The organism is Pseudomonas sp. Larv2_ips (genome assembly GCF_963879675.1).
Classification (GTDB): Bacteria; Pseudomonadota; Gammaproteobacteria; order Pseudomonadales; family Pseudomonadaceae; genus Aquipseudomonas.
This window is the reverse complement of the sequence record NZ_CAWOAW010000014.1, coordinates 1,556,751-1,669,659: the sequence shown is the minus strand read 5'-3', so window position 1 is coordinate 1,669,659 and position 112,909 is coordinate 1,556,751. Positions and strand designations below refer to the sequence as shown.

Below are 112,909 nucleotides of genomic sequence, written 5' to 3'. Positions count from 1 at the left end.
CCAAACGGCGCAGACGTTCGCCCACGCTGGGCGAAGACAGCCCGGTAATACCCGCCAACGCCTTGAGCGACAGGCGCGAGTCGTCCATCAAGGCGGCGATCAGTTGCTGGTCGATAGAGTCAATCATGCGGCCTGCCTAATTAAAAAAGGTAATCGAGGGTTTTTGCCTACTTTAGTCGCTGGAGGCGCTGACCGGCAGATTGCCATAATTGAGCCTCACTTGAGGAGCGCCATCGTGGACACATCTATTCGTCGCGGGTCGTGGGAAATGGTCGCCGCCATGCTGATTTCGGGCACCATCGGTTGGTTTGTGCTGGTGTCTGGCGTGTCGGTGATCGAAGTGGTGTTCTGGCGCTGCGTGATTGGCGCACTGACGCTGTTGCTGGTGTGTGCGTGGCTGGGTTACTTGCGGCGAGACCTGCTGACCCGGGCCAAGCTCGGCCTGGCGATGCTCAGCGGTGTGGCCATCGTTGGCAACTGGTTGCTGTTGTTCGAATCCTATTCACGTGCATCGATTGCCATCAGCACGGCGGTGTACAACGTGCAGCCGTTCATGTTGGTGATGCTGGCGGCGCTGTTGCTGGGTGAGAAGATCACCGTACAGAAGCTCGCCTGGTTGAGCGTGGCGTTCCTCGGCATGTTGGCGATTGTCACCGCCCATGGCGAACAGCAAAGCGCTGGCGGGGATTATCTGACCGGTATTGCCCTGGCGTTGGGCGCAGCGTTTTTGTACGCGATTGCCGCGTTGATCATCAAGCGCTTGAAGGACGTTCCGCCCCACTTGATGGCGTTGATCCAGGTGATCACCGGCGCACTTTTGCTGGCGCCGTTGGTGCCCTGGCACAGCTTGCCTGCCGCGACCCAGGCCTGGGCTGCGCTGGTCACGCTGGGCATGGTGCACACCGGTTTGATGTATGTGTTGCTGTACGGGGCGATCCAGAAACTGCCGACCGCCATTACCGGGGCGCTGTCGTTCATCTACCCGATTGCGGCGATCTTCGTCGATTGGTTCGCCTTTGGGCATCGCCTGGGTTGGCTGCAATGGCTGGGGGTCGTTGCGATTCTGCTGGCGGCAGCGGGGTTGCAGCGGGGCTGGTGGTGGCCCCGCTCCCCAAGGGTTAGTGCGTGCCCTGAAAGATGATGTTTTCCGGGTTGAAATGGCCCACGCCGCTGCCCGGCTGCGGCAAGCCAAGGATATGGCCCTTGATCTTGCCCACCACGTGCATCTCGCACGGTTTGCAGTCGAACTTCAGGGTCAGCACTTCATCACCGTGGATCAGTTGCATTGGCGCCACTTTGGTCTTCACCCCCGTCACGCCCTTGGCCTGTTTAGGGCACAGGTTGAACGAGAACCGCAGGCAGTGCTTGGTGATCATCACCGGCACTTCGCCAGTTTCTTCGTGGGCTTCAAAGGCGGCGTCGATCAGCTTCACGCCGTGACGGTGGTAGAAGTCCCGGGCTTTCTGGTTGTAGACGTTGGCCAGGAACGACAGGTGCGCTTCCGGGTACACCGGCGGCGGCGACGTCTCAGCCTTGCGTGCCCCCCGTGGGTGAGCGGCAACGCGGGCGGCGGTCAGCGCCTCGATCACCTCACGGCGCAAGGCCTTGAGCTGCGAGTTGGGGATGAAGAATGCCTGCGGCGCATCCAGCTCGATGTGCGTGGCGTGGTACTCGGTGGTGCCGAGTTGGCCAAGCAGGTCGCGCAGGGTGTCGAGCGCCTGTTCCGGCTTGTTGGCCACGCCGAACGGGCCGGGCAGGGTGACGCTGGCGCTGATGCCTTCTTCGCTGGTCGCGGTCACGTCCAACTGGTCTTCACGCAGGCGCGCGACCCACTGCAGGCCAATACGGCGCTCGGCCGAAGTCTTGAGCAGGGCTTGTTGCCAGTTGTGGTCGAGGTTGCGGTTCAGCGGATGGTTGGGGCGCAACGGGTGCAGGCCGGCCGGCATTTCATTTGGCTCGACGCGGTAGCGGTAGCGTTTCTCACCGTCTTCTTCGAACTCGCCTTTGGGTTCGGCGATGTTGGCGCGAAAACCCACGACTTCGCGCTTGATCAGCACATTCAGGCCGTCGCCGTTGGAGAGCGGCTCATGGGTGACTACCTGCAAGTCACGCTTGCCGGCTTTTTCCACCACACCCACCGGCAGGCCGGTGAAGGTGGGCGTGTCGAAGGCACCGATGTCGATCTTGCGGTCGGTGACGAAGTAGTCGGTGCTGCCCCGGTGGAAGGTTTTTTCCGGGTCGGGCAGGAAGAAATGCGCAGTACGGCCGCTGGAAGCGCGCGCCAGGTCAGGGCGGTCTTCGAGGACGTCGTCGAGGCGTTGGCGGTAATAGGCGGTGATGTTTTTCACATACCCCATGTCCTTGTAGCGGCCTTCGATCTTGAACGAACGCACACCGGCTTCAACCAAGGCGCGGATGTTGGCGCTCTGGTTGTTGTCTTTCATCGACAGCAGGTGTTTTTCAAAGGCCACCACGCGGCCCTGGTCATCTTTCAAGGTGTACGGCAGGCGGCAGGCCTGGGAGCAATCGCCACGGTTGGCGCTGCGGCCATTTTGCGCGTGGGAGATATTGCATTGCCCGGAGAACGCCACGCACAGGGCGCCGTGGATGAAGAACTCGATGGCGGCATCGGTTTCATCGGCGATTGCGCGGATTTCCTGCAGGTTCAGCTCGCGGGCCAACACCAACTGCGAGAAACCGGCCTGATCGAGAAACTTGGCGCGGCCCAGGGTGCGGATGTCGGTCTGGGTGCTGGCGTGCAGCTCGATGGGCGGAATATCCAGCTCCATCACGCCCAGGTCTTGCACGATCAGCGCATCGACGCCGGCGTCGTACAGCTGATGGATCAGCTTGCGCGCGGGTTCCAGTTCGTTGTCGTGCAGGATGGTGTTGATGGTGGTGAATACGCGGGCGTGGTAACGGCGGGCGAATTCGACCAGTTGAGCGATGTCGCTCACCTCGTTACACGCGTTGTGGCGTGCGCCGAAGCTTGGTCCACCAATGTAGATGGCGTCGGCGCCATGCAAGATAGCCTCGCGCGCGATGGCGACATCGCGGGCCGGGCTGAGCAATTCCAGGTGATGCTTGGGCAAGGACATAGTTTTTTTAGTCAGGCTTGTCACGGTTGAGGCGGGCATTGTAGCTGTGAAATGCCGGGTGGGCACCTACCGCAGGGCTGTCTGGGCGAATGGGGGGAGGTGGATTGGGGGCATATCCGTTGCTGCGGTCACGGCCACTTAGGGTTCCGCTCTTACAGCGGGTCACTTTTGGCAAACGCCCCAAAAGTAACCAAAAGGTCTTTGCCCCACCACTCGGTGCCTCGCTTGGGCTCGGTGTGCCCTCACGCAGGCTTGAATCCGTGGGCCGCCGTGACGGGCCATCCATGGCCCAACACGGCTAACCCGGCGTCCTGCCGGGTTACCCACGGATTCAAACCTGCGTTCGGCCAGCGTGGTTGACGGGGCCTGTCAGATCAAAGTCAAAAGCAAGATCAAAAGCAGAGCACGGCGGCCTGGTAGCCGACCTGAGTGGTTGAAGCAAAAGCGGATCAACAGCACAGCGACGCGCTTCTATCTGATGCACTGCGATCCAAATGTGGGAGCGGGCTTGCTCGCGAATGCGGTGTGTCAGCTACACATGAGCTGACTGACCCAACGCCTTCGCGAGCAAGCCCGCTCCCACAGTTTGACCGAGTACAGACCGCCATCACTGCACTGCTTGGCTTTTCTGTGGTAGCTGGCTTGCCTGCGATGCAGACACCTCGGTCTATCTGACGCTATCGCGCCAACCCTTGATGGGTATTGCCAGCGATAACTCAGGCCTTGGCCGCCATCGCGGTGACTTCCACGCGCATGCCTTCAACGGCCAGTGCGGCCACGCCTACGGCGGCGCGAACTGGCCACGGCTTGGCGAAAAAGCGTTTGTAGACCTCATTGAACGCGGCGCGATCAGCCATGTCGGTGAGGTAGATGGTCAGGTGCATCACTCGGTCCATGGAACTGCCGGCTTTTTCCAGCGCGACTTTCAGCGCTTGCAGGGTGCATTCGCTTTGCTGGGTGACGTCGCCGAGTTCGAGGCTGCCATCGGCGCGGGTCGGGATCTGGGTGGAGACCAGGATGCCGTTGAAGCCGACGACGTCGGAGGAAATCGAGTCGGCATCCGGATCGGGGGTGTAGCTCAGGTCGTGGTTGGCCATGGGCGCCTCTGGTTGGCTGTAGCAGAAGGCGCACATGGTCCCCGAAAATCACGGCAGGGGCAAACCGAGGGTTACGCCCAGCGGCGGAACAGCACGCTGGCATTCACGCCACCAAAACCGAAGCCATTGGACAGCGCATATTCAATCGGCATGTGCCGCGCTTCACCGCGCACCATGTCCAGGCCATCGGCCAGCGCGTCCGGGTTGTCCAGGTTCAGCGTCACCGGGGCGACCTGGTCGCGCAGGGCGAGCACGCTGAAGATCGCTTCGATGCCGCCTGCAGCGCCCAATAAGTGGCCGGTAGCAGATTTGGTTGAGCTGATGGCCGGGCCGCCCTCGGCGCCGAACACGGTCTTGATGGCTGCCAGTTCGCCTTTGTCACCCACCGGCGTCGAGGTTGCATGGGCGTTCAAGTACTGCACCTGGGCTGCCTCGATGCCTGCCTGACGCAGTGCCTGAGTCATCGCCCGCCGCGCGCCATCACCGTCTTCCGGCCCGGCCGTCATGTGGTAGGCATCGGCACTGGTGCCATAACCCACCAGTTCGGCGATGGGCTGCGCGCCGCGTGCCAGGGCATGCTCCAGTTCTTCGATGACCAGGATGCCGGCCCCTTCGCCCATCACGAAGCCGTCACGTGCCTGATCGAAAGGCCGCGACGCCCGTTCTGGCGTGTCATTGAAGTCGCTGGATAACGCCCGCGCCGCCGCAAAACCGGCCAGGCTGACCCGGTGAATCGCCGCTTCCGCACCGCCACACACCGCCACATCGATTTCCCCGGCACGGATCATCCGCGCCGCGTCCCCAATCGCTTGCACACCGGCTGCGCAGGCGGTTACCGGCGCGCCCAGCGGGCCTTTCAAACCATAGTTGATCGACACATGCCCGGCCGCCATGTTGCTCAGAAAGGACGGAATGGTGAAGGGCGACAAACGTCGCGGGCCTTTGCTGTCGGTGGTGCGCACGGCATCGGCAATCGCCGGAAAACCGCCGACGCCAGAGGCAATGATGGTCGCCGTGCGTTCCTGTGCCTGCGGCGTTTGAGGCGCCCAGCCGGCTTGCTTGAGGGCTTCATCGGCTGCCGCCAGGGCGAACAGGATAAAGCGGTCCATCTTGCGCTGTTCCTTGGCGGCCAGCAGCCGATCAGGGTCAAACCCGGCCTCAGGGTCTTGCAGCACGCTTTGCACCTGGCCACCGATGCTGATGGCGAGGTCACCGATCAATTCCTCAGGCAGACGGCGTATGCCCGACTGCCCGTTCAACAGGCGTTGCCAGGTGGATTCCACGCTGGCGCCCAGCGGCGTCAGTGCGCCCATGCCTGTCACGACGATACGTTTACTCATGATCAATTGACTCCGGTTGCGTTGAGGGTACAGACCCTATGGACGTCACTATCATGATGAAAGTAACATGGCGTCACACAACTTTGTACCGGCACCTGGGAACCCTTATGCAACGCAAGTCTCTTGTCAGCGACGAATGCCCGATCGCCCGCAGCCTTGAACGGATAGGGGAGTGGTGGAGCATGTTGATCATGCGCGATGCATTGCATGGCTTGCGTCGCTTCGATGAGTTTTCACGCAGCCTGGGCATCGCGCCGAACATGTTGACGCGCCGCTTGAATGGCCTGGTGGACGCCGGGATGCTTGAGCGCCGCGCCTACAGCGAGCGGCCGCCACGGTATGAATACGTGCCGACGGCCAAGGGCGAGGATTTGCGCATGGTGCTAATGGCACTGGTGGCGTGGGGCAATCGGCATTTTGCCGAAGAGGGCGCCAGTGTCGAGGTGGTTGAGCGCGAGACGGGCCAGCCGGTGCAACCGATGATGGTGACGGCCCAAGGCACACTCGTGCCGTTGGATGCGTGCGTGGTGCAGGCCGGTCCAGCCGCCAGCGCAGGCATGCGCCAACGGTTGGAGCCTGGGGTGGTTACAGCAGAGTGAACGGGTAGTCGACGATCACCCGCAGCTCGTTCAATTTGCCGTCGCGCTGATCCGCGTTTGACGAAACCATCGCATCGCGCACGCGCAGCGACAGGTTCTTCGCCGGGCCGCTTTGCAGCACGTATTTGGCCTCGACATCCGTCTCGTGGTGGTCGCCATCGGCACCGTAGTCGCCGACGTAGGCGCTGTTGGCCGGCGTGTGCGTGCCGTTGATGTCGGAGCCGTTGACGTAGCGGGTCATGAAGCTCAAGCCCGGCACGCCGTAGCCGGCCATGTTCAGGTCATAACGAACGCCCCAGGACTGCTCGCCCGGGCCGTTGAAGTCGCCCCACTGAATCGAGTTGGCCAGGAATACCGAATCGCCGCCTTCACCCGCGCCGTTGTTGCCGGTGCCGATGTAGTCGAACGGCGTGTCGCCGTGCACCTTCTGGAACGACAGCGTCAGCGTGTGGGCCGCCAGGAACGAGTAGGCCGCCGCCACCGAATACGTGGTGTTGTTGATTGCCCCGGCCTTGGCGCTGCCGGTGTCGAGCGTGCGGTACAGGTTGGCGTCCAGCGCCAGCGACTGGTCATGGCCCAACGGCAACACGTAGTTGAGGTTGGTGTAGTACTGGCGCCAGATATCTTCCAGCTCACCGGCGTACAGGGTTGCGCTCAGCGATGGCGTAAAGGTGTATTTGCCGCCGACGAAGCTCGCACTGTTGGCCGCGACGTTGGCGTAGGTGGCATAGATATCGTGGTCATGGTTGCTGGTCATGCCGCTGTTGGTGCTGGTGAAATGCCCGGCTTCGAGGTCCAGCCCGGCGATTTCGCTGCTGGTCAGGTCAAACCCGGTGGCGGTCTGCGGCAGAATTCGCGTGCCGCCGGTAGCAAAGACCGGCGCCGTGGGTTGCATGTCACCGAACTTCAGTTGGGTTTTGGAGACCTTGATTTTCACCGCGGCGCCAACCGAGCCATAGCCATTTTCCGGGTCGCCATGACGGTCGGTTGGCAGGTCACCGGTGCCAGCATCCGCGTGGGTGGCGTCGAGTTTCATCGCGCCATAGGCGTAGGCGTCCACGCCAAAACCAATCGTGCCTTGGGTAAAGCCCGAGGCGTAGTTGAGCATTGCGCCTTGGTCCCAGTCGCGGTTGTCTGCCTTGCCACTTTGGCGGTCGCGGTCGAAATAATAGTTGCGCAACAGGCCCGTGATGCTGCTGCCGTCAATAAAACCCTTGGAATCGGCCTGGTCGGTGACGGACTCGGCAAAGGCCACTTGGCTGACACTCGCGCACACTGCCAGTGTGAGCAGGCTGCACTGTCTAATCATGGGTTTGATCATGGTGTTTACTTCCCCGGAATAAATAACGCGCGCGCAGAAACATCGCAATTTTTAGGACGCATACAGTGTTATGGGCAGATGTTTTCAGGTGAGCGTAGTGACGTTTTTTATTGTGCTCGGCGTGGTTGCCGAAGCCGATTTTTATCATATTTTTCGCGGCCTGCAGCGGCGTGGCGGATTAAACTCGATTAATTAAACTTCACGTCTTTTAATCACCAGCGGGTGTAGCGTTAATAGGGTCTTAGCCGCTCTGCTTCGACAAAAACCTTTGGTTTGCCGCCGCAGGCTCTGCGGCGGATTTTTTAATGCTTAGTTATCTAAAAGTTTATGTACGCCGCCGCCGTTCAGTGGTGGCTATATGATTGCGCTTGATTCAAATTCGCCCATGTAACAAGACTGTTGCACTTGCCCTCTAATAATCCTTCTCCCATGCCAGATCAGGAGACAGGCCATGCAAGTCAATCAGCTTCGTCAGGTTGATAGCACCCCCAACGCGGGCGACAACCCCAACTGGAATAAAGCGGTGTCGAAAGCGCTAGGCAATCAGCCCGACGACAACAGTCTGGGCCCCGATACAAAGCGGCCCCAAGGTGACTTTCGCACTGCGCAGCAGATCATCGACGACAACCCGCTGCTCAAGAATCTCGGCAACCAGAGTGGCGTGAAAGACACATTGCGCGAACGCGTTGGCGACTTTGAGCATGATCCGGACGCCGCTTACCGCGCGAGCCGGGTGCTGGAGCACATCGAAAAACTCGACGAAAACGGCAAGCCTGCCGTCAAGCGGCCAGAACTCAATGAGGCCGGCAACGGCAAGGTCGACGGCTTTACCAAAGGCGGTGACGCCCGCCACGGCACTGAAGCCGGGCGCCTGCAGGATTTCGGCAAGTACGGCTGGGAGACCCTCAAAGGCGAGCTGCCGCATAGCCCACCCAGCACGCCGCCCAAGGGCGATGCGCCGTCCAACCATCTGCCGTTGCCGGGTGAAGGCCGGCCGATGGGCGACAACCGCAGTGCCGAGCAAATCATTGAAGACAACCCGTTGCTGAAAAACCTCGGCAACCAGAGCGGGGTCAAGGACGCTCTGCGCGAACGTGTCGGCGACGTTGAACACGACGCCGACGCGGCCTGGCGTGCCGCGCAGGTGCTCAACTATGTCGAGAACTACGACGAGACAGGCAAGCACATCGACGCCGGCAACGTGGGCAATGGCCGCATCGACGGCTTCACCAAGGATGGCGAAGCACGCCACGGCACGGAAGCGGGGCGCCTGCAGGACTTCGGCAAATACGGCTACGACAACCTCAAGGGCCTGGACGGCAACAGCGCGGATGACCAGATCAAGGACTTGAATGCCAAGGCCACCGAAGACGCCGTCAAGGCGGCCGGTGGTGACGCCTCCAAAGTAGGGGCTGACTATTTCGTCACAGGTAACAGCAGCGCCAGCGGTGCGGACAAGACCGCAGCGATCATCCAGCTGTCCACGGGCCTGGCCAACTACAAGGCGGGTGCCGATGCGTTTGCGCACCAGGGGCCGGATGCGGCCAATGAGTGGTCCGGCGACGGCCCCTCACCGGGCCAGCAACGCGAAGACTTTATCAAGGATGTGCAAGGGCGCATCGACACGCTCAGTAAAGACCCGGACGTGCAGCAGTTCCTCAACACCCAGGGCACCGAACAGCTGCAGAAAATGGTCGCCGCCGACCCAGCCTTGAAAGCCGAGATGGAGCGGCGCCTGGACGCTTCATCGAGTTGCGACGCGCTGCAAAGCGCGTTTGCCGCCAAGGGCGCGAGCACCACCGATGCGCTGTCGAGTTTTATCAAGTACCCGGACTTCTATGCCCAGGCCCTGGGCAAACAGCCGGACTACAAGAAAGCCCTGGAAAACGCCCCGCAAGCCATCAAGGACAAGGTCAACGCCGAGTACGCAGAGATCACCTGCGGCAAGCAGATCAACGACTTGATCGCCAGCGGCGTGCCGGCAGACAAGGCGGTGATTCAGTCCGGTGTGAACAAGGCAATCTTTGACGCCGTACTGGACGACAAGACCGTGCAGGCGGGCAGTTCGAGCTTCAACGACGTCGCCGCCAAGCTGGGGCGCGAAGACCTGCTTAAAGGCCAGTCGATTGACGACTTCTACCGCGGCCTGGGCGTTACCGGCGCCAATGACCCGCGCCTTGAGCAAGTGATCAACGACAACATCGCTGCATTCACGCCACCTGGCGAGGCCCCACCGAAAACCGCCGATATCATCAGTGGCATTCGGGCCGTGGACGACGCCATGCGCGGCGGCGCCAAGTTCGACGATGCGATCAAAAAAGTCCAAAGCACCTGGGGCGGCAAGCTGCCGGCCGGGGTCAGCGCGGCGTACAAGGCCGGGGTGATGCATGGCGTGTCCGGCGTGTTGTTGGCAGGCGCCATCGGCACGCGCATCGCCAGCGGCAAGGGCGGCAGCACCGCGCAAACAGTCGGGCAGTCGTTTCAGGCGGCCGGACTGTTCCTTGAAGGTGGCGCCAAGTTTGTCCAGGACCAGTTCGATCGCACCCAGCAGGGCACGTACAAGTTCGACGCGCCCAAGTACGTGAAGGACGTGGAAAACGTCGGCAAGAGCCTGGGCGGCGTGGCGGGTAACGTACTGGGCTTGGTCACCGGGGCCATTTCCGCGAAAAACTCGGCCCAGAGCGGCGACAAGGTCGGCGCCGGGTTCCAGGGCACCTTCGCGGGGCTTAATGGCCTGTCGGCCGTGGCCGGCATGGTGGAGGTCGCCACCTACGTGGTGCCGCGCATAACCACGGTGGCGGCCGGCGTTGCAGAAGCCGCAGGCGTGATTGGCGGCGCGGCCGGCGCCTTGGCGGGTGCCGTGGGCGGCATCGCGGCGGTCGGTGGCTTGATTTACGCGATCATTGCCGACATCAAGGCCGACAATGCGCGCAAGAAACAGCAGGAAGAGTGGTACACCGGGCTCAAGGATCAGCTTGATGACTTTGGCGTTACGCCGCCGCCATTGGAGGTGATCATTGCGCCCAAAAATGGCTACGTGGACGTGGGTAATCCCAACGCCAACTACTGACCGCGGTCGGCGGCCAGTCGGAACTGGCCGCCGATTGGCTGAGGCTTACTCTTTCACGTCCATGAATTCTTCCGCCCACGCCACGTAGCTTTCCGGCAGCGTGTAGGTATGCGTCAGTTCAGTCGCGCTGAGGTTCGAAGTGCTGCTGGTCAACTTGCGTTGCGCACGCAGGCTGTCGTAAGTCGCCTTGATCGACGCAAAGTAGGCGCCGTGGCCGGCCACCACAATGCGCACACCCAGCGCGGCGAGGCGTTCGCTGTCATTGAGCTGCGGGTTGCCGTAAGTCACCAGCATCAACGGCACGCTGAGGTTTTCTGCGATCTTCTCAAGGTGGTCGAAGTCTTTGACGCCCACCATGCAGATGCCGTCGGCGCCGGCTTTTTCATAAGCTTTGGTGCGGGCGATGACGTCTTCGGTCGGCAACACGCCAGCGTTGGTGCGGGCGACGATAGACAGCTCTGGATCGACCCGCGCTTCAAGCGCGGCCTTGACCTTGCCGATGCCTTCCTCAACCGAAATCAGGTCGGTGGATTTACGCCCGAACTGCGCGGGCAACAACGTGTCTTCAATCGTCAGTGCCGCAACCCCGGCGCGCTCAAGCTCTTCGACGGTGCGCATTACGTTCAGGGCATTGCCGTAACCGTGGTCGGCGTCGGCGATGAACGGCAGTTGGGCCACACGGCCAATGCGGGTGGCCTGCTCGACGAACTCACTCAGTGTGATCAACGCAAAATCGGGTGCCGCGAGGACCTGCAACGATGCGACTGAACCGCCGAGGATACCGACTTCGAAACCCAGGTCGGCGGCGATGCGCGCAGACATGGGGTCAAAGACGGAGGCGGTTTCAACGCAGATGTGTTTGGCAAGCAGTTCACGGAAGTTGCGGCGCAGTGCTGAGTGAGAAATCTTTGGCATGTTCTTTCCTGGCTCTGGTCATCGTCAAGTGACGATCAATGTCTATTCATGGTGGCGCCAGATTACCACGCAGACGAACGCGGGATTATGACGTTTGAGCATGAGATAGATGCCTGACACATGGATCATCGGTTCACGCTTTGGCGATGGACAGGCCTGTCGCACCATTCAGGAGCATAGCCACCCCATCTTGCACAACTGCTGTGCCAACCGAGTGCTTAATCGCGATGGGCGTAATGCCTATAGTTGTTTCAAACCAGCCCAAGACTGAGGTGAACCATGAACAGCGAATTCAAGCCCGACCTGGCCGTTGCTACTCCGCCCGAACAAGTCGATGCCGAGTATTTTGAATACAGCAAGGCAGCCAACCCGATCAGCGCCAACCTGATTACCCGAATTCCCTACCACAGTTTCCCGGCCTCGCTGTATGACAGCGGCCCGTCGCGGGTGGTCGCGCTGGACCTCAGCGCTGCGCTGGGCTGTGAGGGTCCGGCGACCGGGCCCGGGTTGTGTGCCAATTTCATCCGCCTGAACGCCGATGACACCGTGGAGCTGCACCCCAATGCCACCTCCCAAGTGTTTTATGTGATCGCCGGAGAGGGCAGCGTCAGCCAGGGCGAACACCAGATCGAATGGTCGGCCGGTTGTTTTATCGCGCTGCCCGGCTTGCTGGCAGCCCGGTTCCGCGCCTCGCAGGATGCGCGCCTGTACTACGTGCACGATGAGCCGCTGTTGCGCTACCTGGGGGTTACGCGCAGCACCGACCGTTTCGCGCCGACGCTGTATCCGGCCGCACTGGCCAACCTGAAGCTGCGTGAAGCGGCCGATGATCCGCGTGCCCAGGACCGCAGCCGTATCAGCATCCTGCTGGGTAACCGCAACTTTCCACAGACCCGAACCGTCACGCATGTGCTGTGGGCCATGTACGGCATACTGCCGCCCGGCTCGATCCAGAAGCCGCACCGGCACCAATCGATTGCACTGGATTTCATCATCGACTGCCCCACGGGCTGTTACTCGCTGGTGGGCACCGAACTGGACGCCGATGGGCAGATTCGCAACCCGGTACGCGTCGACTGGTCGCCGGGTTTGGCGTTCGTGACCCCGCCGGGGTACTGGCACGCGCACTTCAATGAGTCCGACCAGGAAGCATTCCTGATCCCTATCCAGGATGCTGGCTTGCAAACCTACTTGCGCGCGCTGGATATTCGCTTTAGCTGATGGGGAGAGGTCGTTTCTTTCTGAGTGGTAGAGGCAAACGCACAGCCACACGGCATCGGCTGATGTGATGAGACCTTAATGTGGGAGCGGGCTTGCTCGCGAATGCGGTCGTTCAGTTAACAATGAGCGTGCTGACACACCGCATTCGCGAGCAAGCCCGCTCCCACAATTTGACCGAGTTTAACACCCACCCTTTAGGTCGGCTGGCGGCCCGCTTGGGCACGGACAGCCCTGGCGCTTCCAATCAGGCGTTTCACCCAACTGCTCAACGATGAAGTCGATAAAGCACCTGACCTTGGACGACACGATCTTCTTGGGTGGATAAACGAACCACACAGAAAACGCCTGCTCGGCACCGAGGATGTTCCATTCTGGCAGCCATACCTGTAACGCTCCCGCTTCGATACTGGTAGCCACCAACCAGTCGGGTAACAGGGCAAACCCCAGGCCCTGGCGCGCCGCGATCAGCTGCGCATCGAGATCGTTGATACGGATACAGTCGTGAGGGACCAGCGGCACCACTTCATCAGAAGATGCAAACGCAAAATCATGCTGACTCAGTACCGCCGGCAGGCGGGCCAGCTCGGCCGGCGTTGAAGGGGCAGGGTGCGCAGCGCAAAAGCCCGGGCTGGCCACCAGCAGGTAGTTGCCCGCGCAGATCTTGCGCGCCTTGAGCGTGGAATCAGCCAGCGCGCCAATGCGAATCGCCAGGTCAACGCCGGTATGAATCAGGTTGACTTGGGCGTTATCCAATACCAGTTCCAGCTTGATCTGCGGGTAACGAGCCACAAATGTATTCAACAGGGGAAGGATATGGTGACGGGCAAACGCTGGCGGCAAATTGAGCTTGAGCAGCCCACGAGGCTCCTGGTTCAGCGCCGACGTCGCCGCCTTGGCCTGTTCAAGCTCATCCAGCACCCTGCGCGCATGCAGCAGAAACGTCCGGCCACCCTCGGTCAGGTGCAGCGTGCGCGTCGAGCGGTTGAACAGGGCGATGCCCAAGTCCTGTTCAAGGTCCTTCACGTAGCGAGAAACGGTTGACGCCTTGATGCCGAGCCGCTCGGCGGCGCGCGAGAAGTTGTTGCCTTCGGCAGCTTCGACGAAGGCGGTCAGCGCGGTGAAATAATCCAAGTGTGACCTGCCGGGCTTGGGTTTATGTTGTCCTCAAGTCTGAGCCTGGGAGTGTCTGCGGTGTTTGCTGATGGTGCGTTTCCCCAATAAACATATACATCGCCGGCACCATGAACAACGTCAACAGCGTACCAATCGACAACCCGGCGAAGATCACCAGCCCCATGTCGTGCCGCCCCGCAGCACCGGCGCCAGAGGCCCACACCAGCGGCACCACGCCCAGCACCATCGCGGCCGTGGTCATCAGGATCGGGCGCAGACGCACGCCGGCGGCCTCTTCTATGGCTTCGCGCTTGCTGTGACCTGCGCGTTGCAGTTCGTTGGCGAACTGCACGATCAGAATCCCATGCTTGGTGATCAACCCCAGCAGCGTCACCAGGCCCACCTGGGTGTACACGTTGATCGACGCGTAGCCCATGGTGATGAAGGCCAGCGCGCCAAACAGGGCGGGCGGCACCGAGAACAGGATCACCACCGGGTCGCGAAAGCTCTCGAACTGGAAGGCCAGGGCGAGGTAGACGATCAGAATCGAGAACATCAGCAAACCAAAGAACCCACCAGACTCCTGGATGAATTGGCGCGACTCGCCGGCAAAGTCCGAGGTGTAACCCGAGGGCGCCACGTTGGTCAGGATCGTGTTGAGTTTGGCCAGCAGCTCACCTTGAGCCACGCCGCTGACGCCTGACAGGGTGGCCGAGTTGAGTTGCTGGAAGTGGTTGATCGATTCGGGCTGCGTCGAGGTTTCGATATGCGCGACGGTGCGTGCCTGGATCATCGAGCCGGACGGGGTGCGAATGTAGTAATCGAGGATCTGCTCTGGGTTGAGGCGGTTGACCTGCAGCACTTGGGGAATGACTTTGTAGGAGCGGCCGGCGGTTGAGAAGTAGTTCACGTAGTTACCGCCCAACGCCGCCGACAGCGCCGCGCCGACGTCGGCCTGAGTCAGGCCCAATGCGGCGATCTTCTCCCGGTCCACCACCAGCCGGGCTTGCGGCTTGTCGAGTTTCAAGTCCATGTCGGCAAACCAGAACAACTGCTGTTTCTGCGCCTCGGCCATCACGGCCTGCGCGACCTCATTGAGGTTTTCCACGGAGTCGGTGGTGGTGATCACAAACTGCACCGGCAAGCCCTGGGCGCCCGGCAGCGACGGCAGCGGAAAGGCCGCGATGGTAGCGCCCGGCACCTGATTCCACTTCTGCTGCAGGTCGAGTATCAGCTGGGCCTGCGAGCGCGTGCGATCCCCCCAGGTTTTCAGCAGCACACCGCCCAGGCCTTGATTGAGGATGGGCAGCCCGGTCAGCTGGAACATCTGCGCGTATTCCGTCTCTTTACTGGCGATCTGGAAGGCCTGGTCGGCGATGCGCTCCATCTGCTGCGGCGAGGCCGTCGGCGGGCCTTTGATCTGCATGAACACCAGCCCCTGGTCTTCGGTGGGCGACAGTTCACTTTTGGCGGTCATGCCACTGGCGGCCACCAGCAGGAACAGCACAAACCCAAAGGTCACCAGCACCGGCCATATGTTCAGCCCGCCAGACAGCACGCGGTGGTAACGCCCGCGCAGCCAGTCAAAATACTGGTCGAGCTTACGTGCAAAACGACCTTCTTCCTGCCCGGACTTGAACAGCTTGGACGTCATCATTGGCGAGAGGGTCAGCGCCACCACGGCCGACACGGTCACGGCGCCCGCCAGCGAGAAACAGAACTCCTTGAACAGCGCACCGGTGAGGCCGCTGCGCAGGCCGATGGGCACGTACGCGGCGATCAACACCACGGTCATCGCGACGATCGGGCCACCCAGTTCCCGCGCCGCGATCAGCGCGGCCTCCAGCACGCCTTTGCCTTCTTCCTTGATATGCCGGTCGACGTTTTCCACCACGATGATCGCGTCGTCCACCACCAGGCCAATGGCCAGAACCAGCGCGAGCAGGGTCAGCAGGTTAATCGAGTACCCCAGCAGGTACATGATGAAGAAGGTGCCGACCAGCGACAGCGGGATCGCCACCAGCGGCACGATCACCGCGCGGAACGACCCGAGGAACAGGTAGATGACCACCGAGACAATGATCATCGCCTCGACCAGGGTCTTCACCACCTCGTAAATCGAGGTATTGATGAACTCCGTTGAGTCGTACACGATCTCGCCGCGCACGCCCGTGGGCAGTTGCGATTGCAGCTCGGGGAAGGCCTCACGCACGCTGTCGGCGACGGTCAGAATATTCGCGGTCGGCGCCGCCTTGATGCCGATGAACACCGAGCGCTTGCCGGAAAACGCCACGCTGCTGTCGTAGCTTTCAGCGCCAAGGGTGACGGTGGCCACGTCCTCCAGGTACACCAAGGCATCGCCTTTCTGCTTGATCACCAGTCGTTTGAATTCATCCACCGTGTGCAGATCGGTGCCGGCCGTGAGGTCGACCGTGACCGTTTGCCCGCGCGTCGAGCCCACGGCAGACAAGTAGTTGTTGTTGGCCAGGGCCGTGGAGACGTCCTGCGCCGTGACGTTATGCGCGGCCAGCTTGTCGGGGTCCAGCCAGGCGCGCAGGGCGAACTGGCGCCCGCCGAGAATCTCTGCGGTTTGCACGCCCTGGATCGAATCCAGTTTGGGCTTGACCACCCGCACCAGGTAGTCGGTGATGTTGTTGGTGGGCAGCGTGTCGCTGTAGAACCCCAGGTACATGGCGTCGGTGGTCTGCCCGACGGCAATGGTGAGTACCGGTTCCTGGGACTGCGCGGGCAGCTGGTTCTTTACCGAATTGACCTGGGTATTGATCTCGGTGAGGGCCTTGCTGGCGTCGTAGTTCAGCCGCAAGGTCGCGGTAATGGTGGAGACACCGGTGATGCTGGTCGAGGACAAATAATCGATGCCCTGGGCTTGGGCGATGGCCGACTCCAGCGGCTGGGTGATAAAACCGGCGACTGTGGACGCATCCGCGCCGTAGTAGGCGGTGGTAATGGTGACCACCGTGTTTTCGGTGCGCGGCCATTGGTTCACCGGCAACTCGAAGATCGAGCGCAGCCCCAGGATCAGAATGAACAGCGAAACCACCACTGCCCACACCGGTCGCTGAATAAAGGTATCGGTAAGCTTCATGGGACACCTTTAATGTTCTTGGGGAGTTGGTGCCGGATCGTTCAGCGGCGCGGCACTGTTATCGACCTTCACCGGCGAGCCGTTCTTGAGCTTCATCTGGCCGCTGGTGATCAGCAGATCGCCTTCCTTCACGCCCGACAGGATCGCGACCTGATCACCGCGGGTCGGCCCGGTCTTGATGAAGGTTTGTTGCGCGGTGAGTACCTCATCGCCCTTGTCGTTTTTGCTCGACGTGGCAATGAACACCGTGGTGCCGTAAGGGTTGTAGGTCACTGACGTCTGCGGCACGGTGAGGTAGCGCTGGGTGGTCCCCGAGTTGACCACCGCACGGGCAAACATCCCGGGCACCAGGCTTTGCTTGGGGTTCTCGACGGTCGCCTCGACGGTGACGTTGCGCGTGGTTGAGTCGAACTGGGTGTCGATGGTGCTGATTCGCCCGGTGAAGGTCTGCTTTGACAGGCCGTCAGCCGTCACCGAAACCACCTGGCCGATGGCAATGGCCTCCAGTTGGGTCTGCGGCACCGAAAAATCGATGTAGATAGGATCAAAGGTCTGCAACGTGGCGATCTTGTCGCCGGGGTTGAGGTATTGGCCGGGGTTGACGCTGGTGATGCCGATGCGCCCGGCAAAGGGGGCGCGAATGGTTTTTTTCGCCACCAGCGCGCGCTGTTGTTCGGCGGCGGCGAGTTTGGCCTTGAGGTCGGCGGTGTCGGTGTCCACCTGGGCTTGGGAAATGGCGTTGACCGCCAGTTGCGCCTTGTCGCGCTTGAGCACGATACCGGCCAGGTCCGCGGTTGCCTCCAGGGAATGCAATTGGGCGATGTCCGAGTCGGCGTTCAATTGCACCAGCAGTGCCTGGGCTGCCACCTCTTGCCCGGGCGTGAAGCCGAGGGTGCGCACGATGCCGCCGACTTCCGTGGTTACATCCACTCCGCGCACCGCCTTCATCGAGCCCACGGCGGAAACGCTCGGTTGCCAGTCACTGAACGGCACCTGCAGCGCCGTCACCACGGCGGCAGGCAAGGGCGCTTTGGATTGGGCAATCAGCGCCGAAATCTGCACGAATTTCACCCCGGCAATGATCGCGACAATCACCAGCACCACCACGATCATGATCAGCATCGGCCGCCACAGGCGACGCTTGCGCGGTACGCCGGGTTCTGGGGGCAGGGTAGAGGCGGTCTGAACGTCAGCCATGGGAGTTCTCACTGTTTCAATGATTCAAGTCGGGCGCGGCTTTACTGTGAGCCGGCATGATCTCTTGCCACGACGGCAGGCCGAAGCGGTCCGGCGTGCCCTGGGTGGCGGGGTTCACATCCGTGCGGTTCCACCAGCCGCCGCCCAGCGCCTGGAACAGCGCCGTGGTGTCGCTGTAGCGGGCGGCCTGGGCTTTGACGCGGGCGAGCACGGTGTTTTGGTAGGTTTGCTGGGCCGTGAGCAAGTTGATATACGCCACCGCGCCTAGGCGGAACTGGGCTTGCACCAGGTCAAGGTTGGCTTGCGCGGAGTGTTCGGCCACGACCTGCTGATTCAGCGCATCGGCGTCCGCTTCCAGCGCCCGCAGCGCGTTGGCGACATCCTGAAAGGCGGTAATTACCGTGCCGCGATAGCGCGCGGCGGACTCGTCGTAGGCAGCCACGGCCGCACGTTTGCGATGCTCGAGTGCGCCGGCGTCAAAGATCGGCTGGGTAATCGAACCCGCCAGGCTCCAGACACCGCTGCCCGCCGAAAACAGCTTGGTGCCGCTTGCCACCGTGGAACCCAACGACCCGGTAATGCTGAATTGCGGCAACTGATTGGCGACGGCCACGCCAATGTTGGCGCTGGCTTGATGCAGTTGCGCCTGCGCCGAACGCACATCCGGGCGCTGGCCGACGATGGCCGAGGGCAGGCTGACCGGCAGCGCTTCTGGCAGGTGCAACGAGGCCAGATTGAAGCGTTCGCCTTGATCCTGGTTTGGAAAGCGCCCCAGGTACGCCATCAATTGGTTGCGGGTCTGTGCCAATTGCTTTTGCAGCGGCGGCAAGGTCGCGCGGGTTTGCGCCAGTGCGGTTTGCTGCGTGAGCACGTCGCTATCGCCGATGGCGCCCAGTCGGCGCTGAGCTTGCAGCAGGTCGAGCTGACCGCCCTGCAGTGTGATGATTTCTTCGGTGGCGGCCACCTGATCACGCAACGACGCCAGGCTGACCGCGGTGTTAACCACATTGGAGGTCAGGGTCAGGTAAGTTGCCTCCAGCTGAAAGCGCTCGTACTCGGCTTGCGCGGTGGTGGATTCGATTTGCCGGCGGGTGCCGCCAAATACGTCCGGCGCATAGGAAACGCTCAGTGACGCCGAACTCACTGTGAGAATCGGTGACTCCGGGATGCCCGAGGTCACGCCGGAGACTTTCTCGCGGGCTTTTTGCACATTGGCGCTCACCGACGGAAACAGCGACGCCTGGTCGGCATACACCAGCTCACTGGCCTGGCGCAGTGCCGCTTGCGCGGCGCTGACGTCCGGGTTGGCGCGCAGGGCTTCTTCGACCAGAGCATTGAGTGAAGGCGAGCGGAACAGCGTCCACCATTGCCCAGGAATATCCATCCCGGCGATCAGCCGCTGCGCCGCGCCACCGGCGTCAATGTCCGCCTGGGCGGTGGTCGTGAGTGGGTTCTTGGCAAAGCCGGCATTGGCCGGTACGTCGGGCCGTGCGAAGTCGGGGCCCACGGTACAGCCGGCGAGGGCGAGGCACAGCAGGCTCAGCGGCGCCAGCAAACAGGCATGTCGAAACGGGGTGCGGACTGGCACCACTGCGGGTGCACGCTGGCGAAGCTGCTCTTTCATATTTACTCGGATTAATCAGTTGGCCAACGGCAGTCATGGTTGAGCAATGCGTGCGGCTGCGTCCGACCGGGCGGCTTGAGAAGGCCGCGGGGTGCCGGGGTTTCCACCAGTGTAGGTGGCGCAGGGCACTGTGCAATGTGCGGGCGCAACGCGCGCGGCGTGAAAATGCTTAAGTTGCATTATTTGTGAATTAGGTTATGCGTTATCAGTATTTTACAGGCGATCTTTATAACGGCATCGTATGAACCCCTACTGACACTGCCGAGACCGCACGCGCGGATCGACTTGCATGCCTGACCAGGCATCTGGAGACGAACGTGCGTTACCTGACAACACTGGCGGCCGGGTTGGCCGCCACCTTGCTGTGCCTGACCGCGAACGCGCAAACGCTGGTGGTGGGCGATCAAAGCTACAACGCGCAAGCCGTGATGGAAGCGGCGGGCGTGCTCGAAAACCTGCCGTACACGCTTGAATGGAAGCAATTCACCGCAGGCTCGCCGGTCGCCGAAGCGCTGAATGCCAACAGCCTGGATATCGGCTTGCTGGGGGACGCGCCGGTGCTGTTCCTGGGCGCATTGGGTGCACCGATCAAGGTGATTGCCGTCAGCCGGCAAAACCTCGACGGTGTGGCCATCCTGGTCAGAAAGGATTCGTCGATCCACAGCCTGGCCGACCTTGCCGGCAAACGTGCGGCGGTCTGGAAGGGCTCCTGGAGCCAGCAATTGCTGCTTACCGCGCTGGACAAAGCCGGCGTCCCGCGCGACTCACTCCAGCTGCGCTACCTCAGCGCACTCGACGCTTCCCATGCGCTGGAAGGTGGCTCGGTTGACGTCATCGCCACCTGGGAACCCTACGTCACACAACAGGAACGCCAAGGGGCGCGGGTACTCGCAACCGCTGAAGGCTTGATCCCGGCGCAGAGCTTCATCGCCGCCAACGCCAAGGCTGTCGAGGCCAAACGTGCGCAAATCAGTGACTTCCTCCAGCGCCTGAAAAAGGCCCGTGACTGGACGCGCCAAAGCCCGGCCAACGCTGACGCGTATGCCGATGCGTGGGCCAAGCGCACCCGCGCCGACGCCGACATCGCACGCGCCTGGTTTGCACGAGCGCGCACGACGGTCGAGCCCCTGACGGCCCAGTCGCCTGTCGAGGCGCAAAAGACCGTGGACTTCTTCGCGAGCCTAGGCCTGGTCAAGTCTTACTCCGCAGCGAGCCTGTTCGATGATTCCTTCTCGGCCTCGCTGCAACCCGCCGTCGCCCAAACCCAGCCGTGAACGCTTCAAGGAACTCTTCTGACATGACCCAACGACAGCTCAAACTCGGCGCCCTGACCATGGGGTGTGGTGGGCCGGGCCGCCACAATCTATGGCTCGACCCGCAATTGCCGGCCGACGCCAGCGTCAACGTCGACTGGTACATCGACATTGCCCGCCAGGCCGAGGCGGCCCTGTTCGACCTGATCTTTATCGTCGACAGCCAATTCATCACACCGGGCTCGCCGTCCCACTACCTGAACCGCCTGGAACCGCTGACGCTGCTCTCTGCGCTGGCCGTCAGCACGCGGCATCTGGGCTTGGTCGGTACGCTGACCACGTCTTACAACTCGCCCTACAACGTGGCCCGGCGCCTGGCCTCACTCGACCTGATCAGCAAAGGCCGCGCCGGCTGGAATGTGGTCACCAGCGGCGACGCCGGCACCGCCGGCAATTACAGCCGCGACGAACATTACGATTACGACACGCGCTACAGCCGCGCCGCCGAGCACGTCCACGTGGTGCAAGGCCTGTGGCACTCCTACGAGGAAGACGCCTTCGTGCGTGACCGTGCAACCGGCCAGTTCCTCGATCCGAGCAAACTGCACAGCCTGAACCACAAGGGCGAACATTTTTCGGTGGTCGGCCCGCTGAACATTCAACGCTCGCCGCAAGGCCAGCCGGTGATCTTCCAGGCTGGCGACTCAGAGCAAGGTCGTGACCTGGGCGCCGCCACGGCGGACGTGATCTTCACCCACGCGGCCAGCATCGAACAGGGCCAGGCGTTTTACCGCGATATAAAGGGCAGGGCGGCGCAACGGGGGCGCGACCCGGAGCAATTGCTGGTCATGCCCGGCGCCGAGGTCTATGTGGGCGACACAGATGAGCACGCTCGGGAAATCGAGCAGCACTACCATCACGCCGATCACAGTTTCGAGCTGGCGCTGAAGGAGTTCGGGCGCAATTTCGGCTGGCATGATTTCAGCCAATACGACCTCGATGCGCCGTTTCCGCAAGAGAGCCTGGAAGCAGCGCGCAGCAGCTTTTTCACCAATGCCAAGCGCATTGCCGACCAGGCACGGGAGAAAGGTTTCACGCTGCGCCAAGCAGTGGAGTTTGGTCGCCAACTGCGGCCGGGCGCGTTTGTGGGCACGGCGGACACGGTTGCACGGAAGATGGAGGAGTGGCTCCAGGCGCGGGCGGTGGATGGGTTCAATATCTATATTGGGCATCCGCAGCAGTTCGCGCGGTTTACGCAGGAAGTCATACCGTTGCTGCAGGCGCGTGGGGTGTATCGCACGGCGTATGAGGGGACGACGTTGCGCGAGAGTTTGGGGCTGGGAATTCCGCGATTTGGCGGCTGAAGCCGTCAAACGGGGTCATGTACACCGCGCCGAATGGGTCCAGGCGCTTGCGGATCTCGGCGTCCGGCGTGCCGTACACCACCAGGCTGGTGATGCTGCACAGTTCCAGGAAGCGCTGGCCGAACGGTGCAAACGTGGTGTCGACGTGGCTGACCACGGCATCAGCGTGGTAGCGCTCGAGGATATGCACGGTGCGGGTATCCTCATTTGCGCTGTATTCGTAAATCAGGGTGCCGGGCTCGGCACGGGTGGCCGTGACGATGGTGGCGATCAGCGCCTTGAATTCGGCGAACGCTGCGGGCTGTACTTCAAGGGTAAACAAACAGGAAATATAAGGGTGCATGCTGGGTTTCCGTCAGGGGCGCCAGGCGGCGCCTGTTGAGTGGGAGGCGCTCAAGACTTGTCGGGGGCGCCTGCGAAGAGTTTGCCGGCACCGGCCCAATCGGACGGCGCAACGTCTTCAAAAATGACGTAGATGTAATTGGCATCAGTACCGGTGTGTTTGACGATGCTTTCGGTGATGTCGGCGGCAACTGCGGCTTTCTGCGCGTGTTCTTTACCTTCGAACCAGCTCACTCGTACGACGGGCATGACGTATTCCTCTTGAGAGATTGGTCTGGGAGCAGTGCGCCATGTGCACCGCTATGTGACTGAGGCCATCCTACTGTTGAGCAAGCTGGCGATAAACGGCCTCTGGCTATAGTCTGGGTAGACTAAAACTCTACAATCAGCGAGTGCGGCATGGTCCCTATCGATTCCTTCCAGGGTGTTATCACCTTTGTCGTCGCCGCGCGTTCGGCCAGCTTCACACAGGCTGCGGAGCGCTTGGGCCTGTCGAAATCTGCCGTGGGCAAAGCCATCGCACGGCTTGAAGAGCGCTTGGGCACGCAGCTGTTTCATCGCACCACGCGGCGAATTTCCCTCACCGCCGATGGCGAGGCTTACTACCTGGCGTGCTCTACGGCACTGGAAGAAATCGGCACCGCCGAAAGTGGCTTGGGCCCCAATGGGGGTGAGCCTTCGGGGCGCTTGCGTGTCGATGTGCCGGTGGCTTTCGGTCGTCGCGTGGTTGCGCCCTTGCTGTTCGAGATCGCCAATAAATACCCCGCGCTGCAATTGAGCCTGACGTTTTCCGACCACTTGGTGGACCCGTTCGAAGAGGGGATTGATTTGCTGGTGCGCTTCGGCGAATTGCCGGACACCAGTGGGCTGGTAGCGCGGCGGTTGACGCGCCAACGCTGGGCCATTTGTGCCGCGCCCGGTTACCTGGCACGGTTTGGAATGCCTCAAACCCTTGAAGACCTGAGCCATCACCGCTGCATTGTCGGGCATCGACGTGGCCAGCCTTTGGCCTGGCGAGTCATGCAGGCAGGGCGTACGCAGTGGTACGCGCCTCCCGCCGCGCATCAGATTGGCGATGGCGAAGCCATGATTCTGGCGGCGGTTGCCGGCACTGGCCTGTGCCAGATGCCGCGCAGCCTGTTCCAGGACGATATCGACGCGGGGCGCCTGGTTGAGGTGCTGCACACCTACGAGCCGGAAGCCGTTGATGTACATGCCGTGTGGCCGAAGGTATCGCACTTGCGGCCGAAGGTGAGGTACGTGGTGGATGAGCTGGTCAAGCGGTGTGCGCAGTGGCCGTTGTAGGTGAATAAAACCGCAATCGACTTTTCGACCGGCTTACTTCATTCGTGCCTGGTCGGCCAGCTCAGATCGGTGTGCTTGAACCTGCCAACGCAATTACCTCATGCGCAGTTTCCGCGTGCTGCGCGGTGTGCAAGGAGGCGATCAGCGACCGCTCAGGCGATAGGTGGTGCGCTGCAATTGCGCGGGCATCATGAACGTGCGTTCACAGGCGCAGAAAAAGATTGAATATTCACATCAATTGTTATTTAAATAACACCACAATAGCGTCACGACCGCCCTGGACGTGCTCGCAATAAGATGGGATGACCCTGTGCATGACAATTGAAGAGCGTTTGATGGAACAGGCAAAGCGTGCCGCCCAGAGCACGTACTCGCCTTACTCCCATTTCCCCGTGGGCGCGGCATTGCTGACTGCCGACGGTGAGGTGGTGCAGGGTTGCAACGTGGAAAATATCTCCTACGGGCTGACCAACTGTGCCGAGCGCAGCGCCTTGTTCAGCGCCATCAGCCAGGGTCATGCCCCGCGCAGTTTCAAAGCCATGGCTGTTTATGCACCCAACGTTTCACTGATAAGCCCTTGCGGTGCCTGCCGCCAGGTGATGCTGGAGTTGATGGCCAAGGATGCGGTGGTGATCTGTCAGGGCAGTGACCCGGCCGCCACGCGCACCTGGACCCTGGAGCAATTGCTGCCGGGCGCCTTCGACGCTTTCTAATCCTGGGCAGGCCTTCGGGTCTGCATTCGCGTGGTCCATTGTTGAGACGCCTGCATGATCAGTCTTGTCGGAATAGCGACGCTTATTCTCATTGCCATTGCTTTATCTCATCAACGACGCTCGATCAACTGGCGCACGGTTTCGGTGGCGTTTTTGATCCAGGTCTTGATCGGCGCATTTGCGCTTTACGTGCCGTGGGGCCAGGCGGTGCTCGCCTCGCTCTCAGGGGCGGTGGCCTCGCTGCAGCTTTACGCTAACAAAGGCATCGAGTTTCTGTTCGGCGGCCTGAGTTCGCCGCACATGTTTGAAGTGTTCGGCAGTGGTGGTTTTGTGTTCGCCATCCGGGTGTTGCCGATGATCGTGTTCTTCGGCAGCTTTATCTCGGTGCTGTATTACATCGGTGTGATGGGCTGGATCATTCGGCTGGTGGGCGGTGCCCTGCGCCTGTTGCTGGGCACCAGTCGCATCGAGTCGATGGTGGTGACCTCGGCGATTTTCATCGGCCAGTCGGAAGTGCCGCTGGTGGTACGGCCCTTCATTGCCAAGCTGACGCGCTCTGAGTTGTTCGCGGTGATGGTCGGTGGTTTCGCCGCCGTGGCCGGCTCGGTGCTGCTGGGGTATGCCGGGCTGGGCGTGGAGCTCAAGTACCTGATCGCGGCGTGCTTCATGTCGGCACCGGGCGCTCTGTTGATGGCCAAACTCATGGAGCCGGAAACCGAAGCCGCCCGCACCGAACAGGTGATCGAGGAGCTGGGCCAGGCCGAGAATCGCCCCACCAATATCATCGACGCCGCCGCCGATGGCGCCCAGGTTGGCTTGCGCCTGGCCTTGTCGGTGGGCGCCATGCTGCTGGCATTTATCGCGTTGATTGCGCTGTTCAACGGGCTTCTGGGCTGGGCGGGCAACTGGTTTGGCTACCCGCAATTGACCTTGCAACTGGTCCTTGGGTACGTGCTGGCGCCCATCGCTTTTCTGCTCGGGGTGCCATGGCATGAGGCGGTCATGGCCGGCGGTTTTATCGGCGAAAAACTGGTGCTCAACGAGTTTGTCGCCTACGCCGACCTGGCTAACTACCTTACACCGGCCAAGGCCGCCGAAGCTGGCGTGCCTCTGTTGTCCGTGCACACCCAGGTGATCGTCACCTTCGCCCTGTGCGGCTTTGCCAATCTGTCTTCGATTGCCATTCAACTGGGCGGCCTCACAGGTATCGCCCCGCAACGCCGTGAGGAACTCGCGCGGCTGGGCTTGCGGGCGATGATCGGCGGCACGCTTTCTAACCTGATGAGCGCGGCGATTGTCGGCTTTTTCATTTCGCTGTAAGGAGCACAGTATGTGGTTGCCACAAGAAGTGATTCGGCGTAAGCGCGACGGGCACGCCCTGGCCGCGATGGACATTCAACGTTTTGTCGCCGGCATTGCCGACGCCAGCCTCAGCGATGGGCAGGTGGCGGCGTTCGCCATGGCGGTGTTCATCAAGGGCATGGACGTGAGCGAACGCCTGGCCTTGACCGAGGCGATGCGCGATTCCGGCCAAGTGCTGAAGTGGGACCTGCCGGGGCCGGTCGTGGACAAGCATTCCACCGGTGGCGTCGGCGACATGATCAGCTTGCTGCTCGCGCCGTTGCTGGCGGCCTGCGGTTGCTTCGTGCCAATGATTTCCGGGCGTGGGCTGGGCCATACCGGCGGCACCCTGGACAAGCTCGAGAGCATTCCCGGTTACGACTGCCAACCCAGCCCCGAACGCCTGCACGCGGTGGTGGCCGACGTCGGTTGCGCCATCATCGGCCAGACCGCCAACCTGGCGCCGGCGGACAAGCGCTTGTATGTGATCCGCGATGTGACCGGGTCGGTGGAGTCAATTGACCTGATCACCGCGTCGATCCTCGGCAAAAAACTCGCCGCCGGCCTCGACGTACTGATCATGGATGTGAAAACCGGCAACGGCGCCTTCATGGCCGAGCCGGAACAGGCACGCGAACTGGCCGCCAGCATCGTCGCGGTGGCCAACGGTGCCGGGGTCAATACCCGCGCGCTGATCACCGACATGAATCAACCGCTGGCCCGCAGTGCTGGTAACGCCCTGGAGGTTGCCGAAGCAGTCGCCTTGCTCAAGGGCGAGGTGCGCAGTGAGCGCCTGTGGGCGGTGACCCTGGCGCTGGCCACCCAGGCATTGACGATGGCCGGTTTGGCGCGGGATGACGCCCAGGCCCGTGATCAATTGCTTCAGGCCTGGCAGAGCGGGGCAGCCTTGCAGCGCTTCGAGCAGATGGTGGTCGCTCTGGGCGGCCCGCCGGGCTTCACGGCAAACCCTGAAGCGCATTTACCCAAGGCCGCCGTGTCGGTGCCGGTGTGGGCCGAGGAAGAGGGCTGCGTTACCGAGATCGATACCCGGGCGGTGGGCCTGGCAGTGGTGGCATTGGGCGGTGGGCGCAGTCATCCCGACGACGTGCTGGACTTGTCCGTGGGCTTCAGCGAGTTGGCCTTTGTTGGTGAACAGGTGAACGCGCAACGGCCGCTGGGCTGGGTTCACGCGCGCAATCCAGAGCAGGCCGCGCAGGGCGCATCTGCCTTGCGCGCCGCCTATCGGTCAGGCGGTTCGAGCCTGGCCGCACGTGATTTGATTCAGGACATCCTATGAGCAAAGCCATCGTATTGGTGCTGGACTCGCTGGGCATCGGCGCCAGTGCCGACGCTGCTGTTTTTGGCGATGCCGGCGCCGACACCTTGCGCCATATCGCCCAGGCGTGTGCCCGCGGTGAGGCCGATGGGCCACTGCGCCGGGGGCCGCTGTGGCTGCCAAATCTGGGTCGCCTGGGCCTGGGTGCTGCCGCCGCGGCCAGCGGTGACGGACCGTTGCCGGGCCACTGGGGCGACGTTACTCCGGTCGGCGCCTACGGCCATGCGCGCGAGCAATCCTCAGGCAAGGACACACCGTCCGGGCATTGGGAAATGATGGGCGTGCCCGTGTTGTTCGACTGGGGGTATTTCGAGCGGCCGGTCGAGTCGTTTCCGCCCAAGCTGCTGGCCGACCTGATTGAGCGGGCCGGGTTGCCGGGTGTTCTGGGTAATTGCCATGCCTCGGGCACTACAGTGCTGGACGAATTGGGCGAAGCACACATCCGCAGCCGGCAACCGATTTGCTACACCTCGGCCGACAGCGTGATGCAGATCGCCGCCCATGAAGGCCATTTCGGGCTGGATGAGCTGTACCGGGTGTGTGAAATCGCGCGCGATTTGTGTGATGAATACACCGTCGGCAGGGTCATTGCCCGGCCGTTCACCGGCGAGCACGCGGGCGAGTTTCGCCGCACCGGCAATCGTCGCGACTACACGGTGCCACCGCCGTCGCCGACGCTGCTGGATCATTTGTGCGAAGCCGGCGGCAGCGTGCAGGCGGTGGGCAAGATCGGCGATATCTTCGCGCACCGCGGCATCAGCCGGTTGTACAAGGCAGATGGCAACGACGCGCTGTTCGATGCCACGCTCAAGGCGTACCAGCAAGCGCCGGACAACAGCCTGGTGTTCGCCAATTTCGTCGACTTCGACATGCTCTACGGGCACCGTCGCGACTTGGTCGGCTACGCTGCCGCGCTGGAAGCGTTCGACCGCAGGCTGCCGGAATTATTGGCGTTGATGGACCCACAGACGTTGCTGATCATCAGCGCCGACCACGGTTGCGACCCATCGCGTCCGGGCTGCGATCATACCCGTGAGCATGTGCCGGTCTTGGCTTTTGGGGCAGGCGTTGCGGCTGGCTGGCTGGGCGAGCGCGGCAGCTTTGCCGATATCGGCCAGACGCTGGCGGCACATTTGGGCTTGGCGCCGTTGGCGTGGGGGACTTCGTTTCTGCTGAAGGGTCACCCTTGAGTCCGCCTGGCACCCCGTGCTTTGGAATCGGGCGGGGTAGCTTGATGGCGGGTTTGCCAATTGTTCATCGACGCCTTCAGTAATGTCTGTTCATATGGGCTCCGCACTCGATTCGCGTCGTCGCGCCAGGCGGCTCCAGCGAACGAACAGAGCCCAATAAACCGCTACCAATCATTATGTGAAGTATGAGTCGTCCACTGTTTGTTTCTCTCGATGGCCCCAAGGGCACTGGTAAAACCACGCTTTTGGAAGCTGTGACCCAAGTGCTGAGGGCAGACAAGCAAAAGGTGATCCGACTCAGCGAGCAAAAAAGCGATCCCTACAGGGCTGAAACCATGGCCCTCGTTAACACTCTCGTCAGACACCCCAGCCGGGAGTTGGAGCTGAGGGTGTGTGAGCGCTTTGCTGATAGCCGTGCCTGGATTTCCCGCCACGTACTGGCCAGACAGCCCGCCGGTAGCATCATCTTGATTGATCGCTGGTACCCCTCTGATGCAGCGTTTCGCCGGATCGTCGGGTTTGCAGACATTCTGCAGTTGAACATTGATCGAAACGTGCAAGTGCCCGACCTGCATGTCGGCGTGGTCACCGCCCCTGATATTTCTTGGGCGAGGGCAGCCGAGCGACGGCGTGGGCTGAGCAGTACCGTGATGCACAAGCTGGAAGAGCATGTCGCGTGTACTCAGGCGTTCGAGCGCGCGATGACCGATCACGGCTGGGTTTTATGCCGTAATGAAACAACGATCGAGGACGCCACGGCTCAGGTGGTTTCTGAGATCTACAGCGTCCTTCGATGTTCGTAGTTTTGTGCAGTCAGGGCTGCAAACGCCGCACCCTCCAGCCGTTATCGCTGCGGTCATAGCGCAACCGCTCATGCAGCCGCTCTTGCCCATTCCCCCAGAACTCCAGCGATTCAAGACGCAACTCGAACACACAATAGCCCTCAGGACGCGGCAGTGGACCTTGGCCTTCGGCCAGCTCGCGAACGGCGTTGCGCATGGCCTGAACATCCTGCAGTTCTTCGCTCTGGCGAGACACCGACGACATCGGATGCGTGGCATACGGGCGCTTGAGCCACGCCTCATCCGCCTTGGCATCCGGCAAGCGCACGGCCTGGCCATTGAGGATGATCTGCTGACTGGTTTCGCGCCAATACAGCACGCCCGACGCCCACGGGTTGTGGCTCAGCTCACGGCCTTTCTGGCTGCCGGCATGGGTGCTGAACAACACCCCGGTGTTACTGATCTCACTGATCACCACGATGCGCGTCGAGGGCCGGCCCTGGCCGTCGGCGGTGGCCAGCGCCAGCGCCTTGGGTTCGCGGATGCCTACGCGCCGTGCGCGCTCCAGCCAGTTGCGCAGCACGCTCATGGGGTCGGCGGGCAGTGTCTGGTACTCGGGGAAAGGTGCATCCAGTGTGCCGGTGAGGGATTCGGACATGCCTTTACCCAGCAGCGGCTTACCTTGCAATGAACTGTTCATAGCACGATGGTCCCCCGCCCGAAGGTGACGCCATTGCCGGAGACTTCGACGCGCGTCAGTTGATCGGCGCGGCCCTCAGCCCTGGCAAACATCAGGGAAGGGCGGCCGATTTCCACACCCTGCAAAATCTCCACCTGCTGGCCAAACTCGATCTGGCCATGGCGCGCCAAATGGATCGCCAACGGCCCGGCAGCCGAGCCGGTGGCCGCATCCTCAACCACGCCGTAAGCCGGTGAGAACATCCGGCTGCGCCAACGCCGCCCGGCGCCGGCGAAACAGTTGATCGCCATGTCGTGAAAGCTCGACAGCGCACGGTGGTCAGGGTGCAGGGCCGACAAGGCCTGGATGCTCGGCAGGCCGACAAACACATGGCGCGGGCCGTTGTGATAGATCTCGATGGGAAAGGTCGAGTCGCTGATACCCAGGGCCTTGAGCAATTCGGCATCGCGGCCCAGGGCCGTCCAGGTCGGTATCGGCTGATCCATGCTGGCGGCGATCACGCTGCCGTTCTGGCGCTCCAGTTCAAAGGCGATGGTGCCCATCTGGGTTTCCAGGTACAGCCGGTGATTGTCGGTGTGCGCGCCCAGCGCGATGGCCGTCCCCAGCAACGGGTGGCCGGCAAAGGGCAGTTCGTTGACCGGGGTGAAAATCCGGATCAGCGCATCACCGCCGTTGCGTGGCTTGAGCACGAAGGTGGTTTCCGACAGGTTCATTTCTCGGGCGATGCGTTGCATTTGCGGCGCCGGCAAATCATCGGCGTCGAAGAACACCGCGACCGGGTTGCCTTCCAGCGGGACGCTGGCGAAGGCATCGATGATGACGTAGTGGTGCATGGTTATCTCCCGGCGGCCGATATATTGCTGTCGACAGGCGTGTGAATGAGGGCGTGACGCAGCAGGTCGGCGATGATGCGCGGGCCTTCCTGGGTCAGCAGCGACTCGGCATGAAACTGCATCGAGGCAAACGACGGCCCGCGCAAGGCATGCACCTCGCCGGTCTCGCTGTCGCGACTGATTTCGACGGTGCCGATGCCGTTGATGTCCAGGCGGTCACTGGCACTCTGTGCGGCGAAGGTGTTGTAGAAACCCACCCGCTCAGCGTTGCCGAACAGGTCAATCTGTTTTTGCACGCCCTGATTGGGAATGGCTTTGCGTTGCAGCTCCAAGCCCAGGCACAGGCTCAACACCTGATGGCTCAGGCACACCGCGAGGAATGGCCGTTGCTGGCTGAGCAAGGAACGGATGGCCACGTGCAGATGGTCGATTTTCGGCAACTGAACATCACTCGGGTTGCCGGGGCCTGGGCCCATGATCACCAGGTCGTAACCGTCGAAACTGTATTCATCGCTGAAGCTGCACACCGTCACTATCAGGCCCAGGGCGCGCAGCTGCTTGGCAATCATCGAGGTGAAGGTGTCTTCGGCATCGACGATCAGCACCTGGCGCCCGCTGAAATCAGCCTGGGTCTGTTGGCGCTGCTGGCTGTCCATCAACCAGAAGTCCGAGACGTAGGCATTGCGGCTGGCCAGCGCTGCGCGGACCTGCAGGTGGCTGCCAAAGCGCGAGGGCGCCTGGTTTTTCAAGGCCGCTATCAGGCCGGCGGCCTTGGCGCGGCTTTCGGCAGCTTCGGTCATGGGCTCGGAATGACGCACGATGGTCGAGCCCACGCTGATGCGTACCTGGCCGCTGTTATCGATGTCGGCGGTGCGAATCAGGATGGCCGAGTCCAGGGAGCGTCCACCTTTGCCATCGCTGCCGATCAGCGCGGCCATGCCGCTGTAGTACGCGCGGCCTTGCGGCTCATAGCGCTGGATGACCCGACAGGCGCTTTCCAGCGGGCTGCCGGTGACGGTCGGGGCGAACAGGGTTTCGCGCAGGATGTCGCGCACATCGCGTCGGGTCTTGCCCTCAATGAAGTACTCGGTGTGGGCCAGATGCGTCATCTCCTTGAGGTAAGGACCGAGAACGTGGCCGCCGTCGTCACAAATGCGCGCCATCATTTTCAGCTCTTCATCGACCACCATGTACAGCTCATCGGCTTCCTTGCGGTCGGCCAGAAAGGCCATGACGTCCGTCAGACAGGGCCCCGCGGGCGGGTAACGGTAGGTGCCGCTGATGGGGTTCATCACCGCCAGCCCATCCTTGACGCTGATGTGCCGCTCGGGCGAGGCGCCCACGAAGGTGCGGCTGCCGGTGTGAATGATGAAGGTCCAGTAAACACCTTTCTCGCGCTCCAGCAGATGGCGAAAGAACGACAGCGCGCTGGCGGGGCCGTACTCGCTGATTTCCGCCATAAAGGTGCGTTTGATCACGAAGTTGGCGCCTTCCCCTGAGCCGATTTCGTTGGCGATCACCTGGCTGACGATCTCGGCATAGCGGGCGTCGCTGAGGTCGAAGCGTTCGCCGTTGAGCTGGATCGGCACGTCTGGCAGCAATCCCAGCAACTGTTCAATGCCGATCGATTGTTGCTCGGTAATGTTCATCGCCAGCAGCGGCGACTCATCGTCCACCGCCTCAAAGCCGCGTTCGGCAATCTGGCGGTAGGGAATCAGCGTCAGTACATCCAGGCGCGGGGCACCGATTGAGGGGGCAGGCAAGTCGATATCGGCCAGGACCTGCGGTTGCGACATCTGCCCAATCAGCACGTCCAGCAGCCCCGGGCCGCTGGATTCGGGACGATACAACAGGGCAAACGGCTCGGGCACCGGCTGCAGAATGCGTTCCATGAGGCGGGCGGCAGCTTGGCTCATAGCACCACCTCGTCGGTGGTGATGACCATGGCGCAACGGCTGGCGGCGTATTCGATCGCCATCCAGTGGTGCGCCTTGCTGAAGTCCGCGATCGCGTCGGCAACAAGGAACGGCTGGATATCGTTGGAGTACGCATCCACGGTAGAAATCAGTACCCCGACATGGGCATACACCCCGCACAGGATCAACTGATCGCGCCCGTTGGCGTGCATGCGCTCCAGCAGATCGGAGTTGAAGAACGCACTGTAGCGCCACTTGGTCAGCAGCCAGTCACCCGGCTTGGGCGTCAGCGCGTCGACCACCTCGCGGTCGGCGGGGCTGGCCTTCATGCCAGGGCCCCAGAAATCCTTGAGCAGCCCGCGCTGTTCCTCGCTCATGCTGCCTGGCTGGGCGGTGTAGGCCACCGGCACGTCGTGGTCGACAGCCCACTGGCGAATGCGCGCGGAATTCGCCACGACGGCTTCACGCAGGGCATCGGGCAAGGGCCGCAGGAAGTAACGCTGCATGTCGTGCACCAACAGCACGGCGCGTTCGGGGTCGACGCGCCATTGCGCGAGGTTGACGGGCAGGTCGCGGGCAGTAGGCAGGGCGTACGGGGCAATCGATGGAATGCCAGTCATGGCGACAAACTCCAGTCAAAGGTAGGCAAGGGTGGAGGAGGGCAGGTTTTTCCAGGCCATCACTGCAGTAATGGCTTGCCAAGGGGTCAGGCGTGGGTCGCACAGGCTTTTGTAGTGGCTGGCCACCTGGCTCAGGCCGGCGGCATCGGAGGCGCACTCGCTGACGTCATCAGGGGTGGTTTCCAGGTGCAGGCCGGCAGCCACGCCACCGGCCGAGGTCACGGCATGTTTGAAGGCGGTGATTTCCTCGGTGATGGTCTGCACCATGCGGGTCTTGTTGCCGCAGGGCGCGACGATGGTGTTGCCGTGCATCGGGTCGCTGAGCCAGATGATCTTGTGCCCGGCGTGGCGCACCGCTTCAACCAGTGGCGGCAGGCGATCAGCGACTTTGTGGGCGCCCATGCGCGCAATCAGGGTCAGGCGGCCGGGCTCGCGCCGTGGGTCCAGGCGCTCGCACAGGCTCAATAACTGGTCCTGGGTGATGTCCGGGCCGACCTTGCAGGCCACCGGGTTGAGCACTTCGCTGAGCAGTGCCACGTGAGCACCCGTCAACTGACGGGTACGCTCGCCGATCCACGGCCAGTGGGTTGAGCCGAGAAACACCCGGCCCTGTTCGTCCTTGCGCACTTGCGGCAATTCGTAGTCGAGCACCAGCATTTCGTGGCTGGTCCAGGCGGGAGAGCCGCTGAGCTGTTCCTTGCTGGCGGGTTCTTTCCAGCCCAGGTGTTGCATGATGTCCTGGGCCGCGCGATAGCCTCGTACCAGGCGTTGTGCATCATGCTGGCGATGGTTGCAGACCGCTTCGCGGCCGTTGACCATGTCACCGCGGTACACCGGCAACTCGACATCGCCGATGCGCTCGCTGTTGTTGGAACGCGGCTTGGCGAACTGCCCGGCAATCCGCCCGACGCGCACCACCGGTTGCTGGGTCACCAGCCGGAACGCACCGGCCAGGATGTCCAGCACCGCGGCCTTGCGGGCCACATGGCTGGGAGCACTTTCATCCATGTCCTCGGCGCAGTCTCCAGACTGGATGATCATCGCTTCGCCCGCCGCCACCCTGGCCAAGGTGGCACGCAGCACCAGGATGTCTTCGACGCGAATCAGCGAGGCGCTGTCCCTGAGGTAGGCCTGCGCGTCATGCAATTGTGAGGGCTCGCTCCATTGAGGCTGCTGGAACGCTTCACAACTTAGAACCCGTTTCAGTAAGTCTTCCATGATGCGATTACTCTCCCAAAGGATTAAGTAGGAATGCCTTCACGCTTGATCTGCGGCACGGGGATGCCCAAGGCGCGCAGTTGTTGAAAGACGTTCATGAACTCGCGATTGCGTTTTACTTTGCCGTCCTTCAGCTCGAAGGAGTGCAGGAAGTGGTTCTCGTAATACCCTTCGGGATAACCTGGAAAGAGGATCTTGCCGTGGCCATCGCACTCGACCCAAAAATGGTTGGGGTCGTCGGTTTCAAATACGTTGACGTTGTACCATTCCCAATCCGGGAAGCACTTGAGTGACCAAACAGCATGTTCGGCCAACTTGGCTTTGCCACTGATTACAATCGGCGCGCCAGTGTCTGTGGTCCACAAGCCACCCGAACCATCCTCGGTAAACAGTTCATGGCGGCGCAGGCGATCCTGGCCATGGGTGCGCATATATTGCTCGACCGTGGCGCGGTTCTTGCGGCGAAGTTCGCTGCTGTCGTGAGCGGTTAGTTGTCGCGCTGCATGAGTAGGCATGTTCACTCTCCAATAATGAAAGGGTTTATGAGGCGGGGATACCTTCACGCTTGATGCTTGGCACCGGAATGCCCAAGGCGCGCAGTTGTTCGAAGGGGTTCATGAATTCACGGTTTTGCTTGATCTTGCCGTTGTCCAATTCGAAAGAATGGATGTAATGGTTTTCGCAATAACCTTCCGGATAGCCGGGAACCAGGGTTTTGCCACGGCCATCACTTTCGACCCAGAAGTGGTTGGGGTTGTCGGTTTCAAACACCCGCACGTTGTGAAACTGCCAGTCTGGGAAGCACTGCTCGAGCCACACGCCAAGGGCGGCAAGTTTCGCGTGGCCCTTGAATACCAGGGGTTCACCGGTTTCGGTGTTCCACGAACCGCCGCTGCCATCCGGGGTGAACAGTTCATGCCGACGCAGGCGATCTTTGCCATGAGTGCGCATGTACTGTTCCACGGTGGCGCGGTTTTTTCGGCGAAGTTCAAGCTGATCATTAAAGCCACTGGCGCAAAGCGAAACCGACATGAGCCATGTTCTCCTTAGTTTGATTAACGTTTTTGAAAATCAAGTAAATATTTAGTTAATAACGCACGTCAGCATTGACAGGTTTTAACTGTGGAGGGTGAGAGCGTGCTGAGGCGTGTTGTTTATACACCTGCACTTCTCGCGGCAGGAACTACCAGATCTTGTAGCGGCGGGTGCGTGAATGGGTTGGATGTAAATCCATCGGAGGGTGTGTTGCACTATTATGAATCAACCGGCTCGTTCGTCGGCCAAACCGTACCGATGGCCCGCTAACATCGCCAGGCTATCAATGGCCTATGGCTAGTTAGTTCGTTAGGCACAATAAACCCTTCGCTATTGCGAAGCGGTCTATAACCTTCGAACGTTGTGTATTGACATGAGTTCAGGTTCGTCTAGTCTCACGACTCGTTTCCAACTCGAGTGGTGTTCAAATGGAATTAGGACAGCTGTTGGGATGGGATGCTTATTTTTACAGTATCTTTGCGCAAACTATGAACATGCAGGAATTTACGGCTGTTGCATTGAGGGCTTTACGTGAACTGCAGTTTGATTTTTTCGCCTATGGCATGTGCAGCGCAACGCCGTTCATGCGGCCCAAAACGTATATGTACAGCAATTATCCCAAGGATTGGATAGCGCGATACCAGGCAGCGAACTACGCGGCGATTGACCCCACGGTGAAACACAGCAAAGTCTCGTCCGCCCCCATTTTGTGGAGCAATGAGCTATTCAAGGGGTGCCCTGACCTGTGGTCTGAGGCCAACGATTCGAGTCTGTGCCATGGCCTGGCGCAACCCTCGTTCAACACCCAGGGCCGGGTAGGGGTGTTGAGCATCGCACGCAAGGACAACGTCATCAGCCCGCAGGAGTTCGAAGCCTTGAAGCCGGTGACCAAAGCGTTTGCCGCGGCGGCCCACCAGAAAATTTCTGAGCTGGAGAATGATGCTCGTGTGTTTAACACGGATGTCGAGTTCAGCGAACGGGAGTGTGATGTGCTGCGCTGGACCGCGGACGGCAAAACCTCCGAGGAAATTGGCGTGATCATGGGCGTGTGCACCGACACCGTGAATTACCATCACCGCAATATCCAACGCAAAATCGGCGCCAGCAACCGTGTGCAGGCGGTGTCTTACGCGGTGGCGCTGGGGTATATCTGAGGTTCATCGACTGCCGCCGAGCCATCCCCAAAGGATGACTCGGCCGGTATCAAGCGGTGTCTTTCAACAGTGCGCCGGGCATGGAGGCTGAAGGCGGGCGGACGCCCCGGTGGTGTTCACGGTGAGCCGAGAGTTTGATCGCGAGGATTTTTTCGTCCTGGTGCACGGTGACCGGTCCCAGTCGTTCGTAGTTGACCCCGTTGATTTTGTAATAGCGCTCCATCGTGCTGTTGACGATGCCGACAATGAAATCGGCGCCTGCCAGGCTGGCGGTCTTCAGGCTTCTCCAGAACAACGGCATGGCCAATTGCGGCTCGCGGGTGGTGAAGCGCGTCATTTCCCAGATGGCAGGATCCTTGGGCGGCGTGCCAGCGCAGGTATGGCTGAAAACACCCTCCAGCAGGTTTGGGAATGGGGTGGGTATCAGACGCGCGCAGCCGACAATGGCGCGGTGCTCGCTGAACGCCAAGAGGTAGCGCGCATGCTCGGTGTCGTACTGATCCCATTCACAACCCGCCTGGTGCGGATGGCCAGGCAGCCGCCAGCCGAGTTTTTCGACAAATTGCTCGTGCCGAAAGCGGCCTAGCCTGAGTTTGAGCTCGTCGCTCATTGCGCTCAGCGTGTGCTCTTCCATGTGCATGGCCCGGAGTTCCTTGGGGGTGGGGGTGAGTGCGGTTTTTATAGAGGACTTGCACAGGCTTGGCACCTACAAGATCTTGTAGGTGGCGTTGGCATGCGGTTCGCAGATTTGATTCTTCGGTCAATTTTTTGTAACAGCTTGTTTGCGGCTGACGCATAAACCTATAAAGTTAACCTTTCGGTCAGCTTTGCACTGCCACGTACAGCCTTTTGTTCCGGCAAAAGCGCTTCTGCCAGACCCGAGATCCCCAGAACATAACCATAAGGGCGGACCTATAACCGCCCAGAGGATGATCCATGTCCAACCGTGATATCTCCCGGCGCTCGTTCCTTCAGGGCGGGCTGGTGGCGGGTGTGAGCGTGACGCTTACACCGCTCAGCACCCAGGCGCTGGCTGCGTTGATGGAAAACAGCGTGACCGTGCCGTCCGAGCAATGGCTCGGCAACAATGGCAAGGCGCGCTCGCGTAACGACGCCTTGTCCAAGGTCTGCGGCAGCAAAGTCTTTGCCCGCGACATCCGTTCCAAGGACATGCCGGGCTGGCCGCAGCAACAGGGCCACGCCATGTTGCTAAAGACCACCAAGGCCGATCGCATCTACGCCGGCTACGATCTGTCGTGGCTTGGCGCCGACCTGCAACCTGACCGCATCGTGACGGCCGCCGACCTGGACAAAGATGGCATCGTCTTCCCGGAAGAGCACGCGCCGGATCCGCTGCTGCCCGAAGGCCAGGTGCCAATGTTCATCGGTCACCCGGTGGCGATCCTGATCTGGAACGACTTCGAGCGGTTCCGCCAGGCCAAGGCCAAGCTCAAATTCAATGACAAAGCGATCCGTTACGGCGCCTCTGCGCCGTATTACGAACGTGACCCGTATGGCAGCTTCCGCTATGTACGCGTCGGCGGTGCGACCTCGGCGGACGAAGATGAATTCGCCAGCCTCAAGGATTCGATCCTGTTCCCGATGCTGAAAAACCGTCGTCCGGTGTGGAATTCCCAGCCGGACCTGCACGGCAACCTCACCGAGCGCGGGCTGTTTTACGCCGACCGGATGAAGCAGCAAATCGACACGCCGCCCGACCACTGGCTGGTGTTTGACGAGCGCTACAAAACCCCGTCGATTGAACCGGCCGCGATGGAACCGGACAACGGCAACGGCTGGTACGACCCGGCCACCAGGACTTTGCACTTTGTCGTCGCCACCCAGTGCCCGCTGGAAGCGGCCACCGAAACCGCGAAGATGATCGCGCCATCGCGCTTCGGCCTGGCGAATCTGCACATGCACCCGGGCTACACCGTCGGTTACGGCTCCAAGGACCACAACATTTTTGTCTACTACGCAGCCCTCGCCGCGTTGTACGGCGCGGGTGTGCCGGTGCGCCTGGCCAACGACCGCTATGAGCAGTTCCAGAGCGGCATCAAGCGTCACCCGTTCGACATCCGCTACCAATTGGCGGTGGACAAAAACGATCACAGTTTCCAGATTTTCCGCGCCGAGATGAACGTAGATGGCGGCGGGCGCATCAACTACAGCCCTTCGGTGGCGGCGGTTGGCGCCACGGCAGCGCAGTCGATCTACTACATGCCGCAGAACGACCTGCAGGTCACGGCCTACCATTCCCGCGCGGTTGAAGCGGGTTCGATGCGCGGTTACGGCACCCTGCAAAGCATGGCGTCGACCGAGATGATGGTCGACGAAATCGCCGGCCGTCTCGGCATCGACGCCATCGACCTGCGCAAGAAAAACGCCATGCTGTCGGGCATGAAAAACACCCAGGGCGCGGTGCCGGCCGGCGCATTGCGCTTGCACGAGATTCTCGACAAGGCAGCTGTCCATGACGTCTGGAAAAATCGCGACCTGATCAAAAAGACACGCGAAGCCGCTGACCCGGATCATTGGTATGGCGTCGGTTTTGCCATCTGCCAAAAAGACTTCGGCACCGGTTCCGAGGCGCCGATGGCCAGCATCGAATTCACCGCTGAAGGGCACGTGACGTTGCGCCATATCGGCATTGAAATCGGCACCGGCATGTCCACCTCGCAAGCCCTGGTGGTGGCCGATTTCATCGGCATTCCGGCCACGCAAGTGAAGACCGGCGAAACCGAATGGAAAGAGTTGCAACTGGCCACGGGCGGCAACCCGTACACCATGAGCCAGGCCGAACAGGATGGTTTCCTGCGCAACCCGCGTTGGGTCGGCAAACTTGCGTCGGCCTCGTCGGCGACCAACTCCGCGTACTACTTCAGCCACGCCACTCGTGAAGCCTCACGGGTGCTGTTCAACCACGGCTTGTGGCCGGCAGCGTTGCAGATCTGGGGCCAAGGTCCTTACGGCGGCCAGGCCAACCCATACGTGGTGCGCCGCGAAGATGCGCATTGGGTCGACGGCAAACTCACCGCCAACGGCATGCAGCCGCTGAGTTTTGAGCAATTGGCCAGGTACGCGCACGAAAAGGGCCTGGTGACCGGCGCTACCGTGCACGGCTTCAACCGCTGGAGCTGGGCCGAGGCCGAGTACAGCATCGACGGCGTGCGCGAGCGTCTGCCCCTGGATGCTTTGGCGGTGAAGTACGGCGACGGCGCACCAAAGGCGAGACTGGCACAGATGACCAGCAACGGTTTCCATCTGCTGGATCGCCAGAACGTCCACTACCCGGACACCCAGTTGAACAACGCGGCGGTGACTTACTACAGCCCGGTTGCGACGCTGGTGGAGTTGAAAGTGAACAAGGGCTCCGCCGAAGTGCAAGTGCTCAACCACCACTCGTGGGTCGAGTGCGGTCGGGTGCTGGTGGAAGAGTTGGTCAAGGGGCAGCTCGAAGGCGGGATCGCCATGGGCATCGGCCATGCGTTGATGGAAGAGATGCCGCTGTACGAAGGCGGGCCGGGGGAGGGTGACTGGAATTTCAACCGTTACCGCTTGCCGATGGCCCGACACGTTGCCGTGTGGAGCCAGACGGCTGAAATCCTGCCGCCGTTGTCGCCGAGCGACCCGTCCAAGGGCATCGCAGAAGTGGTGATGATCCCGATCGTCGGCGCTATCGGTAACGCCGTGGCCCACGCCATCGGCAAACGTGTCCGCGACCTGCCTATCACTTCTGCGCGCATCAAGGAGGCCCTCAATGGCTAACCGTCCGTTTCAACTGACCCTCAACGGTCAATCCGTCGGCCCGGTGGACATCCCTGATGACCTGCCGATGATCGACTACCTGCACGAATACAAAAACCTCACCGGTTCGCGGCTCGGCTGCGGCCAGGGCATTTGCCACGCCTGCGTGGTGATCGTCGACAACCCGGACGGCACCAGCGAAGAAGTGCGCACCTGCATCACCGGCGCCCACTATTTCGAAGGCAAAAAAGTGCGGACCATCGAGGGGCACGCGACCCGCGACGAGCAGGGCAACGTCACTCAACTGAACCCGATCCAGCAGCGTTTCGTCGACGAATTCGCCTTCCAGTGCAGCTATTGCGCGCCGGGTTTCGTCAATGCCGCGACCCTACTGGTCGAGAAGCTGCAGCGTCAGCCCATCGCTAAAAGCCAGCTGGAAAAAGTCATCGAGGACAGCCTCGGTCACCACATCTGCCGCTGCACCGGCTACGTGCGTTACTACAACGCGACCCGCAACGTGCTGACCGATCTCGGCCTGGTCAAGGAGGGTTAAGCATGAAGCATCTACTTTCCCGCCTGGCATTGGCGGTTGGTTTGGCTGCACCGGCGTTGTTGGCGCACGCGGACGATCAAGTGAAACGCGGCGAATACCTTGCCCGCGCCGCTGACTGCATGGCCTGCCACACCGCACCGGGCGGCGCGCCGTTTGCGGGCGGCCTGCCGATTGTGTCGCCGTTCGGCACCATCTACGGCACCAACATCACCCCGAGCAAAGCGCACGGCATTGGTGTGTACAACGATGACGAATTCTTCGCCGCGCTGACCGAAGGCAAACGCCGCGATGGTGCGAACCTGTACCCGGCAATGCCCTACACCTCATATCACCTGATGCAGCGCGCAGATTCGGACGCGATCCATGCGTACCTGAAAACCATCGAGCCGATTGAACGTGCTGCGCCGGTCACTCGCCTGAGCTTCCCGTTCAACGTGCGTCTTGGCTTGATGGGCTGGAACCTGCTCTACGGCAAAGACGTGAAACTCGCGCAAACCGAGGGCAAAAGCGACACCTTCAAGCGGGGTGAATACATGGTCGAAGTGCTCGGTCACTGCGGCGAATGCCACACCCCACGCGGATTGCCCGGCGCCATGCAGCAGGACAAACGCCTGACCGGCGGCCTGCTCAACGGCTACTTGGCACCGAGCCTGTTGGCCACTGACCTGGCCGCTCGCGGCTGGAATCAACAAGACCTGAGCACCTTCCTCAAGCATGGCATGAGCGCCCAGGGCACGATGTTCAACGAGATGTTCCCGGTGTTCCACAACAGCACCCAGGGCCTCAGTGACACGGACTTGGCGGCGATGGCCACCTATCTGCTCGGCGATCCAGCCCCGGCCGCCAAAGTGCTGAGCGAGGTGCCACTCGACAACATGAGCCCAAGCGCCCAACGCGGTCGTCAGGATTACCTGAACGTGTGCGCCGGTTGCCACGCGCCGAACGGCGAGGGCAAGCCGCACATCGCGGTGGCCATGCGCGGCAACACCACGTTGCGCCTGGAAGATCCGCGCAACCTGTTGCGGGTGATCGAGGACGGCATCGGTGAGCAGACATTCACCGGCTTTGAACGCATGCAACCGATGCCCGGCTTTGCCGACAAGCTCACTCCGGCACAGCTGACCGATTTGCTCAATTATCTGCGCCAGGGTTGGGGCGGTCAGTCGAGTGAGCTGGCGGTCAGCGACGTGCAGAAGCTTCAGGCCGATGCACCACCGGCCGAGCACAAGGCGCACTGACATGCAGCATCTGGATCTGCAAGTCATTCGCCGGGCGCTGGAATGGTCGACGGCCGGCCAGCCGGTTTGGCTGTGCACGGTGCTCGCCACCTACGGCTCGGCGCCCCGTGCGCCGGGCTCGTTGCTGGCAGTGAACGTGAGCGGGCAATGGATCGGCTCGCTGTCGGGTGGCTGCGTTGAGGAAGACTTTCTTGAGCGAGTGGCCGAAGGCGCGTTTGAGCAGGCGGTCAACGTCGTTCGTTACGGCGAAGGCGAGGACCCGCGCTCGCGAGTGAGCCTGCCGTGTGGCGGCGTGCTCGATGTGCTGGTGGAGAAGCTTGCGCCGGACTGCGCGGTTCAGGCCCATCTGCGCGAGCTGGAGTGCGCGTTGCTGGGCCAGCGCCGACTAATTCGCGAAGTCGACCTGGCCAGCGGTGCGCGCCGCGTGTGTGCAGACAGCGAGCAGGGCGCGCGCATCGAGCGCGAGATCGACCGGGTCCGTGTGCGGGTCGGCGCGGCGCAGCGTTTGTTGCTGGCGGGCTATTCCAGTGTCGCCCAGGCCTGCGCCGAGTTTGCCGTGGGCCTGGGGTTTGAGGTGATTCTGTGCGATCCCCGCGATGAGGTGCTCGAAGGCGTGGTGCTGCACAACGTCGAGATCCGCCGCCAGCTGCCGTCGGTGTTCATCGCTGACGGCGGCTGCCACAGCGACACCGCAGTGGTGGCGTTGACTCATGATCCGCGTATTGATGATCTGGCGATGATGGAGGCGGTGCGCACCGACGCGTTTTACATCGGTGTAATGGGGTCGATGCGCACGTCACAAAAGCGCTTCGAGCGCTTGCGGCGAATTGGCGGGTTGGACGAGGCCCAATTGGCGCGCATCCATGCGCCGATCGGTTTAAACCTGGGCAGCAAGACTCCGGCGGAAATCGCGTTGGCGGTGCTGGCCGATATTCTTCGTACGCGCAGCGGCATCGCGCGGGATCGACTCTGACCCGCCTGTGATCGGCGCTTTCAAAGGTATTGGCGCGGTGATTGCCAAGTAATGGGCCCAGGATGCCGACCGCGCATTACCTGGGCTTGCCTGGTAACAACCTGTGCAATTGAGCCAGTTGAGCTTCCAGGCTGGCAACTTGCGCCTCAAGTTCGCGCACGCGTTCGCTGGCCGCGACTTCGGCGCTGACATCCTTCTGGATGCCGATGTAATAGGTGAGCTGATCTGCCTGGTTAAATACGGGAGTAATCGATAGCTCATTCCAGAAGGCACTGCCGTCCTTACGGTAGTTGCGAATGATCTGCCGGCAGGGCTGATGCGACTTTATCGCCTCGCGGATCACGACCAAACCCGCCTGGTCTCGGTCGTCACCCTGCAGGAAGCGGCAGTCCTGGTATAGCGTTTCGTCAGCGTTATAGCCCGTAAGGCGCATAAAGGCGGGGTTGGCGTAGATCAGGATATGCTCATCGCCTTCCTGCTCCGCAATGACAATGCCATCTTCCGAGGTTTCAACCATCAGTTTCAGCAGTTCTGCGTCGATCATCTTCAGAGCCCCGGCGAATTTCACATCATTCTAGGACAACTTGAGGGTCAAGCGCGTTTCGGAATAATTGAACGTATCCCTGTGATGGACCGAAGCATGGCCGACGACTCGCTGTGAAGGTGCGTTTTACAGCGTCTCTTTTTATGGGCGTCGCAGACGAGGTGCTCATAAAAAGTGGAACTCCGACTCTTAACCACCGGTCAACTTTTCTGTCCACATCCCCTGGCTGCGATGGTGTTGAACGTGGCGCCATCGCAGTGGGCTTATTTAAGCGTCCCACTGACACGAAGGTTGATGAATATGAAGAGTGAACAGGTAGAAGGTGTTGCAGAGAAACTGGCCGGCAAGGCGCAGAGCGCGGTCGGGAAGCTGATGGGTGATTCGAAGCTGGAAGCTGAAGGCGCCGGACGTCAAGCTGCGGGCCATCTGACCCAAACCTATGGCGATGCACTCGACAGCGTGTCTACGTTCGTCAAGGAAAAACCGGTTGCTGCACTGGCCATTGGCGCAGTAGCCCTGCTTGTGCTCGACCGTCTTTTGCGCCGCTAAGCCGCAAGGAGAGGGCTTGTGTCGCTTTCCCTCGCACTGCCCAGGGCGTTTACCTCGACAGTGCGAGGACCTAAGCCTGTAGATCTGCTTATTGGTAAGGCACAGCGCGATGGACACGCCAGGCACGCTGGATCAACTGGCTAGCACCGACCCTAGGTCAATCAAAGAATTATGGCTCGGCGGGACGCATACCCATCTCGCCAAGGCGTCAAACGTGACGGCTAAAGCATTGGCGTGAATCGATCAAGGAACCGATCTGTTTATGCCCATTAATGCTGGGTCGAACACATGCAATGATGCCGCCGTTGCCTCCACCGCATCCGGGAATGCCCATGTTCGAACATCTCGACCTCAACGCGCTGATTGCCGTCTACGGCTACTGGGTCATCTTCGTGGGCTGCCTGCTGGAAGGCGAAACAGTTTTGCTCCTCGGCGGTATGGCTGCACACCAGGGCACTCTGCAATGGCTGCATGTGATCGGCTGGGCCACGCTGGGCGGCATACTCGGCGATCAGTTACTGTTCTGGACCGGACGTTATTCCGGGAGCCGCCTGCTGCCCAAACTCAAGCGTCACCAGTCTGCCATCCAACGGGTGGAGCGCCTTATCCATCGTTACCCCATGACGTCTGTATTCGCTGTGCGCTTTCTCTACGGAATGCGCTTAGTGGGGCCTATGGTGATAGGTGCAAGCGGTCTGGCCCCTTGGCGTTTCGCGCTGATTAATGTGCTGAGTGCGGCAATCTGGGCCACCCTGTTCGTCAGCGCCGGCTATTGGGCTGGCGAAGCATTGCAGCATTTCTTTGGCGACCTGCGACCGTATCGCCTGCCGATCTTCATCGGGGTGGTAGCCCTTGTGAGCCTTGCGGCGCTGGTGCGGTATTTGCGCAGCCGAACCAAGGCGTTGCACCGCTGACGCATTGGCATAGCCCTGCGTGCCTACCAGGGAAGGCGCTCTCCGTTATACGCGAAGAAATTGCCGCTGTCGGCAGGCTCCAGTCGGTCGATCAGTAACAGTAATTCGTAGGCGGCCACGTTTGCCGGCCTGGCGGCAGATGCGCCTCGAAAGGGTTGCGACAGCGCTGATACAACTGTGCCCGGATGATGGCTCAGCAGTCGGCTCTGAGGTCGCGTTCTTGCCAGTTCGATGGCCGCCGTTTTAATCAGCATGTTCAGGGCTGCCTTGGAGGCGCGATAGGCATACCAGCCGCCCAAGCGGTTATCGCCGATGCTACCCAGCCGCCCAAGCGGTTATCGCCGATGCTACCTACCTTGGCAGAGAGCATCGCCATCGCGCCGCGAGGGTCAAGCAAGGGCAAAAAGTGGCGCAAAACCAGCGCAGGTCCGATGGTGTTGACTTGAAATACCGCCTGCAACGCATCTGCATCAATCGCGGAATAACTTTTCTCAGGCTTTATCTTGTCGCGATGGAGCAGACCTGCGGCATGCAAGATCAACTGATACGGTGCTTGCTCAGTCAATTCGGCTGCTGCGCTGGCGATGCTGTCGGCATTCTCCAGGTCGAGGAATGGAACACTGTTGCGCCCTAACTCATGAACATGCGCGCACCGTGGGTCCTGGTTAAGCAACTCACAAAAAGCCGAGCCCAGCGCCCCACTGGCGCCTATCACGAGGGCACGATAGCCCTCACCCAGGGAATTCATCGTGAAGGAAGTGTTCATCCAGGCTCTCCTGCGTTCTGATGCGATGTGTTGGTGTTAGCCCCGTCGCCCTATCAGTTGCAGGAACTCCTGACGTGTCGCAGAGGACTCGCGAAAGGCGCCCAGCATTACCGATGAGGTCATCACCGAATTTTGTTTCTCCACACCCCGCATCATCATGCACATGTGCTTCGCCTCAATGACCACGGCCACGCCGGCGGCATCGGTGATGTGCTGGATGGCGTCGGCAATTTGTTTGGTAAGGTTTTCCTGGATCTGTAGGCGACGGGCGAACATATCCACCACTCGGGCCACCTTCGAGAGGCCCAGCACCCTTCCGGTGGGGATGTACGCTACATGCGCCTTGCCGATGAAGGGCAGCATGTGATGCTCACACAATGAGTACAGCTCGATGTCGCGCACGATGACCATTTCATCGTTTTGCGATTCGAACAATGCGCCATTGACCACATCCTCCAGACTCATCGTGTAGCCATTGCACAGGTACTGCATCGCGTTGGCTGCACGCTTGGGTGTGTCCAGCAGTCCTTCACGTTCAGGGTTCTCGCCTACGCCGACGAGAATTTCACGGTAATGTGCGGCGAGTGATGGGGTCGATGCGTTCATCTTGATTCCTCGCAGCCTTGCTGCGCTTTCTGTGACGGCAATCCTTGGCAGTAGGGGAGTATCTGCTGCACACGATCTGAGGCGTACGCCCTAGGACATGCCACGTCAGCCATGACCCTGGCTCTTCGTCGGCCCATGACCAAGCAAAGCGTTCTAGGTGTGCTTTTTTTTCGATGTGGATTGCTCGTCTGAGCCGGGGTTTGAAGCAGGCACCGCGCAACGGCTATCGACGCAGCGGCGCCCACCGTCTGGGTGGGGCAACCACGCCAAATGGGGACGTAAGCGGCAGAAAAGCCGATAGCCGAACTCGAGCAATGGGCGCAGGGCCCGCCACGTCAGTGGTGTTGCCCAAAAACCCAGGCCTGCGGCTCGCCAGCTCCATAGCGTGGCATCCAGGCCTGTTACCCAGCGTCCATCAGCGAAACGGGCGTGCAGCGACGACTGCATGTGCTCGAATGTGAACCCGAGTGCCTGGGCGTCGAATGCACAGCTGCTGATGTCCACAAACAGCAGTCGATCCTTTACGGCATGGCCGCGTAGGAGCTTGATTTCGCGCGCACACAGTGGGCATTCACCGTCGAAATACAGCGTCAGCGGCCAATTCACTTTCTTGTACATGCGCCATGCTCTTGTATAGGTTTTGTACAAGATAGGCTGAAAGAAACAGGCTGACAATGGGCACTCTATTTTTGCTGTACTGAGCGTGGCCAACGGTGTGATACAGGTACGGACACGATATTGATGCAAACTCATTAAGCAAAAAGGCCGCCCATGAGTTCTGGGGCGGCCTTGTCTCTATGTCTGGTCGACGCTTAATTGCCTCTGTAGGTCGAGAAACCGTAGGGGCTGAGCAGTAATGGGATGTGGTAGTGCGAAAGCGTACCGTCTACCTCAAAAATGACCGGTACCTCCGGAAAGAAACTGGCAACTTTGTGCGCTTTGAACCATTCCCCGGTTTTAAACGTGACGCGGTAGGTGCCTTTCTCCAGCGCCTGACCCTCGGGGTACAACCCGGGAATACGCCCTTGCTCATTTGTCGCGGCGCTGTTGAGCATGTTCCAGTGGTTGCCGTCCTGTTTTTCCAGCGTGACATCGACGCCAGGGGAGGGCAGACCATCTTGTAAGTTGAGAACATGCACGCTGAGCGGGTTTCCTGCCGCCAGCGCCAGTGACGATACGACACTCAATACAAGGCCCGCGAAGCATGTTTTTAATCCAGTCATGATGATGTCCTTAGTTTTTGACGGTAGGTAGGATTTTGTCGATAGCGGCCAATGCGCACCCTTCATCGTTTGCGGCACCACCGGCACCGGCCACCCCGATCGCGCCAATGACTTGCCCTTCAAACAGCAACGGCACGCCGCCGCCCAGCAGCAATAGCTCATTCAGGGTGTTGAGGTTTTCTGCATCGGGGGTGCTGCGGGCCCGCTCTGCCAATAGTCGCGTTGGCGTCTTGGTCGACAGGGCGGTGTAGGCCTTGCGTTGGGCGGCTAATGTGTTGTGTGGGCCCACGTTATCGTCACGCTGCAGGGCGACCAAATTGCCCCCACGGTCGACAATGGCAGCAACACCTGTACGGCCATCGGCATGGCAGGCTGTCAGCGCGGCGTTGAGCAAATCATTGGCCATTGCCAGTGATACGTCGTTGCGCTGCAGCACTTGATCCGGGGCTGCAACAGCGAGCGCTGAGTTCATGGCGAGTGACATCAGCAATGAGGTCGATAGGCTTATACGCATGCTTTGTCCTTTGTGTGGTCTGGCTGAGTCATAGCCAGGCATGATGCCCCGTGCACTCCGTCAAAATGATTGCCTGATGATTACCAAGATGTAATGTGCCAAAACGCTCGGGCGCGCTAGCCTATGCTCCAGTTCCGGAGGAAAAGATGCGTATCCTGGTCATAGAAGATGAAGCGAAAACAGCGGATTACCTGCACAAAGCCCTGACTGAATCGGGCTACGTGGTGGAAGTCGCCCTGGATGGCCTGGAGGGCCAGTATCTGGCGCAGGAAAGTGAGTTCGACTTGATCATCCTGGACGTCATGCTGCCGGGCCTGGATGGATGGCAATTGCTGCAGATTATTCGGCGCAAGTGGCAAACCCCGGTGCTTTTTCTGACGGCCAGGGACTCTGTGGAGGATCGGGTCAAGGGGCTTGAGGCAGGGGCCGATGATTACCTGGTCAAACCTTTTTCTTATGCCGAGTTGTTGGCGCGCGTACGTACCTTGCTGCGCAGGGGGCCGCCACGTGAGGTCGAGCAGTTCCTGGTTGCAGACCTGAGCCTGGATCTGTTGCGGCGTAAAGTGACGCGCGGGGGAGAGCGCCTCACCCTGACCAACAAGGAGTTTGCCCTGTTGCACCTGCTGGTCAGCCGTGAAGGGGAGGTGCTATCGCGCTCGTTGATTGCTTCGCAGATCTGGCAGATGAACTTTGACAGTGATACCAATGTGGTCGACGTCGCCATCCGGCGACTGCGCGCCAAGGTTGACGATCCTTACCCGCTCAAGTTGATACAGACAGTGCGTGGCATCGGCTACATGCTTGAGGTGCAATCCTGAAACTGTTTCCGCGCGCCCTGAGCTTGCGCCTGGCGATCATGTTTGCGTTAGTCAGCGCGCTGCTGCTGGGCTCCATTGGTTTTTACCTTTATCAGTCGTTACAGCGAGAAATCGCGTGGCGCGATGACCAGGCCCTGCTCGGGCGCCTGGAGCGCATGCAGGCGTTGATCAACGACAGTGTCAGCGTCGAGCAACTCAGAAATCGGCCCAAGCTATACGAAAATATGCTGGGCAATCGCGGCAACCTGCTGTGGATCATCGATGACACAGGCCAGGTGCTGATCGAAATCAACCCCGTCAGCATGAGCTTGCCCACGTTACCGGCTGCAGCCCAGGCTCAATTGGGTGACGGTGATACTTCGGTGCCGGTGCGGCTTGCCTGGCAGCATGTCATGCAGGGTAATCGCGGCTTGACCCTGATTGCTGGCAAGTTATTGAGCGAGCGCGAGCAAATGCTGGGGGCTTACCGATTCAAGCTGTGGCTCGCGATGTCGGTCGGCGCGCTGCTGGCTTTTGTACTCGGCGGGTGGGTCAGTCAGCGAGGGTTACGACCTGTGCGCCTGCTGGCCACGCGCGCTGCCGCCATTGATGCACACCATCTGCATCTACGGCTGGATGAGTTCAACGAATTTAGTGAACTGCAAGTGCTCAGCCAGGCGCTTAATCAAATGCTCGCACGCCTCGAAGAGGGGTTTGCCCAGCTATCACGGTTCTCAGAGGATCTGGCCCATGAGATGCGAACTCCGCTCACAAACCTGATGGGGCATACCCAACAATCCCTGCGGCATGGTCGTTCAATTGAGGACTATCAGAACCTGCTGGTTTCCAATCAGGAAGAATATGAGCGCCTGGCGCGAATGATCGACAGCATGCTGTTTCTCGCTCGTAACGAGCAGTCGCATGCGTCGGTCAGTGATGAGCTCATCAACCTGCACGATCTAGTCGAGCAACTGTGTGAGTATTTTGAAGGCGTGGCGCAAGAGCGTGACGTCACGCTGATCAATCAGGCCCATGACCACTTGCGTGCCGATCCGGCCTTGGTCCGTCGAGCATTGGCTAACTTGCTGTCCAACGCGCTGCGTTATGGCGCTACTGCCAGCGCGGTGACGATTGGCAGTGTGGCGCGGGAGGACAGGATCGAAGTCACCGTGCACAACCAAGGCCCGCCGATTTCAGCGCAACATTTACCTCGGCTGTTTGAGCGCTTCTACCGGTGCGACCCGTCACGTAATCAGCCGGACGATTCTGGTGGCTTGGGGTTAGCAATCGTGCGCTCAATCATGCAATTGCATGGCGGGCGCGTAACCGTTGAGAGCACTGGTACGGGTACGCGCTTTTGCTTGGTGTTTCTGCTACAGAATGCTTGAGCGAATGCCCTTGAGCCTATCCGTTGTGGCACGACCTAGGGTATCAAGCGCATCTCGCGGAGTTTGTCGAACACATCGAAAAAGGCTTGATCGCTCGCTTGGTAGGCGGTGAAGCCCATTGCACGGCTCTTCGACATATCAGTGACGACTTCGATGGGTCGACCAAGGTCTGCATCGGTGTGCCAGGGGGATATCAGGCGACCAATATCGGCTTCTTTCAAGCCGTGCTCCGCGACTATTTGCGTCCACACGGCTTGGTCGTCAGCCATTTGCTTCTCGAGAGGTGAAAGTGCGGCGGGATAATCGGCAGCAGGCAGGTCGAAGTATTCGGCAATTCGGCTCCACATCCACTTCCAGCGAAACACATCGCCATTAGTGACATTGAAAGCCTGGTTGGCCGCCGCCGGCGTAGTGGCCGCCCACAGTTGTTGTTTCGCCAACTGCCGTGCATCCGTCATATCGGTGAGGCTGTCCCACTGCACGCTTGATCCCGGAAATACAAAAGGGCGCCTGGTTTTTTTGCAAATCGAGGCGTAGACGGCGAGGGTGGTTGCCATATTCATCGCGTTGCCGACGGCAACGCCGGTGACGGTATGCGGGCGGTGAACGCTCCAGGTGAAGCCGTCCTTTTCGGCAGCGGCGAAAAGTTCGTCCTCTTGGGCATAATAGAAATTCTCCACATTCAGACGCCCCTGATCTTCGCGGAACGGTGTTTGCGGGAGGCTGCCTCTACCATAGGCTTCGAAAGGCCCGAGGTAGTGTTTCAGGCCAGTAACCAGTGCTACGTGCTTAACGCTCCTGGCTGGTCGAATAGCATTCAGCACGTTGCGTACCATGGCGGCATTAACGCGGATGTTTTCGGCTTCGGTGGCTTGCCGTGACCATGTGGTGATGAACACATGAGTAGGTTTCAGGTCCGCAAGCGCATGTTCCAGCGAAGCGGGATCTTGGAGGTCTGCGGCGATGGGGATCACGCCTTGCGATTGCGACGGGCGCCTCGATAGCGCGGCGACCTGCCAATGGTTGTCGATTAATAACTGAGTGATGGCGCTGCCGACAATGCCGCTGGCGCCGACGACCAAAGCTATTTGGCTCATGAGTTCCTCCTAGATTTAGAGTTGGGAGTTCACCCGAGCAGCAGAGGTTCAACCTAAACCGGATCCGTATAGGCGTGTTTTTCTACCGGTTTTTCTCGCACTTTAGTCATAATCGATTGCGGAACCCGCAGTCGACAACTGTGATTATCCATACGCCCAAATTGTCATGGCAGCGTCCAGAGCATCAGGCGGGAATACGTGTATTGCTGGAGTCTCTCCAGAGATACATCACTACACTCCGACAGGATGCCGAGGCTCTCAACGAGGCTGAGAGGTATACGGTGCTGGCGGCGGTTGATCCTAAAGACTCATGGATTTGCGCCTTGAGCCGTTACCGCGATTTAGGCAGGTGCTCGAACAGCGTGGAGCACACACCATGGATGTGTTCTTCAATCAGCTTGACGGCCAATTCCACATCCCTTGCCTGGCAGGCTTTGACGATGGCGCGATGCTCGGCATCGGCGGTGGCCTTGCCGTCGGACAGCACGATCTGCATGCGCAGATAACGCTCGATTTTGTCGTGGATCGAGCGGATCAGGTTGAACATGAACGGCCGCTGCGCCGCCTCATAAATGCACGCGTGAAACGCCCAATTCATCTCCGCCCAACGGCCCGCATCTTCGCCCGTCAGGAAGTCATCGAGGATGGCATAGGCGCGAGCGAAGTGTTCTTCGGTGAGATTGGGAATGGCGTAGCGGGTGATCTCCACCTCCAGTAACACGCGCACCTCAAAAATCTGAGCGAGTTCCGCTTCGCTGATGCGTGTGACCATAGCACCGCGATTGCGCTGGAACTCTACCAAGCCTTCTGCTTCCAGGCGCTTGAGAGCTTCGCGCACCGGGATCTTGCTGACGTTGAAGGACTTGGCGATATCGTCCTGACGAATCGGATCGTCTTCGGCAATTTCGCCCGAGATGATCGCATTTCGCAGGTATTTGGCGATGACTTCCGAAGTCGAGGGTGCCACACCAAGGTTTGGGGCGTTGGACAGGGACAATGACACGATGGCTCTCCTAAGCAGGCGAATACGTATATGTTATACGAATGTTTGCAGGCGCCGCTATGCTCCTTGCCGGGCTATTGCTCCGGTAATGCGCCATCAGTGAAGTCACCGTTGACCAACCGGTGAATTTTCAACGGGTTGGCATTCTTGAGTGCATCCGGCAGGGCGAAGTCCGGGAAGTTTTGGAAGCATACCGGGCGTAAAAACCGCTCGATGGCCAACGTGCCTACCGACGTCCCGCGTGCATCGGAGGTGGCGGGGTAAGGGCCGCCGTGGATCATGGTGTCGGTGACCTCCACACCCGTAGGGTAGCCGTTGACCAGCAGGCGGCCGGCCTTGGTTTGCAGCAGCGTGACCAGGTGCAAAAAGTCCTGAAGGTCCTCGGGCTCGGCCAGCAGCGTGATGGTCAGCTGGCCTTGCAGGTTTTCCAGCGCTTCAATCAGGCGTTCAGTGGTGGAGGCGGTTACCACAATGCTTGCAGGACCAAAGACTTCTTCTTGCAGGGTTGCTTCCCCTCCGATCAACAGCTCTTCATCGGCGCTGAACAGTTGCGGCTCGGCGAGAGTGGTGGGCGCGCGTCCACACAGGTGCGTTAAACCAAAGCTTTTGTGCAGGCGCTCCACACCCGCGCGATAGCTGGCGAAAGTGCCCGCGTTGAGCATCGCCTGGGCCGGTTTTTGCGCCATGTACAACGTGAGCGCCGCCGTCAGTTCGGAGAACGCCGGGCTGGCCAGGCTGATGATCAAGCCCGGATTGGTGCAGAACTGCCCGCAACCCAGCACCACCGAATGGGCCAGCTCTTCGGCAATCTTCTGTCCACGCAACCTGGCCGCGCGCGGCAACACGATTACCGGATTGATGCTCGACATCTCGGCAAATACCGGGATCGGTTCTGGGCGTGCCGCTGCCATGTCGTACAGAGCTCGGCCGCCTTTGAGCGAGCCTGTAAAACCGACCGCCTTGATAGCCGGGTGTTTAACCAGCTGCGCACCCACGCCCCCGCCGTAAATCATGCTGAACACGCCGGCAGGCAGGGCGGATTTTTCCACGGCTCGGCTGATGGCGGCGGCCATCAGTTCGCTGGTGCCCATATGGCCGCTGTGTGCCTTGAACACCACCGGGCAACCGGCGGCCAGTGCAGAGGCGGTATCGCCGCCAGCGGTGGAGAACGCCAGCGGAAAGTTGCTCGCACCAAACACTGCCACGGGGCCCAGGCCGATTTTCAACTGGCGCAGGTCAGGGCGCGGCGCGGGCTTGCGCTCCGGCAAGGCTGTATCGATGCGCGCGCCATAAAAGTCGCCACGACGAAGCGCGGTCGCGAACAGCCTGAGTTGATGCGTCACCCGCCCGCGTTCGCCCTGAATACGGGCGTAGGGCAGGGCGGTTTCGGTGCACACCAATTCAATGAAGTCTGGGCCCAAGGCGTCGACTTCCTGCGCGATAGCGTTGAGGAAGTCGGCCCGCAACGCACTGGAGGTGTCGCGAAATTCCTGCGCAGCCTTTTGCGCCGCCCAGCAGGCTGCGTCCACTTCAGCCTCGGTGGCCTGGAAGAACGTGTAGGGCAGGGCGTCCCCGGTACTGGCGTTGTAGCTCAGCAAAGAAATGTTCCCCAGCGCACTGCGCTGACCGGCAATAAAGTTGTGACCAAGGATGTTCATGACTGAGGCTCCAGGCGCGACGACGAAAAGCGATCAAAGGTATTTCGTATACCATATAGCACGACTTATTTTTCTGTCGACGGTTATGTGTGCTTACCTGCAATTACACGAAACCGCCCGAATTTGGGTCGTTCACGCCATTTGCGCTCCATTACGTAACATTTGGGGCACAACCCGGACATGGCTGCCATGCACGAAACCCGATCCAGAGCGGTGTGCCAGGAATTTGAAATCACGGCACGCTAAATGCTTATACCGTATACGAAATCCCAACCACGTAACGCTCCGAGGTTTTCCGTGAATAAATCCGCCTTAACGATCGCTTTGCTGGGCTGCCTTACCGCTGGATTCATGAATGCCGCCCAGGCCGACAAGCTCGATGACATTATTGACTCCGGCAAACTGCGTTGCGCCGTCACCCTCGATTTCCCGCCAATGGGCATGCGTGACGATGCCAACAACCCGGTGGGCTTTGACGTTGATTACTGCAACGACTTGGCGAAGGTGTTGGGTGTAACAGCAGAAATCGTCGAAACGCCGTTCCCTGACCGCATCCCGGCGCTGGTGTCCAACCGCGCGGACATTATTGTCGCGTCCACTTCCGACACCCTGGAACGGGCAAAAACGGTGGCGATGACCATTCCGTACTTCGTGTTTTCGGTGCAGGTGATGACCCACGAAGGCACCAACATCAACAAGTTCGAAGACCTCAAGGGCCACACGCTGGCGGCCACAACGGGCTCCTATGAAGCCAACGCCCTGAGCAAAACGCTCAAGGAGTGGGGCACCGGTACGGTGCAAACCTACCAGTCGCAGAACGACACCTTGTTGGCTGTTTCCCAGGGCCACGTCGACGCAACCATTGTGACCAGTGCCGTGGGCGCCTCGGCGATCAAGTCCGGTAAATACAAGGGCCTGAAGCTCGCCGGTAACGCGCCTTACACCCCCGACTACGTGTCGCTGGCGGTCAAGCGCAGCGAACTGGGCCTGCGCGACTACCTGAATCTGTTCATCAACCAGCAAGTGCGCAGCGGTCGTTATGCCGAGCTGTACAAGAAGTGGCTGGGCGGCGAGCCACAATCGCTCACCGTACCGGGCGTGTATTACTAAGCTTTGCGTAGGTGCGTAAACCTGAACGCCCGCTAATGCGGGCGTTTTTGTTGGAACGCATGGTTTTTGCAGGTGCAGGTAACGCTACATCTTGGGGAGTGTGGCTAAAAAATGTTCCCTAATGTAGCAGCGCCCGCGTCGATGCTTGTGGCGACAACCGGGTGCAGCCCTATGCCTGACGCGCCTGGGTCAATCCTGGGGCGCGGAACATTAATTGGCACCGCTATTGCTTTGTATAACGTATACGAAATCTGAAAAGCCTGATTCAGTCTGATGAGGTGCCCTTGATGCTTGACTACACCTTCCACTGGAGGAGCGCCTTCAACGCGCTGCCCGATATGTTAGCGGGGGCCTGGGTCACGATGCAGACGGCCGTGCTGGCGATGGCGCTGGGCATGCTGCTGGCATTTTTGCTCACGGCCATGCGCGGGATGAAAAATCCGCTGCTGCGCGGGTTTGCCGAGGCATGGGTATCGATTGCACGCAACACGCCGTCGCTGTTTCAGATCTACATCCTTTATTTCGGCCTGGGCTCTTTCAACATCCAAGTGAGTTCATGGGCCGCGCTGGTGTTTGGCATCACCTTTAACAACGCAGGCTACCTGGCCGAGATCTTTCGTGGCGGCCTCAAGGCCATCCCGCACACTCAGGTGCGCGCTGCCCGATCGCTGGGCATGAGTGCCTTCCAGGCGTATCGCCTGATTGTGGTGCCGCAACTATTGCGCGTGGTGTTCCATCCCTTGAGTAACCAGATGGTGTGGTCGGTACTGATGACGTCCGCCGGCGTGGTGGTGGGCCTCAACAATGACCTCACCGGCGTCACCCAGGAGTTGAACGTGCGCACGTTCAGAACGTTCGAGTTCTTTGCCCTGGCGGCAGCGCTCTATTACCTCATCGCCAAAGTCATCGTGGTGGGTGCCCGCATCGTCGGCTGGCGCTTGTTCCGTTATTAAGGGTGCACACATGTTCGACACAAGCCTGACACAACACGACCTGCTGTACCTGCTGCAAGGTGCCTGGACCACCCTTGAGTTGACCTTTGCCGCCATCACCGTGGGCACGCTGGTGGGGGTGATTTTCGGCTGGCTGCGTGCCGTGGCTCCGCGAATCACCTTGCCGCTCGCGCTGCTCCTGGATGTGTTCAAAAGCGTGCCGCTGTTGATCCAGTTCGTGCTCTTCAACTCCATGAAAAGCATGGTGGGCCTCAACTGGAGCGTGTTCACCATCGGCTGCCTGGTGCTGGGTATCTACGCCGCCGCGTACTGCACCGAAATCGTTCGAGCCGGCATTCTGGCCGTGCCGCCGCAAGTGCGCCGTGCCAGCCGTTCGCTGGGCATGAGCTACTGGCAAGATCTGCGTTACATCGTGATGCCGCTGGCCAGCCGTGTGGCGTTTCCCGGGTGGTTGAACTTGCTGCTGAGTTTGATGAAAGACACCTCGCTGGTCATGTGGATCGGCATCGTCGAATTACTTCGCGCCTCCCAAAGCATCGTGACCCGCATTCAGGAGCCTTTGCTGGTGCTCTGCATCGTGGGCCTCATTTACTACGTCATGAGCTGGGCGATTTCCCGTGTGGGCGCACAGCTGGAAAAAAGGTGGCAGGAAAATGATTGAGATCAGCAACGTTCATAAATCCTTTGGCGACCTTGAAGTGGTCAAGGGCGTGAGCCTGACTGTGCAGAGGGGCGAGGTGGTGTCCATCATCGGAGGCTCGGGTTCGGGCAAGTCCACGTTGCTGATGTGCATTAACGGCCTGGAGCCCATCCACAAAGGCAGCATCCGCGTGGACGGTATCGAGGTGCACGACAAGCGCACCGACCTGAACAAACTGCGGCAAAAGGTGGGCATCGTGTTCCAGCAGTGGAACGCCTTCCCGCACCTGACCGTGCTGGAAAACGTGATGCTGGCGCCGCGCAAGGTACTGGGGCTCGGCAAGGCCGAAGCCGAGGCGATTGCAGTGCAGCAGTTGCGCCACGTGGGCCTGGGCGAAAAGCTCAAGGTGTTTCCCGGCAAGCTCTCGGGCGGCCAGCAGCAGCGCATGGCCATCGCCCGCGCCCTGGCGATGTCGCCCGACTATATGCTGTTTGACGAAGCCACTTCGGCGCTGGACCCGCAACTGGTGGGCGAGGTGCTGGACACTATGCGCATGCTGGCTGAAGACGGCATGACCATGGTGCTGGTGACCCACGAGATCCGCTTTGCGCGGGACGTCTCCGATCGCGTGGCGTTCTTTCGCAACGGCATCGTGCATGAGATCGGCACGCCGGAGCAGGTGATCGGCAACCCGCAAAGGACAGAGACGATCGAGTTTCTCAAGTCTGTGGTGTAAGCGCCTGCAATGGCCGGTACGCCGGCCTGTTTAACGCGGGATTACGCTTGAAATACACCGTATACCATATCCAATAAACCGTTTAACCCCACACTGCATCCTGTAGGAGCGCACATGAGCGACAACATTTTTTCTGGCTGCATGCCAGCCCTGATGACCCCATGCACCGCCGACCGCCAGCCGGATTTCGACGCGCTGGTGGCCAAGGCCCGCGAGCTGATCAACATCGGCATGAGTGCCGTCGTTTATTGCGGCTCCATGGGCGACTGGCCGCTGCTCACCGAAGCCCAGCGCCAGGAAGGCGTTGCGCGCCTAGTGGCAGCGGGCATCCCGACCATTGTCGGCACTGGCGCGGTGAACTCGCGTGAAGCGGTTTCCCACGCGGCGCATGCTGCCAAAGTGGGCGCGAGCGGGTTGATGGTCATTCCGCGCGTGTTGTCGCGCGGTGCCTCGGCTTCCGCGCAAAAAGCCCACTTCGCAGCTATTTTGAATGCAGCGTCACAGTTGCCGGCGGTGATTTACAACAGCCCGTACTACGGCTTTGCCACGCGCGCCGATTTGTTCTTCGAACTGCGTCGCGAGTTCCCGAACCTCATCGGCTTCAAGGAGTTCGGCGGCGCGGCAGACCTGCGCTACGCGGCCGAATTCATCACCTCCAAGGATGATGCGGTCACCCTGATGGTGGGTGTGGATACTCAAGTAGTGCACGGTTTCGTCAACTGCAACGCCACCGGCGCCATCACCGGCATCGGCAACGCCTTGCCGCGTGAGGTGCTGCACCTGGTGCAACTGAGCAAGGCCGCGGCCAACGGCGATGCCAAGGCACGCCAGCAAGCCAAGGAGCTGGAAGCGGCATTGGCGGTGTTGTCTTCGTTCGATGAAGGCACCGATCTTGTGCTGTATTACAAGTACCTGATGGTGCTCAACGGCGACCTGGAATACACCTTGCATTTCTACGACACCGACGTGCTAAGCGACTCGCAGCGCCGTTACGCCCAAACCCAGTACGCCTTGTTCCGCGAGTGGTACGCGCAGTGGTCTAAAGCTTAAGGCGGGCAGGGCGGCGCCCCGGCGCCGTCCCAACGCGCTATTTATCCAGCCAGCTGAATCGAGAGGGAAACATCCCGTGAGATCGACAAAAATTGTGCACGTTGTCGGCTGCCACGCCGAAGGCGAAGTGGGCGATGTGATTGTCGGCGGCGTCATGCCGCCACCCGGCAATACCTTGTGGGAACAGTCGCGGTTTATCGAGCGCGACAATGTGCTGCGCAACTTCGTGCTTAACGAGCCCCGTGGCGGCGTGTTCCGTCATGTCAATTTGCTGGTGCCGGCCAAAGACCCGCGCGCGCAAATGGGCTTCATCATCATGGAACCGGCCGACGTGCCGCCCATGTCCGGCTCCAACTCGCTGTGCGTGGCCACCGTGTTGCTAGACAGCGGCATCGTGCCAATGGTCGAGCCCATCACCCATTTGGTGCTTGAAGCGCCGGGCGGTGTCATTGAAGTCACTGCGCATTGCCGCGATGGCAAGGTGCAGCGCGTGGAAGTGAAAAACCATCCCTCGTTCGCCGACAAGCTGGACGCGTGGATCGAAGTCGAAGGGTTGGGCTCGATCCAGGTCGACACGGCCTACGGCGGCGACAGCTTTGCCATTTGCGACTCCACCAAGCTGGGTTTTGCGCTCACCTCCGACGAGGCGGCGGACCTGGTAGCCACCGGCCTCAAGATCACCAAGGCGGCCAACGAGCAATTGGGTTTCACCCACCCGCTGAACAAAGACTGGAACCACATTTCGTTCTGCCAGATCGCCGCGCCACTCTCGCGTGAAGGCGGCGTGGCCAGCGCCGCGAACGCAGTGGTCATTCGTCCGGGCAAAATCGACCGTTCACCCTGCGGCACCGGCTGCTCGGCGCGTATGGCGGTGCTGCATGCCAAAGGCCAACTGGCGGAGGGCGAAACGTTCATCGGCCGCTCCATCATCGGTTCGGAATTTCATTGTCGTATCGACAGTGCCACCGACCTGGCTGGGCGCCCGGCCATCGTGCCGATCATTTCCGGCCGCGCATGGATTACCGGTACCGCTCAACTGATGCTGGACCCTAGCGACCCCTATCCTGAGGGTTATCAGCTTTCCGATACCTGGCCACGCGGCCTCGTGCTGTAAGGAGGGCGTATGCCTATCGTGAAAATCGAGCTGTTTGCCGGGCGTAGCGACGAGCAAAAAGCCCAGTTGGCCAAGGCGATCACTCAGCAGTTCTTGGAGCAATTGGCGTCCAGGCCGGAGGAAGTGATCGTGCTGTTCCAGGATGTGCCTCCCGCGGACTGGTTCGTGGCCGGGCGCTCGTTGGGCAAGCCAGCTGTGGATTAAACGTCCATCCTGGTCGGGTGACGGGCACACACACCGTGTGCCCGTCACCCGACGCAATCTCGGCCGGCTCGCCTCCGACATTGTTCACGTTTGCTATCAACGTCTTGTGGCCGACAGAAAGCGGAGTCGAGTAGCGTTGCAGCATAGCCTCCGTGGACCGTGCCGATCGGGTTGTAAGCATGCAGGCCGGGCGTGCCTGTAAAGACTGCCCACCCTTCACCTGCCTCGACGAAAGTGAAGTCGAGCGAATCTCCAATCGGCGGTCGTCCCCCTGCTGAAATTAAAGCTTGGAGGGTTTCAATTCCGGATAGGCCGGGTGCAACTTCATTGACTAGATTCACTGATATTTCTCCATTTGGGCCGGAGCGATCTCGCTGGCCGGACGATGCAACGTTATTGAGCGGCCGATGCGTGGCGGCTCCTGTGGTTTAAATTCAATGGGCATTCGCGGATGGCTGTTTCGGCGGCTGCACCTTGTGCATCAATGGCACCAGCGCTACCGCGACAACAAAACACGCCATGATCATCAGGAACGCATCGGCATAGGTCAGCGTCTGCGCCTCGCGCCAGGTCAGCGCCCAGAGTTGATGCAGTGCGAATTGGCTTGCATCCATGCTGTTTTGCCCGAGCAACTGAGCGTTACCCGACAGTTGGTCAAGCCAGACATTCATGGATTCGTTCTGGATGTTCAAGTGCTCGGCCAGGCGCAGGAAGTGCAGGTTGGTGCGGTCATTGAGCACCGTAGCGCAGGCGGCGATGCCGATGGCGCCGCCGAGGTTGCGCATCAGGTTGAACAGCCCGGACGCGAGTTTCAGTCGGTCGGCGGCCAGTGCACCGAGGGTCAGGGTCACCACGGGTGGCACCGTTATTTGTTGGGCGAACCCGCGTATGGCCTGGGGCAGCAGCAGTTCCTTGGCGCCCCAGTCGTGGGTAATGGGGGAGAAGTCCCACATCGACAGGGCGAACAGCGACAGCCCGAACATCAGGATCCAGCGCAGGTCGAAACGGTTGGCCAGCACCGCGTACACCGGGATGGCCAGCAACTGGAACACTCCCGTGGAAAACACTGCAAGGCCGATATCCAGCGAGCCATACCCACGCACGCGGCCAAGAAACAGCGGCGTGAGGTAGATGGTGGCGAAAATGCCGATGCCGGTGATGAATGAAAACAGGCAGCCCAGGGCGAAGTTTCGGTCCCGCAGGGCGCGCAAATCGACAATCGGCTCCTTGATTTCCAGGCAGCGCCAGATAAACAGCCCGCCGCTGATGGCGGTGATCCAGGCGGTGGTGGCGATGGTGCTGTCACTGAACCAATTCCAGCGTGGGCCTTCTTCGAGGGTGTATTCCAGGCAGCCGAGAAACACTGCCATCAAGCCCATGCCGATGTAGTCGGCGCCCTTGAGCAACGACGGGTTGGGGCGATCGACCTTGACCAGCATCGGCACGGCAAAAGTCACAAACAGGCCGGGCAGCAGGTTGATGTAGAACAGCCAGTGCCACGAAGAAATATCCGTGATCCAGCCTCCGACTGCCGGGCCCAACGTGGGCGCGAGGGACGCGATGGCGCCGATGGTAGACGCGGCGATCACCCGTTGCTTGCCGTTGAAGTACATGAACGCAGTGGTAAACACCAACGGGATCATCGAGCCCCCCAGAAACCCCTGCAAGGCGCGAAACGCGATCATGCTCTGGATGTTCCAGGCCAGCGCGCAGAGCAGGCTGGTCAGGGTAAAACCCGCCGCCGATGCCGCGAACAACCAGCGCGTGCTCATCACTCGTGAGAGCCAGCCCGACATCGGGATCACGATAATTTCCGCGATCAGGTAAGCGGTCTGCACCCATGCCGTATCGTCCGCACCGGCAGACAGCCCGCCGCCGATATCCTTGAGCGAGGCGGACACGATCTGGATGTCGATCAAGGCGATGAACATGCCCACGCACATGGTGGCGAAGGCCGCGACCTTTTGTGCGGTGCTGAGGGCGGGCAACGGGCTGTTCATAGCTGGGCCTTGAGGGCGCTGGCCTGGTCCTCGAACGCCTCATCGGTGTTGACCTTCGCCATTACCGACAGGCCTGGGCGCAGGGCGCCAAAGTCGGCGTCATTGCTGTCGAGCCGAACGCGTACTGGCACGCGTTGCACGATCTTGGTGAAGTTGCCGGTGGCGTTTTCCGGCGGCAGCACACTGAATTGCGCCCCGGTGGCAGGGGCCAGGCTCTCGATGTGCCCGTGGAATTCACGGCCGGGGAGGATGTCGGCGCGGATGCTCACGCTTTGCCCGACCTGCAGGCGCCCCAATTGGTCTTCCTTGAAGTTGGCATCCACCCACAATCCTTTCGCGGGCACCACTGAGATCAGTTGGCTGCCGGCCGCGGCGTAGGCACCGACCCGGGCGCGGCGGTTGCCCACGTAACCATCCACCGGCGCCCGCAGTTCGGTATAGCTGATGTTCAACTGCGCCTGGTCGCGTTCGGCCTGCGCCTGTTGCAACGCGGCACGTGCCTGGCCGCGCTGGGTTTCAATCACGTCGATTTGCCGGCGCGCCGCCATCAACCCGGCCTGTGCCCGGGAGTGGTCGGCGCGGGCGGTCTTCCACACGGCGCTGACCCGCTGTGCGCTTTCGACCGATACGGCCTGGCTGCGCACCAGGTTCTGGTAACGCGTTTGATCGTCGCCGGCCCGTTGTGCTTCGGCGTCTGTGGCGTCGATCTGTGCCTTGGCCTGATTGATCACCGCCAGTTGCAGTTGTTCGGTGGCGTCCAGGTTGGCCAGGCTGGCTTGCTGCGCGGCCACGGCGCCATCGGCCTTTGCCAAAGCGGTGCGGTAGTCGCGCACGTCGATGCGCGCCAATACGTCGCCGGCATGTACGAACTGGTTGTCCAGCACCGTCACTTCGCTGATATAGCCGGGCACCTTGGCGCTGATCACCGTCACATCCGCGCCCACATAGGCATCGTCCGTATCTTCAACAAACCGACTGACCAACCACCAGTGACTCGCGTACCACACGCCGCCCACCACGACGAGGGTCAGCAGGCCCAGCCGCACTATCTGTTTGCGCCGGGATGGTTTTGCGGGTTCGGGCACAGCGCTGGCTGGAGCGTCCATGGCGAGATGACCTCATTAAAAATTTAGTGGGGGAAGGGGCTGACCAGTTGGTCTTTTTCGACGTAGGCCCGGCCTGTTCGTGCGCGCCACAGCATCAACGGTTCGGCATCAGCGGCAACATGAACACGGTGGCTTTCGCGTTTGATGGGGTGGCCAGTGTTGGCGTCCATCAACGCCAGTTTCACGGGACGACCGGTGGCCTCATCAGCGAGAAACACCTTGGTCGAGCCCGCGGCATACCGCGTACCCCAGTCCATCAGCGTGAGGATGACTTGTCGCAGGTCACGACCGGCTTCGGTGAGGTGGTACTCGTGGCGTGGCGGGTTGTCTTGATACGGGTGCCGTTCCAGCAACCCGTTGACCACCAACGAGTTCAAGCGGCGGGTGAGGGTATTGGAGGCGATGCCCAGGCTGGTCAGGAATTCATCGAAACGACGCAGCCCGTAGAACGAATCCCTCAGGATCAACAGGCTCCAACCATCACCGATGTGCTCCAGAGCGCGGGCGACCGGACAGGGCATGGACTGGAAACTGGCTTTTTTCATCATGATCACCTGCGCCAAACATGCAATATTACATTCGTAATATTGCATGGTGGCTTTCATAATGAAAGTTACTTGAGAAATTATTTGTTACTTTGGGCACGCAAGGGCACTAGGTTGACGGGCCCGACCCTAAAACGAAAAGAAAGCGAAAACGGCGCGTATGGAAAGCACGCGGGCACCGGAAACCATGTTCAAACCCCGCGATTTTCCGTCTGCCGCGCTTGCGCCAACAACCAATCCCGAAAAGTCGTCAGCCTGGGCAAGCTGGCGCACTCAGGCCGATAAACGATGTAGTAGGCCAACTCTGATGCAAAGCTGATGTCGGGGAACAACCGCACCAGGCGTCCGCTTGCCAGGTCATCGTTGGCCATGACGCTGCGGGCAAGCGCGATGCCGTGCCCCTCAACCGCAGCTTGCAACACAGCGGCAGAATTGTTGATTTGCATGCCCCGCAGGGAGAGGGTGTCCGTTGTCCCGGCTTTCTGCATCCAGGTTTCCCAGGTCGGAAAACCGGTATGGCTATCCATTGAAAGATCGTGAATCAACGTCTCCTGTACCAGGTCACTGGGCTTGTGCAAACGCGAGTGCTCGCGCAACAGTTGTGGCGAGCACACCGGATAGACCTCTTCGTCCATCAGCTTCTCGGCGGTCAGCCCCGGCCACCGCCCCGTGCCATAACGCACGCCGATATCGATTCGCTGCGCAACGAAATCCACCGGCTTGAGGTTGGTATCCAGGCGCACGTCTGTTTCGGGGCAAACCGCCTGGAAGCGGTCGATGCGAGGCAACAGCCATTTGGCGGCAAAGGCCGGGCTGACGGCAACGGTCAGTACGCCGTTGATCGAACTTTCCCGCAGTCGCTCCATCCCCAGGGTCAGCCTGTCGAAGCCTGCGCGAATGTCGGGCAACGCGCGCTCGGCTGCCTCCGTGGGTACAAGCCTTGCCCGGCCGCTGTTGCCGCGCACAAACAGCGGGCTGCCCAGCCAGTCTTCCAGCGTGCGCACCAACTGACCGACCGCCGCCGGTGTGACGTTGAGTTCGGCCGCCGCCGCAGAAAAGCTCTGATGGCGGGCGCTGGCCTCGAAGGCACGCAAAGCGTTCAGATGGACCGGTGATTTCATGGCGATAAAGAATTTCTTTCAGGGGCTGACACTTTATCTCGGTTGTCCGTGGCCGGAAAGAAGAGAAAAATCACCTCCATGCCAGCTACTGATCTGCTTGATGGGTGAGGGCATAGGCACGTGAATATAGGCCCGTAAATACAGTTGGAACCAATAGTTTTTCTTCCACTCAAGTCCTGCCGAACGGCGGGCGCACAGAGAGAGTTTCAAGATGAGCAATCAATTCAAGGGTAAGAAACTGTTGGTCGTCGGTGGCACCAGCGGCATGGGCCTGCAGACGGCACGCACCGTACTGGCCGAGGGCGGCAGCGTAGTCATCGTGGGTAACCGCCCGGAAAAAACCGAAGCAGCCCGCAACGAATTGGCTGAACTGGGCCAGGTGTGGGCACTGACCGCTGACCTGTCCAATGACGCCGCTGTCGCTTCGCTAATCAAAACCCTGGACGAGCAGCATTCGGATATCGACCTGCTGGTCAATGCCGCTGGCGTGTTCTTTCCCAAGCCATTCCTCGAGCATTCGCAAGCTGATTACGCCCAGTACATGTCGATCAACAAAGCGACCTTCTTTATCACGCAAAAGGTTGCCGCAAACCTGGTTGCCAAGAACCGCCCAGGCGCGATCGTGAACATTGGTTCGATGTGGGGCAAGCAGGCGATCGCAGCCACGCCTTCGTCGGCGTACTCGATGGCCAAGGCGGGCTTGCACTCACTGACCCAACACCTGGCGATGGAACTGGGCAGCAAGAACATCCGTGTAAACGCGGTGTCGCCTGCCGTGGTGCAGACCCCTATCTACGAAGGCTTCATTCCAAAGGCCGAAGTGCACAGTGCACTGCAAGGCTTCAATAGCTTCCACCCGATTGGCCGTGTGGGCACCCCTCAGGACGTCGCCGAAGTGGTCGCTTTCCTGCTGTCGGACAAGGCGGGCTGGATCACTGGCGCTGTCTGGGACGTCGATGGCGGTGTGATGGCAGGCCGTAACTGACCTGCGCTGCTTTACGCGTTGCTGACGCACTGAGTTCTTTGCCAGGCGTGACCCCACGCCTGGCTGCAACCTGTTTTGGAGACAGACCATGATGCAAGACTGGAATGGCTACCGCGACTCCCTGATGGAGCGCGTGGGCGACTACGCTAAACAAAGCCCCGACGTGATGCGCGGCCTGATGATGATCGACAACTCGGCGGTCAAGACGGGGCATCTGGAGCCGAAGATCCACGAGCTGATCGCATTGGCGGTGGCGGTGACCACGCGTTGCGACGGGTGTATTTCCGTCCATACCAAGAAGGCGGTCGAGCACGGTGCCACGCTTGAAGAAATCACCGAGGCCCTCGGTGTGGCGATTGCCCTGAACGCGGGTGCTGCGCTGACGTACTCGGCACGCGTCGTCGAAGCCTATCAACAACTGCCCAGCCAGTAAGCCCTATCGATAAGCACCGACCACCCGCGGATGGGGTGGCCGGTATTTTTGCCTCGTTTGGATAACCCTCATGCTGATCAATGCCGATTTCACGCGCCGCGCCATCGTGGCGTGTCAACAGCGCCAATGGGTAGCTTCGCCCCAGGATGGCGTCGAGCGCGTGATGCTGGATCGCGTGGGCGCGGAAAAAGCGCGTGCCACCAGCCTTGTGCGGTATGCCCCTGACTCTTGTTTCCCTCGCCATCTCCATCCCGGGGGCGAGGAGATTCTCGTGTTGTGGGGGACTTTCTCTGACGGGAGTGGGGACTACCCGGCGGGGTGGTATTTGCGCAATCCTCCGGGGTCCAGCCACCAACCCTCCAGTGCCGAGGGCGCCGTCATTTTCGTCAAGCTTCAACAGATGCGGGGAAGCGAGCAGCGCCATGTGCGCATTGATACCCGTGACCCTGCCGCGTGGCGTCGGGAGTGCCAGCGTGAGGTCTGTGCGTTGTTCTGTGATGACACGGAGCAGGTCAGTCTGCAACGCCTGGCACCGCGTGAAGCGATTTTCGCAACGCCGCCTGATGGTGCTGAACTGCTGGTGCTGACGGGCAACGTGACGCTGGATGGAGAGGCCTACGAGCGCGGCAGCTGGCTGCGCCTGCCTGCTGGCGAGTCTGAGAACCTCCACGCGGGCGATCAAGGCGCCACCGTGTACCTCAAAACGGGCCATTTGGCCGATGTAGCCGCAGAGGAATGAGCATGCACACCGTACGCATTGCTATCGTTGGCGCCGGTTTGAGCGGCCTGTATGCCGCTTACTTGCTGGAGCGCCAGGGCATTACCGATTATGTGTTGCTGGAGGGGAGGGAAATCCTCGGCGGTCGTATTGGGTCCATCGACGCCGCGGGCCAGACCGTTACCCACACTGCAGCCAACACCCACGCTATCGACCGTTTCGACCTGGGCCCCACCTGGTTCTGGCCTGGCTACCAACGCGAGCTTGACCGGCTCGTGGAGGCCTTGGGCCTGAAGCGGTTTGAGCAGTTCGAGGAGGGCGACATGGTGGTGGAGCGCTCACCCGAGGCGCCCCCTGTGCGCATGCGTGGCTACGTAAATTCGCCGGCGTCCATGCGCCTGGTCGGTGGCATGGGAAGTTTGATCGAAGCCCTGCGCGACACGCTGGTCCCGGCAAATATCATCACCGGCCAAACGGTGCGCCGGCTTCGCAGGCACGACGGCCACATCGAACTCGAAAGCGAAGACGTCGCAGGCCACGTCAGTGCCTGGTACGCCGAGCACGTCTTGCTGGCGCTGCCGCCGCGCTTGGTCGAAAGCACCCTGGTCTTCGAACCGGCCTTGCCTGCGTCCCTGGCCCTGCAGTGGCGTGAAACCGCGACGTGGATGGCGCCCCAAGCCAAGTACGTCGCCATTTATGACACGCCGTTCTGGCGAGAACAGGGGTTGTCCGGCGAGGGCCGCAGCGCGCGTGGGCCGCTGGGTGAAATCCATGATGCCTCCATGCCCGGTGGCCGCGCGGCGCTGTTTGGCTTCCTGGGCGTGCCGGCGCAAGTGCGCAGCACGGTCTCCGACGAGGTGCTGCGCACCCATTGCCGTTCGCAACTCGTCCGGATGTTTGGTCCCCAGGCGGCGACGCCTAAGGCCGAGGCCATCAAGGATTGGGCACAAGACCCGTTCACGGCCACTGCAGTCGATGTAAATGCGGCGCCCCAGCATGCCCGGGCGCCCTCAGCTACGGCAGCTTCGGGACCTTGGCAGGGGGGCCTGACAGGCATCGCCAGCGAATGGTCGCCGCAGTTCTCGGGCTATTTGGCCGGGGCCATCGAGGCCGCCGGCCTGGGCGTGAAGGCACTGGCTGAACGTGCCGCTGCGCCTGTGCTGAATCCATCGAAGCGTTGACGTGAGATCGCGAGGCAAGGCGGTACTGATCAGCAATGCCGGTATCTCCCGTTATTCATCATTTTTAGGAGCGACGGCTATGAACGCTACATACCGTGCCATGCAAGTCACCCGACCGGGTGTTCTTGAACTGGTGGAACGTCCGACAATAGCACCCGGTATTGGCCAAGTGCTGATTGCCGTTGAGGCCTGCGGTATCTGTGGTGCCGATGTGGGTGACATCGAAGGGGCAGACCCTGCACTGCAGCCGCCGCGGGTGCCAGGTCATGAGGTGGTCGGCCGCATCGCTGCACTAGGCGAGCACGTTCCCTCTCTCTGGAAGGTCGGCCAGCGTGTCGGCGTGGGTCGCCTGGGCGGGCCTTGCAGCGAATGTGTGCAGTGCCGCCAGGGGCATTTTCAGCTGTGCCAACACCAGCCCTTTGTCGGTGCCACCTGTGACGGTGGTTATGCCGAAATGATGCTGGCACGAGCCTCCGGGTTGGTGTCGAGTCCTGACGAACTCCTTGCCGAGGAAGCCGCGCCGTTGCTTTGCGCCGGCATCGCCACGTTCAATGCGTTGAAGAAGTGCGGCGCGCAGGCGGGCGATACGGTTGCCATCATTGGTATTGGCGGCCTGGGGCATATGGCCCTGTAGTACGCGCGCCGGATGGGGTTTCGCGTGGTTGCCATCGGGCGCGGCAGTGATATCGCCGACGACGCATTGAACCTGGGAGCCCATGTCTACATCGACACCCATGAAGAGGACGCGGCGACAAAGCTCAAGGAAATGGGCGGCGCTCAGGCCATCGTGAGTACTATCAGCGCCCCCGCTACCGTATCGGCACTCATGGCCGGGCTCGCACCACAAGGCCGTCTTGTTCTGCTTGGAGCGGGCAAAGATCCGTTGCCGGTGTCGACCGGCCACCTGGTCGTGGGTGAGCGCAGCCTGCTGGGTTCGATCACCGGCTCGTCCTACGAAAACGAAAAGACCCTGGATTTCAGCGTGCTGGCCGGTGTGCGCCCAAGGATCGAAGTGATGCCGTTCGAGCAAGCCAATGAAGCCTACCAACGGATGAAGTCCGGCGGCGTCAAATTCCGCATGGTATTGACCCTCGCAGGTGCCCCCGGCAGCGCGCGCCCATCAACCCGTGATGACGACCTTGAGATGGGCACTCGACACCCATGAAGAACCATAACCTCAACACTGAGCCACCCGCCGGCGCACCTTCTTTGCTGCCAGAGCGCGTGCAACGCGCGAACATAGGGCGGCTGATGATCGCTCAGGCGCTGGCCGGGGCGAATGCCGTAGTGATCTACGCCACGGGAGCGATTGTGGGCAACTCGCTCGCGCCTGCACCGGCGCTGGCCACGTTGCCCATTTCCATCTTTGTGGTAGGCATGGCGGCGTGTATTTTCCCGATGGGCGTTCTGGCACGGAAGTATGGGCGACGCGCGGCGTTCCTGGCAGGCGCGGGCGCGGGTGTGCTCACGGGTGTGTTGGCGATGCTCGCGGTGATCGTCGGCTCATTCTGGTTGTTTTGCCTGGCGACGTTCCTGGGCGGGAGCTACGCGGCCGTAGTGTTGTCGTTCCGCTTCGCGGCCCCGACGGTGTGGAGCCATCACGGCGCGCACGGGCCCTGTCGCTTGTCATGGCAGGGGGCGTGGTCGCCGGCGTAGTGGGGCCGCAGTTGGTGACCTGGACGTTGGACATTTGGCCGCAGTACCCGTTCGCCCCCACCTTTTTGGCGCAAGCCGCCGTCGCGGCGGTTTCGGCACTCGTCCTGCTAGGTGTGAAGCTGCCGATGCCGACGGCTGAAGCGCTTGGAGGAGGGCGCCAACTCGGGCTGATTGCCCGGCAGCCGCGCTTCATCGCAGCGGCGACCTGCGGTGCGGTGTCCTACATGCTGATGAATTTCCTGATGACGGCAGCACCATTGGCCATGCACCTCTGCGGGCATTCGCAAGCCTCGGCCAACCTGGGACTGCAATGGCACGTCATCGCCATGTACGCGCCCAGCTTCTTCACCGGCCATCTCATCTCGCGGTTCGGTGCCGTTCGCGTTGCAGTGGCCGGCCTGGCGTTAACGGGGCTGTCTGCCGCAGTCGGGCTTGGCGGGATCGAGGTGATGCATTTTGACGGGTCGCTGATCCTGCTGGGGCTTGGTTGGAATTTAGGCTTCCTGGGCGCGTCCGCACTGGTGCTGGAATGCCATCTGCCCGAAGAGAAGACACGCGTTCAATCGCTCAATGATTTCATCGTGTTCGGCGTAATGGCGATAGGGTCTTTTTCGTCGGGTGGACTGCTGTCGGCATACGGCTGGAACACAGTGCTGTGGGTGTCGTTTTTACCGCTTATGTTGGCTGCCGTCGCGCTGGCACTGACTGTCCCCAAATACAAGGAGTCGGTGTTGCGGTGACTGAAATGTAGGGTTTGAACTGCGGCATGAAGTTAGCCCCAGAATTATCAAAACCGCTGAGATCCAAAGGTGAGCTACGGTCAAACATACCGATGTCATGCATTATCTTCTCAAGAGGGCTGCCCCGGCCTTCCTTTCACTGGCATAAGCGCTATTGACGCTGGTGTTCACCCGCTCAGCTTCGCCTTTAGAAAATCGATGAACACCCGCAGTTTCCTGGGCATCCCAGAAGGGTTGTAATGGTAGAGGTACAGCGTTGCTGGAGAACTCCAACCCTCTAGCACGCTGACCAATTCACCGGTTTGCAAATACGGTGAGGCGAATTGATGCAGTACGTAAGCAAAGCCAAATCCGTCCAGCGCAGCCTGGAGAATCACTGCGCTGTCATTGGACGCGATCCGTCCGGCAACCGCCATCCGCAATGACTCTCCCGATTTCTGAAACTCCCAACGATACAAGGCATCGGTGTCTGCGCTCCGATAATTGATGCATTGATGCTTGAGTAAGTCGCGGGGGTGGCGGGGCCGTGGATTTCCCTCGAGATAGCCAGGGGATGCGACTACACAAAATTGCATCTGAGTGATCAGCGGTATGGCGATCATATCCTGGGCCAACACATGGTCGTAACGAACCCCCGCGTCGTAGCGTTTGCTGACGATGTCAACAAGGCTGTTATCAACCATCAAGTCGATTTTGATGTCGGGGTAGAGGAGAAGGAACTCGTTAAGGTAGGGCGCTATGACCACTTGTATCGCCGAGGGGGGAACGCTCAAGCGTAGCGTTCCCATTGATTCACTCGAGGCTCGGCCTGCGTCGGCGAAAGCCGACTCAAGCTGTTCCATCAGCGGCAATATGCGGGTGAGAAACACACTTCCAGCCTCTGTCAGGCTGACGCTTCTAGTGGTGCGGTTGAATAACTTAGTTTGCAAGCGCTGTTCAATTTGCCGAACGGTATAGCTTGCAGAAGACACCGAGATGCCAAGGGCCTGCGCGGCTGCTGTGAAACTCTGGTCTTTGGCAACGCGAGCGAAAACAGAAAGCGCTGAAAGGTCTGAGTGATCCATTGTGCAAAATCCTTGCAAGGTTCTTCTTGATTATCCCTCTTTATTGTCAAATTAACAGAGCCGATACTTTGTCTCAATTGGCAGCAGATGCTCCAGCTGTCCTCTTGGCGAATGAGGAGGTTCTATGAAAACGTGGTTCATTACTGGCGTGAGTAGCGGATTGGGGCTTGCACTGGCAAAGGCTGTGATTGCTTCAGGTGATAAAGTTGCGGGCACCCTGCGCACTGAAGAACAACGAGTGACCTTCAGCCAGATGGCGCAAGGTCAGTCATTTGGTTTTGTATTGGATGTGTGTTCCGAGGTGGACATTCCAAGAGTCGTAGCACAAGTCGAGGAGGAGGTTGGGCCTATCGACGTCCTGGTCAACAATGCCGGTTATGGATATGAAGGGGCGATTGAGGAAGCACTTTCGGCGGACATACGTGCGCAATTTGATGTAAATGTCTTTGGAGCCATTAGCGTCATTCAGGCGGTGCTTCCGTATATGCGCAAACGGCGCAGTGGACACATCATTAACATCACATCGATTTGCGGGTTGCTGATTTTTCCAGGTGCAGGCATCTACAACGCGAGCAAGTTTGCGCTTGAGGGCATCAACGAGACGTTGGCCAGTGAAGTAAAAGCGTTTGGCATCAAAGTAACAGCTGTGGAGCCCGCCGCTTTTCGAACCGACTGGGCCGGACGCTCGATGCACCGCCCAGCACGCCTCATTGAAGACTACGAGCCCTTCCTTGGCCCGCTTGCACAAGCTCGAGCGGAACGGTCAGGCAAACAGCCTGGCGACCCCGTTAAAGCAGCCCAGGCGATTATCGCGCTTGTCGGATCTGACAGCCCTCCAGTTCATCTTATTTTAGGGCCGGACGGGTTGAGGCTGGTACGTGCAAAGCTGAAGGCGTTGGGTGAAGAAATCGACGCGTGGGAACACCTTAGTGCCAGCACTGACTTCTCCATTTAATCCGCAACATTGATGCTCACTCTAGGTAATAAGCTCACGTACATGAGCAATGAATATTACGGATGCTTGTATTGGCATCAATCTTCGCAACGAGTGTCTGCGCGCCAACCGGCGCGCGGTCATTGGTGTCCGATATCACCGCGCCGGAGCTAAATATGAGTGCCACGAACAAAGCTGTTGTCACGACCGCGTTCATCGGCTGGATGGGTGGCCATAACGAGTCGCTTCAATCATTGCTTTCAGACGACATCGAGTGGAATATTTCAGGGAATTCAGCTGCCGCCGGTAAGACGAAGGGCAAGCCTGAGCTGATGCGAAGAGTGCTGGGGCCGTTCGGAGCTCGTTTCTCCGGGGCGGGAACAACTAATGATGGCACCCGCTATGAAAACGACTATGTTTGGCTACTAACGATGCGCAATGGCAAGGCTGTGAAAGGAACTGCTTTCTTTGACAGCGTTGCATTTAACGAGTTATGGCGAGTAAAGCCGGCAGATCTTCATCAAAATTGAAGGGCCGTTCGATGGCGTCTGGGTGCGACTGAATTCGCGAAGTCACAAGGTGGCCAGGTCGATTCTGACGGACTTTATATGACATGACATACGATTTAACATAATATACATTATGCGTAATATCATGTTACGTAATCAGCGGCAGTGCCCGTCAGATTTCAACGGGCAAAACCCCTGTTGGCTTCACACCTGGGCAAATCCTCCATCCACGAACATTTCACTGCCGGTCATGAAGCTGCTCTCATCCGATGCCAGGAACAATGCTGCGGCCGCAACTTCTTCTGCCTGGCCGATTCGTCCCAGTGGAACCTGTGCAGTCATGTCGTCAATGATCGCATCCTTCTGGCCAGTGCCTGACAACGCCAGGTCCAGGCCAGGCGTCGCGATCGGCCCGGGCGAAAGTACGTTGACGCGAATGCCAGTGCCTTTGAGGTCCAGCGCCCAGCTTCTGGCGAAATTACGCAGCGCGGCCTTAGTGGCGCTGTATACGCTGAACGCCGGTGTGCCCATGGTGCCTGTGGTTGAACCGGTCAAGATGACAGAGCCTCCAGTGCTCATCAGTGCCAAAGCCTTTTGCACGGTGAACAAGGTGCCCTTGACGTTGATGCCGAACGTACGGTCAAACGATTCCTCCGTGATCGAACCAATCGGCTGAAAATCCCCCAGGCCCGCATTGGCGAACAGCACGTCAATTCGGCCTTTGGCAGCTTTGATTTGCGTGAAGATGCGATCCAGGTCGTCCAGGTTCGAAATGTCGCCCTGAATGGCAATGGCTTCAGGGCCGATCAGGCGTAGCGCGTTGTCCAATTCCTGCTGCCGGCGCCCCACAATGACCACCTGTGCGCCTTCGGTTGCGAAGCGAATGGCGGTTGCCAGGCCGATGCCACTGTTGCCGCCGGTGATCACTGCAATTTTTCCGTTGAGCCTGCTCATGGTGAACTCCCGAGAATGTCGAGGCTCGACTCTAGATCCGCGCTATTGTTTTGAATAGTATGCACCTTTTGGTAAGTACCCAATTCGGCGAGTAGAACCATGTCAAATAACACGTTCAGCTGCGGGCTCGATGCGGCCCTGGCGGTGATTGGCGGGAAATGGAAGCCGTTGGTCCTTTATCATCTGGCACAGAACGTTCATCGCTATGGAGAGCTACGGCGTGCGATCGGTGGCGTGACTGATAAGGTCCTTATCCAGCAACTCAAGGAGTTGGAGCGTGATGAGATCATCGCCCGCGTCGACTACCAGGAAATCCCGCCGAAGGTTGAATACTCGCTGACGCCATTCGGGCGCTCGCTGGCCACGGCATTGGGGACGCTGTGTGTGTGGGGAACAGAACACATGGACGCTGTGGAACGCATCAGCGAGCGTCGCATGGCTGCCCTCGCCCGTCTTGAAAGTCGCTCCTCGATATAATCTATTTGCATAACTCAACTAAATGTCTATTTAGTTGAGTTATATAAGCGCCAATCAATAACCGCTCGCCGCCGTCGTTGCCCCACCGACTATCGCTATGCCCGAACTGCTGCCCAGACGCGTAGCCCCGGCCTCGATCATCTTCACTGCCGTCGGATAATCACGCACGCCACCGGAGGCTTTTACGCCAACGTCGGCGCCCACGGTTTTGCGCATCAGCGCCACGTCTTCTGCAGTCGCACCGCTACGGCTGAACCCGGTGGACGTCTTCACGAATGCCACCCCCAGGTCCCGGCAGATTTCACACGCCTGGACTTTCTGTTCGTCGCTCAACAGGCAGGTTTCCAGGATGACCTTCAACGGCACAGCGCCGCAGGCCCTGTGAACCGCGGCGATGTCTTCACGCACCGCCTCAAGCAGCCCTTCCTTCAGCCAGCCGATATTGAGCACCATGTCGATCTCCCCTGCCCCGGCGGCAATCGCTCGTTCAGCTTCAAAGGCCTTGGTGTCGCTCAAGCCGGCGCCCAGTGGAAAGCCCACCACCGCACAGATCACCACGTCGTTGTCAGTCAGGCATGAGGCGGCGTAAGGCACTTGCGCGGAGTTCAGGCACACTGAATAAAAACCATGCTGCATGGCCTCCTCGCACAAGGTGCGAATTTGCTCACGGGAGGCGTCGGGCGCCAGTAAGGTGTGATCGATGTACTTGGCCAATGCTGCGGGTTGAAGAGAGTTCATTTAACGTGCCCTTGCCTGTATGTTGCCAATGATCGTGGGACGCGCTTGTCACAATGCCCACACTAATGCGTTACAATAATATCATTAAATGTTACTTGTCTAACACAAACAATCAAGCCCTGGAATACGCGTGGACAGTAAAAAAGCCGAGCGACTCAAGCTTATCCAACAAGCTTTGCAGGACCAGAACGCCATCCACCTGCGGGAAATGGCTGCGCTGCTGGAGGTGTCCGAGATGACCCTGCGCCGCGATCTCAACCACTTCACCGAGCACGTACGCCTGCTGGGTGGCTACATCACCCGGGTCAGCGGCGAGGCCGGCGATTACCGCGTAGCCGACCAGGACACACGCCACGTCGAGGAGAAACGCCGTATCGGCAAGCTCGCCGCGCGGTTGATACAGCCCGGCGACACGGTGTTTTTCGACTGCGGCACCACCTCGCCCTTTGTCATTGATTTCATCCCCGATGAGTTGGAGTTCACCGCGGTGTGCAGTTCGTTGAACGTGCTGCTCAAGCTGCAGAACAAAGCCAACTGCCACATCGTGTTGTGCGGCGGTACCTTCCACCGCAAGAACCAGGTCTTTGAAAGCAGCGCCGAGAGCAGCATCCTCGACAGCGTGCGCCTGACCTGGGCGTTCGTGACTGCCGCCGGCGTCAGCCAGGCGTTCGGCGTGACGTGCTTCAACTTCAATGAAGTCGAGGTCAAACAAAAGGTCCTGCGCCAGGCCCAGCAGCGCGTGTTGCTGGCCGACTTCAGCAAGTTCGACACGGTGCGCACCGCCCACTTCGCCAACCTGGAAGACTTCCAGTACGTGGTCAGCGACAAGAAAATCCCGCGTGCTTATAAAGAGGCCATCCAGGCCAGCGGCGCGCAGTTGCTGATCTAACCCAATAATGTCTGCCGTTCCTGCGCATTCAAATAGCCGGTGGTCACGCTGAACGAGGCGCTGGCCCCGGCCGCCAGGCACCGCACGTGGCCTTTGGCTTTCTCGGCGTTATAGCCCTCGGGTTCGCAGGTCGATGGCAGCACGAACGCCGCCACTTGCTGATCCGGCGTGTACAGAATCCAGCGTGCAGCGTGCGCGAATTGTTCGGGGCGGTAACGGGTGTAGAACGCCGAACCAGCCGGATGATCCAGTAAGAAATGCGCGTAGCCCGTGGCGTCTGTGCCCACGTCGTCGAAGAAAAACACGATCTCAGGGTCGTACAGCGCAGGCGTGTCGAGGCTGGCCAACTGGGTTGGATGCTCGGCCAGTTGCGCCATGTAGGCGCTCCAGTCCGGCGTCGGCTTGACGTGGTCCGGCACACTGGTGCGCAGGCGCAAGCGCTGCATGCCCAGTGGCTCGACGAATCGAGCGTCGTCCACGTACGCGTAGTTCATGTGGGCCATGTACATCAGGTCCATCGGCTTGCCGGCCAGGTTCGTCACGCCCATGTCGATATCGAACAAGGCTGAGTCGGCGCGCAGCGTTACGTTCGGGCTCGCCCGGTAGCGATCGCCGAATCCCTTGGCATAGTGATACGAGCCGCCCAGGCGCACAAAGCCCTCGCCGAGTTCCAGCCAGGCCGAGTCCATGGGCGCGCAGGGCATTTCACCGTGCAAGGCATGCGTGTCATCCGGCGCCGGGCATCCGTTGCGCAACAGGCCACTGTGAAACATGAAGCAACCGTAAGTGTCGATGACCGTCGGGCTTGGCCTGGGCGCGTCGAACAGGTTGCGCATGGTCAGGTCGCAGCCGTCAAATTCGGCCGACCAGATCATCTGCCCTTGATACGGCAACACGACCAGACGTCCACGGCTGTTCTCCAGGCTCACCGCCAACACGCCAGACGCATAAGTCCAGGCGCTGACCTTGAAATCCTCAGACTGCAAAAGCACCCTTTCCTGCTCGGCAAACACCGCCCGGTACAACGGGATACGCGCATTCATGAGGCCACCGCCGCGGCTGCACGTGAGGGCAACGCGTCCGGCTGGCGCAGGCATTTGACCGCGTACATCACAATCACGATAAAGCACAGCAGCGGTACGCTATAGGCCAGCTGCATGTTGCCGCCACTGGCGTCGGACAACAGGCCCTGGAAGATCGGAATCACCCCGCCGCCGACGATGCTCATCACCAGCAATGAACCGCCCACACCCGTGTCTTCACCCAGGCCATCGATGGTCAGGCCGTAGATGGTCGGCCAGCACGGGCCAAGAAAAATACTCACGCCGACCGCGGCGTACACCGCAGAAATGTTCGGCACCAGAATGGTGTAGGCCAGCAGCACAATGCACAGCACCCCGTAGATCGCCAAGACCTTGGCCGGGTGCAGGCGCCGCATCAATAGATTGGCGATCAACTTGCCGACAAAATAGGCGGCAAAGGTGGTCAGCAGAAACCATGAAGCGCTGCGCTCATTCATGCCGCCCATTTGCATGGCCAGGCGAATGGTGAAACTCCACACGCCCACCTGTGCGCCCACATACAGAAATTGCGCGAGCACGCCAAAGGTAAACCGCGGGTTACGCCACAGCCGCCCCAGGCTTTTGCGCAAGCTGCCAGACGTATTGTCGACAGGTGCGTTGCCCTTGCAGGCCGGGAAACGAGTAATGGCGATCAGGATGAACATCAACACCAGCACGGCGATCATCCACTTGTAGGGCAACAGCGTGGACTGGATCATTTGCAATTGTTGCACCGCCGCATCGGTGACACTCATCTGCTTGAGCTGTGCAGTGGTGGCATCGGTGTCCTTGAACATCACAAAGCTGCCCACATAAACCCCGGCCATGGCGCCGAACGGGTGAAAGGTCTGCGAGATGTTCAAGCGCCGCGTCCCGGTTTCCCGTGGGCCCATCAACGTCGAGTAGGTGTTGCAGGCGGTTTCCAGGAACGACAGCCCGGCCGCGATCACAAACAGTGCCAGCAGGAACATGCCGTACTTGGCCGTCGACGCCGCCGGGAAAAACAGCAAACAGCCGAGCATGTACAGCGACAGGCCGATCAGGATCGTACTTTTGTAGCTCAGGCGGCGCACCACCATCGCTGCCGGAATCGCCACAAAAAAGTAGCCCAGGTAAAACGCCGACTGCACAAAGGCGGTCTGAAAATCGCTGAGCAAAAACGCTTTCTTGAAGTGTGCGATCAGCACGTCGTTCATGCTCGCCGCCGCGGCCCACAACGCGAAGATGCTGCACAGCAGAATAAAAGCGAACCAGGGCGTGCGGTTCAGGTAGAACCCATCGGGTGTCTGTTGCAGCGCAGGTTTGTTCATTATCGTTCTCCGGGCTGGATTAAGAAGCCGAGTTAGATGGCTTGGCGCTGTTGCTGGAAGCGCGAGAACGCTTCGCTGTCGGGATAGGAGGTCTGCGTACCCAGCGCCGTCACCGAGCACGCGGAATACGCCACCGCCTGCTCCATGGCATGGCGGATATCGCCATCGCGGTTCCAGTGCTGGATGAAACACCCGATAAAGGCGTCGCCGGCACCGGTGGTGTCACGGGCGACCACCCGCTGGCCCGGCACCTGGAAGGTGCCCTCCTCGCCCACGTACAACGCACCCTGCTCGCCGAGCGTGACGATGACGTGGCGAACGCCGCTGGTCACCAGGGTTTGCGCAGCGGCGCGGGCCGAGTCCGGCGAGTCCACGGTGAGGCCCGTGATCAGCGCCAGCTCCGATTCGTTGGGGATCAGAAAATCCAGTTTTGCCAGGTAGTCGGCATCCAGGCCAGGCAGCGCCGGCGCTGGATTGAGCAGCACCGCAATGCCATGTCGGTGCCCGAATTCGATGGCGTAGTAGACCGTCTGCAGGTTGATCTCCAGCTGCAACACAATCAGCGTGCACTCACGCAAATCAGCCGCCGCTGCCTCGATGTCCGCCGGCGACAAATACGCATTGGCGCCTTTGACGATCAGGATGCTGTTGTGGGAGTCGGTGCGCACAAAAATCGGCGCCACACCACTGGAAACGCCAGGCACCCGTTGCACATAACGAGTGTCGATGCCAAAGCGCTGGAAGTTGGCCAGGGTGTTGTCGGCAAACATGTCGTCGCCGACCTTGCTCAGCATCAATACATCGGCCCCAAGCTTGGCTGCCGCCACCGCCTGGTTGGCACCCTTGCCGCCGCAACCGAGGGCAAACCCCGGCGCTTCGAGGGTTTCGCCCTGGGCCGGCATGCGGTCGATGTAGGTAATCAGATCCACCATATTGCTGCCGATGACTGCGATCTTGCTCATTGCTATTCCACCTTGTTGCAGCACGACCAGGCAGGTCGTGGCGCTTTTGTTTTGTTATTTAAATAACATTAAGTGTGATTATTCAATCTATTTTTCAGCGCAAAGATCAATGGTCAGCCCGAATGGGCGGCCTCGACAGGCTCAAGGCCAAAAATGTAGCGCCTGTGTAAACGCCACCTTGTAACCCCTCGGGCGGCTCTCTAAGCTGGCCGATCTTTCGCCGTCACCCGGAACACCCCATGTCTCGAAGCATCGCCCACCTCGCCCTGTTGCTGGGGTTGATCACCGCCATCGGCCCCTTCGCCATCGACAGTTACTTGCCCGCCCTGCCCACCCTTGGCGCCAGCCTGCAGGCCTCGCCGGCGGCGGTGCAGATGAGCCTGACGGTGTTCTTCATGATCATCGGCGTGTGCCAGCTGTTCTATGGCCCCCTCAGCGATGTGTACGGGCGCAAGCCGCCGATCTACGCCGGCCTGGTGATTTTCGCCGTGGCCAGTGTCGGCTGTGCCCTGGCACCGAGCATCGAAGTACTGATCGGCTTTCGCGCCCTGCAAGCCTTCGGCGCGTGCGCCGGCATGGTCATCCCGCGGGCGATTGTTCGTGACCTGTACACCGGCCACGAAGCCGCGCGCCTGATGGCCTTGCTGATGCTGGTGATGAGCGTGTCGCCGATCCTGGCGCCGTTGGCCGGCAGCGTGGTGATTTCACTCTGGAGTTGGCGCGAAGTGTTTGCCGTACTGGCTGTGGTGTCCGTGCTGTGCCTGGTGATGACCATTGTGCAGTTGCCGGAAACCCATCCGGCCGAGCGCCGATTGGGCAAGACCCTGGGCACCGCCATCGGCAGTTACGGCGCACTGCTGCGCGACCCGGTGTTTATCGGCTTGGCGGTGGTCAGCGGCTTCGGACTGGCGACCTTCTTTGTGTTCATCGGCAGCGCGCCGTTTGTGTACATCGAATATTTCGGCCTGACGCCGACGCAATTCAGCCTGTGCTTTGCGCTCAATGCCGCGTCGTTCTTCGCCATGAGCCAAATGACCGCCCGCCTGAGCGCGCGCTTTGGTCTGGCACCTGTGATTCGTTGGTCGGTCATGGCGGTGGCGGCGATCATGGTGCTGCTGGCCGCCACCACGCTGTGGGGCAATCACCTGGCGGTAATGATGACGCTGCTGTTTATCGGCTTTGGCTTTCTTGGCCTGCTGTTGCCAGCGGCCGGCGTGTTGTCCCTGGAGGACCACGGCGCCGTTGCGGGTTCCGCGTCGGCCCTGTTGGGCGCCATCCAGATGATCACCGCTGCCGTGTCCATGACCCTGATCGGGTTGTACGCCGACCATACGCCGGCACCGATGTTGATCGGCATCGCCCTGTGCGCAGTCGCGGCCATGCTGACCACCTGGTGGACACTGCGCCGCTTGCCCGTGCATCTACAGCCTTCGCCACGCAGCTGATACGCATCGTCATCCCAGCAGCAAACGCCCTGAATGCACGATACCCATCAGGGCCACGGCCAGCAGCACCAGGCACGCCACGCGGTTGATAGCCGCGCGGTACTTCAGCGCGAACGCCTGGCGCGCGAGGGCGATGTACCCTGCCAGCACCGCAAAGTCGATAAGCACCCACAACCCGATCAACCACGCCACGCTGGCACTGAACGAGTCCGCCACGTGGATGAATTGAGGAAAGAAGGCGACGAAGAAAATGATGTCCTTGGGGTTGGAAATTCCCACCAGAAAACCCGTGCCGACACCGCTGCGCGCGCAGCGGGTATGGACACCTGGCCCAGGTGGATAACGCAGCCCCTGGACCGCCAGGTACAAGATGAACAGGCAGCCCACAGAGCTGATCGCGCTCAGCAAGCCTGGACTGACGGAAAAACTCCCCGACAAAATCAGTACCGCCACCAGCGCCAGGATCAGCGACGCCAGGTTGGTGCCCGCCCCCGTCAACAGCGCGCGCCGGCTTCCGGATTGCAGGCTGGTAGTGATGATCAGCGCCACCACCGGCCCGGGCGTGACAATCAGGGCCACTACGCTGAAGACATAAATCAGAAGTAACGAGCTATTCATCGCGCTTAAACGCCTTGTGAAGTGAGGCGTGTGAGCTTGCGCCAGGCCGCGCGCGTTGAAAAACGTAAAAGCCTGTGTCCTACTATGAGTTTTAATCACAATGACTGCCCCTCCATGGCCGAACGCCTTCCACCACTGTATGCCCTGCGCGCCTTTGAAGTGGCGGCCCGCACGTCTTCGTTTACACGCGCGGCGCAAGCCTTGTCGTTGACTCCAAGTGCGGTCAGCCGCCATATCAAAACCCTCGAGGGCCTCCTCAACTGTCGTTTGTTCGAACGCCTAGGGCCTCGACTGCAACTCACCGTTGCGGGCGAACGGCTTGCGCAGGAACTCAAGGTCGGCTTTCGCATCATCGAACAGGCGTGCGCGCCCTTCCGGGCCGGCACTGGCGATTTACGTTTAAAGGCTCCATCGACGCTGACCATGCGCTGGCTGCTGCACACGCTGGACCTCCTCAAGCTCAGCGCGCCTGAAATGGCGATACAGCTGGCAAGTGTCTGGATGGATTTCGACAGCGTGGACTTTTACGCAGAGCCTTACGACTGCGCGATTTTGCTCGGCAACGGTCAGTTCGGCGCCGATGTGCACGCACACAAACTGTTTGATGAATGGTTGATCCCCATTTGCGCGCCCGGCTGGGTGCACACTGACCTGGCCGAGGCCGAACTGATCCACCCCACTGCCGACCGCCGGGACTGGCGACGCTGGCTGGCCGCCCAGCCGTCTGCCGCGCGTATCGACCTGGACCGTGGCAAGGTCTTCGATACGCTGGACCAGGCGATTTCGGCTGCCATGCGCGGCCATGGTGTCTCGATCGGCGACCTGCACCTGGTGGCCAACGATGTGCGCGACGGCCTGATCACGCTGCCCTGCGCAACGGCCGTCGCCTCGGGTGATGGCTACTATCTGGTCTGGCCCAGAGCGAGCCGCCACGCACATACCTTGCGTGAACTGTACGAGTGCCTGAGCCGGCTCGTTCCGACGCTGGAGCTGCCAGGCCTTGAGTTCTTGCCGGCGGCTGGCTGAAAACCATTCGTCGGGCTTGCCCGACATTCACTACAACTATCGCCGCCGGCAAAACTACTAACTCCATAGCACCCTTGAAGACCTATGGAGACTGAGATGACTGACTACCCTCGCCCACCCTTCGCCCCCCAAGCCCAATCCGTACCCGGCGCCCAGAAGAAAATGGACCCGTACCCCGACTGCGGCGAGAAGAGCTACAAGGGCTCGGGCCGGCTGGCCAACAAAATCGCGCTGATCACCGGTGCCGACAGCGGCATTGGCCGCGCAGTCGCCATTGCGTTTGCCCGTGAAGGCGCCGATGTGGCCATCGCTTACCTGGACGAGCATGAAGACGCCAAGGAGACCGCACGCTGGGTTGAAGAAGCGGGCCGCCAGTGCCTGTTGCTGCCCGGCGATATTGCCCAAAAGGCCACGTGCCAGGCGCTGGTCGACAAGACCGTCGAACAGTTCGGGCGCATCGACGTGCTGGTCAATAACGCCGCGTTCCAGATGACCCACGAAACCCTCGAAGAGATCGAAGACGAGGAATGGGTGCGGACCTTCGATATCAACATCACCGCGATGTTTCGCATCTGCAAGGCCGCCCTGCCCCACATGAAAGCCGGCAGTTCGATCATCAATACCAGTTCGGTCAATTCCGACATGCCCAAGCCAACGCTGTTGGCCTATGCCGCCACCAAGGGCGCCATTGCCAATTTCACCGGCGGCCTGGCGCAATTGCTGGGTGACAAAGGCATTCGGGTCAACAGCGTAGCGCCGGGCCCGATCTGGACACCGCTGATCGTAGCGACCATGACGGACAAAGACGTGCAGAGCTTTGGCAGCGAAACCCCACTGGGGCGCCCCGGCCAGCCGGTAGAAGTGGCGCCGATCTATGTGTTGCTGGCCTCGGATGAAGCCAGCTATATCTCCGGTTCGCGCTACGCGGTCACCGGCGGCAAGCCAATCCTCTAAACCCGGTAAACCACCAAGTAAAGAAGGGGGCTTGCTCCCGATAGCGCAGGGTCAGTCAGTGAGTCGCTGACCCTGCATCTTCGGAAGCAAGCCCCCCTCTCACATGGTTGACTGAAGTTATAAATCAAACCGGTCCACGGCTCGCCGCCGCTCATTGTCGTCGCGTACGTCATAGCTGGCGGTGGTCTGGATATTGCTGTGGTGCGCGAGTTTCTGCGCGATTGACAGGTCATGTTCCTCAATCACGCGGGTGATGAACGAACGCCTGAAGTCATGCGGCATGATTTTCACGCCAACCTGTTCGCCGCGTTGACGGGCGATGTAATAAATCGCGTGTTTGGTAATGCGCTCACGGGTGATATGGCTGCCCCGGCGAATGCGGTTGAACAGGAACGTATCGTCCTGCTCGCCGTCCTTGAGCTGCTCGCGACGAAAGTCCAGCCAGGCTGTCAGCTTTTCAAATGCCCAGGCGGGCGCGTACTTGATCAACGCCTTGTTGCCTTTGCCGGTCACGCGCAGGCTGCGCTCCTCGAAGTTGATCTGCGCCAGGTCGAGGTTCACCGACTCTGACTTGCGCATGCCCGACCCATACAAAATGCCGATCACCGCCGCATCCCGCAGGCCCTGAGGGCGCGGGTCGGCAGCGCAGACTTCCATCAGCTCGCGAATCAGGCTGCGGCGCAAATTGCGCCCCTGGCCCAGTCGGGTCCCGGGCGCCGCCTTGACCGAGCGCATCTTGAGCAGGTGGTCCTGGCTGATCAGGCTCATGCGCCAGGCTTCGTTCATGACCCCACGCACGGCATTCACATACAGCGAAGAGGTGTTGGGCGCGTAGCCGTCCTCGCGCAGTGCGGCGACCAGGGCAATCACGTGTTCAGGTTGCAGCAGGTGCCAGTCGATGTCTTCGAGGTTGATGTCTTCGAAGCCCAGGCGGTCGGCGGCGTCCTGCAGCACGTAGCGCATGGTCAGTTGGCTGGAGGGCGCGAGGCGAGTGAGGTAAAGGGTCAGCGGGTTGCGGATGGACTCAGTCAAGGGAGATCAGCCTTTGGATTAAATACCTCGATCAAGCCATTGTTTAATCGAGGTATTTAGTGAATTGGCGAAGGCCGAGTCTAGCGCAGGACCGGCCCTGGCACCAAATCACGGGGCCGTTTCGTCATCCCCGGTCGCGTCGTCGGGCTGAGGCTGGGTCTGGGATTGACTCCACTCGGTGTCCTGCTTCTGCATCAGCGCGAACCAATGCTGGCGCATGAACGCCAGGTAGCTGTCCGGCGCCTTGGCAAAGTCCTTTTCATCGCCATAGCAGCCCGGCAGAGGTAACTCGGTGCCCTGCTCCTTGTACTGACTGACCAGCGCCTGCTGCGCCGCCACGCTGCAATCCTTGGGCAGCGGCATACCCCGCAAGGCGCCGGCTTCCTCGTCCCACCAGCTCGCCCCAACGCGATCGACGCCGCGCAGGCGGTACTTCTGGGATTTGCCAACGTGCATGATCAGTTTGAATTCGTTGGGGCTGACATCGCTGGTGCACGTGCGCGAATAGCCCACCGTGGCCTGGGTGATGCCGTCGCCGGTGAGGTCGGTGACTTTGGTGGCCGCCATGTCAAAACGCAGCGCGGCGTCGAACTGGCAATGCTGCACATCGTCATAGAGCATCCACACGCGCTTGGGATGATCGCCAGCGAGCAGGTATTGCGCGGCGTAGACGAACGCCGACTGGGTGCCATCGTCATCGCGTTCGCTGACCTGTTCGGCGAGCACCAGAAGGTTCTTGCCCTGGCTGTCGTCCCAGGTGTAGGCCGCGACCTGTTTGCCGCGCACTTCGACGCCTTCGGGCACCTGATCGACAGAGGTGAGCGCCACGCCATCATCGGCGCGCACGGTCGTGACGCAGGCCACAGCCATCAACAATCCCATCAACGCGGGCCGCAACTGGCCGCGTAAAAGCTGCACGCTATTCATCCGAGTACCCTGGCAAGAGATGGCTTACTTTACCGGCACTTGAGGGGCAATGCAGAGAAGTTTGTTGAATAAAACCGGCGGCACACTGCAAGCTGCAAAAAACGCCACGGTTTTACCGGTTCAAGGTATCCCCTGGCGCCTCAGTTACTTAGCTGAACCCTAGCTGTCTACCTGTCAAATAAACGAGTTTTTCATCCGCCTTTCATATTCGTTCAACATTTTTCCGCTTAATCTTGGCCCCAGGACTTGAGAACGAGGCGCGTGTTATCGGACTAACTTGTTGATTACGCTTTACCTTTGAGACATTTCGTCTTTACTACGCTTGCCCATGGAAGAAATTATTGCCAGTCTCAGGAAGGTCGAATGAACACCGCAAACCCACGCTATGTTTAATCAGTTTTCTGAACCTTCAGCCGCCGATGACTGCTGTTTTCACGCGCCAACCTGCTCTAGCCCCGAGGTCATGAATCTTTGAAACCCTACCCTATTCATTGCGTGTCGATCGTCATCCCGGTCTACAACGAACAAGAGAGCCTGCCTGAATTGCTGCGTCGCACGAGCGCAGCCTGCAAGCAACTGGCCTACGAATACGAAATCATCCTGGTCGATGATGGTAGTCGCGACAATTCGGCCCAATTGCTGGAAGACGCTGCCGCGCAAGAAGGTAGCCATGTAGTGGCGGTGATCCTCAACCGTAACTACGGCCAGCATGCGGCGATCATGGCCGGCTTCGAGCAGTGCCGTGGCGAAGTGGTAATTACCCTCGACGCCGACCTGCAAAACCCGCCGGAAGAAATCCCGCGCCTCGTCGAGCAAGTCGCCCTGGGCTACGACGTGGTCGCCACCGTACGCAACAACCGCCAGGACTCGGCGTTCCGCCGCTGGCCTTCGCGCCTGATCAACCTGGCCGTGCAACGCTCCACCGGCGTGGCCATGACCGACTACGGCTGCATGCTGCGCGCTTACCGGCGCACCATCGTCGACGCCATGCTGGCCTGCCGCGAGCGCAGCACCTTCATCCCGATCCTGGCCAACGGTTTTGCCCGCCACACCACGGAAATCCTGGTGCATCACGCCGAGCGTGAGCACGGCGAATCCAAATACAGCGCCATGCGCCTGATCAGCCTGATGTTCGACCTGCTGACGTGCATGACCACCACGCCGCTGCGCCTGCTGTCGATTGTCGGTTTCAGTTTGGCCGCCCTGGGCGTGCTGTTCGCCTTTGCGCTGGTCATCCTGCGCCTGGCCTTTGGTGCACAGTGGGCTGGCGATGGCATGTTCGTGCTGTTCGCGGTGCTGTTCGTGTTCACCGGTGGCCAGTTCATCGGCATGGGCCTGTTGGGTGAATACCTGGGTCGCATGTACAGCGATGTACGCGCCCGCCCCCGTTTCTTCATTGAAAAAGTGCTGCGCAACCAACCGGCAGCACCGGCTCCAGTGGTCGTCGTTGACGGCCTGGTGTCCTCCCATACCTCCACTTCTACTTCTCCTTCCGATCAGGTTTCGTCATGAATTCAAAAGCTGTTGTCTTCGCTTATCACGATATTGGCTGTGCAGGCATTGAAGCCCTGCTGACCGCCGGCTACGACATTGCTGCCGTGTTCACCCATGCCGACGACCCCAAGGAAAACAATTTCTACGGTTCCGTCGCCCAACTCTGCGCCCGCAACGGCATCCCGGTGCACGCACCGGAAGACGCCAACCACCCGCTGTGGATCGAGCGCATCGCCAAGCTGAACCCGGATTTCATCTTCTCGTTCTACTACCGCAACCTGCTGAGCGAAGCCTTGCTGGCCACCGCCAAAAAAGGCGCGTTCAACCTGCACGGCTCCCTGCTGCCGCAATACCGTGGCCGTGCACCGGCCAACTGGGTGCTGGTCAACGGCGAAACCGAAACCGGCGTGACCCTGCACCGTATGGTCAAGCGCGCCGATGCCGGCCCGATCCTGGCCCAGCAGAAAGTCGTCATCGACCGTACCGACACCGGCCTGACCCTGCACGCCAAGCTGCGTGACGCCGCCACCAGCCTGCTGCGCGACGCACTGCCGCAACTGGCCCAGGGCAAACTGGCTGAAACCGCTCAGGACGAAACCAAGGCCACCTACTTTGGCCGCCGCACCGCTGCCGATGGCAAGCTGGACTGGAAAAAGCCGGCTGAAGAGCTGTTCAACCTGGTTCGCGCCGTCACCCAACCGTACCCGGGCGCCTTCTGCGCTGTGGGCGAGCACAAACTGATCGTTTGGCACGCTGAAGTGGTCAAGGGTAACGAAGGCCTGGCCCCAGGCCGCGTAATCAGCGTCAACCCGCTGCGCATTGCCTGCGGCGAAGACTCGCTGGTGGTCAAGTTCGGCCAGCGCAACGAAAACGGCCTGTACCTGGCCGGCCCTTCGCTGGCGGATGAATTGGGCCTGGTGGACGGTTCCGTGCTGCGCGGTGCCGAGTCCGGCCGCAAGCCACGCCGTACCCGCGTACTGATCCTGGGTGTGAACGGCTTTATCGGTAACCACCTGTCCGAGCGCCTGCTGCGTGACGACCGTTACGAAATCTACGGCCTGGACATCGGTTCCGACGCCATCGAGCGCCTGCGCAGCCACCCGAACTTCCATTACGTGGAAGGCGACATCAGCATTCACTCCGAGTGGATCGAGTACCACATCAAGAAGTGCGACGTGGTCCTGCCGCTGGTGGCCATCGCCACGCCGATCGAATACACCCGTAACCCGCTGCGCGTGTTCGAACTGGACTTCGAAGAGAACCTGAAACTGGTTCGCTACTGCGTCAAGTACAACAAGCGCGTGATCTTCCCGTCGACCTCCGAAGTCTATGGTATGTGCCAGGACCAGTACTTCGACGAAGACACCTCCAACCTGGTCGTCGGGCCGGTCAACAAGCAGCGCTGGATCTACTCGGTCTCCAAGCAACTGCTGGACCGCGTGATCTGGGCCTACGGCGACAAAGGCCTGAAGTTCACCCTGTTCCGTCCGTTCAACTGGATGGGCCCGCGCCTTGACCGTCTGGACTCTGCGCGTATCGGCAGCTCCCGCGCCATCACCCAGTTGATCCTGAACCTGGTGGAAGGCACGCCGATCCGTCTGTTCGACGGTGGCGAGCAGAAGCGCTGCTTCACTGACATCGCCGACGGCATCGAAGCCCTGGCGCGCATCATTGATAACGACAATGACAACTGCAACGGTCAGATCATCAACATCGGTAACCCGGAAAACGAAGCCAGCATCCGCCAGTTGGGCGAAGAACTGCTGCGTCAGTTCGAAGCTCACCCGCTGCGCAGCAACTTCCCGCCGTTCGCCGGTTTCCGCGACGTAGAGAGCAAGGCGTTCTACGGCACCGGTTACCAGGACGTGGCACACCGCAAGCCAAGCATCGAAAACGCCAAGCGCCTGCTGAACTGGGAGCCTACCGTTGAGATGAGCGAAACCATCGGCAACACCCTGGACTTCTTCCTCAAGGAAGCCATGCTCGAAATCGCGGACAAGAAGTAATGAAGGCAGGCTTGCGCATTGACGTCGACACCTACCGTGGCACCCGTGAAGGTGTGCCGCGGTTGCTCGAATCCCTGGATGAAGCCGGGGTTAAAGCGACGTTCTTCTTCAGCGTTGGGCCGGACAACATGGGGCGCCACTTGTGGCGCCTGATCCGCCCGCAATTTCTGTGGAAGATGCTGCGTTCCAATGCCGCCGGGCTGTATGGCTGGGATATCTTGCTGGCCGGCACCGCCTGGCCGGGCAAACCGATTGGCCGTGACCTGGGGCACTTGATGCGCCAGGCCAAGGCGGCCGGCCATGAAGTCGGCCTGCACGCGTGGGATCACCACGGCTGGCAGGCCAACACCGGGCGCTGGAGCGAGGCACAGCTCATCGAGCAGATCCGTCGTGGCGTAGACACCCTGAGCGACATTCTGGGTGAACGCATCGACTGTTCAGCGGCCGCCGGTTGGCGTGCCGATGAGCGCGTGGTGCAAGCCAAGCAAACGTTCAACTTTCGCTACAACAGCGATTGCCGGGGCACCAGCCTGTTTCGTCCGACCCTGGCCGATGGCAGTGCGGGCACCCCACAAATTCCGGTAGACCTGCCGACCTTCGACGAAGTGGTCGGGCCGGTAGTGGCTGCCAAAGACTTCAACAGCTTCATTCTTGACCGGTTTGGCGCGTCGAAGCTGAACGTCTACACGATCCACGCAGAAGTAGAAGGGATTCTGATGGCTGATGATTTTCGCCAGTTGCTTGCCCAGGCCGGGCAGCGCGGCATCGACTTTCAACCCCTGGGCGACCTGCTGCCCGCGGATGTGACCACCCTGCCCCAGCAACACCTGGTGCGCGGCGCGTTGAGCGGCCGTGAGGGTTGGCTCGGAGTGCAGCAGGCATGATCCGGCGCTGGGCACTGCCCCTGCTCCTGTTGGCGTTTGGCGTGTTTTACCTGTTACCGCTGGCCAGCCACGGCCTGTGGATTCCCGATGAGACCCGTTACGCGCAGATCAGCCAGGAAATGCTGTTGACCGGCAAATGGGCCTCGCCGCATTTCATGGGCATCCGCTACTTCGAAAAACCCGCTGCCGGCTACTGGATGATCGCGCTGGGCCAGGCGATCTTCGGTCAGAACCTGTTCGGTGTGCGCTTTGCGTCGGCCCTGAGCACCGGGCTGAGCATTCTGCTGGTTTACCTGGTGTCGCGCCGCTTGTGGAATGACCCGCAAAAAAGCCTGGTCAGCACCGTGCTGTACATGAGCTTTGTCAGCGTGGCATTGCTGGGTGGCTACGCCAACCTGGACCCGCAATTCACCTTCTGGGTCAACCTGACCGGCGTTGCGCTGTGGTTCTGCTTTGACAGCAGCACCCGCCAGGGCCGCTTGGGATCCTGGGCGTTGCTGGGTTTTGCCTGCGGCATGGGTTTCATGACCAAGGGGTTTCTGGCCTGGTTGCTGCCAGTGTTGATCGCCCTGCCCTATGCAATCTGGCAGAAGCGTTTTCGTGAGTTGCTCGGGTACGGCGTGGTTGCCGTGGTCGTGGCCATTATCGTCAGCCTGCCCTGGGCGCTGGCCGTGCACCTGCAAGAGCCGGATTACTGGAACTTCTTCTTCTGGCACGAGCATATCCAGCGCTTTGCCGGTGATGACGCCCAGCACGCCGAGCCGTTCTGGTTCTATCTGCCGCTGATGGTCGCGTTCTCGCTGCCGTGGATTGCGCTGTTGCCGTCCACGATCAAACAGGCGTGGCTGCAAAAACGCCTGCCGCAGACCGCCTTCCTGTTGCTGTGGCTGCTGATGCCCCTGGCATTTTTCAGCCTGGCCAAAGGCAAGCTGCCGTCGTACATCATGCCGTGCCTGCTGCCGTTGGCCTTGTTGATGGGCTCGACCCTGAGCGACAAGCTCGCCCTGGGCCACGGCCGGGCCTTGCGCATCAACGGCTGGTTGAACCTGGCGCTGGGTGTTCTGGCGGTGCTGGCGCTCAGCTGGTTCCAATTGAAAAAGCCCGTGTATGACCACGGCGAAGAAACCCTCAGCCTGGTGCTGCTGTTCACCTTTCTGTTCGGTTGGATCGTGGTCAACCTGCTCCAGGCGGCGCGCCCGCTGAAACTGTGGGCCGCGCCGGTGATCGGCAGCTGGCTGCTGGTGGCATTGGTGCCCGCCGCCTTGCCGCATTCGGTGGTTTACAACAAGACCCCGGACCAGTTCATCATCGATCACCTGGACGAACTGCAACCCACTGCCTCCCTGCTCAGCAATGACCTTGGCGCGGCCTCGGCGCTGTCGTGGCGCATGGGGCGTCCGGACGTCAGCCTCTACAACACGGTCGGCGAAGTGAAATACGGCATCGCCTACCCGGACACCGCGCACCGCAGGATCGATACCCACGAAGTCCAGCAATGGATGAGCGAGGCGCGCAAGAAAGGTTCTGTCGGTGTGGTCATGCGGGTCAAGGGTGACGATGAAGTCGCCGAAGTCAACCTGCTGCCCAAGGACGGTAAACGCTATGAGCAAGGCAACATTGTGATCCTGATTTTCCCACAGGCCGCGCAATGATCACCCTGCTTCTATTGCTGGGCGCATGCCTGCTGACGTGCATGGGCCAGGTCTCGCAAAAGTTTGCCGTGGAAAGCTGGCGCGACCAGCCGGAGGGTTGGGCGCCCAAATTGCGCTCGCCGTGGCTGTGGTCGGCGCTGGTGTGCCTGGGCCTGGGCCTGCTGGTCTGGCTGCTGGTGTTGCAGCGCCTGGAAGTGGGCATCGCCTACCCGATGCTCAGCCTGAATTTTGTACTGGTCACGCTGATGGCGCGCTTTGTTTTTCATGAACACATCGACGGCCGGCACTGGCTGGGCGTGGCGCTGGTGATCGGCGGTGTGGTGTTGCTGGGGCGTCACGTATGAGCCGGGCTCAAGGCTTTGCCCTGGCCCTTGGCAGTGTCGGCCTGGTCAGCGCCGCCCAATTGGGCATGCGCTGGAGCATGACGCGCCTGCCGCTGCCAGCCGACTGGCTGAGCGCGTTCAACAGCAATGCCATCGACCTTGGCGCCTTGGGCGTGGTGGTCCTGGCGATCATCGCCTACGCGCTGTCGATGCTGTGCTGGCTTGGCGCACTCAAGCATTTGCCGCTGGGTCGCGCCTATTCGCTGCTCAGCATCAGCTACGCGTTGGTCTACCTGCTGGCTGCCAGCCTGCCGGTGTTCCACGAAGCTTTTTCGCTTTCAAAAACCCTGGGGGTGGCGTTGGTCATCCTCGGTGTTCTGGTTATTAACTCTCGTCGTGCTAGCGTTGCAAGCCCCAGGAATGTCCCATGAAAATCAGTGTATTTGGTAGCGGTTACGTCGGTCTGGTGCAGGCCACCGTATTGGCCGAAGTCGGTCACGATGTGATCTGCATGGACGTGGACAAGAGCAAGGTCGAGTCGCTCCAGAAAGGCCATGTGACCATCTTCGAGCCGGGGCTTGCGGCCATGGTCAAGGAAAACCTGGAAAGCGGGCGCCTGCACTTTACCTTCGATGAAAAGCTCGCGGTCGAACACGGTGAAGTGCTGTTTATTGCCGTGGGCACGCCGTCGGATGAAGACGGCTCGGCCGACCTCAAATACGTGCTGTCGGTGGGTGATGCCGTGTCCCGCCACCGCGTGGAGCCGGTGATCCTGGTGGAAAAATCCACCGTTCCCGTCGGCACCGGCGACACCCTGCGTGCGCACATCGAAAAGAACCTGCGCACCGCCGGCCGGCAGCTGGAGTTCGATATCGTCTCCAACCCGGAATTTCTCAAGGAAGGCTCGGCCGTCGCCGACTGCCGCCGTCCGGACCGCATCATCATCGGCTGCGAGCGCGAGGAAGTGCGTGAAGTGATGCGCGACCTCTACGCGCCGTTCAACCGCAACCATGACCGCATCATCTTCATGGACCTGCGCAGCGCCGAACTGACCAAGTACGCCGCCAACTGCATGCTGGCGACCAAGATCAGCTTTATCAACCAGATCGCCGAGCTGGCCGAACACCTGGGCGCGGACATCGAAGCCGTGCGCCTGGGCATCGGTGCCGACTCGCGGATCGGTTACCACTTCATCTACCCCGGTTGCGGCTACGGTGGTTCCTGCTTCCCCAAGGACATGCGCGCCTTGATCCACAGCGCCAAGCAAGCCAACTGCTCCAGCGACTTGCTGGAAGCCGTGGAAGCGATCAACCAGCGCCAGAAGAGCAAGCTGTTCGAGCGTATCAACGCTTACTTCAAGGGCAACCTGCAGGGCAAGACTTTTGCCTTGTGGGGCCTGGCGTTCAAGCCCAACACCGATGACATGCGCGATGCACCGAGCCGTGTGCTGATGGAGGCCTTGTGGGCCGCGGGTGCCAATGTCCGTGCATTTGACCCGGAAGCCATGCAGGAAACTCAGCGCATCTACGGCGACGAGTCACGCCTGACGCTGTTGGGCACGCCGGAATCGGCCTTGAGCGGCGCCGATGCGCTGATCGTCTGCACCGAATGGCAGCAGTTCAAGGCGCCGGATTTCGACCTGATCCACGCACGCCTGAAAAACCCGGTGATCTTCGACGGTCGCAACCTGTATGACGGCGAACGCCTGGCACGCAAAGGCTTCAAGTACTTCCCGATGGGCCGTGGCGACTCCTGTGAACTGCCGATCCCTCAGCAAAACTGGGTACAGCAGGTCAAGGAAGCCTGATACGTGAACAAAGCTTATCCGCCCCTGCTCACTGCAACGATCCGTCACCAGTCGCTGGGGCTTGGGCTCCTGGCGCTGGTGCTGTTTATTGCCGGCAACTGGCACCAGGCGATTATCGGGTTTGACTCGCGCTTCGTGGTGTTTGCCCAGGAAATGCTGCGTCATGGGCCGAGTTTTTTCCCCACGACCTACGGGCAGCCCTACGCCGATTACCTGGCCACCTCGACCGTGTTGACGTGGTTGTTCTCGTTGCCCTTGGGCCAGGTCACCAGCTTGACCGCCTGGTTGCCCACGGCCATCGCTTCGGCGCTGATTGTGATGCTGGTGTATCGGCTGACGGCGCCCTACTCCGTACGCTGGGGCCTGCTGAGTATTGCGATGTTGCTGCTCAGCAGCACTTTCATCAGTGAAACCCGGGCGGTGTCCCTCGACCAGATGCTCGCGGCAGTGGCCTTGGCGGTGTTTTACCTGGGGTATGCGCATGATCACTTCGCCAGCCCGAAACGCCTGCACTGGCTGTTCCTGTTGCTGATCGTCGGCTTCGCCATCCGTGGGCCGATCGGCCTGGTGATTCCAACCGGCGTGCTGTGCAGCTATTACCTGCTCAACCGGCAGTGGCGCCAACTGTTCACCTTCGGCCTGATTGCCCTGGCGTTGCTGGCGGCCTGTGTGGGCCTGTTGCTGCTGCTGGCCAAGCTCAGCGGTGGCGAGGACTTCATGCAGGACGTGATCCGCATGCAGTTCCTGGGGCGCATGGATGGCACCGAAGGCTCCAGCGGCGCGCTGTATTACTTCACCAGCTCGCTGGGCAATTATGCCCTGGCCTATCCACTGGCACTGTTGGTGCTGGTGGCGGTGGCCGTCGGCGGGCGCCGCACGCCAGACCCGGCCTTGCAGCTGGTGCTGTATTGCGCCGCCGCCGGGTTGCTGGTGATGCTGGGCTTGTCGGTGCCTCAGGCAAAAAAGGCGCGCTACATCCTGCCGATGTTGCCGATGGCGGCGATCCTTGCGGCCTACCCGTTCCAGGTCACCCAGGGGCGGCTGTTTGCAGGGCTGCGCGCCTTGATGCTGGGTATCTGGACGCTGATGCCGGCACTGCTGGCCGTCGGGCTGGTGGTGGCGCGCCGACGTTACGCTGAGCAACTGGGCAACCTGGGGGTGATATTCGGCGTACTGGGCGTGCTTCAGGTACTGGCGCTGCTGGCGGTCTTCAACGTGCGGATACGCGCGACGGGGCCAGCCTTCGCTGCGGTACTGGCGCTCTGGACAACTTACATCGTGGTGGTTGAACCCCTGGAGCGCGCGCTCTACGACACGCGCACCTTCACCCTGGCGGTCAAAGACCAGATCACGCAGCAGCCGGCGCCAGTGGTATTGCACGGGTTGGGCAAGGATGCGAAAGCCATCAAGTTCATGGTCAACTTCAACTGCGACAAGGTGCCGTTGTTTACCCATTCCTCCGCAGACCTGGCCCCGCTGCAAGGGCCTGCCTGGCTGGCGATGAGCGCGCAGGATTTCGAAAACCTGCAGGACCCGCGCTTGAAATCGGTTACGCCGACGCTCACCGGGGAGTTTGACAAAGACCCTTATGTGCTGCTGCATCTGGGGAAAACCCCGGCGCCCTGATCGCGGTGCTGGCCCTGTGTACAAGACGACGCCCACTTCAACTGGAGTGGGCGTTTTCATTACCGCAACCGAGAAAGCACCTACACAGCTATGCGTAATGGCTGGTGCACTTTGTCTTCCGGCGCCTGGAACCCAAATGTAGACTCGTTTGCCAGGTGCGCTAACCCATTCCGGCCCCAACGTCTGGCTTATCTCGCCAGCCCGAGGCTGGCGCACCCTGGATAACAAGGACGCAGTAGGCCCGCCCATACACACGGCGGTTTACGCATACGAGGGCAATGCCGTGGCGCAAGATCCGATGTCAATTCCCGTGCCGAGGCTGGATCGGTTGATGGCACTGCGCGACGCCCTGGTGGCGTTGAAGGGGCCACTGGCCAGCGACCTGACGCTGCAGGAAAACCTGCAAAGACAGCTGTTCAATGAAGAGACCGACAGGCGCGTATTGGGCCATGTCAGCCCGCCCTTCGCGCAGATGACGCGCCTGATTCCTTTCGGCGAAGTCATTTGAACGCGCTTAAAACAATTTGATTTCAATAAACTTGCACTCAACCCTCAGTAATATGCAGTGGAGCCCTTGAGCAAAGGTCGGCACACTGTGCAGGTTCCTCCCCCAAACGTTGGAACTTTCAAGGGCTTTTCCGGGCAACCAGGCAAGCCTTTTTTTTCGCCCGCAATTTCAGGACCGCTTGAATGCTTACCCGTTGGTTACCTGCTGCAATCAATACCCGCCCTGCTGAATGGAGCCGTGCAGCGATCGGCATGGCCCTGGGCACGCTGTTCAGTATTTGGGTGTGCGCCCAAGTGTTTGGCATGGAGGTCGCGCTGCACCTGCTTGGCCCGCTGGGTGCCTCGGCTGTGTTGCTGTTCGCGGTGTCTTCCGGCGCGCTGGCCCAACCCTGGTCGATCATCGGCAGCTATTTGTGCGCGGGTGTTGTTGCCCTGCTGGTCGCCCGCGTATTGGGGCGTACGCTGGGCAGCGCATGCCTGGCGGCGGGCATGACCGTTATCCTGATTTGCTGGCTGCGCTGCCTGCACCCGCCGGCCGGTGGCCTGGCGATGACGCTGGTACTGGCAGACCCGGCCTCCATCGCCCTTGGGTGGCAGGTGCTGGCGCCGGTCATGCTGGGCGCGGGTGCGTTGCTGGCGTGTGCACTGGCGTACAACAACGCCACGCGCACGCGCTATCCCAGGGGTGCGGTCGAGTCGCCGGCAGCGGTCATGGGCAATACGGCGTCCGCAACAGACCCGGCCATCACGGCGGCCGACTTGAAACTGGCGCTGGCCGAGATGGAGCAGTTTTACGATGTGCAACCGAGCGAACTCGAACAGTTGATCCATGCCGCAGAAGGCCATGCGCGACGCCGCAGCATCGGCGAAGTACTGGCCCGCCGCGCCGCCTGAGCCTGCGTGCATAAATGCAAAAACGACCTGCAGGATTCCGGGTTGTACTGGGCAAATTTGCACTGGTACGATCGCGAGAAGGTTCGTCCGCGAACATCTTGATAAAGAACAATAAAAGCAGGGAGTTACAGATGACTGCTCAGGTTTCATCCGAAGCAAGCCGCGCCGAAATTCTTCAGGACGAAGTGCTGGCCGACGTTCGCAACCACATCGGCCACCTCACCCTCAATCGCCCCGCTGGCTTGAACGCCATTACCCTGGACATGGTTCGCAGCCTGACAGCGCAGTTACAGGCCTGGGCGGATGACCCGCAGGTCTACGCCGTGGTGCTGCGCGGTGCTGGCGAAAAGGCCTTCTGCGCCGGGGGCGACATCCGTTCGCTGTACGACAGCTTCAAGAACGGCGACAGCCTGCACGCCGACTTTTTTGTCGAGGAGTACGCCCTCGACCTGGCCATCCACCATTACCGCAAACCCGTCCTGGCGCTGATGGACGGGTTCGTGCTCGGCGGCGGCATGGGCCTGGTGCAAGGCGCTGATCTGCGCGTGGTCACCGAGCGCAGCCGCCTGGCGATGCCGGAAACGGCCATTGGTTATTTCCCGGATGTGGGCGGCAGCTACTTCCTGCCGCGCATACCCGGCGAGTTGGGGATTTACCTGGGCGTCACCGGCGTACAGATTCGCGCGGCCGACGCGTTGTATTGCGGGCTGGCGGACTGGTACCTCGAAAGCACCCGGCTCGCCGACCTGGACCAGAAACTCGACCGCCTGCAATGGCAGGACTCGCCGCTCAAAGACCTGCAAGGCGTACTCGCCAAACTGGCTGTACAGCAATTGCCCGACGCGCCGCTGGCAGCATTGCGCCCGGCCATCGACCATTTCTTCGCCCTGCCGGACGTGCCAAGCATCGTCGAGCAGTTGCAGCAAGTCACCGTCGCCGACTCCCATGAGTGGGCACTGAACACCGTCGCACTGATGCAGACCCGTTCTCCGCTGGCGATGGCCGTCACCCTGCAAATGCTGCGCCGGGGCCGCCGCCTGCCGCTGGAACAGTGCTTCGCGCTGGAATTGCACCTGGATCGCCAGTGGTTCGAGCGCGGCGACCTGATCGAAGGGGTACGCGCGTTGATCATCGACAAGGACAAAACGCCGCGCTGGCGCCCGGCCACGATCCACGACCTGAACGCCACCCATGTGGAGAGCTTCTTCCACGACTTCAAGCAGTTTGGGAGATAAGCCATGCAAGATATTGAATACACAGAAGAACAAGTGATGATTCGCGACATGGCGCGCGACTTTGCCCGCGGTGAAATCGCGCCCCATGCCCAAGCGTGGGAGAAAGCCGGTTGGATCGATGATGCCCTGGTCGCCAAGATGGGCGAACTGGGCCTGCTGGGAATGGTGGTGCCCGAAGAATGGGGTGGCACCTATGTCGATTACGTCGCCTACGCCCTGGCGGTTGAAGAGATCTCGGCCGGCGACGGCGCCACCGGTGCGCTGATGAGTATCCATAATTCAGTCGGTTGCGGGCCAATCCTCAACTACGGCACACAAGCGCAGAAAGAAGCCTGGCTGCCCGACCTTGCCAGTGGCCAGGCCATCGGCTGTTTTTGCCTGACCGAGCCCCAGGCAGGTTCCGAAGCCCATAACCTGCGCACACGTGCCGAACTGCGCGATGGCCAGTGGGTGATTAATGGCGCCAAGCAGTTTGTCAGCAACGGCAAACGCGCCAAGCTGGCCATTGTGTTTGCGGTGACGGATCCGGACTTGGGCAAAAAAGGCATTTCCGCGTTCCTGGTGCCCACCAATACGCCAGGGTTTGTGGTTGACCGCACAGAACACAAGATGGGCATTCGCGCGTCGGATACCTGCGCCGTCACCCTCAACCAATGCACAGTGCCCGAAGCCAATTTGCTCGGTGAACGTGGCAAAGGCCTGGCTATCGCCCTGTCCAACCTCGAGGGCGGGCGCATCGGCATTGCTGCCCAGGCCCTGGGCATCGCCCGCGCGGCCTTTGAGGCGGCGCTGGCGTATGCGCGCGATCGCGTGCAGTTCAACCAGGCGATTATCGAGCACCAGAGTGTCGCCAACCTGCTGGCCGACATGCAAACCCGCCTGAATGCCGCACGGTTGCTGATCCTGCACGCCGCGCGCTTGCGCAGTGCCGGCAAGCCGTGCCTGTCGGAAGCGTCCCAGGCCAAGCTGTTCGCCTCGGAAATGGCCGAGAAGGTCTGCTCCTCGGCGATGCAGATTCACGGTGGGTATGGGTATCTGGAAGATTATCCGGTGGAGCGTTACTACCGGGATGCGCGGATCACGCAGATTTACGAGGGCACGAGCGAAATTCAGCGGATGGTGATCGCGCGCGAGCTGAAGAACTACCAGCTCTAAGTTAATGCAGGCTGTGCAGGCGCTCGCTTGCCAGCGATGCAGGCACCTCGGTTCACCTGCTGGACCGAAGTGCAGCTATTGCAGGCAAGCCAGCTCCCACAACTTGATCGGTGATGACGTTGCAATCGGCGAACTTGTTCGCCTGATTGCCAGGGTATTCAAGCGCTCCCCACGCTAACCAATACGCTGCAAAACCAAAGTGGGAGCAGGCTTGCCCGCGAATACGGCGTATCAGTCAGCGAATGTATCGACTGATCCAGCGCATTCGCGGGCAAGCCCGCTCTCACACGTTGCGTTCCAGCAGTCTTGAAGCCGGTTACTTATCGTTGAACTCCGGCGCACGCTTGGCCACAAACGCCGCCATCCCTTCCTTCTGATCCTGCGTTGCAAACGCCGCATGGAACACCCGGCGCTCAAAGCGCACGCCTTCGGAGAGGCTCACTTCAAACGCGCGGTTCACGCTTTCCTTGACCATCATGCTGATCGGCACGGATTTGCCGGCGATCAGCGTCGCCACCTTCAGCGCCTCTTCCAGCAGCTCATCTGCCGGCACGATACGCGCCACAATCCCGCAACGCTCGGCTTCCACCGCATCGATAAAACGCCCGGTCAGGCACATTTCCATGGCCTTGGCCTTGCCCACCGCGCGGGTCAGGCGCTGGGTGCCGCCCATGCCCGGCAGCACGCCGAGGTTGATTTCCGGCTGGCCGAACTTGGCGCCGTCGCCCGCGAGGATGAAGTCGCACATCAACGCCAGTTCACAGCCGCCGCCCAAGGCAAAGCCGTTGACGGCGGCAATGATCGGCTTGCGCCGGTTGGCTACGCGGTCGCTGTCACTGAACAGGTCGTCCAGGTAAATCTGAGGGTAGGTCAGCTCGGCCATTTCCTTGATGTCGGCACCGGCGGCGAAGGCTTTTTTCGAGCCGGTCAGCACGATGCAGCCGATATGCGGGTTGGCCTCCAGGCTGTCCAGCGCCTGGTTCAACTCGCTGACCAGTTGCGCATTCAAGGCGTTCAGGGCTTGCGGGCGATTGAGGGTAATCAGCCCGACGCGGCCCTGGACCTCGAGCAAAATGGTTTCGTAACTCATGGAATGGCTCCTTAAAGATTGCGTGAGATGACCATGCGCTGGATATCGCTGGTGCCTTCGTAAATCTGGCAGACCCGCACATCGCGGTAGATCCGCTCCAAGGGAAAGTCGCTCAGGTAACCGTAACCGCCCAAGGTTTGCAAGGCGGCCGAGCAGACTTTTTCGGCCATTTCCGAGGCGAACAGCTTGGCCATCGAAGCCTCGACCAAGGCTGGCTTGCCGCTGTCGCGCAGGGCGGCGGCGTAATGCACCATCTGCCGGGCGACGGCAATTTGCGTGGCCATGTCTGCCAGGCGAAACGCCACGGCCTGGTGTTCGATCAAGGTTTTGCCGAAGCTTTCGCGCTCGCGTGCATAGTCACGTGCGGCTTCAAATGCCGCACGCGCCATGCCCACCGATTGCGAAGCGATGCCGACGCGGCCGCCTTCAAGGTTGGCCAGGGCGATCTTGTAGCCTTCACCCTCCTCGCCCAATCGGTTGGCGACTGGCACCTTCACGTCTTCAAACAGAATCTGGCAGGTGTCGGACGCATGCTGGCCGAGCTTGTCTTCGACCCGTGCGACTGTGTAACCCGGTGAGTCGGTGGGCACGATAAACGCGCTGATCCCGCGCTTGCCGGCGGCCGGGTCGGTGACCGCAAACACAATCACGATCCCGGCGTTTTGCCCGGAGGTGATGAACTGTTTGCAGCCATTGAGCACGTAGTGATCGCCATCCAGGCGCGCGCGGGTTTTCAGGCTGCTGGCATCGGAACCGGCCTGCGGTTCGGTCAGCGCAAAGGCGCCGAGCATGGCACCGCTGGCCAGCGGCGTGAGGAACTGCTCTTTCTGCTGATCGTTGCCGAATTTCAGAATCGGCACGCAGCCCACCGAGTTGTGCACGCTCATGATGGTCGAGCACGCGCCGTCACCGGCGGCGATTTCCTCCAGGGCCATCGCATAGGCCAGGTAGCCGGTGTCGCAACCGCCCCACTGTTCCGGTACCAGCATGCCGAAAAAGCCCAGCTCGGCCATCTCGCCGATGGCTTGCCTGGGAAAGCGGTGCTCGCGGTCCCATTCGGCAGCGAACGGTTTCAAGCGCTCCTGGGCAAATTGCCGGGCCGCTTCGCTGATTTGCAATTGTTCGTCATTGGGCAGCATAAAAAGTCCTTAATACACGCATTCGACGGCCATGGCCGTGGCTTCACCGCCGCCGATACAAATGGCCGCAACGCCGCGCTTGAGGCCTTTCTGGCGCAGCGCCGAGAGCAAGGTCACCAGAATGCGCGCGCCCGAGGCGCCGATCGGATGCCCCAGCGCGCAGGCGCCGCCGTGGACGTTGACCTTGCTGTGGGGGATTTCCAGCTTGCTCATGGTCACCAGGCTGACCACCGCAAAGGCTTCGTTGATCTCGAACAAATCCACTTCGCCAAGGTGCCAGCCGGTCTTGCTCATCAGCTTGCGAATCGCCCCCACCGGCGCCACCGGGAACAGCCCCGGCTCGTCGGCGAACGCCGCGTGCCCATGGATGATTGCCAGCGGTTTGAGCCCACGCTTTTGCGCGTCGGACTGACGCATCAGCAGCAGCGCCGCCGCGCCGTCGGAGATCGAACTGGAGTTGGCCGCCGTCACCGTACCGCCTTCGCGGAAAGCCGGTTTCAGGCTGGCGATCTTGTCCAGCTTGGCTTTGGGGGGCTGTTCGTCATGCAGGATGGTTTTTTGCTCTTTACCGACGGTGACCTGCACCGGGACGATCTCGGCGGCGAAGCTGCCGTGGGTGATCGCCTCCTGGGCACGGGTCAGCGAGGCAATGGCGAAGGCGTCCTGGGCTTCACGGGTAAAACCGTTGTGCTCGGCACAGTCTTCGGCAAAGGTGCCCATCAGGCGGCCCTTGTCGTAGGCGTCTTCAAGGCCGTCGAGAAACATGTGGTCGAGCACCTTGCCGTGGCCCATGCGGTAGCCGCTGCGCGCGCGGTCCAGCAGGTAAGGCGCGTTGGACATGCTCTCCATGCCACCGGCCACCACCACCTCGACACTGCCGGCCAGCAGCGAGTCGTGGGCGAGAATGGTCGCCTCCATGCCCGAACCACACATTTTGTTCAGCGTGGTGCAGCGCGTGGCCTTGTCCAGCCCGGCGCCCAGCGCCGCCTGACGCGCAGGCGCCTGGCCGAGGCCTGCGGGCAATACGCAGCCAAACAGCACTTCATCCACCGCGTCCGGGGCGATGCCGGCGCGTTCGACGGCGGCGCGAATCGCGGCGGCACCCAGTTGCGGCGCAGTCAGGCCCTTGAGGTCGCCCTGGAACGCGCCCATGGGCGTGCGGACGGCGCTGACGATAACAATCGGATCGTGCATGAAAAATTCTCCTTACTTGGCGGCCATGCGCAAGGCGCCGTCGAGACGGATGACCTCGCCATTGAGCATGCTGTTTTCAATGATGTGCCGCACCAGCGCGGCGTACTCGGCCGGTTTGCCCAGGCGTGGCGGGAATGGCACACCGGCGGCCAGGGAATCGCGCACCTCTGGGGTCATGCCGGCCATCATCGGCGTTTCGAAAATGCCGGGGGCGATGGTCATGACCCGGATGCCAAAGCGCGCCAGTTCGCGGGCAGCCGGCAGCGTCAGGCTGGCGATGGCGCCTTTGGACGCGGCATACGCCGCCTGGCCGATCTGCCCGTCAAAGGCGGCCACCGACGCGGTATTGATGATCACGCCACGCTCGCCGTCGGCATTCGCCTCGGTTTCAGCGATGGCGGCGGCGGCCAGGCGCAGCAGGTTGAAGCTGCCGATCAGGTTGACGTTGATCACTTGGGCAAAGCTTGCCAGCGCATGCGGGCCGTTCTTGCCGAGGATTTTCTCGCCGCGCACCACACCGGCGCAGTTCACCAGCCCATGCAAACCGCCGAACGCGGCGACGGCGGCTTGCACGGCCGCTTCGGCAGCGGTTTCCTGGCTGATGTCCGCCACGGCGCTGCGGGCGTTATCGCCCAACTGCCGGGCCTTGGCCGCGACGGCTTCGGCGTTGAGGTCCACCAGCATCACCTTGGCCCCGGCGGCTACCAGCATCTCAGCGGTGGCCGCGCCGAGGCCCGAAGCGCCGCCGCTGACCAGGAATACCTTGTTTTCAATCTGCATCTTTAGTTCCTTTGAAAGGGATCACGCCAGGACTGCTTGAGCCTTGGCGATTTCCTGATTACGCAAAATAAAACGTTGCAGCTTGCCGCTCGGGGTTTTCGGCAAGTCGCTGACAAATTCGATTTCTCGCGGGTAGGCATGCGCGGCGAGGCGCTTGCGCACGTGCAGGCGCAGCTCTTCGGCCAGTTCAGGCGTAGCGCGGTATTGCTCGTTGAGCACCACAAAGGCTTTCACCAGCTCGGTGCGTTCCGGGCAGGGCTTGCCGACCACCGCGGCTTCGACCACGGCCGGGTGCTCGACCAGGGCGCTTTCCACGTCGAAGGGGCCGACGCGGTAGCCAGAGGTGGTGATCACGTCATCACTGCGCCCGACAAAACTGATGCTGCCGTCCGGGTTCAGCTCCACGGTGTCGCCGCTGAGGTAGTACTTGCCGACAAAGGCCTTGGTCTTCACGCCGTCGTAACCGGCGAACCAGCACATCGGCGACTGTTCGCGGTCAATGGCGAGAATGCCCGGCTGACCGGCGGGCAGTTCCTGATGGTTGTCATCGAGCACCACGATGCGGTGCCCCGGCGAGGCAAAGCCGGCTGAGCCAACATGCACCGGATGCGCCAGGCCATGGTGGTTGCACAGCACCATGCCCAGTTCGGTCTGGCCATAGTGGTCGTGGATGGTCACGCCCAGGTTCTCGGCGAACCAGCGGATCACTTCCGGGTTCAGGGGTTCGCCGGCGCTGCTGACAATGCGCAGTTTGCCCTTGATCGCGCGGGCGAACTGCTCACCGCCGGCAATCAGCAGGCGGTACGCGGTCGGTGAGCCCGTCAGGTTGGTGATGCCGTACTTGTTGATCACCCGGCAGGTGCTCTCCAGGGTGAACGGCCCATCGTAAAAGGTGATCGGGTGGCCCATGGACAACGGCCCGGTCACGCCAAAATAGATGCCGTAAGCCCAACCCGGGTCGGCAACGTTCCAGAACGCGTCTTCGGGGCGAAGGTCTACTGCGTCGCGGGTGTAGCGCTCAAAGGCAACGATGGCCTTGAGCGGCACCGACAGGGCTTTCGACGGGCCGGTGGTGCCCGAGGTGAACATCAGCAAAAACGGCGCGTCACCGTCCAGCATCACCGGCTCGCAGGCGTTGGAATAATTCGGCAGTTCGGCCCAGAAACTGTAGTCGCCACGCACGATGCCTTCGCCCCTGGCCCCGGCGACAGTGACGATGGTCGGGCAACCTTCCACGTCCGCAAGCTTGGGCCGGTTCACCGCGTCGGTGACCACCAGCGCGGCGCCGGAACTGCTCAAGCGATGTTCAATGGCCTTGGGCCCGAAAGCGGTAAACAGCGGCTGATAGACCGCGCCGATGCGCCAGGTGGCGAACACCACCACCAGCAATTCTGCGGTGCGCGGCAGCAGGCCGGCCACCTTGTCGCCGGGTTTGACGCCCTGGGCCAGGAGGAAATTGGCGAAGCGGGCGGCCTGGTCCTGCAAGTCTGTGAAGGTGAACGTGGCGCTGCGCCCGTCCTTGCCTTCCCAGAACAGCGCGATGCGGCCCGGCAGCGCATGCCGGTCGCAGCATTCCACGCAGGCATTGAGCGCCTGCAAGTTGCCCGCCAGTGCGGCGTCGACGGTGTGCTGGTAATCAAACTCGGTAGTGGCAGCCAAATACTCACGCATCGCTTCAAATCCTTGTGGTTTTTATTTTCAGGACGTTTTTGAACACGTAAACCGTGGAAATAGTCGCTCTGCAGCGTTACAGCAGCAATGGTCAAAGCCTTCAACTTGGCTGACTGGTTTGGCCAATCATTGAGCGCGCTGATCAGCCGGTCAGTTCAAGTGATTGGACGCCCGCCAGGGTTGCTTCTAACCTTGGGGCCTGCACCACCAAAGAAGCCTCCCTGCAATGATCGTTCGTCCCAAACCCAACCTCCTGGGCATCCTGTTTTCCCTCAAGGGCTCGATTGCCAAGCGCATCGCGCTGCGCAGCCTGCTGGTGACCTTGCTGGCCTCGGTGATCGTGCTGGTTGAAACCTTGCACCCGGCGTATTTTTCCAAGGTCAACGCCACGCCGTTCACCTTGCTGGGCTTGTCGTTGTCGATCTTCATGAGCTTTCGCAACAACGCCTGCTATGACCGCTGGTGGGAAGGCCGCAAGCAGCTGGGGCAAATGATCATCGATGTGCGCTCGCTGATCCGCGAAACCCAGGTGCTGACTGACCCGGCTGAGCGCAGTGGGCTACTGCGCGGTCTGTGCGGCTTTGCCCATGGCCTGATTGCGCGCCTGCGCCATGAAGACGAGGCCGGCGCCATCACGCCGTGGATCGGCGTTGATCGCGCGCACCCGAACCTTCCAGACGCTGTGCTGCAACAACTGGGCACGCGCTTTTCCGGGCTGGCCGAGCAAGGCGTCATCAGCGAATGGCGCTACACCCAGCTGGAAACCCGACTGGTCAGCCTCAGCCAGGTGCAGGCGTCGTGCGAGCGGATCAAGCACACGCCGCTGCCCTTCCCTTACACACTGCTGTTGCACCGCACCATCTACCTGTTCTGCATTCTGCTGCCGTTTGCCATGGCCGAGCCGCTGGGCTGGCTGACGCCGGTGTTCACCGCCATCGTCAGCTACACCTTCTTTGGCCTGGATGAAATCGGCGACGACCTGGAAGACCCGTTCGGTTTTGATGAAAATGACCTGCCGTGCAATGCCATCGTGCGCACGTTGGAGCGCGAGATTCTTGCCGCTCTGGGCGAAAGCGACTTGCCGCCTGCCCTGGAACCGATTGAATACGTGCTGACCTGATGCGGGTTTGACACTCGCCGTGGTCTGACCGAAGCTGATGGCTTTGCACTAGCTGCCACCAGCTTTTGGACGCCTGCATGTCAAAGTCACGCCGTTACTCCATCATCGGCCTGTGCGCCCTGTTGTTGATTGTGTTGCTCACCTGGTTTTTCTCCCGCCCTACCCCGGTGGCCGTGCCGCCGGCGATTGCCCATGGTTACGCCAAAGCCTTGAAGCAGGCGCATAACGGCGAACCCGGCGCCGCGCGCGTGCTGTACCAACAGCTCGGCCGGCCGGACCTGTCGCCGGAACGTCGCGCTGCCTTGCACGCCGAGTTGCCCAACTACCCAAGCCCGCAGGCGCTGAAGCTCGCCGACAAAGACCTGGCCAATGATTCGCCAGTGGTGCGTGAGGCGGCGATCCACAGCATTGTCGGCCTGGTGCCCAGCGGCCAACGCGTCTTGTTGCTGGGGCCGGTGCTCGACGATTCCGAACAGGCGGTGCGCTTTGCTGCTGCCAATGCCTTGCTCGGTCTGTCGCCGGACACCCTGGGGCTGTACTTCGGGCCGTTGCAGCAAGTGCTCGATGAGTTTGTGAAAACCCTCAAAAGTGAGCCGGAAACGGCCGAAAGCTGGATTCAACTGGCGCGCCTCTACATCCATAGTGCGCTGCTGCCAGACGCCCAAAATGCCCTCGAACAGGCCATGCGCTTGCAACCGGACAACCTGCAGGCGGTGGTCGCGCAAATCGAACTGCTGGACAAACAAGGCAAGACCGATGAGTCGCGGCAACTGCTGGCACGTCAGTTGGCGGCTCACCCCGACTCGGCTTACCTGCAGCATGCGCTGGGCATGTGGCTGTTGCACCATGGCGAGCGCCCGTACGCCCTGCTCGGCCTGTCCAAAGCGGTAGAGCTTGAACCGGACAATCAGGACTACCGTTACGACCTCGCCACGACCCTGCACGCCCAGGAAGAGTTGGAAGCCGCCCAGCGTCAGCTGGAAGACATCATTCAGCGCCATCCGGCCAACCGCAAGGCGCGGGTGTTGCTGGTCAATTACTGGAAAGAAAGCGGCCAGCTGCAAAACGTGCAGGTATTGCTGGCGCAACTTGAGCAACAGAACCCGGATGACCCGGCGTTGCAGCAAGGTCTGTAGGGCATTGCAAAAAGTTGTAATCCATACCCAGGCTTGTACAATTTTCGCGAAACGTTGAACCGCCACGGGCCTCCACGGTCAAGTGAATATGGCGCGCCCGAGGCGGCGCGCTCCTCTATTTGTACGTGACCTGAGGGCACTTCTTGTCTACATCCAACGAGCTGTTCAGTGAAAAGGCGGCCACCGGCATCGAAGGTCTTGATGACATTCTTTCCGGGGGGTTATCGCGCAGCCACCTGTTCCTGCTGGAAGGCGAACCCGGCACGGGCAAAACCACCATTGCGCTGCATTTTCTGCAGGCCGGTGCGAAAAACGGTGAACGTTCGCTGTACATCACCCTCTCCGAAACCGAGCGCGAATTGCGCCAGGGCGCCAAGTCCCATGGCTGGGACCTGGATGACAATATCCACATCTTCGAGCTGACCCCGCCAGAGAGCCTGCTCGACGCCAACCATCAGCAAAGCCTGCTGTACTCCTCCGACCTGGAGCTGGGCGAAGCCACACGGCAGATTTTTGAAGTGGTGGAGCGGGTCAAACCGACCCGCGTGGTCATCGACAGCCTTTCGGAGATCCGTCTGCTCGCGCAAAGCTCCCTGCGTTATCGTCGGCAGATCCTGGCAATCAAGCATTACTTCGTGCGCTACGACACCACCGTGCTGCTGCTGGATGACCTGACCACCGAATCGCTGGATAAAACCGTACACAGCGTGGCGCACGGCGTGATTCGCCTGGAAGAACTGACGCCCAACTACGGCGCCGAACGCCGCCGGGTGCGGGTGGTGAAATACCGTGGGCAAAAATACCGCGGCGGCTTTCATGACTTCACCATCATGGGCGACGGCGTGCATGTGTTCCCGCGGCTGGTCGCCGCCGAGCATCGCGGCGGGTATGTCCGCCAGACCCTGAGCAGCGGCATTGTCGAACTGGACAGGTTGATGGGCGGCGGCGTCGAAACCGGCTCCAGCAGCTTGATTCTTGGCCCTGCGGGCACCGGTAAATCCCTGATTTCCATGATCTTCGCCGCAGCGGCTGTGGCCCGTGGCGAGAAAGCTGCGCTGTTTATCTTCGACGAAGAACTGGGTTTGTTGTTCGAACGCATGAAAAACATGGGCATCGACCTCGCTGCCCTGCAGGACACCGGCAACCTGCTGATCGAACAGGTGGACGCGGCCGAGTTGTCGCCCGGCGAGTTCTCGCACCGAGTGCGCCGTTGTGTTGACGAGCGCGGGATCAAAACCGTGGTCATCGACAGCATCAACGGCTATCAGGCGGCGATGCCGGAAGAAAATGCGCTGATCCTGCACATGCACGAGCTGTTGCTGTACCTCAATCGCCGGGGAGCTGCCACGTTCATGACCGTCGCCCAGCATGGGCTGGTCGGTGACATGCAAGCCCCTGTCGACATTACGTACCTGGCCGATACCGTGATTTTGCTGCGTTACTTCGAAGCACTGGGCAAGGTACGCCGGGCCATCTCGATCATCAAAAAGCGTACCGGTTCGCATGAGTCGACCATTCGCGAGTACCGCATTGGCAGCCGTGGCATGACGGTGGGCGAGCCGCTCGACAACTTCCAGGGCGTGCTGCGCGGCATCCCGACTTTCAACGGCAGCGGCTCACCCTTGCTCAAGGAAGAGGGATCGTGATCGGCGTTTCTCCTGCCTCCGAGCGCGCAATTATCCTCGCGCCGATGGGTCGCGACGGCTCATTGGCGCTGATGATGCTGAACGAAGCTGGCTACAGCGGCATTGTTGCCAGCAACCTGGCCGACCTGTGCGAATTGCTCGAAGACGGCGCCGGCTTATTGGTGATTGCGGCGGAGGCGTTGCGCGGGGTTGACCTGGAGCCGTTGCTGGAGCATCTGCATCAGCAGCCGGCGTGGTCGGACTTGCCGATTGTGCTGATGACCCATCACGGCGGCAGCGAGCAGAATGGTTCGTCGCACTTGAGCCGGCTGCTGGGCAACGTGACCTTCCTCGAACGCCCCTTCCATCCCATCACCTTGATCAGCCTGGTGAGCGCAGCCCTGCGTGGCCGGCGCCGGCAATATGACGCCCGCGACCGCTTGATTGACTTGAGTGAAAGCGAGCTGCGCCTGCAACGCACCATGGAAACCCTCGAGCAGCAAGTCGAGGAGCGCACGGCGCAACTGCGCAGCAATGAAGAAGCCTTGCGCCAATCGCAGAAAATGGAAGCCGTAGGTCAGTTGACCGGCGGCATCGCGCATGACTTCAACAACATGCTCACCGGGATTATCGGCAGCCTGGAGCTGCTGCGACGGCGCATTGCGCGCGGCAAGCTCGATGACCTGGACGGCCTTATCGACCTGGGCGTGACCTCGGCCAACCGCGCGGCCGGCCTGACCCATCGCCTGTTGGCGTTTTCCCGTCGCCAATCGCTGGATTCCAAGCCTGTGGAGATCAACCAACTGGTGACCTCCATGGGTGAGCTGCTGCAACGCAGCATCAATGAAAGCATTGTCCTCGACATGCGCCTCGACAGTCAGCTCTGGACTGCCGAAGCTGATCCCAATCAGCTCGAAAGCGCCCTGCTCAACCTGGTGATCAACGCGCGGGACGCCATGCCGGGCGGCGGCAAGTTAGTGGTTGAAACTACCAACCGCCACCTGGACAACGTGTTCACTGCGGCCTACGGCACCTTGAAGCCCGGCGACTATGTCGAGCTGAGCGTTAGCGACACCGGCTGCGGCATTCCAGAGCACCTGATGGGCCGCGTGTTCGATCCATTTTTTACCACCAAGCCGATTGGCCAGGGCACCGGCCTCGGCTTATCGATGATCTACGGCTTTGCCCGCCAGTCCCATGGCCACGTCACCCTTTACAGCGAAGTGGGCAAAGGCACTACGGTGAGCCTGTTCCTGCCGCGTTTTGTCGGTGAACTACAGGCACCGGAACACCTCAATCCCGCCTTGGCGCCCTATGCCAATGCGGGTGAAACGGTATTGATCGTCGAGGATGACCCGGCAGTACGCGTGTTGGTCAGCGCCGTGCTCAAAGAGTTGGGCTATGCCTTCGTCGAGGCCGGTGATGCGGACACGGCGCTGCCGATCATCGAATCCGACCAGCGTATCGACTTGCTCATCAGCGACGTGGGCCTGCCGGGCATGAACGGCCGGCAAATGGCGGAAATTGGTCGGCAGATTCGCCCTCAGCTCAAGGTCCTGTTCATCACCGGTTATGCCGAACACGCGGCGGTGCGCGGCGGCTTCCTCGATCCTGGGATGCAGTTGATCACCAAGCCATTCACCTTTGATTTGTTGACGGCGAAGGTGCGGGAAATGATTCAGGCGTGAGGTAGTTGCTGCACGTTACCGCAATATCTGGTGGCTGACAGGCTGGAACCGGCGTTGAGGGATCGGACACGAAGTTTCAAATCGCGACGCATGAAAGGTGCCCGTCGTTAACCTGAAACTTACCTCACGAGTCCCATCATGATCGCTGCCCGCAACCTTATTCCACTGCATCAATGGCCGCTGAATGCTGCACCTGAGCCCCCCACAATACGCCGGCCACGCCTGGCGGATCGGGACGGCAACCCCGCGGCCCCGGACGCAGTTGACCGTGCGCAAGTCGACGGCGACAGTCAGTTGGCCGGTTATCTGGCGCAAACGCTGCGCGCCGCGGCCAGTAGTGGACGACTGGGCGACATCGACACCATTGCGCCCGCCTCTGCCTTCGGCCAATGGTGGTCACACCTGCACGATTTGATGAAGAGCCCGTACTTTGTCAGTTGGGCAACGCATCAGCAGATCGATCTGTCAAAGCCCATTGAGATCAATCCCCGAGACAACCTCATCAGCGCCTTCGTCGGCGGTCAGCGCAAACCCTTTTCGGGCTTTGAGCATGGCCACCTCTGGACCTCGATGATGGCGCCCATCATGCAAGCGGCAACAGCCCTGACTTCAAGCGCTGGCTATATTCTGAGCCCCTCCAGCCGCACATCGGCACCCTACCGGGCGGTCGCGGACTTTTATGGCGAAGCCATCACGGGGCAAACCCGGGCATCCGCTGAAGCCCGTGCAGCGCAGCTAGAGGCCGCTAAAGGCTTCGGCCTTTCCCGCCCCCGGCCAGACCGCGCTGCCGAGGTGCTGCAACATGAACGGGCCAAGCTGGCCAGTGCTCATGATCACAGCAACGTAGCCTTGAAACTGATCGCTGTCATTCAGCAGATCGACGATTTGTCCGAGCAGTGGCTAGACCGCACCACCAAAGATCCCCTCGACAGCTTGTACCTCTCGCCCTCGTCTGTACAAAGCCGGATTGAGCAACTTATTCGCGACAAAATGGGCAACACCCGCATCACGTTGCATGCCGATTCGCCCCACAGGCTGTTGCAAGCGGACCCTAGCGTCAGCCTGGACACATACCTCAGCGACAATGGCTGGGACAGGCCCCGCAGCCGCGACGAGCTGTTAAATCTGGGACGGTTACTGACAACGCCAGCCCTTTCGCAGCTTCCCGACGGCAATCTCGGCGGAGCCTTGTCCTGGCCAACCCCATTGAGTGCTGACGATCGTTACAACCTGAGAAATTCCCTGCGTCAGAACACGCTGGGGCTCAAGGGTCTGCAAAATTATCCCGAGGCCACCGGTGCACTCGGTTACCTGACGCGCAATCAGCGTTTTGCGCCGTCCGAACTGCACGACCCGCGGCGGTTTATTCAACGCCTGCTCGCTACGCCTGATGCCCAGGCGCTGGGGCTGGCGCTGCAGGAAAAATTCAATGGCGTCTCGACCCCGCAGAGCGTTAACGATTGGACGTTGGCAGCCCTTGGCGCGACCCTGGATGATGCCGCAAACACCTCGGCGCCAGCCAGGACCGGCGTTGCCGGTTTTGATAGGGCCCGTCATCAACATTGGGGTCAGCATCCTTCAACGGTGGTCGCGGGGCTGGTGACGTATTTGGTTTCCTCGGGCCGTGTCAGCGCCGAATTGGCACCCGTTGCGGCCCACCTGTTGCTGTCACGCCGAGCCCCCGCTTTTTTGGTCAACGACATTCCCGCCAAGGTGACGTGTGACTCACACACCTGGGTCATCTTCAGCACGGCGGTAGCGCGCCTCGAGAGCCAGGCGCCCGGCTCAACGGCGCGTATGACCTTCGCACAGGTCATGCAACGAGCCGATCTGGCACCTGTCACCGACCGTGACCGGCAGGTAGAAGGCATGGCGCAGCGCGATGCGCTCAAAGATTGGGGGGTTGCCCAGGGCTTGCTCCCGCTGAACACGCTGGATGACTACACCGACGAGCAGATGAACCGCGTCTTTGGCGCCTACAGCGCGCGGATTTCAGCATTGGGCCAAGCCTCGAAAGCCTACTCGACACCAATGCCCGAGCGCCGGGCGATGGCGCTGGAGGAACTCAAGCGCGTGTATGGTGACCTGCCCTTCGAGAAAAAATGCATCACCCCATTTGATCAGAGCCGCGACCTCCCCGGGCCGTACTCGGTGCTGGACCTTTACCTGCACGGGCAACTCAAGGCAACGGCATGGACTTCATCGTCCGGTGACGTCGACACACGCACGCTCGCGGGCCATGCAAACAAACTTTCCGACATCAATGTTGTGTTCAACACCGAACTTCAGCGGTACTTCCACGCGGCAGAACAGGCGAC

General features: G+C 60.7%; 105 protein-coding genes and 2 pseudogenes (2 of these 107 only partly in view). 60 read left to right on the top strand and 47 right to left on the bottom strand.

The window, feature by feature from the left end:
* On the bottom strand, positions 1-127 hold the beginning of the coding sequence (locus tag AACV02_RS14390) for an Lrp/AsnC family transcriptional regulator (RefSeq protein ID WP_119740513.1). 317 nt of this gene lie to the left of the window's left edge; the window shows 127 of its 444 coding nt (coding positions 1-127); the start codon lies at positions 125-127; its stop codon lies beyond the left edge, outside the window.
* Between the two features lie 108 nt (positions 128-235).
* Between AACV02_RS14390 and AACV02_RS14385 the strand changes: the two genes are divergently transcribed.
* A complete protein-coding gene (locus tag AACV02_RS14385) occupies positions 236-1,141 on the top strand; it encodes a DMT family transporter (RefSeq protein WP_119740511.1) in 906 nt (301 codons plus the stop codon).
* On the opposite strand, the gene AACV02_RS14380 is transcribed toward AACV02_RS14385, so the two are convergent.
* The 3 genes from AACV02_RS14380 to fabF all read right to left on the bottom strand — a co-directional run bounded on the left by AACV02_RS14380 (position 1,119) and on the right by fabF (position 5,535).
* Positions 1,119-3,098: a peptidase U32 family protein gene (locus AACV02_RS14380; RefSeq protein WP_119740509.1), complete on the bottom strand. Its 1,980-nt coding sequence runs from the start codon at positions 3,096-3,098 to the stop codon at positions 1,119-1,121. The two genes, AACV02_RS14385 and AACV02_RS14380, sit on opposite strands and share 23 nt — an antisense overlap.
* Positions 3,099-3,814: 716 nt before the next feature.
* A complete protein-coding gene (locus AACV02_RS14375) occupies positions 3,815-4,195 on the bottom strand; it encodes a RidA family protein (protein WP_119740507.1) in 381 nt (126 codons plus the stop codon).
* A gap of 71 nt (positions 4,196-4,266) precedes the next feature.
* Positions 4,267-5,535 (bottom strand): beta-ketoacyl-ACP synthase II, encoded by a 1,269-nt coding sequence (gene fabF, locus AACV02_RS14370; RefSeq protein WP_106580374.1) that lies wholly within the window; start codon positions 5,533-5,535, stop codon positions 4,267-4,269.
* Positions 5,536-5,642: 107 nt separating this feature from the next.
* Here fabF and AACV02_RS14365 point away from each other — a divergent pair, with 107 nt between their 5' ends.
* On the top strand, positions 5,643-6,134 hold the full coding sequence (locus AACV02_RS14365) for a winged helix-turn-helix transcriptional regulator (protein ID WP_119740505.1): 492 nt from the start codon (positions 5,643-5,645) through the stop codon (positions 6,132-6,134).
* On the opposite strand, the gene AACV02_RS14360 is transcribed toward AACV02_RS14365, so the two are convergent.
* Positions 6,121-7,443, bottom strand: coding sequence for an OprD family porin (locus AACV02_RS14360; RefSeq protein ID WP_119740502.1), 1,323 nt, complete (start codon positions 7,441-7,443; stop codon positions 6,121-6,123). The two genes, AACV02_RS14365 and AACV02_RS14360, sit on opposite strands and share 14 nt — an antisense overlap.
* A 463-nt stretch (positions 7,444-7,906) precedes the next feature.
* Between AACV02_RS14360 and AACV02_RS14355 the strand changes: the two genes are divergently transcribed.
* Positions 7,907-10,525 carry a hypothetical protein gene (locus AACV02_RS14355; RefSeq protein WP_119740500.1) on the top strand — a complete coding sequence of 873 codons (2,619 nt, stop codon included), beginning with the start codon at positions 7,907-7,909 and terminating at the stop codon, positions 10,523-10,525.
* Between the two features lie 45 nt (positions 10,526-10,570).
* On the opposite strand, the gene AACV02_RS14350 is transcribed toward AACV02_RS14355, so the two are convergent.
* The gene (locus AACV02_RS14350) at positions 10,571-11,440 is read right to left on the bottom strand and encodes an isocitrate lyase/PEP mutase family protein (RefSeq protein WP_106580370.1); all 870 of its coding nucleotides are present in this window, start codon (positions 11,438-11,440) and stop codon (positions 10,571-10,573) included.
* Between the two features lie 279 nt (positions 11,441-11,719).
* On the opposite strand from AACV02_RS14350, the gene AACV02_RS14345 reads away from it, so the two are divergent.
* Positions 11,720-12,661, top strand: coding sequence for a cupin (locus AACV02_RS14345; protein ID WP_119740498.1), 942 nt, complete (start codon positions 11,720-11,722; stop codon positions 12,659-12,661).
* A gap of 180 nt (positions 12,662-12,841) precedes the next feature.
* On the opposite strand, the gene AACV02_RS14340 is transcribed toward AACV02_RS14345, so the two are convergent.
* The 4 genes from AACV02_RS14340 to AACV02_RS14325 form a co-directional block, all read right to left on the bottom strand.
* Positions 12,842-13,792, bottom strand: coding sequence for a LysR family transcriptional regulator (locus AACV02_RS14340; RefSeq protein WP_119740496.1), 951 nt, complete (start codon positions 13,790-13,792; stop codon positions 12,842-12,844).
* Between the two features lie 22 nt (positions 13,793-13,814).
* Positions 13,815-16,880: an efflux RND transporter permease subunit gene (locus tag AACV02_RS14335; protein ID WP_106580367.1), complete on the bottom strand. Its 3,066-nt coding sequence runs from the start codon at positions 16,878-16,880 to the stop codon at positions 13,815-13,817.
* 9 nt (positions 16,881-16,889) lie between these two features.
* On the bottom strand, positions 16,890-18,002 hold the full coding sequence (locus tag AACV02_RS14330; RefSeq protein WP_177413700.1) for an efflux RND transporter periplasmic adaptor subunit: 1,113 nt from the start codon (positions 18,000-18,002) through the stop codon (positions 16,890-16,892).
* Positions 18,003-18,093: 91 nt separating this feature from the next.
* Complete coding sequence (locus tag AACV02_RS14325; protein ID WP_256680506.1) at positions 18,094-19,701, bottom strand: efflux transporter outer membrane subunit; 1,608 nt, start codon at positions 19,699-19,701, stop codon at positions 18,094-18,096.
* Between the two features lie 317 nt (positions 19,702-20,018).
* Here AACV02_RS14325 and AACV02_RS14320 point away from each other — a divergent pair, with 317 nt between their 5' ends.
* Together AACV02_RS14320 and AACV02_RS14315 are read left to right on the top strand one after the other, a co-directional pair.
* Entirely contained in the window at positions 20,019-20,975 is a 957-nt protein-coding gene (locus tag AACV02_RS14320; protein ID WP_106580365.1) for an ABC transporter substrate-binding protein, read from the top strand.
* Between the two features lie 23 nt (positions 20,976-20,998).
* Complete coding sequence (locus AACV02_RS14315; RefSeq protein WP_119740492.1) at positions 20,999-22,318, top strand: LLM class flavin-dependent oxidoreductase; 1,320 nt, start codon at positions 20,999-21,001, stop codon at positions 22,316-22,318.
* On the opposite strand, the pseudogene AACV02_RS14310 reads toward AACV02_RS14315, so the two are convergent.
* Together AACV02_RS14310 and AACV02_RS14305 are read right to left on the bottom strand one after the other, a co-directional pair.
* A pseudogene (locus AACV02_RS14310) lies at positions 22,311-22,661 on the bottom strand (putative quinol monooxygenase); the annotation flags it as partial. The gene AACV02_RS14315 and the pseudogene AACV02_RS14310 sit on opposite strands and share 8 nt — an antisense overlap.
* Positions 22,662-22,711: 50 nt before the next feature.
* Positions 22,712-22,909, bottom strand: a complete 198-nt coding sequence (locus AACV02_RS14305; protein ID WP_164487938.1) for a tautomerase family protein — start codon at positions 22,907-22,909, stop codon at positions 22,712-22,714.
* A 150-nt stretch (positions 22,910-23,059) separates the two neighbouring features.
* Here AACV02_RS14305 and AACV02_RS14300 point away from each other — a divergent pair, with 150 nt between their 5' ends.
* The 6 genes from AACV02_RS14300 to AACV02_RS14275 all read left to right on the top strand — a co-directional run bounded on the left by AACV02_RS14300 (position 23,060) and on the right by AACV02_RS14275 (position 29,348).
* Positions 23,060-23,965 (top strand): LysR family transcriptional regulator, encoded by a 906-nt coding sequence (locus AACV02_RS14300; protein WP_106580361.1) that lies wholly within the window; start codon positions 23,060-23,062, stop codon positions 23,963-23,965.
* Positions 23,966-24,279: 314 nt separating this feature from the next.
* Positions 24,280-24,678, top strand: a complete 399-nt coding sequence (locus AACV02_RS14295; RefSeq protein ID WP_256587063.1) for a cytidine deaminase — start codon at positions 24,280-24,282, stop codon at positions 24,676-24,678.
* Positions 24,679-24,732: 54 nt separating this feature from the next.
* Positions 24,733-25,998 (top strand): NupC/NupG family nucleoside CNT transporter, encoded by a 1,266-nt coding sequence (locus AACV02_RS14290; protein ID WP_119740483.1) that lies wholly within the window; start codon positions 24,733-24,735, stop codon positions 25,996-25,998.
* A gap of 10 nt (positions 25,999-26,008) precedes the next feature.
* The gene (deoA, locus tag AACV02_RS14285) at positions 26,009-27,316 is read left to right on the top strand and encodes a thymidine phosphorylase (RefSeq protein ID WP_119740481.1); all 1,308 of its coding nucleotides are present in this window, start codon (positions 26,009-26,011) and stop codon (positions 27,314-27,316) included.
* Positions 27,313-28,545 (top strand): phosphopentomutase, encoded by a 1,233-nt coding sequence (locus tag AACV02_RS14280; protein WP_119740479.1) that lies wholly within the window; start codon positions 27,313-27,315, stop codon positions 28,543-28,545. Before deoA ends, AACV02_RS14280 begins: the two co-directional genes overlap by 4 nt.
* 185 nt (positions 28,546-28,730) lie before the next feature.
* The gene (locus AACV02_RS14275) at positions 28,731-29,348 is read left to right on the top strand and encodes a dTMP kinase (RefSeq protein ID WP_119740477.1); all 618 of its coding nucleotides are present in this window, start codon (positions 28,731-28,733) and stop codon (positions 29,346-29,348) included.
* A gap of 10 nt (positions 29,349-29,358) precedes the next feature.
* Here AACV02_RS14275 and phzG read toward each other — a convergent pair whose 3' ends face one another.
* Genes phzG through AACV02_RS14240 form a run of 7 tightly spaced genes read right to left on the bottom strand, consistent with a single transcriptional unit; the run spans position 29,359 to position 35,646 of the window.
* Positions 29,359-30,027: a phenazine biosynthesis FMN-dependent oxidase PhzG gene (gene phzG / locus AACV02_RS14270; RefSeq protein ID WP_119740475.1), complete on the bottom strand. Its 669-nt coding sequence runs from the start codon at positions 30,025-30,027 to the stop codon at positions 29,359-29,361.
* Positions 30,024-30,860 (bottom strand): PhzF family phenazine biosynthesis protein, encoded by an 837-nt coding sequence (locus AACV02_RS14265; protein WP_119740473.1) that lies wholly within the window; start codon positions 30,858-30,860, stop codon positions 30,024-30,026. Before AACV02_RS14265 ends, phzG begins: the two co-directional genes overlap by 4 nt.
* A gap of 2 nt (positions 30,861-30,862) precedes the next feature.
* Entirely contained in the window at positions 30,863-32,752 is a 1,890-nt protein-coding gene (locus AACV02_RS14260; protein ID WP_372239328.1) for an anthranilate synthase family protein, read from the bottom strand.
* A 20-nt stretch (positions 32,753-32,772) separates the two neighbouring features.
* Positions 32,773-33,396, bottom strand: coding sequence for an isochorismatase family protein (locus AACV02_RS14255; protein ID WP_119740468.1), 624 nt, complete (start codon positions 33,394-33,396; stop codon positions 32,773-32,775).
* Positions 33,397-33,411: 15 nt separating this feature from the next.
* On the bottom strand, positions 33,412-34,614 hold the full coding sequence (locus AACV02_RS14250) for a 3-deoxy-7-phosphoheptulonate synthase (RefSeq protein ID WP_119740466.1): 1,203 nt from the start codon (positions 34,612-34,614) through the stop codon (positions 33,412-33,414).
* A 23-nt stretch (positions 34,615-34,637) separates the two neighbouring features.
* A complete protein-coding gene (locus tag AACV02_RS14245) occupies positions 34,638-35,129 on the bottom strand; it encodes a PhzA/PhzB family protein (RefSeq protein ID WP_119740464.1) in 492 nt (163 codons plus the stop codon).
* Positions 35,130-35,154: 25 nt separating this feature from the next.
* On the bottom strand, positions 35,155-35,646 hold the full coding sequence (locus AACV02_RS14240) for a PhzA/PhzB family protein (RefSeq protein WP_106580349.1): 492 nt from the start codon (positions 35,644-35,646) through the stop codon (positions 35,155-35,157).
* Positions 35,647-36,077: 431 nt separating this feature from the next.
* On the opposite strand from AACV02_RS14240, the gene AACV02_RS14235 reads away from it, so the two are divergent.
* Positions 36,078-36,803, top strand: a complete 726-nt coding sequence (locus AACV02_RS14235; RefSeq protein ID WP_119740462.1) for an autoinducer binding domain-containing protein — start codon at positions 36,078-36,080, stop codon at positions 36,801-36,803.
* A gap of 49 nt (positions 36,804-36,852) precedes the next feature.
* Here AACV02_RS14235 and AACV02_RS14230 read toward each other — a convergent pair whose 3' ends face one another.
* Positions 36,853-37,443, bottom strand: a complete 591-nt coding sequence (locus AACV02_RS14230; RefSeq protein ID WP_119740460.1) for an acyl-homoserine-lactone synthase — start codon at positions 37,441-37,443, stop codon at positions 36,853-36,855.
* A gap of 296 nt (positions 37,444-37,739) precedes the next feature.
* Here AACV02_RS14230 and AACV02_RS14225 point away from each other — a divergent pair, with 296 nt between their 5' ends.
* The 4 genes from AACV02_RS14225 to AACV02_RS14210 are packed head-to-tail and all read left to right on the top strand — an operon-like array spanning position 37,740 to position 43,314.
* Positions 37,740-40,571, top strand: a complete 2,832-nt coding sequence (locus AACV02_RS14225; protein WP_119740458.1) for a xanthine dehydrogenase family protein molybdopterin-binding subunit — start codon at positions 37,740-37,742, stop codon at positions 40,569-40,571.
* On the top strand, positions 40,564-41,103 hold the full coding sequence (locus AACV02_RS14220; protein WP_119740456.1) for a (2Fe-2S)-binding protein: 540 nt from the start codon (positions 40,564-40,566) through the stop codon (positions 41,101-41,103). The genes AACV02_RS14225 and AACV02_RS14220 overlap by 8 nt, the downstream gene beginning before the upstream one ends.
* 2 nt (positions 41,104-41,105) lie before the next feature.
* Positions 41,106-42,341, top strand: a complete 1,236-nt coding sequence (locus AACV02_RS14215) for a c-type cytochrome (protein ID WP_119740454.1) — start codon at positions 41,106-41,108, stop codon at positions 42,339-42,341.
* A 1-nt stretch (position 42,342) separates the two neighbouring features.
* Positions 42,343-43,314, top strand: coding sequence for an XdhC family protein (locus AACV02_RS14210; RefSeq protein WP_106580343.1), 972 nt, complete (start codon positions 42,343-42,345; stop codon positions 43,312-43,314).
* A gap of 76 nt (positions 43,315-43,390) precedes the next feature.
* On the opposite strand, the gene AACV02_RS14205 is transcribed toward AACV02_RS14210, so the two are convergent.
* Positions 43,391-43,858, bottom strand: coding sequence for a PAS domain-containing protein (locus AACV02_RS14205; protein WP_106580342.1), 468 nt, complete (start codon positions 43,856-43,858; stop codon positions 43,391-43,393).
* A gap of 300 nt (positions 43,859-44,158) precedes the next feature.
* On the opposite strand from AACV02_RS14205, the gene AACV02_RS14200 reads away from it, so the two are divergent.
* The gene (locus tag AACV02_RS14200) at positions 44,159-44,407 is read left to right on the top strand and encodes a CsbD family protein (RefSeq protein ID WP_119740452.1); all 249 of its coding nucleotides are present in this window, start codon (positions 44,159-44,161) and stop codon (positions 44,405-44,407) included.
* Positions 44,408-44,739: 332 nt separating this feature from the next.
* Positions 44,740-45,321: a DedA family protein gene (locus tag AACV02_RS14195; RefSeq protein WP_119740450.1), complete on the top strand. Its 582-nt coding sequence runs from the start codon at positions 44,740-44,742 to the stop codon at positions 45,319-45,321.
* 23 nt (positions 45,322-45,344) lie between these two features.
* Here the strand turns inward: AACV02_RS14195 and AACV02_RS14190 are convergent.
* The 5 genes and pseudogenes from AACV02_RS14190 to AACV02_RS14170 form a co-directional block, all read right to left on the bottom strand.
* Positions 45,345-46,087, bottom strand: a pseudogene (locus AACV02_RS14190) (SDR family NAD(P)-dependent oxidoreductase).
* 36 nt (positions 46,088-46,123) lie between these two features.
* Positions 46,124-46,693 (bottom strand): GTP cyclohydrolase I FolE, encoded by a 570-nt coding sequence (folE, locus tag AACV02_RS14185; protein ID WP_119740447.1) that lies wholly within the window; start codon positions 46,691-46,693, stop codon positions 46,124-46,126.
* Positions 46,694-46,846: 153 nt separating this feature from the next.
* Positions 46,847-47,311, bottom strand: a complete 465-nt coding sequence (locus AACV02_RS14180) for a thiol-disulfide oxidoreductase DCC family protein (protein WP_169366703.1) — start codon at positions 47,309-47,311, stop codon at positions 46,847-46,849.
* 194 nt (positions 47,312-47,505) lie between these two features.
* Entirely contained in the window at positions 47,506-47,916 is a 411-nt protein-coding gene (gene uraH, locus AACV02_RS14175; protein ID WP_119740445.1) for a hydroxyisourate hydrolase, read from the bottom strand.
* Between the two features lie 10 nt (positions 47,917-47,926).
* Positions 47,927-48,430: a GlcG/HbpS family heme-binding protein gene (locus AACV02_RS14170; protein WP_119740443.1), complete on the bottom strand. Its 504-nt coding sequence runs from the start codon at positions 48,428-48,430 to the stop codon at positions 47,927-47,929.
* Positions 48,431-48,576: 146 nt separating this feature from the next.
* On the opposite strand from AACV02_RS14170, the gene AACV02_RS14165 reads away from it, so the two are divergent.
* Both AACV02_RS14165 and AACV02_RS14160 read left to right on the top strand, forming a co-directional pair.
* Positions 48,577-49,248, top strand: a complete 672-nt coding sequence (locus AACV02_RS14165) for a heavy metal response regulator transcription factor (protein WP_119740441.1) — start codon at positions 48,577-48,579, stop codon at positions 49,246-49,248.
* Positions 49,245-50,615 carry a heavy metal sensor histidine kinase gene (locus tag AACV02_RS14160; RefSeq protein WP_119740439.1) on the top strand — a complete coding sequence of 457 codons (1,371 nt, stop codon included), beginning with the start codon at positions 49,245-49,247 and terminating at the stop codon, positions 50,613-50,615. The genes AACV02_RS14165 and AACV02_RS14160 overlap by 4 nt, the downstream gene beginning before the upstream one ends.
* A 35-nt stretch (positions 50,616-50,650) precedes the next feature.
* Here AACV02_RS14160 and AACV02_RS14155 read toward each other — a convergent pair whose 3' ends face one another.
* The 3 genes from AACV02_RS14155 to AACV02_RS14145 all read right to left on the bottom strand — a co-directional run bounded on the left by AACV02_RS14155 (position 50,651) and on the right by AACV02_RS14145 (position 54,373).
* Positions 50,651-51,712 carry an SDR family oxidoreductase gene (locus AACV02_RS14155; RefSeq protein ID WP_119740436.1) on the bottom strand — a complete coding sequence of 354 codons (1,062 nt, stop codon included), beginning with the start codon at positions 51,710-51,712 and terminating at the stop codon, positions 50,651-50,653.
* 331 nt (positions 51,713-52,043) lie between these two features.
* The gene (locus AACV02_RS14150; protein ID WP_119740434.1) at positions 52,044-52,715 is read right to left on the bottom strand and encodes a GntR family transcriptional regulator; all 672 of its coding nucleotides are present in this window, start codon (positions 52,713-52,715) and stop codon (positions 52,044-52,046) included.
* A 74-nt stretch (positions 52,716-52,789) separates the two neighbouring features.
* Entirely contained in the window at positions 52,790-54,373 is a 1,584-nt protein-coding gene (locus AACV02_RS14145) for an aldehyde dehydrogenase (NADP(+)) (protein WP_119740432.1), read from the bottom strand.
* Positions 54,374-54,724: 351 nt separating this feature from the next.
* On the opposite strand from AACV02_RS14145, the gene AACV02_RS14140 reads away from it, so the two are divergent.
* From AACV02_RS14140 to AACV02_RS14110, 7 genes are all read left to right on the top strand, one after another.
* Complete coding sequence (locus AACV02_RS14140) at positions 54,725-55,483, top strand: ABC transporter substrate-binding protein (RefSeq protein ID WP_119740430.1); 759 nt, start codon at positions 54,725-54,727, stop codon at positions 55,481-55,483.
* Between the two features lie 287 nt (positions 55,484-55,770).
* Entirely contained in the window at positions 55,771-56,436 is a 666-nt protein-coding gene (locus tag AACV02_RS14135; RefSeq protein WP_119740428.1) for an amino acid ABC transporter permease, read from the top strand.
* 10 nt (positions 56,437-56,446) lie between these two features.
* Complete coding sequence (locus tag AACV02_RS14130; protein WP_119740426.1) at positions 56,447-57,097, top strand: amino acid ABC transporter permease; 651 nt, start codon at positions 56,447-56,449, stop codon at positions 57,095-57,097.
* Positions 57,090-57,812, top strand: a complete 723-nt coding sequence (locus tag AACV02_RS14125) for an amino acid ABC transporter ATP-binding protein (protein WP_119740424.1) — start codon at positions 57,090-57,092, stop codon at positions 57,810-57,812. The genes AACV02_RS14130 and AACV02_RS14125 overlap by 8 nt, the downstream gene beginning before the upstream one ends.
* Before the next feature lie 114 nt (positions 57,813-57,926).
* Entirely contained in the window at positions 57,927-58,862 is a 936-nt protein-coding gene (locus AACV02_RS14120; RefSeq protein WP_119740422.1) for a dihydrodipicolinate synthase family protein, read from the top strand.
* A gap of 76 nt (positions 58,863-58,938) precedes the next feature.
* Entirely contained in the window at positions 58,939-59,976 is a 1,038-nt protein-coding gene (locus AACV02_RS14115) for a trans-3-hydroxy-L-proline dehydratase (protein WP_119740420.1), read from the top strand.
* A 9-nt stretch (positions 59,977-59,985) separates the two neighbouring features.
* Positions 59,986-60,180, top strand: a complete 195-nt coding sequence (locus tag AACV02_RS14110; RefSeq protein WP_119740418.1) for a tautomerase family protein — start codon at positions 59,986-59,988, stop codon at positions 60,178-60,180.
* A gap of 434 nt (positions 60,181-60,614) precedes the next feature.
* On the opposite strand, the gene AACV02_RS14105 is transcribed toward AACV02_RS14110, so the two are convergent.
* From AACV02_RS14105 to gcvA, 4 genes are all read right to left on the bottom strand, one after another.
* Positions 60,615-62,180 carry a DHA2 family efflux MFS transporter permease subunit gene (locus AACV02_RS14105; protein WP_119740416.1) on the bottom strand — a complete coding sequence of 522 codons (1,566 nt, stop codon included), beginning with the start codon at positions 62,178-62,180 and terminating at the stop codon, positions 60,615-60,617.
* Positions 62,177-63,286, bottom strand: coding sequence for an HlyD family secretion protein (locus AACV02_RS14100; RefSeq protein ID WP_119740414.1), 1,110 nt, complete (start codon positions 63,284-63,286; stop codon positions 62,177-62,179). The genes AACV02_RS14105 and AACV02_RS14100 overlap by 4 nt, the downstream gene beginning before the upstream one ends.
* Before the next feature lie 23 nt (positions 63,287-63,309).
* The gene (locus AACV02_RS14095) at positions 63,310-63,831 is read right to left on the bottom strand and encodes a winged helix-turn-helix transcriptional regulator (protein ID WP_119740830.1); all 522 of its coding nucleotides are present in this window, start codon (positions 63,829-63,831) and stop codon (positions 63,310-63,312) included.
* 191 nt (positions 63,832-64,022) lie between these two features.
* A complete protein-coding gene (gene gcvA / locus AACV02_RS14090; RefSeq protein ID WP_119740412.1) occupies positions 64,023-64,952 on the bottom strand; it encodes a transcriptional regulator GcvA in 930 nt (309 codons plus the stop codon).
* A gap of 211 nt (positions 64,953-65,163) precedes the next feature.
* On the opposite strand from gcvA, the gene AACV02_RS14085 reads away from it, so the two are divergent.
* The 8 genes from AACV02_RS14085 (at position 65,164) to AACV02_RS14050 (ending at position 70,665) form a co-directional block, all read left to right on the top strand.
* Positions 65,164-65,937 carry an SDR family NAD(P)-dependent oxidoreductase gene (locus AACV02_RS14085; protein WP_119740410.1) on the top strand — a complete coding sequence of 258 codons (774 nt, stop codon included), beginning with the start codon at positions 65,164-65,166 and terminating at the stop codon, positions 65,935-65,937.
* 91 nt (positions 65,938-66,028) lie between these two features.
* Entirely contained in the window at positions 66,029-66,370 is a 342-nt protein-coding gene (locus AACV02_RS14080; protein ID WP_201146400.1) for a carboxymuconolactone decarboxylase family protein, read from the top strand.
* 70 nt (positions 66,371-66,440) lie between these two features.
* Positions 66,441-67,109: a cupin domain-containing protein gene (locus AACV02_RS14075; protein WP_119740406.1), complete on the top strand. Its 669-nt coding sequence runs from the start codon at positions 66,441-66,443 to the stop codon at positions 67,107-67,109.
* A gap of 2 nt (positions 67,110-67,111) precedes the next feature.
* Positions 67,112-68,269, top strand: coding sequence for a flavin monoamine oxidase family protein (locus AACV02_RS14070; protein ID WP_218568298.1), 1,158 nt, complete (start codon positions 67,112-67,114; stop codon positions 68,267-68,269).
* A 79-nt stretch (positions 68,270-68,348) separates the two neighbouring features.
* A complete protein-coding gene (locus AACV02_RS14065; RefSeq protein WP_256680505.1) occupies positions 68,349-68,903 on the top strand; it encodes an alcohol dehydrogenase catalytic domain-containing protein in 555 nt (184 codons plus the stop codon).
* A gap of 12 nt (positions 68,904-68,915) precedes the next feature.
* On the top strand, positions 68,916-69,434 hold the full coding sequence (locus AACV02_RS14060) for a zinc-binding dehydrogenase (protein ID WP_256680504.1): 519 nt from the start codon (positions 68,916-68,918) through the stop codon (positions 69,432-69,434).
* Positions 69,431-69,925, top strand: coding sequence for a hypothetical protein (locus AACV02_RS14055; protein ID WP_256680503.1), 495 nt, complete (start codon positions 69,431-69,433; stop codon positions 69,923-69,925). The genes AACV02_RS14060 and AACV02_RS14055 overlap by 4 nt, the downstream gene beginning before the upstream one ends.
* Complete coding sequence (locus tag AACV02_RS14050; protein WP_256680502.1) at positions 69,910-70,665, top strand: MFS transporter; 756 nt, start codon at positions 69,910-69,912, stop codon at positions 70,663-70,665. The genes AACV02_RS14055 and AACV02_RS14050 overlap by 16 nt, the downstream gene beginning before the upstream one ends.
* A gap of 167 nt (positions 70,666-70,832) precedes the next feature.
* On the opposite strand, the gene AACV02_RS14045 is transcribed toward AACV02_RS14050, so the two are convergent.
* Positions 70,833-71,729 (bottom strand): LysR family transcriptional regulator, encoded by an 897-nt coding sequence (locus AACV02_RS14045; protein WP_119740402.1) that lies wholly within the window; start codon positions 71,727-71,729, stop codon positions 70,833-70,835.
* Between the two features lie 124 nt (positions 71,730-71,853).
* Here AACV02_RS14045 and AACV02_RS14040 point away from each other — a divergent pair, with 124 nt between their 5' ends.
* Together AACV02_RS14040 and AACV02_RS14035 are read left to right on the top strand one after the other, a co-directional pair.
* Positions 71,854-72,684, top strand: a complete 831-nt coding sequence (locus AACV02_RS14040) for an oxidoreductase (protein WP_119740400.1) — start codon at positions 71,854-71,856, stop codon at positions 72,682-72,684.
* Positions 72,685-72,839: 155 nt separating this feature from the next.
* Positions 72,840-73,193 carry a nuclear transport factor 2 family protein gene (locus tag AACV02_RS14035; RefSeq protein WP_157986839.1) on the top strand — a complete coding sequence of 118 codons (354 nt, stop codon included), beginning with the start codon at positions 72,840-72,842 and terminating at the stop codon, positions 73,191-73,193.
* 183 nt (positions 73,194-73,376) lie between these two features.
* Here AACV02_RS14035 and AACV02_RS14030 read toward each other — a convergent pair whose 3' ends face one another.
* Positions 73,377-74,126 carry an SDR family NAD(P)-dependent oxidoreductase gene (locus tag AACV02_RS14030; RefSeq protein WP_106580332.1) on the bottom strand — a complete coding sequence of 250 codons (750 nt, stop codon included), beginning with the start codon at positions 74,124-74,126 and terminating at the stop codon, positions 73,377-73,379.
* 99 nt (positions 74,127-74,225) lie between these two features.
* Between AACV02_RS14030 and AACV02_RS14025 the strand changes: the two genes are divergently transcribed.
* Positions 74,226-74,603, top strand: coding sequence for a winged helix-turn-helix transcriptional regulator (locus AACV02_RS14025; RefSeq protein ID WP_119740395.1), 378 nt, complete (start codon positions 74,226-74,228; stop codon positions 74,601-74,603).
* A 54-nt stretch (positions 74,604-74,657) separates the two neighbouring features.
* Here the strand turns inward: AACV02_RS14025 and deoC are convergent, their stop codons facing one another.
* Positions 74,658-75,341 (bottom strand): deoxyribose-phosphate aldolase, encoded by a 684-nt coding sequence (deoC, locus tag AACV02_RS14020; RefSeq protein WP_119740393.1) that lies wholly within the window; start codon positions 75,339-75,341, stop codon positions 74,658-74,660.
* 130 nt (positions 75,342-75,471) lie between these two features.
* Between deoC and deoR the strand changes: the two genes are divergently transcribed.
* Positions 75,472-76,230 carry a DNA-binding transcriptional repressor DeoR gene (gene deoR, locus AACV02_RS14015; RefSeq protein ID WP_119740391.1) on the top strand — a complete coding sequence of 253 codons (759 nt, stop codon included), beginning with the start codon at positions 75,472-75,474 and terminating at the stop codon, positions 76,228-76,230.
* Here the strand turns inward: deoR and AACV02_RS14010 are convergent.
* The 3 genes from AACV02_RS14010 to rbsK are packed head-to-tail and all read right to left on the bottom strand — an operon-like array spanning position 76,227 to position 79,563.
* Positions 76,227-77,273: an aldose 1-epimerase family protein gene (locus AACV02_RS14010; protein ID WP_119740389.1), complete on the bottom strand. Its 1,047-nt coding sequence runs from the start codon at positions 77,271-77,273 to the stop codon at positions 76,227-76,229. The genes deoR and AACV02_RS14010 overlap by 4 nt on opposite strands.
* On the bottom strand, positions 77,270-78,601 hold the full coding sequence (gene fucP / locus AACV02_RS14005) for an L-fucose:H+ symporter permease (RefSeq protein WP_119740387.1): 1,332 nt from the start codon (positions 78,599-78,601) through the stop codon (positions 77,270-77,272). Before fucP ends, AACV02_RS14010 begins: the two co-directional genes overlap by 4 nt.
* Before the next feature lie 32 nt (positions 78,602-78,633).
* On the bottom strand, positions 78,634-79,563 hold the full coding sequence (rbsK, locus tag AACV02_RS14000) for a ribokinase (RefSeq protein ID WP_119740385.1): 930 nt from the start codon (positions 79,561-79,563) through the stop codon (positions 78,634-78,636).
* Between the two features lie 239 nt (positions 79,564-79,802).
* Between rbsK and AACV02_RS13995 the strand changes: the two genes are divergently transcribed.
* A complete protein-coding gene (locus AACV02_RS13995; RefSeq protein WP_119740382.1) occupies positions 79,803-81,008 on the top strand; it encodes a multidrug effflux MFS transporter in 1,206 nt (401 codons plus the stop codon).
* 9 nt (positions 81,009-81,017) lie between these two features.
* On the opposite strand, the gene AACV02_RS13990 is transcribed toward AACV02_RS13995, so the two are convergent.
* A complete protein-coding gene (locus AACV02_RS13990; protein ID WP_119740380.1) occupies positions 81,018-81,626 on the bottom strand; it encodes a LysE family translocator in 609 nt (202 codons plus the stop codon).
* A gap of 114 nt (positions 81,627-81,740) precedes the next feature.
* Here AACV02_RS13990 and AACV02_RS13985 point away from each other — a divergent pair, with 114 nt between their 5' ends.
* Positions 81,741-82,652, top strand: coding sequence for a LysR substrate-binding domain-containing protein (locus AACV02_RS13985; RefSeq protein WP_119740378.1), 912 nt, complete (start codon positions 81,741-81,743; stop codon positions 82,650-82,652).
* Positions 82,653-82,748: 96 nt separating this feature from the next.
* Entirely contained in the window at positions 82,749-83,606 is an 858-nt protein-coding gene (locus AACV02_RS13980; protein ID WP_119740376.1) for an SDR family oxidoreductase, read from the top strand.
* Positions 83,607-83,723: 117 nt separating this feature from the next.
* Here the strand turns inward: AACV02_RS13980 and AACV02_RS13975 are convergent, their stop codons facing one another.
* Complete coding sequence (locus tag AACV02_RS13975) at positions 83,724-84,638, bottom strand: site-specific integrase (RefSeq protein WP_106579209.1); 915 nt, start codon at positions 84,636-84,638, stop codon at positions 83,724-83,726.
* Between the two features lie 108 nt (positions 84,639-84,746).
* A complete protein-coding gene (locus AACV02_RS13970) occupies positions 84,747-85,565 on the bottom strand; it encodes a M949_RS01915 family surface polysaccharide biosynthesis protein (protein WP_119740374.1) in 819 nt (272 codons plus the stop codon).
* A gap of 471 nt (positions 85,566-86,036) precedes the next feature.
* Between AACV02_RS13970 and arnC the strand changes: the two genes are divergently transcribed.
* The 12 genes from arnC (at position 86,037) to AACV02_RS13910 (ending at position 99,148) form a co-directional block, all read left to right on the top strand.
* Positions 86,037-87,077 (top strand): undecaprenyl-phosphate 4-deoxy-4-formamido-L-arabinose transferase, encoded by a 1,041-nt coding sequence (gene arnC / locus AACV02_RS13965; protein ID WP_119740372.1) that lies wholly within the window; start codon positions 86,037-86,039, stop codon positions 87,075-87,077.
* Positions 87,074-89,065, top strand: a complete 1,992-nt coding sequence (arnA, locus tag AACV02_RS13960; RefSeq protein ID WP_119740370.1) for a bifunctional UDP-4-amino-4-deoxy-L-arabinose formyltransferase/UDP-glucuronic acid oxidase ArnA — start codon at positions 87,074-87,076, stop codon at positions 89,063-89,065. The genes arnC and arnA overlap by 4 nt, the downstream gene beginning before the upstream one ends.
* Positions 89,065-89,949, top strand: a complete 885-nt coding sequence (gene arnD / locus AACV02_RS13955) for a 4-deoxy-4-formamido-L-arabinose-phosphoundecaprenol deformylase (protein ID WP_119740368.1) — start codon at positions 89,065-89,067, stop codon at positions 89,947-89,949. The genes arnA and arnD overlap by 1 nt, the downstream gene beginning before the upstream one ends.
* Positions 89,946-91,601 (top strand): lipid IV(A) 4-amino-4-deoxy-L-arabinosyltransferase, encoded by a 1,656-nt coding sequence (arnT, locus tag AACV02_RS13950; RefSeq protein ID WP_119740366.1) that lies wholly within the window; start codon positions 89,946-89,948, stop codon positions 91,599-91,601. The genes arnD and arnT overlap by 4 nt, the downstream gene beginning before the upstream one ends.
* Positions 91,598-91,945 (top strand): 4-amino-4-deoxy-L-arabinose-phosphoundecaprenol flippase subunit ArnE, encoded by a 348-nt coding sequence (gene arnE / locus AACV02_RS13945; RefSeq protein ID WP_106579203.1) that lies wholly within the window; start codon positions 91,598-91,600, stop codon positions 91,943-91,945. The genes arnT and arnE overlap by 4 nt, the downstream gene beginning before the upstream one ends.
* On the top strand, positions 91,942-92,355 hold the full coding sequence (arnF, locus tag AACV02_RS13940; protein ID WP_119740364.1) for a 4-amino-4-deoxy-L-arabinose-phosphoundecaprenol flippase subunit ArnF: 414 nt from the start codon (positions 91,942-91,944) through the stop codon (positions 92,353-92,355). The genes arnE and arnF overlap by 4 nt, the downstream gene beginning before the upstream one ends.
* The gene (locus AACV02_RS13935; protein WP_106579201.1) at positions 92,352-93,731 is read left to right on the top strand and encodes a UDP-glucose dehydrogenase family protein; all 1,380 of its coding nucleotides are present in this window, start codon (positions 92,352-92,354) and stop codon (positions 93,729-93,731) included. Before arnF ends, AACV02_RS13935 begins: the two co-directional genes overlap by 4 nt.
* 3 nt (positions 93,732-93,734) lie before the next feature.
* A complete protein-coding gene (locus tag AACV02_RS13930; RefSeq protein WP_119740362.1) occupies positions 93,735-95,357 on the top strand; it encodes an ArnT family glycosyltransferase in 1,623 nt (540 codons plus the stop codon).
* 331 nt (positions 95,358-95,688) lie between these two features.
* Positions 95,689-95,865 carry a hypothetical protein gene (locus tag AACV02_RS13925; protein WP_237266725.1) on the top strand — a complete coding sequence of 59 codons (177 nt, stop codon included), beginning with the start codon at positions 95,689-95,691 and terminating at the stop codon, positions 95,863-95,865.
* A gap of 182 nt (positions 95,866-96,047) precedes the next feature.
* Positions 96,048-96,758: an HPP family protein gene (locus AACV02_RS13920; protein ID WP_119740360.1), complete on the top strand. Its 711-nt coding sequence runs from the start codon at positions 96,048-96,050 to the stop codon at positions 96,756-96,758.
* Positions 96,759-96,889: 131 nt separating this feature from the next.
* Positions 96,890-97,993 carry an enoyl-CoA hydratase/isomerase family protein gene (locus AACV02_RS13915; protein ID WP_119740357.1) on the top strand — a complete coding sequence of 368 codons (1,104 nt, stop codon included), beginning with the start codon at positions 96,890-96,892 and terminating at the stop codon, positions 97,991-97,993.
* A 3-nt stretch (positions 97,994-97,996) separates the two neighbouring features.
* Complete coding sequence (locus tag AACV02_RS13910; protein WP_106579197.1) at positions 97,997-99,148, top strand: acyl-CoA dehydrogenase family protein; 1,152 nt, start codon at positions 97,997-97,999, stop codon at positions 99,146-99,148.
* 316 nt (positions 99,149-99,464) lie between these two features.
* Here the strand turns inward: AACV02_RS13910 and AACV02_RS13905 are convergent, their stop codons facing one another.
* Genes AACV02_RS13905 through AACV02_RS13885 form a run of 5 tightly spaced genes read right to left on the bottom strand, consistent with a single transcriptional unit; the run spans position 99,465 to position 105,022 of the window.
* The gene (locus AACV02_RS13905) at positions 99,465-100,238 is read right to left on the bottom strand and encodes an enoyl-CoA hydratase (protein ID WP_119740355.1); all 774 of its coding nucleotides are present in this window, start codon (positions 100,236-100,238) and stop codon (positions 99,465-99,467) included.
* A gap of 11 nt (positions 100,239-100,249) precedes the next feature.
* Entirely contained in the window at positions 100,250-101,377 is a 1,128-nt protein-coding gene (locus AACV02_RS13900; protein ID WP_106579194.1) for an acyl-CoA dehydrogenase, read from the bottom strand.
* Positions 101,378-101,386: 9 nt separating this feature from the next.
* Positions 101,387-102,571: an acetyl-CoA C-acyltransferase gene (locus AACV02_RS13895; RefSeq protein WP_119740353.1), complete on the bottom strand. Its 1,185-nt coding sequence runs from the start codon at positions 102,569-102,571 to the stop codon at positions 101,387-101,389.
* A 12-nt stretch (positions 102,572-102,583) separates the two neighbouring features.
* Positions 102,584-103,351 carry an SDR family NAD(P)-dependent oxidoreductase gene (locus tag AACV02_RS13890; RefSeq protein ID WP_119740351.1) on the bottom strand — a complete coding sequence of 256 codons (768 nt, stop codon included), beginning with the start codon at positions 103,349-103,351 and terminating at the stop codon, positions 102,584-102,586.
* A gap of 21 nt (positions 103,352-103,372) precedes the next feature.
* A complete protein-coding gene (locus AACV02_RS13885) occupies positions 103,373-105,022 on the bottom strand; it encodes an AMP-binding protein (RefSeq protein ID WP_119740349.1) in 1,650 nt (549 codons plus the stop codon).
* A 226-nt stretch (positions 105,023-105,248) separates the two neighbouring features.
* Between AACV02_RS13885 and AACV02_RS13880 the strand changes: the two genes are divergently transcribed.
* The 5 genes from AACV02_RS13880 to AACV02_RS13860 form a co-directional block, all read left to right on the top strand.
* On the top strand, positions 105,249-106,142 hold the full coding sequence (locus AACV02_RS13880) for a bestrophin family protein (protein ID WP_119740347.1): 894 nt from the start codon (positions 105,249-105,251) through the stop codon (positions 106,140-106,142).
* A gap of 77 nt (positions 106,143-106,219) precedes the next feature.
* A complete protein-coding gene (locus AACV02_RS13875; protein WP_119740345.1) occupies positions 106,220-107,278 on the top strand; it encodes a tetratricopeptide repeat protein in 1,059 nt (352 codons plus the stop codon).
* A 143-nt stretch (positions 107,279-107,421) separates the two neighbouring features.
* Positions 107,422-108,924, top strand: a complete 1,503-nt coding sequence (locus AACV02_RS13870; RefSeq protein ID WP_119740343.1) for an ATPase domain-containing protein — start codon at positions 107,422-107,424, stop codon at positions 108,922-108,924.
* 44 nt (positions 108,925-108,968) lie between these two features.
* Entirely contained in the window at positions 108,969-110,591 is a 1,623-nt protein-coding gene (locus AACV02_RS13865; RefSeq protein ID WP_372239730.1) for an ATP-binding protein, read from the top strand.
* Positions 110,592-110,729: 138 nt separating this feature from the next.
* On the top strand, positions 110,730-112,909 hold the beginning of the coding sequence (locus tag AACV02_RS13860; protein WP_119740340.1) for a hypothetical protein. Its footprint extends 2,479 nt past the window's final position; only the first 2,180 of its 4,659 coding nucleotides appear in the window; its start codon is at positions 110,730-110,732; its stop codon lies beyond the right edge, outside the window.

What these genes read in the sequence shown, in the direction of transcription:
- AACV02_RS14355 (WP_119740500.1), top strand. Translation starts at nt 7,907, where the DNA reads ATGCAAGTCAATCAGCTTCGTCAGGTTGATAGCACCCCCAACGCGGGC.
- AACV02_RS14205 (WP_106580342.1), bottom strand. Translation starts at nt 43,858, where the DNA reads ATGATCGACGCAGAACTGCTGAAACTGATGGTTGAAACCTCGGAAGAT.
- AACV02_RS14195 (WP_119740450.1), top strand. Translation starts at nt 44,740, where the DNA reads ATGTTCGAACATCTCGACCTCAACGCGCTGATTGCCGTCTACGGCTAC.
- AACV02_RS13995 (WP_119740382.1), top strand. Translation starts at nt 79,803, where the DNA reads ATGTCTCGAAGCATCGCCCACCTCGCCCTGTTGCTGGGGTTGATCACC.
- AACV02_RS14365 (WP_119740505.1), top strand. Translation starts at nt 5,643, where the DNA reads ATGCAACGCAAGTCTCTTGTCAGCGACGAATGCCCGATCGCCCGCAGC.
- AACV02_RS14080 (WP_201146400.1), top strand. Translation starts at nt 66,029, where the DNA reads ATGCAAGACTGGAATGGCTACCGCGACTCCCTGATGGAGCGCGTGGGC.
- AACV02_RS14025 (WP_119740395.1), top strand. Translation starts at nt 74,226, where the DNA reads ATGTCAAATAACACGTTCAGCTGCGGGCTCGATGCGGCCCTGGCGGTG.
- AACV02_RS14180 (WP_169366703.1), bottom strand. Translation starts at nt 47,311, where the DNA reads ATGTACAAGAAAGTGAATTGGCCGCTGACGCTGTATTTCGACGGTGAA.
- AACV02_RS14095 (WP_119740830.1), bottom strand. Translation starts at nt 63,831, where the DNA reads ATGAAAAAAGCCAGTTTCCAGTCCATGCCCTGTCCGGTCGCCCGCGCT.
- AACV02_RS14330 (WP_177413700.1), bottom strand. Translation starts at nt 18,002, where the DNA reads ATGCTGATCATGATCGTGGTGGTGCTGGTGATTGTCGCGATCATTGCC.
- AACV02_RS13900 (WP_106579194.1), bottom strand. Translation starts at nt 101,377, where the DNA reads ATGCTGCCCAATGACGAACAATTGCAAATCAGCGAAGCGGCCCGGCAA.
- AACV02_RS14125 (WP_119740424.1), top strand. Translation starts at nt 57,090, where the DNA reads ATGATTGAGATCAGCAACGTTCATAAATCCTTTGGCGACCTTGAAGTG.
- AACV02_RS14075 (WP_119740406.1), top strand. Translation starts at nt 66,441, where the DNA reads ATGCTGATCAATGCCGATTTCACGCGCCGCGCCATCGTGGCGTGTCAA.
- AACV02_RS13885 (WP_119740349.1), bottom strand. Translation starts at nt 105,022, where the DNA reads ATGCGTGAGTATTTGGCTGCCACTACCGAGTTTGATTACCAGCACACC.
- AACV02_RS14260 (WP_372239328.1), bottom strand. Translation starts at nt 32,752, where the DNA reads ATGGAACGCATTCTGCAGCCGGTGCCCGAGCCGTTTGCCCTGTTGTAT.
- AACV02_RS13920 (WP_119740360.1), top strand. Translation starts at nt 96,048, where the DNA reads ATGCTTACCCGTTGGTTACCTGCTGCAATCAATACCCGCCCTGCTGAA.
- AACV02_RS13915 (WP_119740357.1), top strand. Translation starts at nt 96,890, where the DNA reads ATGACTGCTCAGGTTTCATCCGAAGCAAGCCGCGCCGAAATTCTTCAG.
- AACV02_RS14225 (WP_119740458.1), top strand. Translation starts at nt 37,740, where the DNA reads ATGTCCAACCGTGATATCTCCCGGCGCTCGTTCCTTCAGGGCGGGCTG.
- AACV02_RS13895 (WP_119740353.1), bottom strand. Translation starts at nt 102,571, where the DNA reads ATGCACGATCCGATTGTTATCGTCAGCGCCGTCCGCACGCCCATGGGC.
- AACV02_RS14305 (WP_164487938.1), bottom strand. Translation starts at nt 22,909, where the DNA reads ATGCCCGTCGTACGAGTGAGCTGGTTCGAAGGTAAAGAACACGCGCAG.
- deoA (WP_119740481.1), top strand. Translation starts at nt 26,009, where the DNA reads ATGTGGTTGCCACAAGAAGTGATTCGGCGTAAGCGCGACGGGCACGCC.
- AACV02_RS14055 (WP_256680503.1), top strand. Translation starts at nt 69,431, where the DNA reads ATGAAGAACCATAACCTCAACACTGAGCCACCCGCCGGCGCACCTTCT.
- AACV02_RS14030 (WP_106580332.1), bottom strand. Translation starts at nt 74,126, where the DNA reads ATGAGCAGGCTCAACGGAAAAATTGCAGTGATCACCGGCGGCAACAGT.
- AACV02_RS14210 (WP_106580343.1), top strand. Translation starts at nt 42,343, where the DNA reads ATGCAGCATCTGGATCTGCAAGTCATTCGCCGGGCGCTGGAATGGTCG.
- arnA (WP_119740370.1), top strand. Translation starts at nt 87,074, where the DNA reads ATGAATTCAAAAGCTGTTGTCTTCGCTTATCACGATATTGGCTGTGCA.
- AACV02_RS14235 (WP_119740462.1), top strand. Translation starts at nt 36,078, where the DNA reads ATGGAATTAGGACAGCTGTTGGGATGGGATGCTTATTTTTACAGTATC.
- AACV02_RS14345 (WP_119740498.1), top strand. Translation starts at nt 11,720, where the DNA reads ATGAACAGCGAATTCAAGCCCGACCTGGCCGTTGCTACTCCGCCCGAA.
- AACV02_RS13935 (WP_106579201.1), top strand. Translation starts at nt 92,352, where the DNA reads ATGAAAATCAGTGTATTTGGTAGCGGTTACGTCGGTCTGGTGCAGGCC.
- AACV02_RS14140 (WP_119740430.1), top strand. Translation starts at nt 54,725, where the DNA reads ATGAATGCCGCCCAGGCCGACAAGCTCGATGACATTATTGACTCCGGC.
- AACV02_RS14255 (WP_119740468.1), bottom strand. Translation starts at nt 33,396, where the DNA reads ATGACTGGCATTCCATCGATTGCCCCGTACGCCCTGCCTACTGCCCGC.
- AACV02_RS14060 (WP_256680504.1), top strand. Translation starts at nt 68,916, where the DNA reads ATGGGGTTTCGCGTGGTTGCCATCGGGCGCGGCAGTGATATCGCCGAC.
- AACV02_RS14170 (WP_119740443.1), bottom strand. Translation starts at nt 48,430, where the DNA reads ATGCGTATAAGCCTATCGACCTCATTGCTGATGTCACTCGCCATGAAC.
- AACV02_RS14295 (WP_256587063.1), top strand. Translation starts at nt 24,280, where the DNA reads ATGACAATTGAAGAGCGTTTGATGGAACAGGCAAAGCGTGCCGCCCAG.
- AACV02_RS14250 (WP_119740466.1), bottom strand. Translation starts at nt 34,614, where the DNA reads ATGGAAGACTTACTGAAACGGGTTCTAAGTTGTGAAGCGTTCCAGCAG.
- AACV02_RS14070 (WP_218568298.1), top strand. Translation starts at nt 67,112, where the DNA reads ATGCACACCGTACGCATTGCTATCGTTGGCGCCGGTTTGAGCGGCCTG.
- phzG (WP_119740475.1), bottom strand. Translation starts at nt 30,027, where the DNA reads ATGAACAGTTCATTGCAAGGTAAGCCGCTGCTGGGTAAAGGCATGTCC.
- fabF (WP_106580374.1), bottom strand. Translation starts at nt 5,535, where the DNA reads ATGAGTAAACGTATCGTCGTGACAGGCATGGGCGCACTGACGCCGCTG.
- AACV02_RS13875 (WP_119740345.1), top strand. Translation starts at nt 106,220, where the DNA reads ATGTCAAAGTCACGCCGTTACTCCATCATCGGCCTGTGCGCCCTGTTG.
- AACV02_RS13880 (WP_119740347.1), top strand. Translation starts at nt 105,249, where the DNA reads ATGATCGTTCGTCCCAAACCCAACCTCCTGGGCATCCTGTTTTCCCTC.
- AACV02_RS14360 (WP_119740502.1), bottom strand. Translation starts at nt 7,443, where the DNA reads ATGATTAGACAGTGCAGCCTGCTCACACTGGCAGTGTGCGCGAGTGTC.
- AACV02_RS14100 (WP_119740414.1), bottom strand. Translation starts at nt 63,286, where the DNA reads ATGGACGCTCCAGCCAGCGCTGTGCCCGAACCCGCAAAACCATCCCGG.
- AACV02_RS14135 (WP_119740428.1), top strand. Translation starts at nt 55,771, where the DNA reads ATGCTTGACTACACCTTCCACTGGAGGAGCGCCTTCAACGCGCTGCCC.
- AACV02_RS14245 (WP_119740464.1), bottom strand. Translation starts at nt 35,129, where the DNA reads ATGCCTACTCATGCAGCGCGACAACTAACCGCTCACGACAGCAGCGAA.
- AACV02_RS14350 (WP_106580370.1), bottom strand. Translation starts at nt 11,440, where the DNA reads ATGCCAAAGATTTCTCACTCAGCACTGCGCCGCAACTTCCGTGAACTG.
- AACV02_RS14265 (WP_119740473.1), bottom strand. Translation starts at nt 30,860, where the DNA reads ATGCACCACTACGTCATCATCGATGCCTTCGCCAGCGTCCCGCTGGAA.
- uraH (WP_119740445.1), bottom strand. Translation starts at nt 47,916, where the DNA reads ATGACTGGATTAAAAACATGCTTCGCGGGCCTTGTATTGAGTGTCGTA.
- AACV02_RS13890 (WP_119740351.1), bottom strand. Translation starts at nt 103,351, where the DNA reads ATGCAGATTGAAAACAAGGTATTCCTGGTCAGCGGCGGCGCTTCGGGC.
- AACV02_RS14085 (WP_119740410.1), top strand. Translation starts at nt 65,164, where the DNA reads ATGAGCAATCAATTCAAGGGTAAGAAACTGTTGGTCGTCGGTGGCACC.
- AACV02_RS14035 (WP_157986839.1), top strand. Translation starts at nt 72,840, where the DNA reads ATGAGTGCCACGAACAAAGCTGTTGTCACGACCGCGTTCATCGGCTGG.
- fucP (WP_119740387.1), bottom strand. Translation starts at nt 78,601, where the DNA reads ATGAACAAACCTGCGCTGCAACAGACACCCGATGGGTTCTACCTGAAC.
- AACV02_RS14275 (WP_119740477.1), top strand. Translation starts at nt 28,731, where the DNA reads ATGAGTCGTCCACTGTTTGTTTCTCTCGATGGCCCCAAGGGCACTGGT.
- deoC (WP_119740393.1), bottom strand. Translation starts at nt 75,341, where the DNA reads ATGAACTCTCTTCAACCCGCAGCATTGGCCAAGTACATCGATCACACC.
- AACV02_RS14380 (WP_119740509.1), bottom strand. Translation starts at nt 3,098, where the DNA reads ATGTCCTTGCCCAAGCATCACCTGGAATTGCTCAGCCCGGCCCGCGAT.
- AACV02_RS14010 (WP_119740389.1), bottom strand. Translation starts at nt 77,273, where the DNA reads ATGAATGCGCGTATCCCGTTGTACCGGGCGGTGTTTGCCGAGCAGGAA.
- arnT (WP_119740366.1), top strand. Translation starts at nt 89,946, where the DNA reads ATGATCCGGCGCTGGGCACTGCCCCTGCTCCTGTTGGCGTTTGGCGTG.
- arnD (WP_119740368.1), top strand. Translation starts at nt 89,065, where the DNA reads ATGAAGGCAGGCTTGCGCATTGACGTCGACACCTACCGTGGCACCCGT.
- AACV02_RS14065 (WP_256680505.1), top strand. Translation starts at nt 68,349, where the DNA reads ATGAACGCTACATACCGTGCCATGCAAGTCACCCGACCGGGTGTTCTT.
- AACV02_RS14220 (WP_119740456.1), top strand. Translation starts at nt 40,564, where the DNA reads ATGGCTAACCGTCCGTTTCAACTGACCCTCAACGGTCAATCCGTCGGC.
- AACV02_RS14240 (WP_106580349.1), bottom strand. Translation starts at nt 35,646, where the DNA reads ATGTCGGTTTCGCTTTGCGCCAGTGGCTTTAATGATCAGCTTGAACTT.
- AACV02_RS13980 (WP_119740376.1), top strand. Translation starts at nt 82,749, where the DNA reads ATGACTGACTACCCTCGCCCACCCTTCGCCCCCCAAGCCCAATCCGTA.
- AACV02_RS13865 (WP_372239730.1), top strand. Translation starts at nt 108,969, where the DNA reads ATGGGTCGCGACGGCTCATTGGCGCTGATGATGCTGAACGAAGCTGGC.
- AACV02_RS14230 (WP_119740460.1), bottom strand. Translation starts at nt 37,443, where the DNA reads ATGCACATGGAAGAGCACACGCTGAGCGCAATGAGCGACGAGCTCAAA.
- AACV02_RS14040 (WP_119740400.1), top strand. Translation starts at nt 71,854, where the DNA reads ATGAAAACGTGGTTCATTACTGGCGTGAGTAGCGGATTGGGGCTTGCA.
- AACV02_RS14110 (WP_119740418.1), top strand. Translation starts at nt 59,986, where the DNA reads ATGCCTATCGTGAAAATCGAGCTGTTTGCCGGGCGTAGCGACGAGCAA.
- AACV02_RS14315 (WP_119740492.1), top strand. Translation starts at nt 20,999, where the DNA reads ATGACCCAACGACAGCTCAAACTCGGCGCCCTGACCATGGGGTGTGGT.
- arnF (WP_119740364.1), top strand. Translation starts at nt 91,942, where the DNA reads ATGAGCCGGGCTCAAGGCTTTGCCCTGGCCCTTGGCAGTGTCGGCCTG.
- AACV02_RS14300 (WP_106580361.1), top strand. Translation starts at nt 23,060, where the DNA reads ATGGTCCCTATCGATTCCTTCCAGGGTGTTATCACCTTTGTCGTCGCC.
- AACV02_RS13970 (WP_119740374.1), bottom strand. Translation starts at nt 85,565, where the DNA reads ATGAATAGCGTGCAGCTTTTACGCGGCCAGTTGCGGCCCGCGTTGATG.
- arnE (WP_106579203.1), top strand. Translation starts at nt 91,598, where the DNA reads ATGATCACCCTGCTTCTATTGCTGGGCGCATGCCTGCTGACGTGCATG.
- rbsK (WP_119740385.1), bottom strand. Translation starts at nt 79,563, where the DNA reads ATGAGCAAGATCGCAGTCATCGGCAGCAATATGGTGGATCTGATTACC.
- AACV02_RS14200 (WP_119740452.1), top strand. Translation starts at nt 44,159, where the DNA reads ATGAAGAGTGAACAGGTAGAAGGTGTTGCAGAGAAACTGGCCGGCAAG.
- AACV02_RS13985 (WP_119740378.1), top strand. Translation starts at nt 81,741, where the DNA reads ATGGCCGAACGCCTTCCACCACTGTATGCCCTGCGCGCCTTTGAAGTG.
- folE (WP_119740447.1), bottom strand. Translation starts at nt 46,693, where the DNA reads ATGAACGCATCGACCCCATCACTCGCCGCACATTACCGTGAAATTCTC.
- AACV02_RS13910 (WP_106579197.1), top strand. Translation starts at nt 97,997, where the DNA reads ATGCAAGATATTGAATACACAGAAGAACAAGTGATGATTCGCGACATG.
- AACV02_RS14155 (WP_119740436.1), bottom strand. Translation starts at nt 51,712, where the DNA reads ATGAGCCAAATAGCTTTGGTCGTCGGCGCCAGCGGCATTGTCGGCAGC.
- AACV02_RS14165 (WP_119740441.1), top strand. Translation starts at nt 48,577, where the DNA reads ATGCGTATCCTGGTCATAGAAGATGAAGCGAAAACAGCGGATTACCTG.
- AACV02_RS14105 (WP_119740416.1), bottom strand. Translation starts at nt 62,180, where the DNA reads ATGAACAGCCCGTTGCCCGCCCTCAGCACCGCACAAAAGGTCGCGGCC.
- AACV02_RS14215 (WP_119740454.1), top strand. Translation starts at nt 41,106, where the DNA reads ATGAAGCATCTACTTTCCCGCCTGGCATTGGCGGTTGGTTTGGCTGCA.
- AACV02_RS13925 (WP_237266725.1), top strand. Translation starts at nt 95,689, where the DNA reads ATGGCACTGCGCGACGCCCTGGTGGCGTTGAAGGGGCCACTGGCCAGC.
- AACV02_RS14325 (WP_256680506.1), bottom strand. Translation starts at nt 19,701, where the DNA reads ATGAAAGAGCAGCTTCGCCAGCGTGCACCCGCAGTGGTGCCAGTCCGC.
- AACV02_RS14290 (WP_119740483.1), top strand. Translation starts at nt 24,733, where the DNA reads ATGATCAGTCTTGTCGGAATAGCGACGCTTATTCTCATTGCCATTGCT.
- AACV02_RS13905 (WP_119740355.1), bottom strand. Translation starts at nt 100,238, where the DNA reads ATGAGTTACGAAACCATTTTGCTCGAGGTCCAGGGCCGCGTCGGGCTG.
- AACV02_RS14375 (WP_119740507.1), bottom strand. Translation starts at nt 4,195, where the DNA reads ATGGCCAACCACGACCTGAGCTACACCCCCGATCCGGATGCCGACTCG.
- AACV02_RS14130 (WP_119740426.1), top strand. Translation starts at nt 56,447, where the DNA reads ATGTTCGACACAAGCCTGACACAACACGACCTGCTGTACCTGCTGCAA.
- gcvA (WP_119740412.1), bottom strand. Translation starts at nt 64,952, where the DNA reads ATGAAATCACCGGTCCATCTGAACGCTTTGCGTGCCTTCGAGGCCAGC.
- AACV02_RS14335 (WP_106580367.1), bottom strand. Translation starts at nt 16,880, where the DNA reads ATGAAGCTTACCGATACCTTTATTCAGCGACCGGTGTGGGCAGTGGTG.
- AACV02_RS14145 (WP_119740432.1), bottom strand. Translation starts at nt 54,373, where the DNA reads ATGAACATCCTTGGTCACAACTTTATTGCCGGTCAGCGCAGTGCGCTG.
- AACV02_RS14045 (WP_119740402.1), bottom strand. Translation starts at nt 71,729, where the DNA reads ATGGATCACTCAGACCTTTCAGCGCTTTCTGTTTTCGCTCGCGTTGCC.
- AACV02_RS14120 (WP_119740422.1), top strand. Translation starts at nt 57,927, where the DNA reads ATGAGCGACAACATTTTTTCTGGCTGCATGCCAGCCCTGATGACCCCA.
- AACV02_RS14280 (WP_119740479.1), top strand. Translation starts at nt 27,313, where the DNA reads ATGAGCAAAGCCATCGTATTGGTGCTGGACTCGCTGGGCATCGGCGCC.
- AACV02_RS13990 (WP_119740380.1), bottom strand. Translation starts at nt 81,626, where the DNA reads ATGAATAGCTCGTTACTTCTGATTTATGTCTTCAGCGTAGTGGCCCTG.